The sequence below is a fragment of the Bosea sp. 124 genome, assembly GCF_003046175.1.
Classification (GTDB): Bacteria; Pseudomonadota; Alphaproteobacteria; order Rhizobiales; family Beijerinckiaceae; genus Allobosea.
In genome coordinates, this window is sequence record NZ_PZZM01000001.1 from 5,107,215 (window position 1) to 5,220,531 (window position 113,317).

A 113,317-nucleotide genomic window follows, 5' to 3' on the forward strand; every position below is an offset into this window, starting at 1 on the left:
CTGCGCCTCGCCTGCCCAGTCACCGGCATCGCCGAGGCCGGCATGGCGGAGGCAGGCTCCGGCCGCCGGCCCTTCGCCGTGGTGACGACGACGCCCGATCTCGTCGACTCGATCACGGCCCTGGCGCACGCCTATGGCCATGGCGCGACGATGCGCGGCGTCGCGCTGACGGAAGGCGACGTTCATGCCGTGATGGCCGACCAGGCCACGCTGGTGGAGGCGCTCGCCAAGGCTTGCGCCCATGCTATCGAGACACTCGGGGCAAAGGCGCTGGTGATCGGCGGCGGGCCGCTCGGACAGGCCGCTCAGTCGCTCAATCTGCGCTTCCCGGTCCCGGTCATCGCGCCGATCCCCGCCGCCGTGCGACTGGCGCAGAAGCGGATCGCGCGGGGTTTCTGAGTACCTCCCGCGCCTCAGAAGCGCCCGCTCGGCCGATAGAACGGCTCGTCCCCCTGCCCGTCGAGATAGCCGTCATAGAAGCACCGGACATGCGGCAGCAGCGCCTGCGACAGCGCCACGCGGCCCTGCTCCGCCGATGTCCTCGGTTTCGCCAGCGCCTCGGCGATTCCGGCCAGTACCGCGTCGCGGTCGAGCCTAGTGAAGCGCCGCTCGCGATAGACGAACTCGCCGCCGATCATGACGCTGTGCACCGCCTTCGCCTTGGCGCGCTGGACCAGCACGTCGACGAAGCCGAGCGCAGCGTCCTGATAGGGGAAGGTCACGGCAGGCCAGTCGAACAGCACGAGATCGGCCGCCATGCCGGGATCGAGCCGGCCGATGCGCCCGGCGAAGGGCGTGGTGCCGGCGCCGCCCTCCGTCGCCATGCGCAGCACTTGGGCTGATGAGGGATGGGGCGCATCGATGCCGGGCTCGCGATGGGCGCGCAGCACGAGACGCATCTCCTGCAGCATGTCGCGATCGTCGTTGATGCCGGCCTCGTCGATGCCGAGGGCGACCGGAATGCCACGCGCCAGGAAACGGTTGACGGGGGCCACACCGCTTTTCAGGCGGAAATTCGACGAGCAGTTGTGGCAGACGCAGACGCCGCGCTCGGCCGCGAGTTCGATGTCCGCCTCGCTCATCCAGACACCGTGGCCGATGGTGAAATGCGGGCCGAGCAGACCGAGTTTGTCGAGATGGGCGAGCGCCGAGCCGCCGGTGCGCTTGCGGGCATAGGCCTTCTGATAAGGCGTCTCCAGCACATGCATATGCACGGGCAGGCCGGTGCGGCGCTGGAGCTCGCCGGTCACCTCCAGCGCCTTTTCCGAGAGCCAGTGGAGGTTTGCCGGCGCGATCTGGATGCGGATTCGATCGCCCGCGCCATGACGGGCGACAAGTTCGTCGAATACCGCGACCTGGTCAGCGAGCGGCACGGTGAAGCGCTGGAAGAAGGCGCTCGCGGCCGGGCGCAGCTCTTCGGGCAGGCGCGCGACGAAATCCTGATCAGCCTCGTAGACGAGCCGGTTCTGATCGCGCAGCGCCATCGAATAGGAGGCGCGCATGCCGATATCGCGATAGGCGGCGATGACCTTCTCGGCCGCAGCGAGGATGTCCGTCGGCGTGCCGGGCGCACGGCTGTGCAGATGCTGGACCGTGGTGACGCCGCTCTCGATCATCTCGAAGGCCGAAAACAGCGTGTCCGCATGGAGATCGACATCACGCAGCGCGATGCGGCTGGCGAACCAGAGTTCCAGCGGATGGTCGGGCGAGCCGAGTTGCAGCGGCGTCAACCCGACATGATGATGCGCATTGACGAAGCCGGGCGTGATCGCGAAATCGGCGCCGCCGCTGATCGTGGCTTCGGGATAGCGGTCTTTCAGCTCTGCCAGGGCGCCGGTCGCGACGATGACGCCAGCTTCGCAGACCACGCCCGCATCGTGAAGGATCATCGGCTCACCGGCTGCGTCGAAGCCGGTGAGAAGCGTTGAACCCCAGACGATATCGGTCATGCCGGTCCCGCCAAAACAGCCTCGGCCTTCATATGCGGTCGCCTCCCCGCGCCTTCATGGCCAGGCGGTCAGCCATTATTTCAATCCAGCAGCCGCAGACGCGTGAGACGGCTCGGGCTGCTCTCGGCCAGCAGGATGTCGCCGCCAGGCATGCCGAAGATGCCGTGCGCACCCATCAGGAAGGGCCGGCAGCGGCCGAGCTTCTCGCCCATCGGGCCGATCTTCTGAAGGGTCGGCTGCGTGTCGGTGACATAGGTGTTGCCAGCCTCGTCGCCCCAGATCGCCACGGGATCGCGGAAATGGGTCCAGCTCGCGAGGTGATTGCCGTTGCGGTCGAAGACCTGGACGCGGTCATGGGTGCGATCGACGACGACGACGCGGCCATCGGCATGGGTCCAGATCGCGTGCGGCCAGCCGAACTGGCCGTCACCGTCGCCATGCTCGCCCCAGCTCTGGATATGCACGCCATAGGCCGAGAAGCGGTGGACGCGGCTCGCGGCATAGCCATCGGCGACGTAGATGTCGCCCCAGGCCGAGACATGCACATCGGTCGGGTGGTTGAACGGCGCCAGCGGCTCGCCGCGCTGGCCGAGCCCGCCGAGCCGCTCGCCCGTGACCGAGCAGATGATGATCTCGTGCATGTCGCGGTCAACGCAGAGGATACGGCCCTGGGCGTCGGCCGTGAGCATGTGCGAATCCGCGATCAGGTCCCCGCCCCAGCCACCGAGATAGTCGCCCTCGGGCGACAATTCGACTACGCGCGGATCGTTCGGCTGGGTCAGCGGATCGTGCCGCAGCATCACGAAGACATGCCCGCGGGAATCGACCGTCACATCGGTGACGAAGCCCGCATTCTGCGGCCAGGAGCCGAACGGGCGTTCGACGAGGTAGCGGGCGTCGCCAAGCGCGACGATGAGTTCTGGAGCGGGCAAGAGATCGTCCTTGTATGGGGTCACGCGCCGTCGCCGTCATTCTCGGCCGGAGCGCAGCGAAGAGTTGAGAATCTCGTCGAAGAGATGCTCGGGTCAAGCCCGAGCATGACATGCAATCAGCCGAGTTCACCCGCAAACGGATGCGTCTTCGCCCAATGCTTCGCAATGTCGAGCCGGCCGGTGACCCAGACGCCCTCATGCTTCTGGACATAGTCGAGGAAGCGGGCGAGGCCGGCAGCGCGGGCGGGATGACCGATCAGGCGCATGTGCAGGCCGACGGACATCATCTTGGGCTGCGTCGCGCCCTCGGCGTAGAGCATGTCGAAGGCGTCCTTGTGCCACTCGAAATAATCGTTCGAGGTGGCGAAAAAGCCCGAGCCGAACTTGCCGTCATTGTTGACGAGCGAATAGGGCACGACCAGATGCGGCTTGCCGTCGACGACCTTCCAATAAGGCAATTCGTCATCGTAAGCGTCTGAATCGTAGAGGAAACCGCCCTCCTCCACGATGAGCTTGCGGGTGTTCACGCTGGGGCCATAGCGGCAATACCAGCCGAGCGGGCGCTCGCCGACGGTGGCCTTGAGCGAGGTGATCGCCCTGGCGATGTGCTCGCGCTCCTCGGCCTCGGTGAGGTCGTAGTGCTTGATCCAGCGCCAGCCATGGCAGCAGACGTCGAAGCCCGAGGCCTTGATCGCGGCGGCTGCCGCGGGATTGCGCTCGATCGCCAGCGCGCAGCCGAACACCGTCATGGCCAGGTCGCGCTCCTGGAAGAGACGCATCAGCCGCCAGAAACCGACGCGGCTGCCATAGGCGAACATGCCCTCGCCGGCGAGGTCGCGGCCCTTGACGCCGGTCGGCAGGCCGTTCGCCTCGGTCAGGGCGATTTCGGTGAAGCCCTCGCCATCCTGCATCGAGGGCTCGGAGCCCTCCTCGTAATTCATCACGAAGTTGATCGCGATGCGGGCACCGTTCGGCCATTGCGGATTGGGCGGATTGGCGCCGTAGCCGATCAGGTCGCGGTCATAGGTGGCGGTCATAGGCGGTCTCCGTATTTGCGGTCATTCCGGGACGGGCCGAAAGGGCCGAACCCGGAACCCACGACCGGGTGCAACCGGCGGGATACTTTGAGGCTGCACCCAGCCATGGGTTCCGGGTTCATCGCTGCGCGATGCCCGGGAATGACAACGGTGGGTTCCATCACCCGCTCATGCGCCTGGTCAGGCCGGTCAGCCGGTCCATCACGATCATCAGCACGAGCGTGGCGAGGATCAGCACGCCGGCGATGGCGGCGATGCGGACGTCGAGCGTCGATTCCATCATGCCCCACATCCGGATCGGCAGCATCGAGGTGCGGGCATTGGAGAGAAAGAGCGAGACCGGGACGTTGTCCATCGAGGAGATGAAGGCGAGGAAACAGCCCGCCGCGATGCCAGGCGCGATCAGCGGCAAGGTGATGCGACGAAAGCCGTAGAAGCGGCTGGCGCCGAGATTGGCCGAGGCCTCGAGCAGGACCGGATCGAGCTGCGTCAGGCTCGCCAGCGTCGTGCGGAAGATGAAGGGCGCGATCACGACGAGATGGCCGGCGATCAGCAGGTTGAGCGAGGGCCGGATGCCGAGCACGGAGAAAAACATCAACGCAGCCAACCCGTAGGAGAGCGTCGGCAGGACGAGCGGCGAGAGGAAGCTGGCCTCCAGGAAGCGGGCCGAGGGCCTTGCCACCCGCGTGATCGCGAGCGCGGCCAAGACCGAGAGCACCGCGCCGATCAGCGTCGCGGTGCCTGCGACCCAGAGGCTGTTCAAGGCGGCGATGTGGATCTGGGCCGAGCGGGCGGAATCGAACAGTTCGCCATACCAGCGCAGCGAGAGTGCCGGCGGCGGGAAGCGCAAGGTCTGGGAGGTGGTGAATGAGGTCGCGATGACGATCAGGACCGGCCCGATCAGGATCAGGACGGCGAGTCCGGCGAGAAAACCGATGACCCAGTTGTAGGTGACGTCACCGAGCGTGGAGCGCTGCATAGTCTTGACCTCAGCTCGTCCTGGCGAAGCGGCCGAGCCAGCTCAGCGCCATGATGCCGGCCAGCACCGTGAAGAGCAGCGTCAGCGAGGCCACCGCCGCGAAAGGCCAGTTATAGACGACCGTGACCTGCTGGTAGATCAGGGCCGGGAGATAGACGAGTCTGGCCCCACCGATCACCGATTGCGAGATGAACGCCGTCGTCGCCGAGGCGAAGACCAGCGTCGCGCCCGCGATCCAGCCCGGCAGGGTCAGTGGCAGCGTGACGCGGAAGAAGGTCCGCCATTTCGAGGCGCCTAGCGCGCGCGAGGCGTCGATCAGGTTCTGGTCCATCTGGTTCATGATGGTGAGCAGCGGCAACAGCATCAGCGGCATTTCGATCTGGGTCAGCGCGATGACCAGCCCGAGTTCGGTCTGCAGCAGGTTGAGCGGCGTCGCGGTGATGCCGAGGCCAATCAGTGTCTGGTTGATCACCCCCTCGCGCGCCAGGATGACGATCCAGGCGAAGGTGCGGATGACGACCGAGGTCAGCAGCGGCATCAGGATGATGAAGATCAGCACGCGTTGAGCGCGGGCACTCGCGGCGCGGAACACCAGCGCCAGCGGATAAGCGAGCAGCGTCGTCGCGATGACGGCGAAGACGCCGAGCTTCAGGGTGTCGAAGATGACCTTGAGATAGAAGGCGTCGCTGTAGAACTTCGTCCAGGACTCGAAGCCCAGCCGCGTCTGCTCGGGATCGGCATAGAAGCTGACTCCGAGCAGGATCGCGAAAGGTGCGGCGAAGAAGGCGAGATAGACCAGGCCGAGCGGCGCCGCGAGGCGCCAGTCGACCTTGTCCGTGCTTGCCGGCGCGGTTGCTGCGATCGCGGCCATCGAACTTGCCTTAAATCTCGCCTTACTTGGTGATCTCCTTGTTGAAACGCTCGATCCAGGCCGCGCGCTGCGGATTGATCTTGGTCCAGTCATGGGTGACCATCTTCGACAATTCGTCGAGCGACTTGATGTCGAGCGTGGGTGCGAGCACGGTTTCGGTGTTGATCGGCACCATGTTGTAAGGCGCATTCTGCAAGGCGGTCTGGACCTCGGGCGAGATCGCCGTGTCGATGTATTTGTAGGCCGCGTCGACGTTCTCGGCGCCCTTCACGATGTGCAGCGTGGTCTGGAAGGTGATCGAGCCCGATTCCGGCGCGATATAGGCGATATCGACGCCACGGCCCTTCAGGATCGCGACCGTGTTGGTGTTGCCGTACATGATGTCGACCTGACCCTGCTGGAACAGGCCCGGCAGTGCAGCCGGCGTCGAGATGGCGGCAACCTTCGGCACGGCCTCCTTCAGCGCCTTGAAGATCGGCTCCATATCGGCTTCCGAGCCGCCGAAGGCCTTGGCCATCTCGATCAGCGAGACGGTGCCGAAGGTGGTCTGGAAGCCGGTCAGGCCGAGCCGCTCGACGTAAGGGCTCTTGAACAGGTCGGCCCAGGTCTTGGGCGGGTTCGGGAACTTCTTCGGGTTGTAGGCGATGCCGACGACCTGCGCGTTGCAGGTCACGGCATGCGAGGTGATCAGCCCCTTCGGCACCTTGGCGGCATTGCTCAGCTTCTTGATGTCGATCGGCTCGAACAGGCCAGCCTGCATCGCAGCCGCCGCCGGGCCCGGATCCAGCACGAAGCAATCGAAGGGCGGCACGCCGCGCGCGGCGCGGACCTTGGCGACCTGATCGACGGCAAAGAGCGCATCGAACGCGACATCGACACCGAAATTCTTCTTCAGAATTGGCGCGACGACGCCGCGATAGGCCTCTTCCCAAGTGCCGGGATAGATCGCGGCGGTGAGGCTGCCGGCGGCGCGGGCATAGCCCGGCAGAGCGGCGGCAAGGCCGAGTGCACCGGCGCCGGCCAGGAGGTCTCTGCGGTTCATCTGTGTCATCGGCTTGTGCTCCGGATCAGGGTTGAGAGGCAGGAAACAGGACGGGCCGGGCATGGGCGGCGAGCCCGCAGAAGGCCGGGCCCGAGCGGCCGGACGCCATGCCGGGGCGCCGCGACAGCGCCACCTTCAGCGAGGCGCCGTCGGCGCCGGTGACGTCGTGGATGAGTTCGCCGCCGATCGGCAGGCTGAATTTGAGGTCGACCGGGAAACGTTCATCGCCGGGTTCGGCGGCGAGCAGCATATGTTCGGGCCGGACCGAGACGATGACGGGCTGTCCGGCTTCGAAGCGGCCTCTGGACGCGACCGTCCAGGCCGCGCCATTGCCGAGCGAGACCCGGTAGCCGCCGTCGACGGGCGCCTCGATGCGGCCGTTCAGGAGGTTGCTGGAGCCGATGAAGCTGTTGACGAAGAGCGTCGCCGGCTCGTCATAGATCTGCACCGGCGTGCCGAGCTGCTCGATCCTGCCCTGGCTCATCACGGCGATGCGGTCGGCAATCGCCATCGCCTCGTCCTGGTCATGCGTGACCATGATCGCGGTCAGGGCGAACTGGCGCTGCAAACGCTTGATCTCGATCTGCATGTCGAGCCGCAGGTTCTTGTCGAGCGCGGCAAAGGGCTCGTCGAGCAGGAGGATGCGCGGGCGCATGGCAAGCGCGCGCGCCAGCGCCACGCGCTGCTGCTGGCCACCCGAGAGCTGCTTGGGTTTGCGGTCGGCGAATTTGCCCATCTGGACGGTGGCGAGCATTTCCGCGACGCGCTGCGCCTGAACCTCCCGGCTCTCGCCCCGGGCCGCGAGCCCATAGGCGATGTTCTCCGCCACGCTCATATGCGGAAACAGCGCGTAGTTCTGGAAGACGATGCCGATCTCGCGCCGGTTCGGCGGCAGCACGTCGATCGGCCGACCGTCGATCGTGACCTTGCCGTTGCTCTGCTGGATGAAGCCGGCGACGATCCGTAAAAGCGTGGTCTTGCCGCAGCCGGAGGGGCCGAGCAGGGCCACGAGTTCGCCGCCCTTGACCTCAAGCGTGACATTGTCGACCGCGAGTCCACCGCCATAGCTGTGCGTGATGCCGTCGAGCGTCAGCGGCTGGGCGGTCATCGCGCCGGATTCGGCAGGCACAGGCATCTGAATGGCGACGATCCTCCGGACGGGTCAGGCCGGGAAAGCCAGCAACTGCCGTGCCAACATGGCGCGGCCGGCCGCATCGCCGATGCGCCCCTGACAGTTCCGCACCTCGCTGCTATGGCTCGATATCCACGCGTCGTTCGCGACAGCTATGATGGACACCGTCGATGACCGAGACCTTTGCGCCCTGGCCGGCGCTCGCCGAGATTGCAGAGGCCGTCCGCGCCGGACGCAGCAGCGCCAGGGCCCAGGCCACGGAAGCCCTGCGCCGGATCGAGCTCCTGAACCCGGCGCTCAACGCCTTCGTCTCCGTCGATGCCGCTGATGCGATGGCGCGAGCCGAAGCCGTCGACCGGCGCGTCGCGAAAGGCGAGGACCTACCGCTCGCGGGCGTGCCCGTCGCGATCAAGGACAATATCTGGGTCAAGGGCCGGCGGATCACGCAGGGCTCGCATCTGTTCGCTGATTTTGTCGCGCCCGAGGATGCGGTCGCGGTGGCGCGGCTCGTCGCGGCGGGCGCTGTCGTCGTCGGCATCGCCAACACCGCCGAATTCGCCGCCAAGGGCCAGACCACCAACCTGCTGCACGGTGCGACACGCCATCCGCTCGATCCGGCCCTGTCGCCGGGCGGTTCGTCGGGCGGGCCTGTCGCGGCCGTGGCTGGTGGCATGGTTCCCTTCGCGCTCGGCACGGATGCCGGTGGCTCAAGCCGGCGCCCGCCGGCCCATACCGGCCTCGTCGGCTTCAAGCCCTCTTTTGGGGCGATCCCCTACGGTCCCGGTTTCGAGGAGCCGTTCTTCGGCATCTCCTGCCCTTGCCCCATCGCGCGGACGGTGGCCGAGGCCGCACTTGGCTTCGAGGTGATGGCCGGCCCCTCACCGCTCGATCCGCATTCGGGCATCGTCGAGGCGGATGGCGGCGCCGAAGGCGAGGTGCCGACGCTGGCCTACAGCCCGAAATGGGGGCTCGACGTGCCGGTCGATCCGGAGGTCTCTGCCTGCGTTTCTGCCGTGGTCGAGTTGCTCCGCCGCGCCGGGCTCGCCATCGTCGCGCGCGATCCCGTCTGGCCGGCGGGCGCTGCCGAAACGGGCCTCAACCCGCTCCAGCATGCGGGGCTTGCCGCCCTCTATGGCGAGGCCTGGCGCAAGGCACCCGAGCGGATCGACCCGGATCTCGGCAGCCAGATTTCGGCCGGCCTCGGTTATGGCGGGACGGAGGTAGCGGACGCGTTGCTGCTTTCAGAGCGCGTCGCGGTCGCCGCCGCCCGCTTCTTCGTGCAGGAGGGCGTCGATGCCCTGATCGGCCCGACGACGCCCTGCACGGCCTGGCCGGTCGAGAAGCTCGGGCCCGACACGATCGACGGTGTCGCCGTCGGTCCGCGTGGCCATGCCGTGTTCACGCCGCTGTTCAACCATTCGCGCCAGCCGGCGATCTCGATCCCTTGCGGCGTCGATGCTGCCGGGCTGCCGATCGGGCTGCAGATCGTGATGCAGCGCCTCAAGGACCGCAGGCTGCTGACGCTGGCCGCGCAAATCGAAGCGGTGCTGGCCGGCGCGAGACTGCCCGGTTCATCAGCAACCGCATAAACATGCGGCAGAAACACCCGCTGCCGGGACGACAACCGTCCCTGCGCAGCCCTTTCGTCACCGGGACACGCCATGTCTGATCATCTCGAATTCGGGCTCGATACCTTCGGCGATGTGACCTCGGGTCCCGACGGCGCCCTGCTGCCGCATGCGCAGGTGATCCGCAACCTGATCGACGAGGCCGTGCTCGCCGACAGCCTCGGCATCGATTTCTTCGGTGTGGGGGAGCATCACCGGGCCGATTTCGCCATCTCCGCGCCCGAGACGGTGCTGGCCGCCATCGCAGCCCGGACCAGCCGCATCCGGCTGGGCTCGGCGGTGACGGTTTTGAGCTCGGACGATCCAATCCGGGTGTTCCAGCGCTTCTCGACAATCGATGCGATCTCGAACGGGCGCGCCGAGGTCATCCTGGGCCGCGGCTCCTTCACCGAGTCCTTTCCGCTCTTCGGCTATGATCTCAGCCAATACGAAACGCTGTTTTCCGAGAAGCTCGACCTGTTCGCGGCGCTGATCAGCCAGAAGGCTGTGACCTGGCAGGGCACGATCCGCCCTGCCCTGACGAACCAGCGCGTCTTCCCGCCGATCGAGACCGGCGGCTTGCGGACCTGGATCGGCGTCGGCGGCAGCCCTGAATCGGTCGTCCGCGCCGCGCGCTACGGCCTGCCCCTGATGCTCGCGATCATCGGTGGCGATCCCGCCCGCTTTGCGCCCTATGCCGATCTCTATCGCCGTGCCTTCGCGCAACTCGGCGAGCCGGCGCAGCCCATCGGCGTGCATTCGCCGGGCTTCGTGGGCGAAACCGACGAACAGGCGCGCGAGACCGTCTTCGCCGACTACAAGCGCATGCGCGACCGCATCGGCGCCGAGCGCGGCTGGCCGCCGATGGGCCGCGACGAGTTCGAGCGCGAGGTCACGCAGGGCTCGCTCTATGTCGGCTCGCCGGAAACCGTCGCGCGCAAGATCGCGACGACCGTCAGGACGCTGGGCCTATCGCGCTTCCAGATGAAGTACAGCGCCGGCCCGCTGCCGCATGAGGCGATGCTGGGCAGCATCACGCTTTATGGCGAGAAGGTCATTCCGCTCGTGCGCGACATGCTCTCCTGAGCGCCCCGCAACCGCCCCAACCCTCTTCCGACACGCGCATCGCAGCGCTCCCGTGCCGCCTTCAAAAGGCGGTTGACGAGAGGCAGCATTCTGCTAGCGTATCAAATAACAAAATGACGTTTCATTATTTGAAATGAGACGCAGAGGAACGCCCTTGTCGACGGAACCGGATTCAGCTTCGGCCAAAGCCGCGCCTGCGGGCACCAGCACTCTCGATCTCGCGCTGCGCGCGGTCGAGTACCTGGTGCAGCAGAGCCGTCCGGCTGCGCTGGCGCAGATCGCCGAGGCCCTGTCGGCATCGAAGGCGACCATCTACCGGCACCTGGTGACGCTGCAGCGCCACGGCTTCGTGCGCCAGGACGCCGAGACCGGGCGCTATGACGCCGGCATCAAGCTCGTGGTTCTCGGCGAGGCCCTGCGGCAGCGCTTCGACATCGTCGCCGCAGCGCGCGAGGAACTGATGACCTTGCGCGACCATACCGGGCAGGCGGTGACACTATGCTCCGTGATCGACGACGAGGTGATCGTCCTCGAACTGATCCAGGGCCGCACCCTGGTCGAGTTCGCGACCCGGCGCGGCACGCCCATGGCCTACCATGCCAGCGCCCATGGCAAGATCTGGCTCGCCTTCGGATCGCAAGAGCGCCTGCGCCGGATCGCAGCCGGCCCGCTCAAGGCCTGGACGCCGGGCAGCATCGTCTCGGGCGAGGCGCTGCTGGCGGAAATCGCAACCGTACACGAGCGCGGCTGGGCGACCGCGCCCGACGAGGTCATCACCGGCGTCAACGCGCTGGCGGCTCCCGTCTTCGACCACCGCAAGATTCTCGTCGGCTCGATCGCCATCGTCGGCTCGACGCAGTTCATTCCCCCCATTCCCGATCCCGAACAGATCCGTGAGGTCGTCGGCAGCGCCGCACGCATCTCGCGCGGCTTGACCTGGCAAGACTAAAGACCCGGAAAGACTGAAGCCCATGACCTATTCGCTGGCCGTCGATATCGGCGGGACCTTCACCGACATCGTCCTGCGCGACTCCCGCGGGGGCCTCAGCGTCGACAAGACGCTGACCACCCATCACGACCTGCTGGAAGGCTTCTTCCGCGGCGTCGATTCCGTGCTGGGCAAGGCCGGCGTCGAAGCCGGCGCGATCGACGGTGTCGTGGTCCACGCCACCACGGTCGTCACCAACGCGCTGATCGAGCGCAAGGGCCTGCCGACGGCGCTCGTCGTCACCGAGGGCTTCCGCGACGTGCTCTCGATCCGCAACGAGCACCGCTACGACATGTACGATCCGCAGATCGAGTTTCCCGAGCCGCTGGTGACGCGCGAATTGACCTTCGGCATCAAGGAGCGCGTGCTGGCGGATGGAACGGTGGCGCTTGCGCCCAGCCCTGCGGACATCACCAAGCTCGCCGCCGATATTCGCGCCAGCGGAGCACGCGCGCTGGCGATCTGCTTCCTGAACAGCTTCGCCAATCCGGAAAACGAGGCGCTGGTCGCAGCCGCGCTGGCGCGCGAGCTCAACGATGTCTTCATCTGCACCTCGGCCGAGGTCGCGCCGCAGATCCGCGAATACCAGCGCGCTTCGACCGCGACGGTGAACGCCTATGCGATGCCGATCTCGCAGCCCTATCTGAAGCGGCTGAGCGACCGGCTGCGGGTCGAGGGCTTCGCCAACACGCCGCTGATCATGCTGTCCTCCGGCGGCGTCGTCGGCGCCGAGACCGCGGGCAAGAACCCGGTGCGCATGATCGAGAGCGGGCCCGCAGCAGGGGCCCTCGCCGCCTGCCACTATGCGGAGTTGCTCGGCATCGACCGGCTGATGTCCTTCGACATGGGCGGCACCACCGCCAAGGCCTGCCTGATCGAGAACCGCACGCCGCTGATCACCGGACTGTTCGAGGTCGACCGGCGCTACCGCTTCCGCGAAGGCAGCGGCCTGCCCGTCACCGTGCCCTCGATCGACCTGATCGAGATCGGCGCTGGCGGCGGCAGCATCGCCCATGTCGATGATCTCGGCCTGCTCAAGGTCGGCCCGGAAAGCGCCGGCTCCAATCCGGGCCCGGCCTGCTACGGCCGCGGCGGCAGGAATGCGACCGTCACCGATGCCGACCTCGTGCTCGGGCTGATCGACGCCGAGAACTTCCTCGGCGGCGACATGTCGCTCGACAAGGCGGCCTGCGACGCTGCGCTGACACGGCTCGGAGACGCACTCGGCCTCAATGCGGTGCAGGCGGCGCGCGGCATCTACCGCATCGTGACGGAGGCGATGGCCTCCGCGGCGCGCACCCACGCCACCGATCGCGGTGTCGATTATCGCGGCCTGCCGCTCTTCGCCTTCGGCGGCGCCGGCCCGCTGCATGCCTGCGGCGTCGCCGATCTGCTGCAGAGCACCTCGGTCATCGTCCCGCCCCAGTCGAGCGTGCTCTCGGCCTTCGGCACGCTCGTCACCCCCGTCCGGCTCGATCTCGTGCGCAGCGATCTCACGCGGGTCGACCAGCTCGACTGGGCGCGTGTCGACCGCGTGATCGGCGATCTCGAAAGCGAGGGACTGGCGGCTCTGGGTGAATCCGGCTGCGCGGCCGCCGATGTCACGATCCTGGTCGGTGCCGACATGCGCTATGTCGGCCAGCAGCACGAAGTAACGATCATCTTCGAGGCCGATCCGCGCCAGAGCCGCGATGTCGCCGCGCTGACGGCGCAGTTCGAGGCGGCCTACCGCACGCTCTACGGCGTCAACCCCTCGCATGTGCCGATCGAGCTGGTGACCTGGCGCGTCGTCGCGCGCGGCCCCCTGCCGCATTTCGACGGCCAGGACAGGGCGCAGATCGCGGCCGGCGCGCCCAAGCGCCGCCGCCCGGTCCATGCCTGGGAGGACGGCCAGTCCGTCCCCGTCTACGAGCGCGCCGCGCTCGCCACCGGCCAGACCATCACCGGCCCCGCCATCATCGAGGAGCGCGAGACCACGACCGCGCTGCCGCCCGGCTGGAGCGCGACGATCGACGCGCTCGGCTGCATCGTCGCCACGAAAGGCTGAATTCCGATGGCAAAATCACCTGCGATGGCCAAGCCCCCCGCGATGGACGGCGTCGAACTCGAGATCCTCTGGTCGAACCTGATCGGCATCGTCAACGAGCGCGCCAAGGCGCTGCAGCGCATCGCCTTCAGCCCGATCGTCCGCGAAGCCGGCGACCTCGCCTGCGCGCTCTTCGACCAGCGCGGACGCATGGTGGCGCAGGCCAATACCGGCACGCCCGGCCACATCAACTCCCTCGCCATCGCCGGCGCGCATCTGGTGCGCCTGTTCAAGGGGCGCTGCGAGCCCGGCGACGTGCTGATCACCAACGATCCCTGGCTCTCGGCCGGGCACTTCTTCGACATCACGATCCTGACGCCGATCTTCGACGGAGAGAAGCTGCTCGCCTATATCGGCTCGACCATCCACCACACCGATATCGGTGGCTACGGCATCGGCGCCGGCGCCCGCGACGTGCATGAAGAAGGGCTCTGGATTCCGCCGCTCAAGCTCTATGAGCGCGGCAAGCCGAGCGAGATGCTGCACGACATCATCCGCCGCAACGTCCGCACGCCCGACGCCGTCTTCGGCGATCTCTCGGCGCAGGTCTCGTCGGGCGAGGCCGCGGCCGAGCACCTGATCACGCTGTGCGAGCGCTATGGCATCGACGACATCGAGGCCCTGTCGGACGAGATCATCGACCGCTCGGAAGAGGCGACGCGCAACGCCATCCGCAAGCTGAAGCCCGGCACCTATCACGGCGAGACCTCATTCGACGTGCCCGGCGGCGAGATCATCACGCTGAAGACCGCGCTCACCGTCGATACCGAGAGCGGTTCGATCATCGTCGATTTCGAGGGCTCCTCGCCGCAGACGACGACCGGCATCAACGTCGTCCTGAACTACACCCACGCCTATTCGACCTTTGCGATCCGCTCCTGCCTCAATCCGGACCTGCCCAACAACACCGGGTCGCTGGCGCCGATCGAGGTGCGCGCGCCGGTGGGCTCGATCATCAACTGCGCCTATCCGGCCCCGGTGAATGCGCGCCATGTGGTGGGCATGTATGTGCCGATGCCGATCCTGAAGGCGCTGCATCAGGTCATGCCGGAGCGCGTTCTGGCCGAAGGGTCGGGCGCGGTCTGGACGATCCAGATCCAGGGCCGGCGGCCGAGCGGCGAGGCCTTCACCTCGTCGATGTTCAACTATTCCGGCGGCATGGGTGCGCGCGCCGGCAAGCCGGGACCGAGTGCCACCTGCTACCCGACCGGCGTGGCGGCGGTGCCGATCGAAATCCTGGAAGCGGCCATGCCGATCGTCTTCGACCGCAAGGAGCTGCGCCCCGGGTCGGGCGGCAAGGGCCGGATGCAGGGCGGTGACGGCCAGATCATCCAGTTCCACATGCGCACCGACCATGCCTGGCTGCTCAACGCCGTGCCGAGCCGGCTCGAGCGCGGCCCCGACGGCATCGATGGCGGGCTGCCTGGGGCGGCCGGCCGCTTCCTGGTCAACGGCACATCCGTCAGCGAGGCGAAGAAGCTGACCATGCAGGCCGGCGACGTCGTGTTGCTGGAAACGCCGGGCGGCGGCGGCTACGGCAAGCCGGTCACCTGACGGCACAGCACTGCAAATCCGCATAAAACCAAGAAAAAGGCGGGGCCTCGCAGCGAGGCCACCAGCCCAAGCCAGAGACAACCGGGAGGACAGATGATGAAGCATATTCTCTTTGCAGCGGGGTTGACCGCCGGCATCGCGGTCGCCGGCGCACAAGGCGTCCACGCCCAGGAACCCTACAAGATCGGCGTCTCGGCCGGCCTCACGGGCTATGCCGCGACGGTCGATCGCGCCTGGCGCGACGGCGTCGAACTCGCAGTCGCGGCGGTGAACGCCAAGGGCGGCGTGATGGGCCGCAAGCTCCAGGTCGTGGTCGAGGACAACCGCTCCGAACCGCAGGAATCGGTGACCGTCTACCGGAAGATGCTGAGCTCCGACAAGGTCGACGTCTTCATCAGCGGCTGCGTCTCGGCCGGCAATTTCGCCGCGGCCGGCCTGGTCGTGCGCGCCAAGGTGCCGATGATGCTGTGCTCGATCCTGCCGCAGCAGCCGGACCATCTGCAATGGGCCTTCACCACCCTGCCGCCGGCCGGCTTTGAGGTCGACAAGCGCCTGGAATACCTCAAGGAGAAGACGCAGATTCGCAAGATCGCGGTGCTGCACGACCCGACCCCCTACGCCAATCTGCAGAAGGGCGTGGCCGAGCGCAATGCCGCGAAGTTCGGTCTCGAGGTCGTCTCGGTCGACCAATACAAGCAGGACGATGCCGATCTCAGCGTGCAGATCAGCAAGGCCCGCGCGGCAGGTGCCGGCGCGATCCTGAAGATCGGCCTCGGCGGCACCACCCTGACCGCCGCCAAGAACATCAAGCAGCTCGGCGCCGATATGCTGCTGCTGACCAGCCTCGAGGATCTGGCCGTGTTCGGCCCCGTCTCCGAGGTGCTGGGCGACAAGTTCTTCTTCGTCGCCTCGCCGTCGCAGGTTTACGAGGCGCTGGCCGAGGGCGACCTGAAAAACGGAATCAAGGCCTTCCTCGATCCGTGGCGCGAGAAGTTCAAGGACCGTGATCCGAACTGGGCCTCGCGCGGCTGGGACGGCGTCATGCTGACCGTCGCGGCCATCGAGAAGGCGAAATCCTTCGAGGGCGAGAAGCTGCGCGCGGCCTATGAGGAGCTGACCGGCTTCCAGGGGACGACGGGCATGTACAACTTCCGGCCCGACTTGCATCAGGGCATCACCCGCAACCCCTTCGTGCTGGCGACGATCGAGGCCGGCAAGGTCAAGGTGGTGCAATGAGCCTCGCGGTCGCGGCCAAGACGCAGGTGAATTCGGCTCAGCCGAGCTTTGCACCTCCCATCCTGGCCGCGACCGGCCTCTCGGCACGCTACGGCCACGTCCATGCGCTGCATGGGGTCGATCTGCGCATCGGAGAAGGCGAGCTCGTCGCCGTGCTCGGCCCCAACGGCGCCGGCAAGTCGACGCTGCTGCGCGCGATCATGGGGCTCTCCGCCAATAGCGGCGAGGTGCGCTTCCGGGACGAGGTGCTGCCGCGGCACGATACCGTCGCGGTCGCCTCGCGCGGCATCGTGCTGGTCCCGGAGGGGCGCGGCCTGTTCGCCCCGATGAGCGTCGCGGACAATCTCGAACTCGGCGCCTATCGCCTGCGCGACAAGGCCGAATTCAACCGCAGGCGCGAGCGCGTGCTGACGCTGTTCCCGCGCCTGAAGGAACGGCTCGGCCAGGCCGCCGGCTCGATGTCCGGCGGCGAGCAGCAGATGCTCGCGCTGGGCCGGGCGCTGATGGCCGGGCCGAAACTCCTGCTGCTGGACGAGCCCTCGCTCGGCCTGGCGCCGCGCGTCACCGGGGAAATCCTGGAGACGCTCGGCCTCCTGAACCGCGAAGGCCTGGCGATCGTGCTGGTCGAGCAGAAGGCGCCGCTGGCGCTCGAACTCGCAGCCCGCGTCTACCTGCTTTCGCTCGGGCGCATCGTCGCCGAACTCGATCCGCGTGACATCACCTCCCATGACGATCTCGCCCAGCACTACTTCGCCTGAACGGCGCCCGCTCAGGCTGGTCGGCCTGCTGCCCTGGCTCTTCGCCGGGCTGGTCGTCGGCTATGCCATGATCGTCGGCGGCTATGCCGCGACGGTCGTCTCCTTCGCCCTGATCTATGCGGTCTTCGTGACGGGGCTGAATCTGTTCATGGGCTTCGCCGCGCAGGTCTCCTTCGGGCAGAACGCCTTTGCCGCGATCGGCGGCTATCTCTCGGCCGTGCTGACCGCGACCCATGGCTGGAGCCCGCTGCCCGCCATGGTGCTCGGCATCGTCGCAGCGGTCCTCGCCGCCGCCATCGTCGGCTTCCCGGCGCTCCGGCTGAAGGGCCATTACCTCGCCATGGGCACGCTCGCCATCGGCCTGATCACCTATGAGATCACGGTCGAATGGCAGTCGGTGACGCAAGGATATATGGGCATCTCCGGCATCCCGCCTTTCGGCATCGGGCCTTACGAAATCACCTCGGACCGGGGCCAGCTCATCCTGCTTTCGCTCGTCGTCGGAGCTTGCGCCTTTGCCGCCGCGCGCATCCGCCGCTCGCGCTTCGGCCGCGCGCTCTCTGCGGTCGCCGGCAGCGAGGAGGCGGCGACCGCGCTCGGCATCGACGTCGCGCGCTACAAGCTGCTCGCCTTCCTGCTCTCGGCCGGCTTCGCGGCGCTGGCCGGCTCGCTCTTCGTCCATGTCGTCGGCTTCGTCAGCCCCGAGGTGTTCGGGCTGCACATGGTCATCGTCACCTTCACCATGCTCTATGTCGGCGGCATCGGCACGGTTGCCGGTCCTCTGGTCGGGGCGCTGATCGTCAGCTTGCTGCCGGAGACCTTCCGCGCCTTCAAGGACTATCAGGACCTCGCCTATGGCGCGGCGCTGATCGTGCTGCTGATCTATGCGCCGCGCGGCCTCGCCAGCCTGTTTGCCCCGCGAGGCCGCTCATGAGCCGGCTTCGCCTGGAAGGCGTGACGCGCCGCTTCGGCGGGCTCGTCGCGGTCGACGACGTCTCGTTCGAGGTTCCGGCCGAGGGTGTCACCGCCGTGATCGGCCCCAATGGCGCGGGCAAGACCACGCTGTTCAACCTGATCTCGGGCTTCCTGCCGCCGAGCGCCGGCCGCATCCTGTTCGAGGGCCGGGACATCACCGGCCGCCCGCCAGCCGAGATCGCCGCCGCCGGGCTGGTGCGGACCTTCCAGCTCGTCAAGCTGTTCGAGGACCTGAGCGTGCTCGACAACGTCAAGGTCGGCTGCCACCTGCAGGGCAAGGCGGGGCTGTTTTCGGCGTTGCTGCGGCCGGCCTCCGCGCGTCGCGAGGAAGCCGGGGTCGATGCCCGCGCCCGCGAGTTGCTGGCCTTCGCCGGGCTGTCGGCCTTTGCGGACGAGCCGGCGTCGGGCCTGCCCTATGGCCGCCAGCGCATGCTCGAACTGGCGCGCGCCATGGCGGCGGGGCCCCGGCTGATCCTGCTCGACGAGCCGGCTGCCGGGCTCAACACCGAGGAATCGGCGGCGCTGTCGCGGATCATCCGGCGCATCGCCGAAGACGGCACCAGCGTGCTGCTGATCGAGCACGACATGACGCTGGTGATGAACACGGCCGACCGCGTCGTGGTGGTCGATTTCGGCCGCAAGATCGCGCAGGGCACGCCGGCCGAGGTGCGCGCCAACCCTGCCGTGATCGCGGCCTATCTCGGCACGGGCAAGCCTTCGGCAGATGCGCCCGCCACGCAGGAAGCGTCTCATGGCTGATTGGTCCTATATCCCCCAGGTTCTGGTCAGTGGGCTCGGCATCGGCTGCGTCTACGGGCTGATCGGCATCGGCTTCTGCGTCATCTACAACGCCAGCGGCATCGTGAACTTCGCCCAGGGCGCGTTCGTGATGCTGGGCGGCATGATCACCCATATGCTGTTCGTGCGGAGCGGCGTGCCGCTTCCGGTGGCGGCCCTGATCGCGATCGCCGCGGTCGCGGTGCTCGGCGTCGCGATCGAGCGCGTCGTCGTCAGGCCTTTGTGGAACCGCAAGGCGACGATGTTCGTGATGATCCTGGCGACGCTCGCCGCCCAGATCGTGATCGAGAGGCTCACCCTGATCGCGGTCGGTGACCAGCCCAAGACGCTGCCCGTCTTCACCGACCGGCCGCCCGTGATGATCGGCTCCGTCGCGATCGGCTACCAGCTCATCTGGATCGTCGGCGGCTCGCTCGCGATCGTCGCGGCGCTTGCGGCATTCTTCAGCCTGACCAAGACCGGCAAGGCAATGCGCGCCTGTTCGATCAACCGCGAGGCGGCGGCGCTGCAGGGCATCCCGGTTTCGCGCATGCTGGCGCTCGCCTTCGCGCTTAGCGCGGCGCTCGGCGCCGTCGCCGGCATTCTGATCACACCGACGCAGTACACCGCCTTCAATGTCGGTGTGCCCTTCGCGATCAGCGGCTTCATCGCCGCGATCGTCGGCGGCTTCGGGCGGCCCTTCGGCGCGTTTCTCGGCGGGCTTCTGCTCGGCCTGCTGCAGGCACTGGCCATCGTCGGCTTTGGCGCCGGACTGAAGAACGTCGCGGCGCTATCGGTGCTGCTGCTGTTCCTGTTCATCCGGCCGTCGGGAATCCTCGGCGCGGCCAAATAGCCGGTCGCGCAAATAGCCGGCCGACATCGACCACGGCCGAACGGCCATCCCCCTCTTCAATCGGAGATCCGCCATGGACATTCACAAGATCGACTGGAGCCAGATTCCGTGGACGCCGGTGCGCCCGGGCGTCGACCGCAAGGCCTTCTCCGGCAATGCCGCGACGGTCGCGCTGCACCGGCTGATGCCCGGCCATGAGCCGAAGCCGCATAGCCATCCCCATGAGCAGATCGCCTATATCGTCAGCGGCACGATCCGCTTCTTCATCGGCGGCGAGGAGCATCTGATCGGCCCTGGCGGGCTGGTCCTGATCCCGTCCAATGTCGAGCATTGGGGCGAGGTCGTCGGCGACGAGCCGGTGATCAATCTCGACGTGTTCACGCCGCGCCGACCGGAATACGCCTGAGCTGTAGCGAGATCGCATCGACTTTCGGGCCGATGCCTCGTCAGGCGGCGACGCCGAAGCGGCTTCGGTAGTCGCCCGGCGACAGCCCCGTGACGCGCTGGAACAGCTTGCGGAAGGCAGCGGCGTCGCCATAGCCGACATCCCAGGCGATCTGCGCGACCGGGCGCCGACTCAGTTCCAGCGCCTCGCGCGCCTTGGCGATCCGGATCTGCTGGGCGTATTCGGTCGGGCGCAGGGCCGTCGCCTTGCGGAAGCGGCGCAGGAAGGTGCGCTCCTCAAGCCCGGCCCGCTTCGCCAGCGCCGGCACGGCATGATCCTTCGCGCCCGTCGCCTGCAGCCAGTGCTGCACCTTCAGGATCGCCGCATCGCCATGGTCGAGGCGCGGCACGAAAGTACTATAGGGCTGCTGCGTTCGACCGGGCGGATCGACGAGCAGGAAGCGCGCCGTCGCCAGCATGACACTCGGTCCCAGCAGCCGCTCGACCAGCGTCAGCCCGAGATCGGCCCAGGCAAGGATGCCACCGGCCGTGATGATGTCGCCATCGTCGATGACCATGCGGTCGGTCTCGACGCGGATCGCCGGGAAGCGCTCGGCCAGCGCTTCCGCAAAGGCCCAGTGCGTGGTCGCGGAGCGACCCTCCAGCAGCCCCGTCTCGCCGAGCACGAACGCCCCGGCGCATACCGAGCAGAGCGTCGTACCCTCGGCATGGCGCGCAGCCATCCATGCGGCAAAGCCGTGCATCGGCTGCATCTTGCCCGGCATGACGAGGCTCGGCGGCGCGATCAGGTGCCCCGGCCTGTGCGGTGCGCCGGGATGGCTGTCGAAGGCGCATTCGACCTCGGCCCCACCGGTGCCCTGCCGCCAATGAGTCACCCGGATCAGCGGCGCATCGGGTCCGCCGCGCGCCAGGCTCATCTCGCCGGCGATCCGGAACAGGTCGGTCAGGCCATAGACGGCGGCTAGCTGAACGTCGGGGTAGTGGATGATGCCGACCTCGGCGATAATCGTCTGACCTATCGTCATGCTGTCATTTTTGCCCCTGCACATTGTCGGTTCTGCCAAGCGCCACCATGCAGGGCGACGCCTATAACGTCCACATCGAACGGCGACGATCCTGCCGCCCCGAACAGCCGAGAGGGACAAGACGATGAGCACGATCACCACGAAGGATGGCACCGAGATCTTCTACAAGGACTGGGGCCCGAAGACTGCGCAGCCGATCGTCTTCCATCACGGCTGGCCGCTCAGCGCCGACGACTGGGACAACCAGATGCTCTATTTCCTCGACAAGGGCTTCCGGGTGATCGCGCATGACCGCCGTGGCCATGGCCGCTCGACCCAGACCGCGACCGGCAACGAGATGGACACCTATGCTGCCGACGTCGCCGAACTGGCCGCTGCGCTCGATCTGAAGAACGCCATCCATATCGGCCATTCCACCGGCGGCGGCGAAGTTGCGCATTACGTCGCCCGCGCCGAGAAGGGCCGCGTCGCCAAGGCCGTGCTGATCGGTGCCGTGCCGCCGGTCATGGTCAAGTCGGAGAAGAACCCGGGTGGCCTGCCGATCGAGGTCTTCGACGGCTTCCGCGCCGCGCTCGTCGCCAACCGCGCGCAGTTCTATGTCGATGTCCCCGCCGGCCCGTTCTACGGCTACAACCGGGACGGCGCGAAGGTCTCGCAGGGCGTCATCGACAACTGGTGGCGGCAGGGCATGATGGGCGGCGCCAAGGCGCATTACGACTGCATCAAGGCCTTCTCGGAGACGGACTTCACCGAGGACCTGAAGGCGATCGACGTGCCGGTGCTGGTCATGCACGGCACGGACGACCAGATCGTCCCGATCGCCGACTCGGCGCTGCTCGCGATCAAGCTTTTGAAGAACGGCACGCTGAAGACCTATGAGGGTCTGCCGCACGGCATGTGCACGACGCATCCCGACGTCGTGAATCCGGATCTGCTCGCCTTCATCCAGGCGTGACATGCAGCGCCGGCCGGTCCGCCCGGCCCTATAAACGGCGCGAATAGACCGCGGGAATAAATGATAGCGCGGCAGCGGCCGGCCACCTCGTGGCCGGTCGTTTGTTTGCTATCGTCCCGTCCGCGGGCGGGCAGATGTCACTGCAACCGCTGCCGCTTCCGGACAGAGAAGAAGCCATGACACCCGTCTTTCCGATGCGCATCGCCAACCCCGCCGATCCGGCGCCCGAATTTCCCTGGCCGGCCGGCAAGCGCTGCGCCGTCTTTCCCGCCTTCGACGTCGATGGCGAGACCGCCTGGCTGCAGCATGACGCGGCCAATACCGACCGGCTGGTGACGCTCTCCTTCGGCGGCTACGAGGAGCGTGTCGGCGTTCCCAAGATCCTCGAATACCTCCGCTCGGTCGAGGTCAAGGCGACCTTCTTCATCCCCGGCTGGGTCGTCGACGTGCATCCGAAGATGTGCGAGGCGATCGTCCGCGACGGGCATGAGGTCGGCCATCACGGCTACCTGCACAAGCGGCCGGACCCGGCCGATTTCGCCGAGGACAAGGAAGAGATCGACAAGGCGCTGGAGTCGCTGAAGCGCGTGCTCGGCGTCGTGCCGGTCGGCTACCGTGCACCGTCCGGCGAGAACTACGATCAGTTGCTCGGCTATCTGCGCGAGCGCGGCATCGTCTATTCGTCGTCCTTCCGCGACGACATCCGGCCCTATCGCCACAAGCTGCGCGACGGCTCGAAGGGCCCGGTCGAACTGCCGGTCAACATGTCCTTCGACGACTGGCTCTACGGGCTGTCGCAGCGCTATAGCCCGCGCCCGATGTTCCCGAAGGAGCATGTGCTGTCGATCTGGAACGGCGAACTCGACCAGACCCGCGAATGGGGCGGCCTCGTCACCATGGTGATGCACCCCCAGGTGACCGGCCGGCCGATGCGGATCGGCATCCTGCGCGATTTCCTGGCGCGGGCGCGCGGCTTCGGCGACGTCTGGATCGCGACCGGCAAGGAGATCGCCGAGCACTTCCTCGCCCATGAAAAGGCGGCTGGCCTGTAGAGGGGCAGCCCTCGCCTCAGCCCTCATCCTGAGGAGCCGCAGAACGCGGCGTCTCGAAGGATGCTCCAGATGGTTCCGGAGCCTCCTGAACATCCTTCGAGACGCAAGCCTCACGGCTTGCTCCTCAGGACGAGGGCTGAGGGTGATGGGTCGGCTCTCTCGCGACGGGCGCGAGGTCCAGAATACTGCAACAGAGCTATTGGATACGACCATGGACCTGCTGATCACCGGCGCCACCATCGTCACCTGCGACGACGAGCGCCGCATCCTCGATGGTGCCGCCATCGCAATCTCGGGAGACCGGATCGCGGCTATCGGCGATGCGGCAACGCTGGAGCGCGACTATCCGGCGCATGAACGCATCGACGGGCGCGGGCTTGCGGTCCTGCCGGGCTTCATCAACGCGCACACCCATACCGTGCTGACGGCGCTGCGCGGAACGGTCGAGGATTGGGACGGCGAGATCATCTACCGCTACATGTCGCCGGTCTCCTACACGATGAGCGACCATGAGCGGGCGGTGATGGCGGCGCTCGGCTGCCTCGAGGCGATCCGCAGCGGCACGACGACGCTGGTCGACCCCTTCCGCCATGTCCCGTCCTATGCGGGCGCGATGGCCGATACGGGGATGCGGCTCTGGCTGTCGGAAAGCTGCGCCGATATCGATACGCGCAAGATCCGCTTCGGCGAATACGGCATCGACGAGGCTTTCGGCCGCGTCTTCCTGGAGCGAACGCAGGAGCTGATCGAGACCTGGCACGGCGCCCGCAACGGCCGCGTCAATTGCCAGGTCGCAGCGCATGCACCGGACAACTGCTCGCCGCCGATGCTGGGCAAGATCATGGACCTCGCGCAGCGCCACGGCCTGACGCGAACCTGCCACCTGGCCCAGAGCACCGGCGAGATCGCGGCGGTGAAGGCAGCGCATAACCTGACGCCGGCCGGTTATCTCGACCGCGAGGGCTTTCTCGGTCCGGACCTGACCTGCGCGCACTGGACCTTCTGCACGAAGGACGACATCGCGCTCCTGGCCGAGCGCGGCGTGCACATGGCGCACAACCCGGCCCCCTCCTCGCGCAAAGGTCCACATCGCGTCCTGATCGGGCCGATCCGCGATGCCGGCGTCAACATCGCGCTCGGCACCGACAACATGACCGAAGACATGTTCCAGGCGATGAAGATCGGCATGATCGTGCATCGCGCCGGATATGGCCGCGCGCAGGAGGGCGGCATCGATCCGCAGCCTCAGGCCGTGCTCGACATGGCGACGCGCAACGGCGCGCGCACGCTCGGCGCCGGGACCGATATCGGCTCGCTTGCGCCCGGCATGAAGGCCGACATCACCCTGCTCGACTTGAACCAGCCGGCGATGCGCCCGATCCTGCGGCTGACATCGAACATCGTGAACTACGCGCATCCGGGCGTGGTTCATTCGGTCATCGTCGACGGCGATTTCGTGATGCGCGACCGCAAGGTGCTGACGATCGACGAGCCGGCCCTGCTCGTCGAGGCGCAGGAGGTCACGGAGCGGGTCTGGCGCCGCATGGTCGAGGCCAATGCCGACATCGCCCCGCCGAAGGGCGAGATGCCTTTCCTCGACGCCTGACGGACCACAGCGCGAGGTTTCCAGGATGACGCTTGCGCCCAGCATGGCGCTGGCACATGATTTGCTGGCGAAATAGAGTCGAGCCAACTCTATTCAGAGCCAGAATATGAACCTGCGCCAGATCGAGCTTCTGAGGGCGGTCGTCCGCTGCGAGACCACGGTCCGCGCAGCGCATGAGCTCGGCCTGTCGCAACCTGCGGTCAGCAATGCGATCAAGCATCTGGAGAGCCAGATCGGCTTCCCGCTGTTCGAGCGGGTCAACAACAGGCTGTTCCCGACGGCCGAGGCACGCGAGCTCTGCCTCGACTCCGATCCAATCTTCAACATGCACGCCGCCTTCGAAGCCAAGGTGCAGGATCTCAAGGAGAACCGCACCGGCCATGTCCGCATCATCGCGACGCCGCCGCTCGGCTACAGCGTGATCCCGCTGGCGCTGCGCAACTTCCTCGCCAAACGCCCGAACACGCGGGTCTCCTTCGACATCCGCCGCTTCGAGAACGTCATCGAAAGCGTCGACAACGGGCTGGCGGAACTCGGCTTCGTGCTGGGCTTGAACGATTATCGCGGGCTGGAGGGCGAGTCCTTCTTCTCGGAGCGCATGGTCTGCGTGATGCGGCCGGATCATCCGCTGGCGGCCAGGGAGACGATCACACCCGACGATCTGCGATCGACCTCCTTCATCGCGCTGGAGCGCGGCACGAAGATGGGCACGATCGTGCGACAGGCCTTCGCCGAGGTCGGCGTGCCGTTCCGCTCGGCGGTCGAGGTGCGCTATTGCAACACCGCCTGCATCCTCGCCGAGACCGGCGTCGGCGTCGCGGTGGTCGATCCGCTGTCGCCGCTCTCGGCCAAGAACCTCGCGGTCAGGCGCTTCGAGCCGGCTTCGCTGGTGTCGGCTTCGGTGGTGCGCTCGCGCAAGCGACCGCTGTCACGCGCGGCCGAGGCCTTCCTGCGCGAGGTGCGGATCATCGCCGGCAAAACGGTGCCGCGCCTGTCGTGAAGACCTGAGTATTCGCGCGGCGAATGCCACCCCCGGATTCTTCATAAGCCGGTCCATTGCCTTGTGGCCCGAGGCTGAACCAGTGTCTCGCCCGTCGAAACCTGACGCTGCGGCCTGAGTGCCGCCGGGGCCCCATTATGCTGAATCGCCGCCATCTGCTCGCTGGAACCGCCGCCGCGCTGGTCTCACGCCCTGCGCTGGTGCGCGCCGCCACGGCGACGACGCTGCGCTTCGTCCCGGTGATCGACCTCGCCTTCCCGGACCCGATCTACGCCACCGCGCAGGTCTCGCGCACACACGGCTTCATGGTGTTCGACACCCTCTACGGCATGAACACGAAGCTCGAGATTTCGCCGCAGATGGTCGAGGGCCACAGCGTCGAGAACGACGGCAAGCTCTGGAACCTGACGCTGCGCGACGGCCTGCTCTGGCATGACGGCGAAAAGGTCACGGCGCGCGATTGCGTCGCCAGCATCCGGCGCTGGGCCAAGCGCGACGCGGCCGGCGACGCCCTGATGCAGGCGACCGACGAGCTCTCGGCGCCCGACGATCGCACCATCCGTTTTCGCCTGAAGGCGCCTTTCCCCTATCTGCCCTATGCGCTCGGCAAGGTCTCGGCGCCCGTCGCCTTCATGATGCCGGAGCGTCTCGCCAACACCGATCCGTTCAAGGTCATCCCCGAGGTGATCGGCTCCGGGCCGTTCCGCTTCAAGGCCGATGAGCGCGTGCCGGGCGCGCGCAACGTCTATGAGCGCTTCGAGGGCTACAAGCCGCGCGAGAGCGGCGCCACCGACTGGACGTCGGGCCCCAAGATCGTGAACTTCGACCGCGTCGAATGGACGACGATGCCGGACGCGGCGACCGGCACTTCGGCCGTTCAGGCCGGCGAGCAGGACTGGCAGGAGGCGATGCCGCACGACCTGCTGCCGCTGGTCCAGCGCAACAAGTCGGTGAAGACGGCGGTGCTCGATCCGCTCGGCTTCACCTGCCAGATGCGGGTCAACCACCTGCTGCCGCCCTTCAACAACCCGGCGATCCGCCGCGCCATGCTCGGTGCGATCGACCAGGAGGCCTTCATGATCGCGGTGGCCGGCGACGACCCGGCCTTCCGCCACAGCCCGCTCGGCTATTTCACGCCGGGCACGCCGATGGGCAGCGAGGCCGGCCTCGACGTCTTCCGCGGCCCGCGCGACTACGACAAGGTCAAGCGCGAGTTGAAGGCGGCGGGCTATGCCGGCGAGAAGGTCGTGCTGCTGGTGCCCGCGGACTCGCTGGCGCAGAAGCCGCTCGGCGACATCGCGGCCGACGTGATGAAGCTGGCCGGCATGAATGTCGAATACACTGCGCTGGATTTCGGCTCGGTGCTGAAGCGCCGGACCAACAAGGGCCCGTCCGACCAGGGCGGCTGGAACGCCTTTGTCGGCAACTGGCAGGGCATCGACTGGCTCAATCCGCTGGTCCATTCGACGCTGCGCGGCGACGGCGCCTTCCCCGGCTGGGTGCAGAGCCCGAAGATCGAGGCGCTGCGCGCGCAGTGGCTGGCGACAGGCGATCTTGCGACACAGAAGCGCCTCTGCGACGAGATTCAGGCCACCGCCTTCGAGGAGGTGCCGTATTACCCGATCGGCCAGTACAAGCAGCCGACCCTGTTCCGCAGCGATCTCGCGGGCATGATGAGCGGCACGCCGGTTTTCTGGAACCTGAAGCGCGGCTGATGGCGCGTCCGGCACGAACGACAACGAGAACCGACCAGGGACGCCCCGCATGACGTTGACGACCGCTCCCAAGACCGGCCCCGCGACCTTCCTCTATTCGGAACTCGCGACCGATCTCGACACGCTGCAGGCCGATATCGCGTTCCTCGGCATCCCCTATGGCGATGCCTACAGCTTCGCCGAGATCGTCAACGACCAGACCAACATGCCGGCGGCGATGCGCCGCGCCACTGACCGGATCGTCCGTTCGATCGAGCGCTACGATTTCGACCTGGGCGGGCCGCTCTACGACAACCGGCCGATCCGGACGGTCGATTGCGGCGATATCATCGGCGATTTCCGCGACCTCTCCGGCCATTATCGCAAGGCCGAGGCCGCGATCCGCAAGATCAGGGCGGCTGGCGCCATGCCGATCGTGCTCGGCGGCGACCATGGCGTGCCGATCCCGGTGCTGCGCGGCCTCGACGGCGACGGCCCGATCACGCTGATCCAGGTCGACCAGCATCTCGACTGGCGCCAGGAGGTGAACGGCGTGACCACCGGCTTGTCCAGCCCGATCCGGCGCGCCTCCGAGATGGCGCATGTCGGCGAGATCTTCCAGATCGGGCTGCACGGAACCGGCAGCGCGCGGACCGAGGAGGTCGAGGCGGCACGCGCCTATGGCGCGCATCTGGTCTCCTCCTACGAGGTGCATGAGCACGGCATGCAAGCGGTGCTCGACCGCATTCCCGCCGGGGGCCGCTATTACCTGACCATCGATCTCGACGGCATCGATCCCGCTATCGCACCCGGCGTCGCCGGCCCCTGCCCCGGCGGCCTGACCTTTCCGCAGGTCCGCACCCTGATCCACGGGCTCGTCGGCAAGGGCCGCGTGGTCGGCATGGACGTGGTCGAGATCACGCCGCGCAGCGACGTCAACCAGATCACCTGCATCACGGCCGGCCGCTTCATCGTCAACATGATCGGCGCGGCCGTCCGGGCGGGCTATTTCGAGAAGAGCGCTTCGTGACCATGCTGGCCGCTCAGGCAACGATCGCAGGACGGATTACGCCGGACGCCATCCGCGCCGCCGTGGCAGCTCAGCGCGGCATGGCCGAACGACTGTTTTCGACCCTGGCCGCAGGCAGCCAGGGTCATCCCGGCATCATGCGCGACACCTACGGCGCGGGCGAGAATTTCGGCCACAAGGTGATGGTCGAGGAGGCCGCCGCCGCAGGGCTGGTGGTCGCGACGGATGCCGCCGCCAACACCTATGCGACCTGGCGCGGGGCGGAAGCTGATGCGCCTGCGATCCTGATGGGCTCGCATCTCGACAGCGTGCCGCATGGCGGCAATTTCGACGGCGCGGCCGGCGTCGTCGCCGGGCTGGTCACCATCGCGGCGCTGCGTGAACTCGGCATGCAGCCACGCCGCGACGTCACCGTGATGGGCGTACGGGCCGAGGAGAGCGTCTGGTTCCAGGTCTCCTATATCGGCAGCCGTTCCGCGCTCGGCACGCTCCCCGATGGAGCTCTGGATGCCACGCGCATCGACACCGGGCGCCGCCTCTCCGAGCATATGCGCGATTGCGGCGGCGACCCCGAGGCGCTGCGCAGGGGCGTGCGCGCCCTCGACCCGAAGCGGATCCGGGCCTTCCTCGAGGTTCATATCGAGCAGGCACCGAGCCTGTTCGAGGCCGGCTTCCCGATTGCGATCTGTACCGGCATTCCGGGCAATTTCCGCTATCCCAACGCCCGCATCGTCGGGCGGCACGACCATGTCGGCACGCCGCGCCGCTTCCGTCGCGACGCGGCGATGGCGGGCATGGCGCTCGCCCATGCGCTCGACGAGATCTGGGCCGCGCATGAGGCTGCCGGCACGCAGATCGCCATCACCTTCGGGCGCTTCCACACCGACGCCGCGATGCATGGCCTGACGACGGTGCCGGGCGATTTCCATTTCAGCCTCGATGTGCGGGCCTATGACGAGGCGGTGCTCGCCGGGCTGGAGGCGCAGATGCACAAGGCGATCGGCCGGATCGAGGCCGAGCGCAACGTCAGGTTCGAACTGGGGCAGCGCGCCTCCGCCGCCGTCGGCCCGGTCGATGCCGGCATCCGAACGGCCTTGACGGACGCGGCCGCGAACCTCGGAATCCCCGCGATGCCGCTCGGCAGCCCGGCCTCGCATGATTCAGCCGCCTTCGCGGCGGCGGGCGTGCCGGTCGCCATGCTCTTCGTGCGCAACGAACATGGCAGCCATAATCCCAAGGAGGCGATGGAGATCGACGATTTCATGGCCGCCGCGACCGTGCTGGCCCTTTGGGTCGCAGAGAACGCCGGTTGAGCGCGAGAGCCCGCGCCGCTTTGCGCCGGCCTCCGGGCTGCAGGCCTATAAGCTGAACGAATAATGGCGGCCGGATTTTAATTCGATCACCGGGCGGCTTCTGGCTAGCCTTCCCCGGTGTTCCACGGTTGCCCCTGCCGTGCCGGCGCGATGCCGGCGAGACGACAGGTGCCATTCTTGCATTGCGAACACGGCCTGAAGCGCCTCCTCGCCTGACGTCCGAGGCGCGACCTGCGGAGACAGAATGAATCGCCTCGCCATCGCCTCCTCCGCCCTTCCGGGCATCGCCGACCTGCCGATCGCGGGCGCCGTGCGCGCCGGCGAGCGCGTCTTCCTCAGCGGCGCGACCGCGCTCAAGCCCGATGGCAGCATCGCTGGCATCGGCGACGCGAACGCCCAGACCCATGCCGCGCTCGACCAGCTCGAGGCCGCATTGAAGGCAGCCGGCGGTTCGCTGGCCAGCCTGACCAAGCTCACAACCTGCATCGTCGATCGCGGCTACCGCGCCGATGTCTATGCCGTGATTGCGCAGCGCCTGCCAGAGGTTCGCCCGGTCAGCACCGGGCTCGTCGTGGCTGGCCTCGCGCTGCCGGAGTTGATCGTGCAGATCGATGCCGAGGCCGCGATCCCGGCAGCCCCGCCGCGTCACACCCGGCCCTACACCTTCGAGAGCTGGCACGGTCAGGGCTTCCCCTGGCAGGGCGCGATGGTGCTCGGCACAGACGAGGAGTTCTTCCTGCGCGGCCAGACCGGAGCGGGGCTCGACCATACCGGCGTCAAGGCGAAGGGCCGCGGCGTGGCGGATGCCGCCGCGCAGGCCGACCTCGCCATGGTCAATCTGAAGACCTTGCTGGAAGAAGCCGGCGCATCGCCCGAGGATATCTGCAAGATCACGGTCTATATCTCCGACCGCGCCTATCGCCCGGCTGTCTATCCGATGATCGGCAAGCATCTCGCTGGCGTCCGACCGGTGTCGACGGGAATCGTCACCACCGGCTTCGCGCGCCCGGACATCCTGTTCGAGATCGACGTCACGATCGTTCGCAAGCAGGGCGGCCAGCCGCACCGGCGCCTGCGGACCTATCATTCCAGCGCCGCGCGCTATGGCACGGAGCAGCAACCGCTCGATTGCGAGTTCTGCATGATCGTGATCTCGGGCGACCGCATCACGCTGCGGGGCCAGACCGGGATGGGGCTCGACGAGGTGCTCTACGGCCTCAGCGACGCGAAGGCGCAGGCTGAGAAGGCCATGGACAATGTCGAGACGCTGCTGTCGGAAGCCGGCGCTGCACTCTCCGACGTCGCCAAGGCGACCGTCTACGTCACCGACCGCGCCTTCCTGGCCGACGTCAACGCCGTCGTCCGGCAGCGTCTCGGCGACAACGCCTGCGCATTCACCACGGTCATCGTGAAGGGCCTCGCCAGCCCCGAGCTGCTGATGGAGGTCGACATCGTGGCGATCCGAAAGGGCAACCGATGACGTTCTCGCTCGCCGGACGCTGCGCCCGAACCGGCATGCTGGGCGCGGTCGTGACGACCTCGTCCATCGCCGTCGGCTCGCGCTGCCAGCATGCGGCGGCCGGCGTCGGCGCCGCCCTGACCCAGCACATGACCGATCCGCGGCTGGGCCCGCTGATGCTGGACCTGCTCAAGCGTGGCTACTCAGCCCAGCAGGCGCTCGATGCAGCGGTCGCCGCGACGCCGCGCAGCGACTGGCGACAGCTCGGCGTGATCGACCGGAACGGCCGCACCGCCAGCTTCGGCGGCGCCAGCATGAATCCTAAATTCGCCGAGGTACACGGCCGCGACTGCGTCTCGCTCGCCAACATCGTCCGAACGAAAGAGGTGCCGGTCGCGATGGTGCGGGCTTTTGAGGTCGATCCGGCGGCACCGCTGGCGGCGCGGCTGATCGCAGCCCTCAAGGCGGGCGACGAGGCAGGCGGCGAGTTCAAGCCGCTGGTCTCGACCGCGCTCATCGTCGCCCATGAGCACGCCTTTCCTTACGTGGACCTGCGCGTCGACAGCGATGCCGACCCCATCGCCACGCTCGCCCGGCTCTGGCGCGAATACGAGCCGGTGGCGGACCTCTATGTCACACGGGCGATAGACCCGGACACGGCCATCGCGAACCGGCCGAAACAAAGCTGATCAACCAAGAACGAGGGGATATATCCATGCGACGACTTCTATCCACACTGGCCGTCACGATCGGCCTCTCGACCGCTCTGACGGCCCTGCCGGCCGCCGCCCAGGGGACCGCGCGCGTCGCGCTCGGCACCACGCTGAGCCAGCTCGACCCCGCCAAGACCACGATCGGCGACGAATACGTCTACGTCCATCTCGTCTTCAACGGGCTGTCGCGCATCGACACCGATATGACGGTGAAGCCGGACCTCGCCGAGAGCTGGACGGCCTCCGACGACCTCAAGACCTGGACCTTCAAGCTGCGCCAGGGCGTCAAGTTCCACCATGGCCGCGTGATGGACGCCGAGGATGTCGTCGCCACGATGAAGCGGATCCTCGACCCGGCCACAGGTTCGCGCGCCCGCACCAGCCTGTCGATGGTCGAAGGCGTCTCGGCGACCGATCCGATGACGGTCAAGTTCGACCTCAACATCCCCTATGCCGGCTTCGCCGACATCTTCGCCGACCGTCAGTTGCGCATCGTCGCCAAGGACAAGCTGGCTGAGCTTTCGACCCAGCCGATCGGCACCGGGCCGTTCATGTTCAAGTCCTGGTCGCCGGGCGATCGGCTCGAACTGGTCAAGAACCCCGACTATTTCGAGAAGGGCATGCCGAAGCTCGACGGCGTGACGCTGCGCATCGTGCCGGAATCGGCCGCGCGCATGGCGGCGCTGGAATCGGGCGCCATCGATATCGTCTGGAGCATGCCCTATGAGGCCGTCGACAAGCTCAAGACCAGCGCGACCGCACGCGCCGACAGCGTCTCGACGCCGACCTGGGACGGCGTCATCCTGAACAATGACCGCCCGCCCTTCAACGATGTGCGCGTCCGCAAGGCGCTAGCGCTGACGATCGACAAATCGGCCATCGTCGAACTGGCCCTGTTCGGCCAGGGCGACCCGACCTTCAGCCCGATTCCTCCGAGCCACCCCTACTTCAACACGAGCCTGAAGGCCGGCGCTCCCGATATCGCCCAGGCCAAGAAGCTGCTGGCCGAGGCCGGTTTCCCGAACGGCTTCGACGTCCCGATGCAGGTTCCGCAGGAGCGCGAGCAGCGCGTGCGCGTCGGCGTCGCGGTGCGCGACATGGCGAAGGCCGCCGGCATCCGCATCAATGTCGAGCGCGTGCCCTTCGCCTCCTATTCGGCGAATGTCGCGGGCAAGGCGCAGATGTATGTCGACGGCTACTTCGCCCGGCCGACGATCGATACGGCGATCTATCCATTCTACCATTCGAGCGGAAGCTGGAACAAGCAGCTCTGGATCTACAAGGACGCCCGCGTCGACCAGCTTCTCGACGAGGCCCGCAAGACCAATGACGAGGCCGCCCGCAAGAAGATCTTCGAGAAGTTCCAGGAGATCGCCGAGGAAACCGTGCCCGGCATCATCGCCTACTCGGCCGCGCATGTGAACGGCGTGAGCAAGAAGGTCGAGGGCTTCAAGTCGACCCCGATGCAGTGGCTCGAGCTAAAGAACGTCTCGATCAAGCCCTGAGGCCCGCAACCGCCCATCCTGTCGCGCCGATTGCGCGGCGGGGCAGGATGGGCCTGCAGGCGTCATATACCTCGGCAGACGGCTCAGCCTCGCTCGATGGGGAACCTGTAATCGATGGCCGCTTATATCACACGGCGCCTCGCCTTCGTGGTGCTCGTCCTCGTGGCGGTGTCGATGCTCGTCTTCGGCGTCACCACGCTTTTGCCTGCCAACGTCGCCTATCTGATCCTCGGCTCGTTTGCGACGCCGGAACAGGTGCGGGCGCTGGAGCTGAAGCTCGGACTGACCGACCCGGTCTGGCAGCAATATCTGCGCTGGGCCGGCGGCTTCATCACCGGCAATCTCGGCGAATCGACCCTGATGAACCGGCCTGTCGGGCCGATGCTGCTGGAGGCGATCCAGCGCTCGCTGATGCTGACCGGCCTGTCCTTCGTGCTGATCGCCGTGATCGGCGTGGGCCTCGGCATCGCGGCGGCGCTGCGCCATGGCCGGCCGCTCGACCATGGAGTCTCGGTCGCAACCTATCTCGGCATCGCCGTGCCGGAATTCTTCTGGGCGATCGTCGTCATCATCGTCTTCGCCGCCTGGCTCGGCTGGTTGCCGGCATCGGGGTACGAGCCGATCTCGGCCGGCGTCTGGGAATGGGCCAAGCACCTGATCGCGCCGACGATCACGCTGGTCTTCGGCCATCTCGCCCATGTCTCGCGCCTGACCCGCTCCAGCATGATCGAGGTGATGCAAAGCCCCTACATCACGGCGGCGCGCGCCAAGGGCCTGCCGGAGCGCGTCATCGTCCTGCACCACGCGCTGCGCAATGCGCTGCTGCCGACGATCACGGTGCTGGCGCTCGATTTCGGCCGACTGATGGGCGGCATCGTCGTGATCGAGACCGTCTTCGCCTATCCGGGGCTCGGCCGCCTCGTCGTCTTCTCGATCCAGAACCGCGACCTGCCGACGCTGCAGGCCGCCATCCTCGTCGTCGCCGCGATCTATGCGCTGGCGAACCTGCTGGCCGACCTGCTCTATGCCCGTTTCAACCCCAAGATCAGGTTTGGCCGCAATGTCGCCTGAGCCCGCAACCGCCATGGCCTCCGCGCCGGTGTCCGCCCCTGCCGCACCGCCGCGCAAGCCGATGCCGCTCCAGCTCAAGGCCGGGCTCACGATCACCGGCACCATCCTGATACTCGGCCTGCTGGCACCGTGGATCGCCCCTCACCCCTGGGACACGATCTCGATGCGGACGCGCTTCCTCGCACCGAACGCGACCTACTGGTTCGGCACCGACGAATATGGCCGCGACGTGCTCAGCCGCCTGCTGATGGGCGCAAGGCTCTCGATCGGCATGGGCGTGGCCGCGACTCTCGTCAGCCTTGCGATCGGCGTGCCGATGGGGCTCGCCGCCGGCTATTTCCGCGGCTGGATCGACGAGGCGCTGATGCGCACCGCCGATGTGCTGATGGCGATCCCGCCGATCATGCTCGGCCTGCTCGTGCTCGCGGTGACGCCGCCAGCCTTGTGGAAGACGGCGGTCGCGGTCGGCTTCGTCTACATTCCGCCGATCGCGCGGCTGGCGCGCAGCGTGACGCTGACGCTCGCCAATGAGGAGTTCATCCAGGCGGCGAAAGCGCGGGCCGAGAGCACCTCCTACATCCTGTTCCGCGAAATCCTGCCGAATGCGTGGCCGCCACTGATCGTCGAAGCGAGCCTGCGCGTCACCTACGCCATCCTGCTGGGCTCGGCCCTCTCCTTCCTCGGGCTCGGCGCCCAGCCGCCGAGTTCGGACTGGGGGCTGATGATCTCGGAGGCGCGCTCTTTCCTCGACCGTGCGCCCTGGATCGCGCTCGCGCCTGGCCTCGCCATGTGCCTGCTGGTGATCGGCATCAACCTGCTGGGCGACGGCGCCCGCGAACGGCTCGACCCGCGCCTCAAGGCGCGGCTGGGAAAGGCTTAGAGCCATGCTCGCCATCGACGACCTGACCGTCCGATACCGAACCGCAGGCGGCGAGATCGAGGCCTTGTCCTCCGTGACGCTCCAGGCCCGCAAGGGCTCGACGCTGGCGCTCGTCGGCGAATCGGGCTCGGGCAAGAGCACGATCGCGCTTGCCGCCATGGGGCTGCTGCCGGCCGAAGCGATGGTGCCGTCAGGGCGCATCCTGTTCGACGGTGCCGACATCCTGATGATGGACGCCGAGGCGCGCCGGCAATTGCGCGGCTCGCGCATCGGCCTCGTCTTTCAGGACCCGTTCTCTGTGCTGAACCCGTCATTGCGGATCGGCGACCAGGTCGGCGAAGGTCTCGTGCATCACCGCGGCTACACGCCCGAGCGCGCCTTCACCCGCGCCATCGCGCTTCTCGACGAGGTCGGCATCGTCAAGCCGGAGGCCGTCGCCAAGGCCTATCCGCATGAGCTTTCCGGCGGTATGCGCCAGCGCGCACTGATCGCGGGCGCGCTCGCCTCCGAACCCGAATTGCTCATCCTCGACGAACCGACGACGGCGCTCGACGTCACCATCGAGGCGCAGATCCTCGACCTGCTCGAGGATCTGCGGGCGAAGCGCGGGCTGACGATGGTGTTCATCAGCCATAATCTCGGCGTGGTCCGGCGCATCGCCGACGAGGTCGCGGTGCTCTATGCCGGCCAGATCGTCGAGCAGGGCGCGACCGAAGAGGTGCTGCAGCGGCCGGTGCACCCCTATACCAAGGGCTTGCTCGCCGCGATTCCGCGGATCGGCCGCAAGATGGGGCGGCTCGCCGCCATCCCCGGCCGCCTGCCCGATCTGCGCAGCCCGCCGACGGGCTGCCGTTTCGCGCCACGCTGCCCCTTCGCGACGCAAGACAGCGCGGCGCCGCAGAGCCTGCGTGCGGTCGGCGAGCGGATGGTCCGCTGCAGCTCGGCCGAGGCGCTGCGCGAGACCCCCTGGCCTGTCCAGGAAGACGTCATCCCTGCCGCGGCGACGGCGGTTCCCCATGCATCGGAACCCGTCGTCGAGATCGAGAACCTCACCAAGAGCTTCGTGCTGAGCCGCGGCACGCTGCGCTGGGAGGGCTGGAAGCCGGTGCGGGACGCGGTCAGCATCAGGCCCGTCGACGCCATCTCGCTATCGATCGCGCCGGGCGAGGTCGTCGGTCTGGTCGGCGAATCCGGCTCGGGCAAGACCACGCTGGGGCGCACCATCCTGCGTTTGATCGAGGCCGATTCCGGCTTGATCCGCATCGCCGGCGAGACCGTCTCCGACAAGCCGCAGAAGGCACTGGTGGCAATGCGGCGCGCCGCGCAGATCGTCTTCCAGAACCCGGATTCCTCGCTCAACCCGCGCAAGACGATCCGCGAACTGCTCGGCCGGCCGATCGCGCGCTTCGGTCTCGCGCCGGCCGCCGACATTCCCAAACGCGTCGACGAACTGCTCGATCTCGTCAGGCTGCCGGCGCATTACGCCGACCGCTACGCCCACCAGATGAGCGGCGGCGAGAAGCAACGCGTCGGCATCGCCCGGGCGCTGGCGACGCAGCCGAAGTTCATCGTCTGCGACGAGCCGGTCTCGGCGCTCGACGTCTCGGTGCAGGCGGCCATCGTCAACCTGCTGGCCGATCTGCGCGACCGGCTCGGCGTCGCCTATCTCTTCATCTCGCACGACATCTCGGTGGTCGCCCATCTCGCCGACCGCGTCGCGGTGATGCATCACGGCAAGATGGTCGAGATCGGTGCGGCCGACCAGATCATGCAGGCGCCAAAGCACCCCTACACGATCAAGCTGCTCTCGGCCGTGCCGAGGGTCGACGGCCCGCCGGTGGCGCGCCGCGAGGCTGTCGCGGAAGTCGTCGCCTGAAGGGAACGACTGGCGTTTTTGCTCAGCAGCCGGTGCGCCAGCGCGAATGGCTTGATTCAGGAATCGCTTGCGTTGGAATGCTCAGGTAGCGCCTGAGCATGTTTCCACGGCAAGACGCCGCTCACGCCAGCATGCGCGTGTCGCCGCAGACGGAAATCTCCTGCCCCGAGATCGTTTTGGCGAAGGGCGAAGCCAGGAAGACGATCTGCTTGGCGATGTCGGCGGGATCTACGAACTGCTTGATCGAGACGCCGGAGAACAGCCGCTGCGTCATCTCCTCATGCGAGACGTTGAAGCTGCGGGCCTTGTTGGCGATGACGCTCTGGATGCGCGGCCCCTCGACGAGGCCGGGGCAGATCGCGTTGGCGCGAATGCCGAACTCGCCGAGCTCGGCCGAGAGCGCCTTGGTGAAGCCGATCACGCCCCATTTGGCCGCCGCATAGGGTGAACGCAGCGGGAAACCGTGCTTGCCCGCCTGGCTCGATAGATTGATGATCGAGGCATTCGTCGACTGCTTGAGATGCTGGACGGCGAGCCGCGTGCAATTGAACTGGCCGGTCAGGTCGATGGCGACGCAGGAATCCCAATCGGCCGGGTCGATCTCGTCGACGCGGCCCGTCGGCCCGGCGATGCCGGCATTGTTGACGAGGCAGTCGAGCCCGCCCAGTGCGGCAAGCGTCTCATCCATGAGCCGGCCGACCGCAGCACGGTCGGAAACGTCGCAGACCGACTGCGTCATCGCCGGATCGCTTTCCTCCATCTCGGCCAAGGCCGTGCGGTCGACGTCGCAGATATGAACCTTTGCCCCTTCCGCCGCGAAAGCACGCGCCGTGGCGCGGCCGATGCCATTGGCGCCGGCCGTCACCAGCACGCGCAAGTCCTTGATCTGCAGATCCATCCTGACGTCTCCCTGTCCCGTTGTTCTCAGGCGCTGAGCTGGCCCGTGTCTTCGATATGCGCGGCGGCGGCCGTGATGTCGTCTTCGAGCGCGGCGCGCGCGGCGGCGGCATCCTGCGCCCGCAAGGCCTCCAGCAACCGCGCATGCGCCTGCATGGCGCTGCCACCCTTGAGGCGGCGCGGCTCGTCGCGCATGTCGAGATTGAGGATCGGACCCGCCTTCAGCCAGAGCCGCTCGATCATCTCGATCAGGCTCGGCATGCCCGCCGCCTCATAGAGCGCGAAATGCAGGTCGCGATTGGCCGCGACGGCGCCGGCGCTGTCGGGAGGATCGGCGCTGGCCGCCTTGCGGAAATCCGCATCATGCGCGGCGATCTGCGCGATATTAGCTGCGGTCGCCCGGCGCGCCGCTTCCTCGGCGGCGAAGCCCTCTACGACCAGACGAAGCCGCGTCAATTCGCGGAACTGCTCCAGAGAGAGCACGGGAACCCGCACCGCCCTGCCCGGAAGCACTTCCAGCGCCCGGTCGGCGGCAAGCCGGCTGACCGCCTCGCGCACCGGCATCATCGAGACGCCGAGCGCCTCGGCCACACGGCGAAGCGAAAGCTTCTCGCCCGGCGCGAGGCGGCCTGCGACCAGCAGCGAGCGCAACTCCCCCGTCACGCGCTCGCCCAGGGTTTCGCGCTGAAGCGCGCCGATCCGGTCCAGCGCCGAGCCATCATGCTCCGGCGCGACGAGGGTCGCTTCCGGGGCTGTCGGGAAGGGCTGGACACGGGCGATCATGTCTGCCAACCTAACTGTGATCACAGATCACGACAAGCGGCATCAGACCGCTGGCCAAAATCAGCCGACGCCACAGGCGCGGCGCTCGTTCTGGGAGGAACGTCGATGTCAGAGCTGTTGAAGACCACCCGACTCTCGCGCCGTCAGGCGCTGGCCGGCCTCGGTGCCGGCGCGGCGACCGGGCTGATCACCAGCCCCTCGATCATCCTGGCGCAGACGCCGGACGTGGTCCGCTTCGGCCACCTGACGCCACGCACCGGCTTCCTCGGCCCGCTCGGCGAATATGGTGTGATGGCAGCCGAACTGGCGGTCGAGGAGATCAATGCGGCGGGCGGCGTCAACGGACGCAAGCTCGAGGCGCTGAAGGAGGATTCGGTCAACCCGCAGACCGCCTCGACCAAGGCCGAGCGCATGATCGAGCGCGACAAGGTCGCCTGCATCATCGGCGAAATTTCGTCGGCCTCGGCTCTGACGATCGCGCAGGTCGCGGGGCGGACCAAGACGCTGTTCGTCAATACGGGCGCCAACTCGGATGCGCTGCGCGGCGAAAGCTGCAACCGCTACATGTTCCATGTCGAGCACCAGAACTCGATGTATGTGAAGAGCTGCGGTCGCTCGCTGATGGCGCAGGGGCTGGTGAAGGGCAAGAAGTGGTTCTCGCTGACGGCCGACTACGCCTTCGGCCATGACCTGCTGCGGGTCGCCAAGCGCTTCATGGAGGCCAATGGCGGACAATTTGCCGCCGACAAGCTGGTTCCGACCGATGCGACGGACTTCTCGGCGCTGCTGCTCGAAATCCGCGCGGCCAAGCCGGACCTCGTGATCTCGAACCTCGCCGGCAACCAGATCACCAATTTCCTGAAGCAGTATTCCGAGTTCGGCCTGACCTTCCCCGTCGCGGGCTTCGGTTTCGACACGGCGCTCGCCTGGGCCGCCGGCAAGGACAATTTCGGCGGCATCTGGCCGTCCGTCTGGCACCATCTCATCGACACGCCATCCAGCAAGGCCTTCGTCGCGGCGTTCACCAAGAAGTACGGCAAGCCGCCGGAGAACCAGGCCTGGGGCGACTACATGGCCGTGAAGATCATGGCCCAGTCGATGAACGAGCTGAAGAGCACAGACACCCCGAAGATCCTGGAGCACTGGGAGAAGGGCGCGAAGTTCGATGTGATGAAGCCACGCCAGGGCTATTTCCGCGCTTCGGACCATCAGCTCATCAGCGAGATGTACACGATCACCGCCCTGCCCGCGGCGCAGGTCAAGAACCAGTGGGACCTGTTCACATCCTCCCCGCCGGTGCCGGGCCCCGACGAGAATATGGAGGTAATCGCCACCAGCGGCGACGAGGCCGTCTGCAAGATGAGCTGAGCCTTGTCCGTCATTCTCGGGCGGCGCGCAGCGCCGACCCGAGAATCTCATGACGAGAGGTCTCTGGTTTCCGAGATGGTCGGGTCAGGCCCGACCATGACGGGATGTCATTCCACGCAGCGAACGAAGGCCAGCCCTTGCTCACCCTCTTCATCCAGCAGGTACTGAACGGGTTGCTCGACGGGGTCTACTACCTCCTGATCGCGCTCGGGCTGTCGCTGATCTTCTCGCTGGGGGGCATCGTCAACCTGGCGCATGGCGCCTTTTATGCCATCGGCGCCTATCTCACGATCGTGCTGGCGCCCCATATCGGCTTCGGCGGCGCCATGGTGGCGTCGCCGGTGCTGGTCGCGCTGATCGGCATCGTCGTCGAGCGCGGGCTGTTCCAGCGCTTCTACCGTTCCGACCCGATCCTCTCGCTGCTTTTGACCTTCGGCCTCGCCATGGTGGCCGAGCAGTCGCTGCGCATGATCTTCGGGGCTCCGCCGCTCTCCTTCTCGATCCCGCCGGCCCTGCGCGGGCAGATCTTCATCGGCGACTTCATCTATTCGCGCTACCGGGCGATGCTGCTGCTGATCGCGGCGGCCTGCGTGCTCGGCCTGTGGTTCCTGCTGCAGCGCACCGCCTTCGGCCGGGTCGTGCGGGCCGGCGTCCAGAACCCCGACATGGTCGGCGCGCTCGGCATCTCGCTGCAGCCCTACATGGTCGCGGTCGCCGGCATCGGCATCGGGCTCGCCGGGCTCGCCGGGGTGTTGCTCGCGCCGATCTATTCGATCCATCCCGCCATGGGCCAGGAGATCATCACGCCGGCCTTCGTGGTCGTCGTCATCGGGGGCCTGGGCTCGTTCTGGGGCGTGGTCGTGGCGGCGCTGATGGTCGGCCTGGTCAAGGGCATCACCATCGGGCTCGGCTTCACGCAATGGTCCACCGCAGTGATCTACCTGATGATGCTCCTCGTCCTGCTGTTCCGGCCGCGCGGCCTGTTCGGCGAACGCATCCAGCGCTTCGAGTGAGGACGCGATGACACCCGCCCAGCGCGACCACGCGCCCCTTCTGATCGCAGCGGCCGGCCTCGTCGGGCTGCCCTTTTTGATGCATGCCGTCGGGCTCGGCACGACGTCGGCGACCGAGATCGTCGTCTTCGCCATCGCCTGCATGGCGCTGAACATTCTCGTCGGCACCACGGGGCTGGTGTCCTTCGGCCATGGCGCCTGGTTCGGGCTTGCGGCCTATGCCGCCGGCCTGATCCAGCGGAGCCTGATGCCCGGGCAGTTCGCCCTGCCGATCCTGTTGGCGGTCGCCTTCGTCGGGCTGATCGCCTTTGCCTTCGGGGCGCTGATCCTTCGCCGCAAGGGCGTCTATTTCTCGCTGCTGACGCTGGCGCTCGCCGCCATGACCTATTCCGTCGCATTTCGCTGGACGGCGGTGACGGGTGGCGAGGACGGGCTGGGCGGCATCAAGCGGCCGCTCTTCCTCGGCGTCGATTTCGAACAGGCCTCGCGCTTCTATGTTCTCGTCGCCGTCATCGGCATGGCCGTCGTCTACGGGCTCTGGCGCTTCCACCGTTCGCCCGTCGGCACGGTTCTGGTCGCGATCCGCGAGAACGAGCAGCGCGCGCGCTTCCTCGGCTACGCCACCGACCGCTACAAGCTGATCGCCTTCACGCTGTCGGCCGCGCTGACGGGCCTCGCCGGCACGCTGCTGCTCTTCAACAACCGCATGACCTCGGCCGAGCCGATTTCGGTCGCGTTTTCGGGCGAATTGCTGGCGATGGTCGTGATCGGCGGCATGCGCTCGTTTCTGGGGCCGGCGCTCGGCGCGCTGTTCTTCGTGATTTTCCGCGACTATCTCTCCAGCATCACGCCGAACTGGCTGTTCTGGTTCGGGCTGCTCTTCGTCGGATTCATCGTGTTCTCGCCGACCGGCCTCGTCGGCGTCGGCGAGCGAATGTTGCGGCCCTTCCGCAAGCAGGCTGCGGGCGATGCGGCGATGTCCGAGCGCAAGGCCGGCGGCGTGACGCTGCCGGATTTCATGAAACCCAGCGATGCCGGAGACGGGCCGATCCTGACCGCGACCGGGCTCGCCAAGAGCTTCGGCGGCATCAAGGCGGTCGAGGGTGTCGATCTCACCATGGCCGATCGCCGGTTGCATGCGCTGATCGGCCCCAACGGCGCCGGCAAGACCACCGCCTTCAACCTGATCTCGGGGCTGTTCCCGCCGGACCGGGGCGAGGTCCGCCTGCGCGACCGCCAGATCGGCGGGCTCTCTCCCGAGGCGATCACCCAGGCCGGCATCGGGCGCGCCTTCCAGATCACCAACCTGTTCCCGACGCTCTCGGTCGAAGAGAATGTGCGCCTCGCGGTTCAGGCGCGCGCCGGCGAGCGTTTCGGGTTCTGGCAGTCGGCCGGGGCGTTGTCGGAGGTCAACGCGCAGACCACGACCGTGATCGACACGATGGGCCTGCGCGGGATCGAGACGGCGGAAGCCGGCTCGCTGAGCTATGGCGGCCAGCGCCTGCTCGACATGAGCCTCGCGCTCGCGACGAAGCCGCGCGTGCTCCTGCTCGACGAGCCGCTCGCCGGTCTGGCCGCCGCCGAACGCGAGCGTGTCGGCAATCTGATCAAGTCGATCTCGGCCGATTTGCCGGTGCTGCTGGTCGAGCACGACATCGACCGCGTCTTCGCCATCGCTGACCATGTCACGGTGATGAACGAGGGCTCGGTGCTGATCGACGGCACGGTCGAGGATGCGCGCTCCTCGCCTCGCGTGCAGGAGGTCTATATCGGCTCGGGCGCGCATGCGCTGGCCGAGAAGCCGCGCCAGAGCGCGGCGCGCAGCCCCGTGCTGCTCGGCCTCGACAAGGTCGATACGTTCTACGGCAAGAGCCATATCCTGCGGCAGGTCTCGCTCGATGTGCACGAGAACGAGATCGTCGCACTGCTCGGCCGCAACGGCGCCGGCAAATCGACCCTGCTCAAGACGATCACCGGCATCGCCCCGCCGGCCAGCGGCAGCATCACACTGGCCGGCAGCGACATCGCCGGGCAGCCGTCGGCAGCCATCGCGCGCGCCGGCATCGCCTATGTGCCGCAGGGACGCGGGCTCTTCGCGGGCATGAGCGTCAAGGACAACATGGAACTCGGCCGGCTCAAGCGCATGACCGGCAACGGCTCGCGCTGGGAGGACGAGAAGATCTTCGCCTTCTTCCCGCGCATCAAGCAGCGCTGGCATTCGCCGGCCGACTACCTCTCGGGCGGCGAACAGCAGATGGTGGCGGTGGCGCGCGCGCTGTCGGGCGACACCCGCGTGCTGCTGCTCGACGAGCCCTTCGAAGGGCTGGCGCCGGCCGTCGTCGAGGAGCTGTTCGAGGCCTTCGACAAGCTGCGGCAGGAGATCGCGATCGTGATCGTCGACCACCATCTTGATTTGGCGCTGGCGCTGTCGGACAGGACCGTCGTGCTGGAGCGCGGCAGCGTCGTCCACACCGGCCCCTCGCGCGCGCTCAGCCAGGACCTGGCCCTCAGGCGGCAGGTGCTGTGGTTGTGATGTTCGACGCAAAGCGTCTCACCAAGGATTCTCCATGACCAACATCGCCATCGTCGGCTCAGGCCTCATCGGCCGCGCCTGGGCCACCGTGTTCGCCAGCCATGGCTGCAACGTCGCGCTGCACGACGTCGCGCCCGGCGCGGCCGAGGCCGCTCGCGTCCATATCGGCACCAATCTCGAGGAACTGGCCGGGCATGGCCTCGTCGCCGATCCGAAGGGCTCGCTCGCCCGCATCCGGGTCGCCTCCGGTCTCGCGGACGTGCTGACAGGTGCCGATCTCGTCCAGGAGAACGGACCGGAGACCGTCGAGGCCAAGCAGAAGCTGTTCGCGGAGATGGATGCGCTGGCACCGCCGACCACCATCCTCGCGTCCTCGACCTCCTTCATCATGGCCTCGGTCTTCAGCGAGAGTCTGAAGGGACGCGCGCGCTGCCTCGTCGCCCACCCGGTCAACCCGCCCCATCTCGTGCCGATCGTCGAACTGGCGCCGGCGCCCTGGACCGATCCGGCCGTCGTCGAACGGGCCAAGGCGATCTACGAGCAGGCGGGCCAGGTCGCGATCATGCTGCGCAAGGAGAAGCCCGGCTTCGTGCTGAACCGACTTCAGGCCGTGCTGCTGGCGGAAGCCTTCCGGCTGGTCGGCGAAGGCGTCGCCAGCGCCGAGGACGTCGACAAGACGATCCGCGACGGGCTCGGGCTGCGCTGGTCGTTCATGGGGCCATTCGAGACGATCGAGCTCAACGCCCCCGGTGGAATCCCCGACTACTGTGCCCGCTACGGCGCCTCGCTCACCCGCATGGTCGCCGACAGCGCCAGCGGCGACCCCTTCGGCCCTGATACCGTCGCGACAGTGATGAGCGAATGGCCGGGCACGCAATCGTCCGATCGCGTCAAGCGGCTGAGCGACTGGCGCGACACGCGGCTGGCGGCGCTGCAGGCGCATAAGCGCGGCTCGCAGCGCAAGCCCGGCTGAGGCCGGCTATTCAATTCGAAATCAAGCCTGAAAGGACTCACACGCCATGGCCAAGAACCGCAAAGTCATCATCACCTGCGCGGTCACCGGTGCGATCCACACGCCCTCGATGTCGCCCTATCTGCCGGTGACCGCCGACGAGATCATCGATGCGGCTGTCGGCGCCGCCGAGGCCGGCGCCGCGCTGGTCCATGTCCATGCCCGCAACCCGAAGACCGGCCAGCCCGACCAGTCGCCGGAAGCCTTCGAGCCCTTCCTGAAGGTGATCAAGCAGCGCTCGAACTGCGTCATCAACATCACCACCGGCGGCGCCCCGACCATGGGCGTCGAGGAGCGGCTCGGCCCCTGCGCGCATTTCAAGCCGGAGGTCGCCTCGCTCAACATGGGCTCGATGAATTTCGGGCTCTACCCGATGCTGGCAAGGTTCAAGGACTTCAAGCATGACTGGGAGCGGCCCTATCTCGAAGGCTCGAAGGACCGGATCTTCAAGAACACCTTCCAGGACATCGAGAACATCCTGACCACCTGCGCGGAGAACAACACCCGCTTCGAGATCGAGTGCTACGACATCGGCCATCTCTACACGCTGGCGCATTTCGTCGATCGCGGGCTGGTGAAGCCGCCCTTCTTCGTGCAGTCAGTCTTCGGCATTCTCGGCGGCATCGGCCCTCATCCCGAGGACGTCATCCACATGAAGCGCACGGCCGACCGGCTCTTCGGCGACCAGTACCAGTGGTCCGTGCTGGGCGCCGGCCGGCACCAGCTTCCGATCGCCGCCATGGCGGTCTCGATGGGCGGCAATCTGCGCGTCGGGCTGGAAGACTCCCTGTGGCTCGGGCCGGGCCAGTTCGCCAAGTCGAACGCCGATCAGGTCAAGGCGGCGCGGATGATCATCGAGGGGCTGGGCCTCGAGGTCGCGACGCCGGACGACGCGCGCGAGGTGCTGCAGCTCAAGGGTGCCGACAAGGTGAATTTCTAGAACGGCAGCATCTCGACGTCATGGTCGGGCCTGTCCCGACCATCCACGTCTTCGCTGGTCGAATGCGGTGGCCAAGACGTGGATGCTCGCCACAAGGGCGAGCATGACGGAGGCTCTACAGGCTGTCCTGCCGGATCAGGTCGGCGGCCTTTTCGGCGATCATCAGCACCGCGGCCTGCGTGTTGCCGGAGACCACCGCCGGCATCACCGATGCGTCGGCGACGCGCAGGCCCTGGATGCCGCGGACGCGCAATTGCGGATCGACCACCGCATCCGGCCCCTGCCCCATCCGGCAGGTTCCGCAAGCGTGATAGATCGTCTGGCCGTTGTCGCGGGCGAAGTCGAGCCAGTCGGCATCGCTGTCGCAATCTGGGCCCGGCGCCATCTCATGAGCGCGATAGGCGTCCATCGCCGGCTGTCCGACGATCTCGCGCGCGATTTTCATGCCGTCGACCATGCATTGCCGGTCGGCGGTGGTCGCCAGGAAATTGGGGCGGATCGCCGGGGCGATGTCGAAATCGGGCGCGCGGGCATGGATCGTGCCGCGCGAGTCCGGCCGAAGCTGGGTCACGCCGATGGTCATCCCCGGCTGCCGGTCGAGCCTGCGCTCGGCGGCGTTGGCGTAGCTCGCATGCATGAAGAAGTACTGGATATCCGGCCCCTCGATATCGGGCCGCGTCCGGACGAAACCGTGGGTGAGCCCCGTCCCGAGGGTCAGGATGCCCTTCCGCGTCAGGAAATATTGCGCCACCGAGGCAGCTAGACGCCAGCCGCGCGTGGTCTCGTTCAAGGTCACCGGCAGCTTCACCCGCCAGTTCATGCGGGTGCAGAAATGGTCGCTGTAATTGGCGCCGACGCCGGGCAGTTCATGGCGAAGCGGAAGGCCCGCAGCCGCCAGCACCGCGGGGTCGCCGATGCCCGAGAGTTCGAGCAGATGCGGCGTCTGGATCGCACCGGCCGTCAGGACGACGCTGTTGCGCGCTATCGCCTGCCGCTCGACACCATCGACGCGATAGGTCACGCCCGTCGCGCGGGCGCCGTCGAGATCGACGCGCAGGACATGCGCGCCGGTCAGGACGCGCAGATTGGGACGACCGCGCGCCGGAGCGAGATAGGCATCCGCCGCGCTGACCCGGCGGCCGTGACGCTGGTTGACCTGATAATAGCCGAAGCCGTCCTGCGTCTCGCCATTATAGTCCGGGTTGCGCGGATAGCCGGCCTGTCCGGCCGCCGCGATGAAGGCCTCGGCGATCTCCGGGCGTTCCTTGACTTCGGTCACTGGAAACGGGCCGTCGCGGCCCCGCGTCTCATCGCCTTCGCCATCATAGGCTTCGAGCTTGCGGAAATAGGGCAGCACGTCGGCGAAGCTCCAGCCCGTGCAGCCAGCTTGAGCCCAGCCGTCGAAATCCTGGGCCTGGCCGCGGACATAGATCATGCCGTTGATCAGCGTCGAACCGCCCAGCCCCTTGCCACGCGGGATCGCGATCTCGCGGTTGCGGGTGTTCTCCTCCGGTTCGGTCTGGAAACGCCAGTTGAACTTCGGATTGACCAGGAGCTTGCTGAAACCGGCGGGGATCGGGATCCAGAAGCCCTTGCCCTCACCGCCCGCCTCGAGCATCAGCACGCTGCGGCGGCCATCCTCGCTCAGGCGATTGGCGAGCACGCAGCCGGCCGTGCCGCCGCCGACGATGATGTAGTCGTAAGCTTCGCTGGCCGGCATGGTCATGCAGCGGCCCCGGCGAGCGGCGTGCCGCGCTCGGCCATCGCGCGCGCGATGCCGGCCATGACCTCCTCGCGCCCGGCGAAGGCCGCGCGTTCCAGCACCTTCGAGATCGTTGGCGAGGCCTCTCTGCCATGGACGCGCTGAACCGGCTGATCGAGCCAGTCGAACAGGCGGCGATGCAGCTCGTCGGCCAGCATCGCGCCATAGGAGGTGCCGCGCGCGCCCTGCTCGACGATCAGGACATTATGCGTCTTGCGGACGCTCGCACCGATCGTCTCCCAGTCGAGCGAGGCGCGATCGAGGGTGCGTAGATCGACGATCTCGGCATCGACGCCGAGCGCCTCGACCGCCTCAAGGCTGCGATGGACCATGGCGGAATAGGTCAGGATGGTGAGGTCGCGCCCCTCGCGCAGGAGCCGGGCCTTGCCGAGCGGGATCGTGTAGTCGAGGTCGTCGGCGGGAATCATGCCGTTCATCTGATAGAGGTCGACATGCTCGATCACCAGCACCGGATCGCGCCCCTTCAGCGCCGCGTTCATCAGGCCGATATAGTCCTGCGGGCTTGACGGCGCGACGATGCGCCAGCCCGGCGAGGTCGCGAAGACGCCGGCCGGATCGAGCGAATGCTGCGAGCCGTAGCCGGTGCCCATCGCGATCTTGCTGCGCAGCACGAGGGGCACATCGGTCGTACCGCCGAACATGTGGCGCGCCTTGCCGATCTGGTTGAAGACCTGATCGGCTGCGACCCACATGAAGTCCGGATACATGAACTCGACGATAGGTCGGTAGCGGCCATCCATCGCCAGCCCGCCGGCAAGGCCGGTGAAGGCATTCTCGCTGATCGGGGTGCCGAGCACGCGGTCCGGGAAGGCTGCGGCCAAGCCGCGCGTCGCGCCGTTGGTGCCGCCCTTCAGGCGGTGGATGTCCTCGCCCATGATGACGATCGACGGGTCCGTTTCCATCCGGCGGTGCAGCACATCGGCGATGGCATCGACGAATTTGCGCTCGACCGTCGCCCCGGGCGGTGGGCCATCCGACGGCAGAGATGGCAATTCGCCGCGCAGGCCGACATCGACGAAGGCGGTGTCCGGCCAGAGATCGGGGCGGATGCGGCGACGGTTGCCATCCGGCTCCAGCAGGCGCCCGGCGATGTCCTTCATCTGCGCGACCGAACGCTCGCGCAGATCGGCGACCGCCGCGTCGTCGATCAGCCCCAGCGCCGTCATTTCGGTCGCGACGCGGGCAAGCGGATCGCGCGCGCGCCAGGACGCTTCCTCTTCTTTTGGCCGGTAGCCGAAAGCCGAGCCGGGCAGCGGCCCGTTCTGGTGGAAATAGCGGTAGACCTCGAGCTCGATCAGGGCCGGGCCCTTGCCGGCGCGCAGCAGGGCAGCGGCCTCCTGCGTCGCCAGATGCACGGCGAGCGGGTCCATGCCATCGACGCGCCAGGCAGGGATGCCGAAGCCCGGCCCGCGCCCCGACAGGCGCGTCTCGCGCGACGCTTCATCGACATGGGTCGCGACCGCGTAGAGATTGTTCTCGACGACGAACAGCAGCGGCAGCGACCACGCTGCGGCGAGATTCATCGTCTCCAGCGTCGAGCCGATGTTGATCGCGCCGTCGCCGAAATAGGTGACGGCGATGTCGCCCGTTCCGGCGAGCTTGTGGGCCATGGCGGCGCCTGCCGCCAGCGGCACGCCGCCACCGACGATGGCATTCGTGCCGAGCGCGCCGGCCTCGATCCAGCGCAGATGCATCGAACCGCCGCGCCCGTGGCCGAAGCCAGGCTCGAGGCCGAGGATTTCCGCCAGGCTCCGGTGCAGCATGCCCTCGACCGGCGCGGCGAAATCGGCGGTCGGATCAAAGGTCGGCGCCAGATAAGACAGCGTCTTGGCGAGGAACTGGTGATGGCCGCGATGCGAGCCGTTGACCTGATCAGAGCCGCGCAGGCCGATGACCGAACCGACGGCGCCGCCCTCCTGCCCGATCGAGGAATGAGCCGGGCCATGGACCAGGCCCTCGCCTGCGAGTTCGAGCACGCTCTCCTCGAAGGCGCGGATCAGATGGAGTTGCGTCAGCATGCTGCCGAGCAGGGCCGGATCGGCGGCCTTCCAGTCGGCGGGGGTGGAGCGCAGCGCCGTCCAGGGCACTTGGGCTTGGAGCTTTTCGCGGCGAGGCATCAGCGCCCTCCTCCGAATGTGGTCTCAGAGATAGCCATTGGCGCTCCAGCCTCCGTCGACGCCCGCGACCTGACCCGTGATCGCGCTCGCCTCGTCGCTGGCGAGGAAGGCGGCGAGATCGGCCACCTCCGCCGTGTCGATGAAGCGGCCGATTGGCATCCGTTTCATGAGCGCCTCGGAATCGAGCCGCCCGCGCGCGATCAGGTCCTCCACGAAAGGCGTGCGGACATAGCCCGGTGCCAGCGCGTTGACGCGCAGGCCATGGCGGGCCCATTCCAGCGCCAGCGCCTTGGCCATCATCGCGACGCCGCTCTTGGAGACGCAGTAGCCGATGCGCTCGGGCGCCGCGACGACGCCGTACATCGAGGCCATCAGCAGGATGACGCCACGCCCGCGCGGGACCATGCGGCGCCCGGCCGCCTGAGCCGTCAGGAAGACGCCGTCGAGATTGACGCCCATCACCTTGCGCCAGTCGGCGAAGCTAAGGTCGAGGGTCGGCGAGTTCTGCGAGATACCCGCATTGGCGACGACGATGTCGAGCGGGCCGGTCCCGGCCTCGGCCCGGTCGAAGGCCGCGTTCACCGCCTCCGGGTCGCAGACGTCGCAAGCGACGAAGCTCGCCTCCGCGATGCCGGCCAGAGCGTCGGCCGTGGCGGCATCGCGGTCGAGCACCACCACCTTCGCGCCGCGCGCGGCAAAGCGCCGGGTCATGGCGAGCCCGAGGCCGGAGCCGCCGCCGGTGATCAGCGCGACCTTGCCGGCGAGATCGCGGTTGCGATCGGGAACCGGGACGGCGGTCATGGCGCGTTGCCCGATGAGTTCATGCCCGATGGCATCATGCCCATGAAGTCCGCCATCATCTCCAGCTGGCATTCGAGCATCGGCAGCCCGTAATGGACGCGGCAGCCCCTGGCCTGGGCGGCCGCCAGCAGCGCCGTGACGCGGGGCTGCATGATGACCTCGGCGACGACCTGGCCGGGGACGATCCGGGATGCATCGAGCGGCAGCGGGTCTCCCTCTGCAAGACCGAGCGAGGTGCCGTTGACGATGATGTCATGGGCCGGCGCAAGGTCATGGGACGTCGCACCGGGCTCGTCGAGATCGACGGCCAATGCGGGAAAGGCCTGCGCGAGCCGTCGCGCCAGATCCTGCGATTTCGCGCGGGTGCGGTTGGCGATGGAGAGGCTGGCGACGCCGGCTTCCGCCAGTGCGAAGGCCACCGCATTGGCCGCACCGCCCGCGCCGAGCAGCAGGACGCGCCGGCCCTTCGGCTCGAAGCCCTCGCGGCGCATTCCGGCGACGAAGCCGAGCCCGTCGAGAATCTCGCCGACCAGCCGGCCATCGGCCTCGCGGCGAACGCAGTTGACCGCGCCGACCAGCCCGGCCTGGCGCGAGACCTCGTCACAGAGCGCGACGATCGCCGTCTTGTGCGGCACGGTGACGACGAAGCCGCCGAACGACCTGATCCGCTTCAGGCCCCCGACCACCGTCGCGAGATCGTCGGCGCCAACATGCACCGGCACCATCACGCCATCATGCCCACGTTCGTGCATCAGCGCGTTCAGCCTCTGCGGTGTCAGCACGTGATGGACCGGGTCGGCGAGGATCGCATAGACGCGGGTATGGCCTGAAATATCCGTCATCGCTGCTCTAGATCCCGAGATAGGCGGTCTTGATATGCGGATCGGCGAGAAGGCCGGCGCCGGTGTTCTCCATGGCAATGCGGCCATTCTCGATGACATAGGCGCGCTGCGCGATCTTGAGCGCATGGAACGCCTTCTGCTCGACCAGCAGCACCGTCGTGCCCATCGCGCAGATGCGCTCGACGATGCCGAACATCTGCTGGACGATGATGGGGGCGAGCCCCAGCGAGGGCTCGTCCAGCATCAGCAGCCGGGGCTTGGCCATCAGTCCGCGCGCGATCGCGACCATCTGCTGCTCGCCGCCCGAGAGCGAGCCGGCGAGTTGGTCGAGCCGTTCGCGGACGCGCGGGAAGATGTCCAGCACCTCCGCGAAGCGCGCGGCCCAGCCCTCGCGGGCATTGGCGTGGTAGCAGCCCATCATCACATTGTCCCGGACGGTCATGACCGGGAAGAGCTGGCGGGCTTCGGGCACCATTACGAGGCCGCGGCCGACGATGTCGGCAGGCGTCGCGCCGGCGATCTCCTGCCCGTCGAATTCGATCTTGCCGGCGCCCGGCTTCACCAGGCCGGAGATCGCGCGCAGCAGCGTCGTCTTGCCGGCGCCGTTGGCGCCGATGATCGTCACGACCTCGCCCTTGCCGATGCGGATCGAGACGTCCTGGAGGATCGTGGTGCGGCCGTAGCCGGCCGTCAGCTCAGAGACCTTGAGCATTGGCGAAATCCTCTCCGAGATAGGCCTCGATCACGCGGCGGTCGCGCACGACCTCCTGCGGATCGCCCTGCGCGATCACCTTGCCGGAATCGATCACGATGATGCGGTCGGACAGGCTCATGATCGCCTGCATGTTGTGCTCGATCGCGATCACCGTGACGCCGGCATCGCGCACGGCGCGGATCAGCTCGACCATCTTCTGGGTGTCGGTCTGGCTCTGCCCGGCCATGACCTCGTCGAGCAGCAGAATGTCGGGCTCGGTCGCCAGCGTGCGGGCCACTTCGAGGCGCTTCAGGTCTCCGATCGGCAGGTTGCGTGCCTCGACCTCGCGGACGTGATGCAGGCCGACCAGGGTCGAGACCCGCAGCGCCACCGCGCGCGCCGAGGCGACATCGGGATGGTGCATGAAGGCACCGATCATGATGTTCTCGATCACCGTCAGCTTGCCGAAGGGCTGAACGATCTGGAAGGTCCGACCGATTCCGGCCCTGGCGAAGGCGTCGGCGGAAGCCGGCGTCGCCACCTGCCCGCCCGAGACGATGGCAACACTGCCCGAGGAGGGCTGGAGGAAGCCGGAGATCTGGTTGAACAGTGTCGTCTTGCCGGCACCGTTGGGGCCGATGATGCCGAGGATCTCGCCGCGCTTCAGCACCATGGAGACGTCGTCGGTCGCGGTCAGGCCACCGAAGCGCATGACGAGGTTCTTCGTCTCCAGCATCGTCTCCCCGGGCGTGCCCGTGATCTGGCGCAGCGCCGGAGCCTCCTGCTCGGGCTGCGGCCGGCCGCCCGGCAGCCGGTCGATCAGGCGGCCGAACCGTGCGCCGAAGGTGCCGACGAGGCCGCCCGGCAGAGTCAGGGTGATCAGCACCAATACCGTGCCATAGACGAAGCCGTGCAGGCCGTTGGCAGAGGCACCGAGCCAGCCGCGCGCAAGCTCCGCGATCGGCACCACGAGGACGGTGCCGAGCAGCGGCCCGACGACGGTGCCGAGCCCGCCGATCAGCGAGAACATCGCCACCTCGATCGAGGTCGACAGCGAGAACATCGTCGCCGGCTCGAGGAAGGTCGTATACATCGCATGGAAGGAGCCGATCAGGCTGGTCAGCGCAGCCGAGATCACGACGGCCTTGAGCTTGACCTCGGTCGGGCTGATGCCGGCGGCCGAGGCCGCATCCTCGCGCTCGCGCACCGCGGTCAGGTAGTAGCCGAGCCGCGCATTGCGGATGGCCCAGGACACGATCAGCGTCAGCAGCAGCAGGCCGAAGGCGATGATCAGGTAGTTGAACTTGTCCTGGAAGATCATCCAGGCCCAGCCGAGCTTCAGCGGCACGATCAGCCCGGCCGAGCCGCCGGTGACGCCATGGAAATGGATCGCGAGCAGGCGAATGACCTCGAGGAAGGCGATCGTCGCCAGCGAGAAGAACGGCCCGCGCAGGCGAAAGCAGGGATAGCCGATGCAGACCGCGACCACGGCCGAGAGCGCCGCGCCTGCCCACATTCCGATCCAGGGCGACAGCCCGAAATGCTGGATGAGCAGCGCGGTGGTGTAGCCGCCGATGCCGTAGAACATCATATGGCCGAGCGAGAGCTGGCCGGCATAGCCGCCGACGATGTTCCAGGCCGTCGAAAGTCCGGCGAAGACGCAGATCGTCACGAAAACGTGGATGACGAAGGCTGACTCGCTGAGGGCGGGGATGACCAGCAGCAGCGAGAGCAGGATCAAGGCGACATAGACGCGCGGATGGGTCAGGGCTGCGAGCCGGCCGGGTCTTCCCGGCGCAAGCGCGTTGGCGGTTTGCGAGGTCATGGGCTCACTCCGTCCCACGGCCGAAGCCGAACAGGCCCGTCGGCTTGAAGATCAGGATCAGGATGAAGATCGCGAAATAGACGACCTCCTTGAGGTCAGGCGCGATGTAGTAGCCCGAGAGGCTGTCAACGATGCCGATGATCATCGCGCCGGCAAAGGCTCCGTACATGCTGCGCATGCCGCCGAGCACGACGACGACGAAGGCCGTCAGCACGAAATAGGAGCCGATCGTCGGCGTCACCGGGAAGAGCGGCATGACGAGCGCGCTGGCGAGCCCGACGCAGGCGGCGCCGAGGCCGAAGGAGATGATGTAGATGCGGTCGACCCGCACGCCCATCAGCAGCGCCGCGTTGCGGTTCTGCGCGGTGGCGCGGATGGCGCGGCCGAGCGGCGTCTTCTGCATGAACAGGTGCAACCCTGCGACCAGCGCCAGCGCGCAGGCGAGGATGACGATCTGGCCCGACAGCACGGTGTAGCCGCCGAGCGAGACCGACTGGCGGGCACTCGGGGTGGAGACCGAATAGAGATCCGCGCCGAAAATCATCAGCGCAAGGTTCACCAGCGCGGTGGAGAGGCCGACGGTGGCGAAGATCTGGATGTGCTCATCGGCGTTCAGCAGCGGCTGGATGATGAAGCGCTGTACCAGCGCACCGACGCAAAACAGCAGCACGACCACCGGCACGGCCGAGACGTAAGGGTGCCAGCCCAGCTTGGTGGCGAGCAGATAGGTCGCATACATGCCGATCATCAGGAACTCGCCATGGGCGAAGTTCACGACCCGGACGATGCCGAAGATCAGCGTCAGGCCGACACTGATGATGGCGTACATGCTGCCGAGCATGATGCCGTTGAGCAGCAACTGGACAAGCACGTCCATGAAGGGCGTCTCCGAAGTCGAATCGGTCGCAGAAGGGAATGTGTCGGGCGCCGAGCATGAGAGGGCCGCGCTCGGCGGCCCTCGGGCTTTACGTCCCGTCCCGCTCGGGCGGGAATGATCGGCGGCGTCAGTTGGTACCGATGCCGACCTTCATCTTGGCGACAGCGGCGTCAGCCGGGAACACCGTGACGAGTTCGCCGCCCTGCCACTGCATCAGGAAGGGCACGGCGCGGCCGTTCTGGCCGCTCTCGGCGAATTTGGCGCCCCAGCCCGTGGCGGTGCCGCCCACCGGGATATCGACGGCCATCACGGCCGTGCGGATCGAGGCCGCCTTCAGGTCAGGCGCCTTCTCCATCGCATCGAGGAAGACCAGCGCGCCCATGTAGTTGGCGAGCGAGTGGCCCGAGCGCGGCGCGGTGCCGTATTTGGCCTGGTACTTCTTGACGAAGTCGTCGACGCCGGGCGCCGCCTTGGGGTTGGTGCGGAACTGGGTGAAGTCGACGTTGAGGGCGCCCTCCATGTGCTCCGCGCCGATCGCCAGCATGGTGTCGCGCAGCGAATAACCACCACCGGCGCCGATCATGGCCTTGGGCTTGAAGCCCTGCTCCTTCATCTGGCGGAAGAACAGCACCGTGTCGTTCTGGTAGGAGGTCTGCAGCACTACATCGGCGCCCGCCGTCTTGAGGCGCAGGATCACCGGCGTCAGATCGACCGACTTCGCCGAATAGGGCAGCGTTTCGACGACGTTGACGCCCTTCTCCTTGGCGCGGGCCGTCTGGTAGCCGGCGACGGTCTGGCCGTAGAGCGAATCCTCATGGATGATCGCGACCTTGAGCGACTTGGCATCGACGCCGAGCGCCGGCGCGATGGCCTCGCCGATGGCGTCCACCATGCGGCTGGCGAAGTCGCGAGCGGTCGGATTGGTGCGGTAGACGTTCTTGAAGCCGCGCTCGGTGATCGGGTCGGAGATCGCGCCGAGTTCGAAATAGGGTACGCCGGCCAGTTCCGCGACCTGCGTCGCGGCGATCGACAGCGAGGACGAATAGGTCCCGAAGATCACCGGCACCTTGTCGACCGAGGTCAGGCGGCGCGCCTCGCCCACGGCCTGGTTCGGTTCGACCGCATCGCCCTTGACGATCTCGATCTTCTGCTTCTTCAGGCCGCCCGCTGCGTTGCGTTCCTCGATCGCGATCTCGAGGCCGCGGAAGCTTTCGTCGCCGAGCAAGGCGAGGCCGCCCGAGAATGGATAGAGTGCGCCGATCTTGACCTGGGCGAAGGCTTGCGTCGCCGACAGAGTCAATACCGCGGCCAGCGCCGCGCGCGTCAGAACCTTCATCATGTCCTCCCTGGGACCGCTGTCACGAACATTTCTTGCGGTCCCCATCGCCTGATGCGTCCCGGCCGGACATTCTCCCGGCGGGCGGATAATGCAGATAACCAAGTTGCCTGACAAGTGGGGGTTTGCTAACGCTTGAACCGAGGCAGGGCGAACGCCACAACGGCGGTCGACCCCGCGCGAGAGCAGGGTTCCGGACAGTGGACGCCACGTCCGCCGACCGTGGTCACGCGACGAAACATGCCCGCATGCAGGGAGAGATGACCATCATGGCATTGCCGCAGACGATGAAGCAGGTGCACTTTACGGGGCCGGGCGGCCCGGAGGTGATCGAGATCGAGACGGCGCCGGTGCCGCAGCCCGGCCCGGGCCAGGTCCTGATCGCGGTCGCGGCGGCCGGCATCAACCGGCCCGACTGCCTGCAGCGAGCCGGCGGCTATCCGCCTCCCCCCGGCGCGACGGAGATTCCGGGCCTCGAGGTTTCGGGGCGGATCGTCGCAGTCGGTGACGGCGTGCCCACAAGCCGCATCGGCGATGCCGTCTGCGCGCTGGTGATCAGCGGCGGCTATGCCGAATATGCCGTGGCCGACGAGCCGCTCTGCCTGCCCGTACCGAAGCCGCTTTCGCTGCTGGAGGCCGGCGGGCTGCCGGAGACCTACTACACGGTCTACGACAACGTCTTCACGCGCGGCCGGCTCAGGAAGGGCGAAACCATCCTGATCCATGGCGGCTCCAGCGGCATCGGCTCGACGGCGATCCAGCTCGCCAAGCATGCCGGCGCGACGGTCTATGCGACCGCGGGTTCGGCGGAGAAATGCACCTTCTGCCGCTCGCTCGGCGCCGACGAGGCGATCGATTACCGCGCCCAGGACTTCGTCGCAGAGGTCAAGCGCCTGACCGGCGGCAAGGGCGTCGACGTCGTGCTCGACATGGTCGGCGGGCCCTATATCCAGCGCAACATCAACATCCTCGCGCTGGAGGGGCGGCTGGTGCAGATCGCCTTCCTGCAGAGCAGCAAGGCCGATCTCGACCTGATGAACGTGATGCTCCGGCGCCTGACCCTGACCGGCTCGACGCTGCGTGTGCGTTCGGTCGCGCTCAAGGCCGAGATCACCGAGCACTTACGCCGCGAGGTCTGGCCGCTGCTCGATGCCGGCACGGTGAAGCCGATCATCCATGCGACCTTCCCGCTGGAACAGGCGCGACAGGCGCATGAGTTGATGGAATCGAGCGCCCATCTCGGCAAGATCATGCTGGAGGTGTCGAAGTGACCAGCCATCGCGGCAAGGTCGTGCTCGTCACCGGCGCGGGGCGCGGCATCGGCCAGGCGATCGCTGACGCCCATGCGGCCGCCGGCGCCAGCGTCGCCTATCTCGACCATGATCCGGCGCTCGCGGAAGCAGCCGCCGAGGCGGCCCGCCAACGCGGCGCGACGACACTTGCCGTCTCGGCCGATGTCGCCGACGAGGCTTCGGTCAATCTGGCGATCGCACGCGTCACGGAAGCCCTCGGCCCCATCGGCGTGCTGGTCAACAATGCCGGGATCTCGCCGAATTCGGGCGCCGACGGCAAACGCGCCCTGCTCGGCGAGATGGGCGCCGACGAATGGCGCCGGGTGCTCGACGTCAACCTGACCGGCGCCTTCCTCTGCGCCAGCGCAGTCGTGCCGGCGATGCGCACCGCCGGCCGCGGGTCGATCGTCAGCGTCTCCTCCGTTGCCGGCAAAACCTATTGCGACATCGTCGGCGTCCATTACGCCGCGACCAAGGCGGCTCTGATCGGCTTCACCAAGCATCTCGCCGGCGAACTCGGCCCCGACGGCATCACCGTCAACGCCGTGGCGCCCGGCCGGATCGATACGCCGCTGATGCGCGGCACCGCTCCGGAAGCCAATGAGGCGGCGCGGATGGCGACGCCGCTGCGCCGCCTCGGCAGCCCCGAGGACGTCGCGCAGACCTGCCTGTTCCTGACCTCCGACAACGCGGCCTTCGTTACCGGACAGGTCTGCGATGTGGCCGGCGGTTGGCTGATGACCTGAGGCGCGCCATGATCGATTTCTCAGGCAAGGTTCTGCTTCTGACCGGCGCGAATGGGGCGATCAGCCGGGCCGTTGCCCGCTTGTTTTTCCGGCATGGCGCGCTCTGCGTCCTGACCGATCTCGATGAGGACGGCGTCAAAGGCTTCGCACGCGAACTCGACCCTGACGTGGTGCGCATACTGGCGCTCCGGCAGGATGCCGCCGTTGCTGAAGATGCCGAACGGGCCGTCGACGCAGCGGTGGAGAAATTCGGCCGCATCGACGCGCTGGTGACGGCGGCGGGGCTCTATCGCGACCGGCTGGTCAGCGAGATGAGCGAAGCCGAATGGCGGCAGTCGATCGCGATCAATCTCGACGGCGTGTTCCATAGCTGCCGCGCCGCGATCCCGCATCTGGCCGAGGGCAGCGCGATCGTGAACATCGCCTCGATGGCCGGCCATCGCGGCAGCTACGCCCACGCCCATTACGCGGCGGCGAAAGGCGGCGTGCTCAGCCTGACGCGCTCGCTGGCGCTGGAACTGGCGCCGCGCACGCGCGTCAATGCCGTCTCGCCCGGACTGATCGAGGGGCCGATGGTGCAACCGCTGATCGCGAAGAAGCCGGAGCTGATCCCGAACACGCCAATGAAGCGGTTGGGAACGCCTGAGGAGGTCGCCGGGGTCGTTGCTTTCCTGTGCTCCGATCTGGCACGGTTCGTCACCGGCGAGACCATTCACGTCAATGGCGGCCTGCACATCGCCAGCTAGCGGACATATCGAAGCCAATGGTCGCCGACAAAAGCCGATCCGAGCCGCTGCGTGACATTCTGGGACGAGCCCCCTCGCTCGCCGACACGCTGGCGCTCAGGCTGCGTGACGAGATCGCGTCGGGGCGTCTGCAGGCCGGCGAGCGTCTGCCGACCGAACTGCAGCTCGCCCAGACGTATGGCGTCAGCCGGCCGATCGTGCGCGAGGCCGTGGGGCGGCTGAAGCATGACGGGCTCGTGCTGTCGCGCCAGGGCGCCGGAGCCTTCGTCGCCGATCCGGGGGCGAGCTCGGTTTTCCGCCTCGATGTCGCGGATTTCTCGGACAAGGCCGAGCTGCGCCACATCGTCGAACTCTTGATGGCCGTCGAGGCGTCCGCGACCGAGCACACGGCGGAGCGCCACAGCGAGGCCGACCTCATCACGATCCGGGCGCGACTGGATGCGATGCAGGCCGCGATCGACCGTGGCGAATCCGGCGTCGACGAGGATGTCGCCTTTCACCGCGCCATCATCGAAGCGACAGGAAATCCCTATTTTCGCGATCTGTCGGAATTCCTCGACAGGCGCGTGCGGACCTTCATCCGCACCGCCCGCGCGAATTCGGCCCGCCTCGCCGGCATGGCCCAGATCGTCCAGGGCGAGCATCAGGCGATCTTCGAGGCGATCGTGGCGCGCGATCCGCAGCGCGCCCGCGCTGCGGCCGAAACACATCTCAAGAACGCCGCCGCGCGTCTCGCCATCTATCTCGGGAGATAAGCCACGCGATCTCGGGGGATGGGCCGCGCCGCGCTCAGGGAAGCGCGAGCAGCCGGTCGCGCAGGGTCAGCAGTTCGAGGCAGACCGCCTCCAGATCGCGGATATGGAAGCCCTGCGCGAGCGCAGGGACGTGCCGCACGAGTTCGGTGCGCAACGGCCCGTTGAACACGGCCGTGCCATCGCCGGCGATGGAGAGGCCATTCTCGCGCTCGAAGCTCGCATTCCACGCGATGGCCTCGTCGCGCGCCACGGCTTGCGGGAGGTCGAGTTCGAGCTCGCCGTCCTTGAGTTGCACCGGATAACCGCCCGGCAGGCCACCCGGCCCCGGCACATGTCCGCTCCAGGAGCGCCCTGCCGCCATGGCCAGGATGAGCGGCACGCCGCTGGCGCCGGAGATCTCGATGACGGGCTCCGGCGTGAGCTGAATGTCGGCGAAGCGCACGAAGACATCCGCGACCTCCTGCCCGGCGATCCAGACGCGTGGAGGCCGGCCGCTTCGCGACGATGGCGGCTGACGCCAGGCGGCGAGGTTCTGGTAATGCGCCAGCACCTCGATATTTGCATCGCGCGCGACCGAGGCCGAACCGGCGAAGACGTTCGACAGGATCGCGACATTGCCCATGCCGCAGGCGACGTCATGGCCCTGCGCCGTGATCATGCCATTGACCACGTCGGGAAAGCTGCAGTTCAGGAGCGTGACCGGCTTGCCGCCACGCGTGATCGCGGCCGCGACGCGCGAGCTGATCAGCGCCTGAAACACCGCCGTCGCACTCAAGCCTCCCTCGGCGACCAGCCGCGTCCAGGCATTGCCGCTCTGGGCGATGACCTGCGAGGTCTGGATCGAGGCGGCCTGAACGAGAATGCGCGGGTTCGTCGCGGCGAGAAGTCCGTCGGAGGCATGGGCAGCGAGAAGATCGACGGCATGCGCCGTAAAGCGCGCCTTGCTCTTGAACATCGCCGAACGCGCATTCGCCGCCGTGCGCAGCCAGTTCAGCCGGCTGCGGTTGCGGCCGGCGATGACGACCTCGACCGGCTCGGACGCCGTCGCCGCGATGTCGAAGGCGATGCGGGCGGCGAAGGCGCCAGTGCCCGAGATCAGGATGTCGCAGTTCGCCATCTCAGCGCACCATCTCCGGAGCGGTCCGGTCCCAGGCATCGTCGAGCCGGGGCGAGAGCCTGTGCTTCATGATGCGCTGGCTCGCGGTCCGCTCGAAATCCTCGACGAAGGCGATGTAGCGCGGGTTCTGGTACGGGGCGAGGCGCGCGGCCAGCCAATCCGACAGGGCCGCCGCATCGACTTCGGCGCCCTCGCGCGGCTTGACGAAGAGCTTGATGTCCTGCTCGCCGACATCCGATGCCACGCCGATCATGGCGCAATCCTCGACATCCTCGTGCTCGGCGGCGACATGCTCGACCTCCCAGGCCGAGACGTTCTCGCCCTTGCAACGGACGCTGTCGGTCATGCGGCCGTGAAAATAGAGATTGCCGTCCCCGTCGAAGGAACCGAGGTCGCCGGTGTGGAGCGCGCCATGGCGCAGCGCCTTGGCCGTCGCCTCAGGGTTGTCGAGATAGCCCGGAAAGATCGCGCCCTCGATGTCGGTCTCCACGACGATCTCGCCACGCTCGCCCGGGGCGACGGGCGCGCCGTCGGCGCCCAGCAGCCTGACGCCGAACCAGGGCATCGGCCGGCCGACCGAGCCAACCACGCCGGAGTCGTTGCAGGTTGTGATGCTGGAGGCTTCCGTCATTCCGTAGCATTCGCGGATCTCGACGCCGAAGCGGTCTCGGAACTGCGGCCAGATGTCGGGCGGGCAGCCGCCGCCCCAGGCGATCCGGACACCGTGATCGCGGTCCAGTTCGCCGACGGGCTGCTTCAGCAGGATCTGCAGGATGCCGCCGAGATAATGGATATGGCTCGCCCCCTCCGCCTTGACCTGGCTCCAGAACCGGCTGGCGCTGAAGCGGTCGACCATCGCCAGCGTGATGTCGCGGATCATCGGCAGGGCCAAGAGCTGCGCGCCGCCGATATGGTAGAGCGGCTCCCAGACGAAGAGCACCTCGCCGGGCCTCGCGGCGGAGACGCGGCCGACGCCCTCGGCGGCCAGACGCAGCATCCGGTGCGAGACGACGACGCCCTTGGGGCGCCCGGTCGTGCCCGAGGTGTACATGATCGCGAAGACGGCGTTGGGTGATGGCGCGGGCTCGTCGAAGCCCGCGGATCGGGCGAGGATCGCATCGAGTTCAGACCCCTGCCGCAGGATCGGCGGCGCTTCTGCCCCGGACAGCGCCTCCTCGACCAGCGCCGCGAGATCGGCATCGACCACGACGAGCTTCGGCTGCGGATGCGTCAGCAGATAGCGCAGGCCCTCGCCGCGCTGCTGCGCGTTGACCGGCACCCAGGCGATGCCGGCGCGCGCCAGACCAAAGACGACGGCGATCGTCGCGATCGAATTGCGCATCATCACTGCGACACGGTCGCCGGGCTCGAGCCCACGCTCGCGCAGATGCGCGGCGAAGGCAGCCGAGCGGCGCTCGATCATGGCGTAGCTCACCGCCTCGCCGCAGAAGCGGGCATAGATCCGCTGCGGGTCGCGCGCGGCGCGTGCGGTCAGGAGGCCAACAAAGCCGGCGTCGTCGTTGGGCGTCATGCTCGGTCGTTCAGTTCGCAAATCAGGAAGAGGAGGATGAGCGGAAGCGTTCCGCCAGCAGCAGCATCGCCGTCACCACGATGAAGACGACGACCGAGACCGCCGCCAGCGTCGGGTTGAGCTGCAGGATCATGTCGTCCCACATCTGCTTCGGCAAAGTGGTTTTCACGCCGCCGCTGATGAAGATCGCGATGGTGAGCTCGTCGAAGGAGGTGATGAAGGAGAACAGGAAGGCCGCGACGAGACCGCCCTTCACCAGCGGGATCGTCACGCCCGTCAACGTCTTCAGCCGGTTGGCGCCGAGCGTGGCGGCCGCCTGGTCGAGGCGCTGATCGTAGCTCTTCAGCACCGCCGCCATGGTGACGAGCGCGAAGGGAATGGCGAGCACGGTATGGCCGATGACGAGGCCGAGATCGGTCGCGACCAGCCCGATCCGCGCGAAGAGGTAAAACAGGCCAACCGCGATGACGATGCGCGGGACGATCATCGGCGCGAGGAAGAAGGCGAAGATCAGACCGCTCCAGCGCGTACGGCTGTTGGCCAGCGCCAGCGCCGTGAAGCCGCCGATGGCGGTGGCGGCGATCGCCGTCGCAAACGCGACGAGGAAGGAGCGGATCGTCGCCTGGATCCAGAGCGGCGATTCGAAATAGGTCCGGAACCAGGTCAGCCCATAGCCCGGCGGCGGAAATTCGAGGAATTGCGAGGAGGTGAAGGCGAGCGGAATGACGAGCAGAGTCGGCAGCACGAGGAAGCCGATCGCGAGCCAGCAGAAGGCCGGCAGGATGAACGCGCTGCCACGCCGTCCGAGCAGGCGCTGCGTCAGCGTCGAGACGGCACCGGCGACCCTGGCGACCAGCGCGAGAATGGCGAGGCCGAGATCGCGGATGCGCCCGGTACCGACCTGTGCCGAGCCCCCGGCGATGGTCGAGAGGCCGAAGAGCCGGTCGTAGAGCCAGCAGGAGAGCAGCGCCGCCGCCAGCATCATCGCCGCCAGCGCACCGGCGAAGGGCCAGTTCAGCAGCTCCTGAACCTGGGTGATGATGAGCTGCGCCAGCATCGTCTCGCGGCGCCCGCCGAGGAAGGCCGGCACGATGAAGAAGCCGAGCGAGGAGATGAAGACCAGCAGGCCGGCCGCCGCGACGCCCGGCAGCGACAGCTTGAAGTAGACCAGCCAAAAGGCATGCGCCGGCGAGGCGCCGAGCGTCTGCGCTGCCTGGACGAGCCGGCGGTCGATGCCGGCCATCACCGGCAGCATCGTCATGACGGCGAGCGGGACCATGGCGTGGACCATGCCGACCATGACGCCGAACTCGTTGTGCAGCAGCGGCAGCGGCTGGTCGACGATCCCTGAGCCGGTCGCCAGCGAATTGATGATGCCGCTGCGGCCGAGCACGATCATCCAAGCAAAGGTCTTGACCAGATAGCTGGTCCAGAACGGCACCATCACGAAGAGCAGCATGCGGCCGCGATAGAGGTCCGGCAGGCGTGACAGCCAGTAGGCCAGCGGATAACCGATCAGAAGCGAATACAGCGCCGTATAGCCGGCGATGCGGAAGGTGATGCCGAGGACGCGCAGATAGACGTCGGTCGCCGCGATCCGCTCATAGGTCGCGATCGAGAGGCCGCCCTTGTCGGGATCGACGAGGCTCAGGCCCAGGAGCTGCGCGACCGGCCAGGCAAAGAAGGCCGCCAGGAAGAGCAGGCCCGGTACGGCGAGCCAGAGCGCATTGAGGCGCAAGGCGCCAGCCTTCGCGCGCAGGCCGCCCGAGGTCGCGACCGCGCTCATGCGACGAGGACCGCCCGGTCGCGGGCCCAGCCGGCGACGATCTGCTCATGGATGGCGGGAACCGCGTCGTCGGGGCCGAGCCGCAGCACGAGTTGGCCGCCGTCGCCGAGCGTGGCGATGACGCGGGTCTCGGAGCCGGCATAGACGATCTCGCTGACGCGGCCGGTGACGGCGTTGCCGTCCGGCGCGCCCAGCCGCAGATGCTCGGGGCGGATGACGAGGGCCGGCTCGGCACACGGGCTCTCCGCCCCCTTCGGCAGCGCGAAGCGGCCATTGGCCGTCTCGAGCGAGCCATTGCCGTCCCAGCGACCGCGGAAGATGTTGGAAATGCCGATGAAATCGGCCGCAAAGGCGGTGCGCGGGCGTTCGTAGATCTCGCGCGGCGTCCCGAGCTGCTCGATCTTCGCATGGTTCATCAGGCAGATCCGGTCGGACAGCGCCAGCGCCTCCTCCTGATCATGCGTGACATAGACGATGGTGGCGCCGCTCTCGCGATGCAGCCGCTTGATCTCGATCTGCATGTGCTCGCGCAGCTTCTTGTCGAGCGCGCCGAGCGGTTCATCCATGAGAATGATCGAGGGCTGGTAGACGAAGCAGCGGGCGAGCGCGACGCGCTGCTGCTGCCCGCCGGACAGCTCGCGAGGGAAGCGCTTCGCGAGATGGCCGAGATGGACCATGGCGAGCGCATCCTCGACGCGTTTGGCGATCTCCGAAGCCGGCCGCCCGCGCATCTTCAGCGGGAAGGCGATGTTCTCCGCGACCGTGAGATGCGGAAACAGCGCGTAATGCTGGAAGACGAGCCCGATATCGCGTTGATGCACCGGCATGCGCGACTGGTCGCGGCCGTCGATCACCACCCTGCCCTCGCTCGCGTCGACGAGGCCGCAGATCAGTTGCAGCAGCGTCGTCTTGCCGGAGCCCGAAGGCCCCAGCAAGGTGAGGAACTCGCCCTCGGCGACGCTGAGCGAACTCGGTTCGAGGGCCGTGGTCGCGCCATAGCGCTTGCACAATCCCTCGACGACGAGCTTGCCCTCGACGGCGTGTTTCGCCTTCGTCGTCATCGCGGTCAGGTCAGCAGCCAAGCGTTGAAGCGCTCGGAGACCTTGGCGCGGTTGGCGCTCCACCAGGCTTCATCCGCGATCGCCATCTGCTTCAGGTTCTCCGGAGAGGTCGGCAACACCTTGGCGCGCTCGGCGGGAATCGTCTGGTAGGCATCGAGATTGGTCGGGCCATAGGCCAGGATCTCGGTGAAGACGGCCTGGGCCTTCGGATCGGAGCAGAAGCGCACGAACTGACGCGCAACATCGGCCTTCGGCCCGCCCTTGGGCAGACCCCAGCCCTCGATCGAGTAGAGGCCCTGGTTCCAGACGATCTTCGCAGGCGTGCCGCCGTCGATCGCCGCCTGCAGGCGGGCGTTCCAGCCCGGCAGCATGTCGACCTCGCCGCTCTGGAGAAGCTGCGTCGACTGCGCGCCGCCGGTCCACCAGACCGCGACATGCGGCTTGATCTTGTCGAGGACCTTGAAGGCGCGGTCGACATCGAGCGGGTAGAGCTTGTCGAGCGGCACGCCGTCGGCGAGCAGCGCCTGCTCGATGGTGTCGATCGGGTTCTTGCGCAGGGCGCGGCGGCCCGGGAACTTCTCGACGTTGAAGAAATCGGCCCAGCTCGCGGGCGCGGTCTTCACGCGGTCGGTGCGGTAGGCGAAAACAGTCGAATAGACGTCGGTGCCCATATAAAGCGGCGAGATCGCCTCCGGCATCAGCTTGGGCACATCGGCATGGCTGAAGCCGATCGGATCGAGCAGGCCCTGCCCCGCGAGGATGTCGCGCGCCGACAGCGTCAGCGTGCAGACGTCCCAGGTGTAGGATTTGGTCTCGACCATCGCCTTGAACTGAGCGGTCGGCTCGGCCTCGCGCGCGACATTGACGACCTTGTTGCCGGTCGCCTTCTCGAAGGGGTCGTAGAAGGCCTTGCGGAAGGCCGGGCCGAAGGGGCCACCGGGATCGGCGACGGTGATCTGCGTCGCGGCGCTGGCGCGCCCGATCAGGGCTGGCCCGAACATCGCGCCGGCGGCCACGCCGCCGGCCAGTTGCAGAAGGTTGCGCCGGTTAGGCTGTCTCGTCTTGCTGCTGGTCATCATCGTCTCCCGTTCAAGCGGTTTTCCGCATTTCCCCGTGGGTGATGCTGTTCGATTTTCGGAGTGTCGCCGCGCCTATGCCGTCTTTCGGGCGGCACGCTTGGCGAGGAATTCCTCCATCATGCGGGCCGGCTCGCCGGTGGCGTAGGCCTCGCGCTGGTTGCGGATGCCGGCGGCCAGGCACTCGCGGAAGCTCGCCTCGGTGACTTCGCGGAAGCGGGCCTTGTTGAGCCGCATCGCGACGGGCGGCTTTCCAGCGAGCTCGGTGGCGAGCGCCAGCGTCGCCTCCATCACCTTGTCCTTCGCCACGATCCGGTTGATCAGGCCGATACGGAAGCATTCCTCGGCATCCATCATCCGCCCGGTCAGGGTCAGGTCGATGGTGCGGGCGATGCCGATCATCTCGCGCATGATCCAGGGGCCGGTCACCGAGGCGATGCCGGAATTGATCTCGGGCTGGCCCATGGTGACGCCGTCATGGCCGACGCGCAGATCGCAGAGCAGCGCGACCTGGAAGGCGGAGCCGGCGGCGACGCCGTTCAGCGCCGCGACGATCGGCTTCGAGAGCGAGCGGATCAAATCGTAGAGACGCTCCCATTCGCCCATCCAGAGCTCGGCACGATCGGGATCGAAGGTCTTGGTCTCGTTCAGGTCCTGCCCGGCCCCGAAGGCGCGGTCCCCTGCCCCGGTCAGGACGATGGCGCGCACCGCCTCGTTGGCCTCCAGCTCTTCCAGAGCTTCGACGAGGCGCGCGCGCATCGGCGCGTTCCAGGCGTTGAGCTTGTCGGGACGGTTCAGGGTCAGGATCCCGACGGGACCGCGAACCTCGCTGAGGATAAATTCCTTCATGGCGGCTCCGATGGCTTTCTATCGATATGCGATAAGTTCTATTGAATGATCGGCGGGAATGCCCCACCTTGTCAAGGCCGTGAGCGGCAGCCATTGATCGGCGAAGGAGAACCATCGATGTCCATGCCCGAAACGAGGCAGCCGAGCCGCGCCAGCGCGAGCCCCGAAAGTGAACGGCCGGCGCGTGGCAAGACCGAGGCGCTGATGGTCAATTCGGTCGAGAAGGCCTTCCGGGTGCTCTACGCCTTCGGACGCCAGCACCAGACGCTCAATCTCTCGCAGGTCGCTTCCGAGACGGGCATGGATCTCAGCGCGGCGCAGCGCTTCACGTACACGCTGACCCGGCTCGGCTATCTGCACAAGGACGCCGAGACCAAGCGCTTCGAACTGACGGCGAAGACCCTCGACCTCGGCTACCACTTCATCCGCGGCAGCCGGCTGATCGACCGGGCGATGCCCTATCTGATGCATCTCAGCAAGGAGACAGAGGAGACGGTCAACCTGACCGTGCGCGAGGGCCCGGAGATCATCTTCGTCTCGCGCTTCCTCAGCCGGCACGTGCTCAATACCGACGTCATCATCGGCACGCGGATGCCGGCCTATTGCACGGCGCCCGGCATCGCCATGCTGTCGCGCCTGCCGGAGGACGAGGCGATGGCGGTGATCGACGCCTCCGACCTCAAGGCCCATACGCCGTCGACAACCTGGCAGCGCGAGGCGCTGCGCGAAAAAATCCGGCGTGCCGCCGCGCAGGGCTACGCCACCGCCTTCGAGGAGGTCTATCTCGGCGATGCCTCGATCGCGGCACCGATTCTCGACCATCGCGGACGGCCCGAGGCGGCCGTCAACATCGCGGTGTCCTGCTCGCGCTACAGCCGCGAGGAGGTCGTCGCACGCTTCTCCGCGCTGATCATCGCCACCGCGCACGCCATCTCTCGGGTCTGAGCCACTGCCACCTGGCGCCGCTCAGCGGCGGGCTTGACAGGGCCCCGTTGCCATTTATCAATATTCGAATGTTTTTATCGCATCGCAATAATATCGAACGGCCCGCATGAACCGCTCCGGTGCCCAGTTCAAGCGCGTGGCGGAGCGGGCCGGACCGCCGGTCGCGTTCAGCTTCGAGGGAATGCCGTTCGTGGCGACGACCGGCGACAGCGTCCTCGCCGCGCTGCTGAGCCACGGCCTGCTGCTGCGCCGGCATGAATTCGGGGATGAGCCGCGCGCCGGCTTCTGCCTGATGGGCGCCTGCCAGGATTGCTGGGTCTGGAGCGGGCATGGCGGCCGGCTGCGGGCCTGCACCACGCCGGTTGCCGAGGGCATGACCCTCTTCAGCGAGCCGCCCGCCCCGATTCCGTCGCATGTCTAGCCAGACCCCGGCCAGCATCGTCATCGTCGGCGCAGGGCCCGCCGGCATCGCCGCCGCCGAGGTGCTGTGTGCCCGCGGCCATCGCCCGATCCTGATCGACGAAGGGCATCGGGCCGGTGGCCAGGGCTATCGGCAGCCCTCCGCGGGGCTGGCGCTCGACATGCGCAAACTGATGGGCAGCGAGGCCGGAAAATACGAGGCCCTGCATGCGCGCTTCGCCCGGCTCGAAAAGCTCGTCGACTACCGCCCCCGCACGCTGGTCTGGGCGATCGACGCAACGAGGCTGCATCTCGTCGGCGATGGCCGGACCGATGTCGTCGAGGCCGACCGGCTGCTGCTGGCGACGGGCGCCATGGACCGTGTCGCGCCGATGCCGGGCTGGACGCTGCCCGGCGTCTTCACACTCGGCGGCGCGCAGGTCGCGCTCAAGGATCAGGGCTGCCTGATCGGCCATCGCGTCGCCTTCCTCGGCTCCTCGCCCTTGCTGCTGCTTGCCGCCAAGCAATACCGCGAGATGGGCGGCGAGGTCGTCGTGATCGCAGATACCACGCCGCTTCGCGCCAAGGCCGCGGCCTTCCCGGCGATGATGCGTTCGCCGCGCACGCTGCTGCGCGGCCTCGCCTATATGGCCAGTGCGATGCGGGCAGGCACGCCGCTTTTGCATGGCGCGACGCCGCTCGCGATCGAGGGCGACGGACATGTCGAGGCGCTGCTGATCCGCGATGCCGATGGCCGCGAGCGGCGCTTCGCCTGCGACGCGGTGGCGCTGGGATATGGGCTCAAGCCCGAGACCCAGCTTGCCGACCTCGCCGGTGCCACCTTCGCCTATGACGCGGATTTCCGGCTCTTCCTGCCGAAGACGGACGGTTTCGGCCGCAGCCGGCCGGGACTCTATCTGGCCGGCGACGGCGCCACCATCGGTGGCGCGGATGCAGCCGAAGCCAGCGGCGCGCTGGCAGCACATGCGATCCTGTCCGATCTCGGCGCGCCGCAGGACATCGGCGCCGTCCGGCCGCTGGCGCGCCGGGTCGCACGCCTGCGCGGTTTCCAGCGCGGGCTCGCCAGTGCCTTCGCCTGGCCGGTCGCGCAGATCCGGTCGCAAGCGGACGACACCATCCTGTGCCGCTGCGAGACCGTGACGTTCGGCGCGGTGCGCAGCGCGATGGCGCAGGCGCTCGGCCCCGTCGAGGTCAACCGCGTCAAGGCGATGACCCGCTGCGGCATGGGCCGTTGCCAGGGCCGGGTCTGCGGCCCGGCCCTGCAAGAGATCGTAGCCGGTGCAGCCGGGCTGGAGGGCGCGGCGGCAGGGCGCCTGCGCGGCCAGGCTCCGGTCAAGCCGATCATGCTTGCCGCCGCCGGGGATGCCGCGCCATGAGCCCGGCGAGCGCCGACGTCGCCATCATCGGCGGCGGTCTGATCGGAGCCTGGACCGCCTTCTTCCTGGCCAAGCGCGGACAGCGCGTTGTGATGTTCGAGAAGGGCGTGGTCGGCGCGCAGTCGAGCGGCACGAATTTCGGCAATCTCCGTCTGCAGGGCCGCTTTCCGGCCCAATATCCGCTGTCGCTGCGCTCGCAGACGCTATGGGAGGAGATCGGCGCGCTGATCGGCGAGGATTGCGAGTTCGTGCAAACGGGCCATCTCTACTGCGCCTTCGACGAAGACGAACAGACGAAGCTCGAAGGATACGCCCAAGTCTCGGAATCCCACGGCCTCGCCATCGAACGGCTGGGTCCGTCGGATCTGCGCCGGCGCTGGCCCTGGCTCAGCGACAAGGCCGTGGCCGCGACTTATTCGGCCCGCGACGCGACCGCCAATCCAAGGCTGGTGACGCCGGCCGTGGCACGCGCGGCGCAGCGCCTCGGCGTCTTCATCCGCGAGAATACGCGTGTCACGGCCGTGGCGCGACAGGGCGAGGGCTTCGTCGTCCGGACGGCCGACGGAGACGAGCTGAGCTGCGGCGCGCTCGTCAACGCGGCCGGCGCCTGGGCGGTCGAGATGGCGGAGTGCTTCGGCGAGACGGCTCCGGTCTTCGCGGCGGGGCCGCCGCAATTCGTCACCGAGCCCCTGCCCTTCCTGATCGCGCCCTCGCTCCAGACCATCGACGGCTCGGTCATCGCCCGGCAGACCGAGCGCGGCAACGTCATCCTCGCCGGATATCCGCGCACGGCGGCCGACGCCGTCGCGAACCGCGCGCCCGTGCCGCCGGGCAAGACGCTGGCGGCGATGCGTGCGCTGGCGCGGGTCGTGCCCGCCCTGGCGCATGGCCATGTCATCCGCGTCTGGTCTGGCATCGAAGGCTATTTGCCCGACATGATCCCGGTGATTGGCCCGAGCCTGACCACGGCCGGCCTGTTCCATGGCTTCGGCTTCTGCGGCCACGGCTTCCAGATCGGCCCCGGCGTCGGCGTATGCCTGAGCGAGATGATCGTCGATGGCGCGTCACCGACCCCGCTCGAAGCTTTCTCGATCGGCCGCTTCCGCTCGGCGACAACCGTCAGCGAGAAGTTCAGGAAGGAGTTCGACTGAAGCGCGGAAGAGCTATTTGCCCCAGCGTAGGGCCAGCGGATCGAGTTCGCGCGCGAGTTCGATCAGGCCTTCGCGGGTCTTGGGATGCAGCGGCGTCAGCGGATGGCGCACGGCCTCCGACTTGATCACACCACCCTCCTTCATCACCGCCTTGGCCGAGCGCAGCCCGCATTGGCGGTTCTCGTAGTTGATGATCGGCAGCACATCGCGATAGAGCGCGGCGGCCGTCTTGCGGTCGCCGGCGGCATGGGCGGTCAGGATCGGCTTGATCAGGTCGGGGATCATCGCGCTCGTCATCGTGCCGGTGGCGCCGGCATCGAGATCGGCCATCAGGGTGATCGCCTCCTCGCCGTCAAAGGGGCCGGCCACGGCCGCGCCGCCCGTCTCGATCAGCGCGCGCAGCTTGTTGGCCGTGCCCGGAACCTCGATCTTGAAATAGCGGACGAGCGGCACCTCCTTGGCGAGGCGCACCATGAAGGGCACGGTCATCGTCACGCCGGACAAAGGCGCATCCTGCAGGATGATGGGGATGCCGCAAGCATCGCCGATGTACTTGAAATGCTCAATCATGCCCTGCTCGTCGGCCTTGAGCAGGGCGCCGTGATAGGGCGGCATCATCATCAGCATCTTGGCGCCGGCATCTGCTGCGGCCTTGGCCCGCTGCGCCGCGATCCGGGTCGAGAAATGCGAGGTCGTGACGATCACCGCCACGCGGCCTGCGACCTGCTCCAGCGACAGATGCATCACCTGCTCGCGCTCGGCGTCGGTCAGCAGGAACTGCTCGGAGAAGTTCGCGAGGATGCAGATGCCGTCGACGCCCTGGTCGACCATCAGGTCCATGACGCGCCTGTTGCCCTCGAGATCGAGGTCGCCATTGTCGTGGAAGATGGTGGGAGCGATCGGCAGGATGCCCTTGTAGGGTTCGGTCATGGCGGCGTTTCCGGACGGTTTCTTGTGGTGGCGTTCAGATGACGGTGCGCGCTGCGCTGCGCCCGCGCAAGTACTGGGCGATGCGCCCGATCACCGGCAGCACCAGCAGCGCGACGCCGATCGCCATCAGTGTCGAGACCAGCGGGTTCGACCAGAAGATCGAAAGCGAGCCCTGGCTGAAGATCATCGACTGGCGGAAGGCGTCCTCGGCCTTGTCGCCGATGACCATGGCAAGCACCAGCGGCGCGATCGGATAATCGAGCTTCTTGAAGACGTAGCCGACGAGGCCGAAGATCAGCGCCAGCCAGATGTCGAACTCCTTGCTCGCGGCGGTGAACGCCCCGATGAAGCAGATCACCACGATCACGGGCCCGATGATCGAGAACGGAATCCGCAGGATCGAGGCGAAGAGCGGCACCGTCGCCAGCACGACCACGACCGCGACGACGTTGCCGAGATACATCGAGGCGATCAGGCCCCAGACGAAGTCCGGCCGGTCGGTGAACAGCGTCGGCCCGGGGTTCAGGCCCCAGATCATCAGCCCGCCCATCATCACCGCAGCGGTCGCAGAGCCCGGGATGCCCAGCGCCAGCATCGGCAGCATTGCGGCGGAGCCCGCGGCATGGTCGGCGGTCTCGGGCGCGATCACGCCCTCGGGCTCGCCCTTGCCGAACTTGGCCGGGTTACGCGAGGTGCGCTTGGCCATGGCGTAGCTCATGAAGGACGCCGCCGTCGGCCCGCCCGGCGTGATGCCCATCCAGATGCCGATCGCGCTGGAGCGCAGCAAGGCGAGCCAGTAGCGCGGCAGCTTCGCCGCCGTCAGCACCACGTCGCGGATACGAACCTTGGCGGCGACGCCCTCGAATTTGAGCCCCTCCTCCATCGTCAGCAACAATTCGCCGATGCCGAACAACCCGATCACGGCGATCAGGAACGAGACGCCGGCGAGCAGCACGTCGAACTCATAGGTCAGGCGGACATTGCCCGAGACCGAGTCCATGCCGATCGAGGCGAGGGTGAAGCCGATGCCCATCGAGACGATCGTCTTCAGAGGCGAGGCGCCGCCAAGCCCGATGAAGCTGGCGAAGGTCATGAAATAGACCGCGAAATATTCAGGTGAGGAGAAGCGCAGCGCGAATTTCGCGACCCAGCCCGAAAGCAGCGTGATCAGGATGACTCCCGCCAGCGCGCCGAAACCCGCCGAGAGGAAGGCGAAGGAGAGCGCCTCGGTGGCGCGCCCCTGCTTCGCCATCGGGTGGCCGTCGAAGGTCGTCGCGACCGATGAGGGCTCGCCGGGAATGTTGAACAGGATCGAGGTCGTCGAGCCGCCAAAGAGCGCCCCCCAGTAGAGCGAGGTCAGCAGGATGATGGCCGAAACCGGGTCCATGCTGAAAGTCAGCGGTAGCAAAAGTGAAACGCCGTTGGGGGCTCCCAGCCCCGGCAGCACGCCGACGAGCACTCCCAACAGCACGCCCGCCATCATCAGGAGGATGTGATGCGTGGTCAGCGCGACCGAAAAGCCGTGCATCAGATTGGCGATGTTATCCATGGCTCACGGCACCGATTGTCGTTGCAGGCCGGTCACAGGCCGAGCAGAGGCTCGAGCGGCCCCTTGAGCAGGCTGATCTGGAAGAATTTCTCGAGCGCGAGATAGAAGAAGGCTGCCGTCCCGAACGCCGTCACCAGCGTGCCCAGCCAGCCGTAATGGCCCTGAAAACGCATCGTGAAGACGAGATAGAGGATCGTCGCGACATACATGCCGAGCGTGGCGCTGAGCACCACGAAGGCGATGAGCGGCAGCAGGAAGGACAGCACCCGCCTGCCACGCTCGCGATCGAGAAACTCCTCAGCCAGCCACTCGGCACCGGCGAAGCGCCTTGCCGCCGTGAAGACCAGCGTGCCCAGGCTCGCCAGCGCGACCAGCCCGCCCGTGTAGAACGGAAACGCGCCGGGCTGCGGGCCCGACGAATCCCAGCCGATGCCGAATTCAAGCGCGCCCTTGACGATGACGAGGCCGAAAACCAGCGTCGCCAGCGCGGTTGCGATCTCGGCCCAGAAGCGGGTGATCATGGCAGAACATCCTTGGCGCGGGTGCAGAGGCGTCATGGTCGGGTTTGACCCGGCCATCTGGAAAACCAGTGCCTTGCGGGTCCGGAAATTCCCGGGTCGACGCTGCGCGCCGCCCGGGAATGACGTCTGGTCGCCTTACTTCGCGACCCAGCCCTCGGCCTCGAAGACCTTCTTGTTCGCGGCATCGTCCTTGGCGACGAAGTCCGCCAGTTCCTTGCCCTTCATGAACTTGCCGGTCTGCGCGGTGCGGGCGACGAATTCCTGCCATTCCGGCGTCTTGGAGACCTTCTCCAGCACGTCGGCGTAGAAGGCGACGGCATCGGCCGGGACCTCGGCCGGCAGCCAGACCGTGCGCGGCATCTGGAAGGTTTCGAGCGGCAGGCCGGCCTCCTTGCAGGTCGGGATGTCGCCCCAGCCCTTACCCTCGAACACCGGATCGCTCTTGGCGAGACGCACCGGCGAGAAGACGCAGAGCGGCTTGACCTGACCGGCCTTCCACTGGCCGATATTCTCGTTGGGGTTGTTGACGTTGGAGTCGATATGGCCGCCGGCGAGCTGCACGGCGGCCGCGCTGCCGCCCTGGAACGGCACGTAGATCCACTTCACGCCTGCCGCGTCTTGGATCATCGAGGTCAACGTCTGGTCGGTGTCCTTCGACTGGCTGCCGCCCATCTTGAACCCCATCGGCTTGGCCTTGACGGCCTCGAGATAGGTCTTCGCGTCCGCATAGGGCGCATCGCCCTTGACCCAGAGCAGGAACTCGTCGAGCGCCAGCCCCGCCACCGGGGTCAGGTCGCTGAACTTGTAGCCGAGCTTGGCGACGTAGGGCAGCAGATAGGCGTTGTTGGTGCCGAAGATGACGCGGTTGGGGTCGCCCTTGGCGCCCTTGCCGTAGACATAGCCTTCCGCGCCCGAGCCGCCGCCCTTGTTCACCACGACGATCGGCTGATCGATCAGCTTGTGCTTGCTGATGATCGACTGGATCATGCGGGCGAAGTTATCGGTGCCGCCGCCGGCGCCCGAGGTGACGACGAACTCGATCGGCTTGGTCGGCTGCCAGGCCTGCGCTGCGCCAGCGACGCCGATGGCGAGCGTGCCGGCGAGCGCTGCTGTGATGCTGATGGTCTTCATGCGGTTTCTCCCTGGATGATCGATTGTTGGCGACCGCTCTTGAGCGGCGGTCTTTTGAAAGGGATGATCGGCGTCAGGCGGCGGCTTTCGCCCTCGCCTTGCCGTCCCGAGCCATCTTGATGGCGAGCGCGAGCGCGGCCCGGGTCGCGCCCAGATTGGCGATGCCCTTGCCGGCGATCTCATAGGCCGTGCCATGGGCGGGCGTGCAGATCGGGAACGGGAAGCCGCCAATCAGCGTGACACCGCTGTCGAAGCCGATCAGCTTCATCGCGATCTGGCCCTGGTCATGATACATCGTCAAGACGGCGTCGAAATCGCCGTTCCGGGCGCGCAGGAACACCGTATCGGACGGGAACGGCCCCTCGACGGTGAAGCCCTTGGCCTTCGCGGCCTTGACCGCCGGCTCGATGGTCTCGATCTCGTCGCGCCCGAAATTGCCGCCGTCGCCGGCATGGGGATTGATACCCGCGACCGCGATGCGCGGCGGGTCGAACCCGGCGAGGCGCAGATTGGCGTCGGCCAGCGTCAGGGCGCGCAGGATGCGCTCCTGCGTGATGTTGGCGGCGACCTCGGAGAGCGGGATATGCGAGGTCACCCGCGCATTCCAGAGCTTGTCGAGGATGTTGAACTCGCTGGCCGCCCCCTCGAAGCCGATCGCATCGCGCACGAAGCGGATCTCGTCATCATAGCCGGGATAGGCGAAGCGCATCGCCGCCTTGTTGAAGGGCGTGAAGAAGACCGCATCGGCCTGGCCGGCGGCTGCAAACTGCAAGGCGCGGCGGAAATTTCCGGTCGCGGCCTTGCCGCCAGCGAGCGTCGCCTTGCCGCGCTGCAGATCGGCGGGGTCGTGGTTGGCGAGGTCGACGAAGACGGGCTGGTCGCCAAACGGCAGGGCATCGCCATCGCGGACGACTCGAACCTGCGGGTCGACGCCGCTATCCTTGATGCCGAGCTCCAGCAGCCGCGCATCGCCGAAGACGACGAAGCGCGCAGCCGAGCGCAGATCGGGTTCGGCCAGGATGCGCGCGGTCAACTCCGGGCTGATGCCCGAGGGATCGCCCATGGCAACGGCAATCACCGGCAGTCCACCCTCAGTCCGCTCGTCCATTGCCCTGCTCCGCTTGCTGCCCAGAGTTCTTGCAAGGCCTTCTGGCTACCACAGGGCTCGAAGCCTCACAAGTATGCTGTATGCAGCATAACCGGAGTGGTATAGGCCTGTGGCAAGGCGCGCAGTCGCCGCAGCATCAAAGACGCCTTTGGAGGGAACGATGAATTTTCACGCGCACTACGCGGGCATCACGCAGGCGATCGAGACCTGCCTAGTCGGCAGCGGCGGTTTCGGCCGCAGCTATCTCGCCCAGGCCCGGAAGATCCCGCTGGTCAATGCCCGCATCGCCGTCGACATCACCGCCGATGCGGCTGGACGCGCCTTCGCGGCGGCGGGATTCGCACAGGCCGAGATCGCGCTGTGCGAGACCCCCGAACAGGCGCAGGCGGCCTGGGATGCCGGTCGATGCGTCGCGGCGGGCCGGCTGGAGACCGTCATCGCCCTGCCCTTCGAGCTTCTCGCCGAGGCCACCGGCAGCCCGGAAGCCGCAACGCGGCACGCCTTGATGGCGATCGAGGCCGGCAGGCATGTCGCGCTCGTCTCGAAGGAGGCCGACAGCGTCGTCGGCCCGGGCCTCGCCCGGCTCGCCCGCGACAAGGGCGTCGTGGTCACCCCCGTCGATGGCGACCAGCCCAGCCTGCTGATCGCGCTCGCGAGCTGGGCCGAGGTGCTCGGCCTCGAGATCATCGCTGCCGGCAAGTCCAGCGAATACGACTTCGTCTTCGACCCTGCGACGGGATCTGTCACCTGCAACGGCGTCGCCAGGGTCTTGCCCGAACTGCGCGAGCACTGGCTCGGTGGCGAACCGTCGGCCGTCGTCCGCACCGCCGCCGAGCGCGCGCGCATCCTAGGCCAGGCCTTTCCACTGCGCGCCGTGCCGGATCTCTGCGAGATGACGCTGGTCGCCAATGCGCTCGACCTGTCGGCCGATGCGGCCGGTTTCCACGCGCCGCCGGCCCGCATCCCGGAGCTGGCGGACCTGTTCGCCGGCACGAGCGATGGCGGGCTGGTCTCCGGCACGCGGCGGATCGACGTGTTCCACCATCTGCGCCTGGCCGAGGAAGCCAGCTTCGCGGGCGGGGTCTTCATCGTCGTGGCCTGCGACAATGCCGAAACCTGGGACATGCTGGCCGGCAAGGGCCATGTCGTCGGCCATGACGGCAAGACCGCGATGATCTATCTGCCGCGCCATCTGCTCGGCGTCGAGGTCGCGACCTCGATCCTCGATGCCGTCGGGCTCGGCCGCTCCGGCTATGGCGAGGATTATCGCCCGCGGCAGGATCTCGTCGCGGTCGCGCAGCGCGATCTGGCCGCCGGCACGGTCCTGACGATGGGCGGCCATCATCACAGCATCGCCGATGTCGGCGCCGAGGTCCGGCCGGCCGCCGCCCTGGCAGAGGACCGCGCCGCGCCGTTCTATCTCGTCGCGGATCGACGGCTTGTGCGCCCCGTCAGGGCGGGCGACGCGATTCGCCTCGGCGATGTCGAGATCGCCGCCGATTCCGACCTGCTGGCGATGCGTCGCCGGCAGGACGCGCTGTTTGCGGCCTGAAGAACGCATCCGGTTTGACAGCGCCGGGTCGGCATGCCGTAACCGGCGCCAAGACAGGACGGGTGGAACAGCGATGAGCGAGCCTGCGATCGACTATCCCCGAATCACGCGCCGGACCCTCCATGACGAGGTTCTGGAGCGTCTGCGCGACATGATCATCGAGGGCCGGCTCGCTCCCGGCCAGCGCATCAACGAGGGCGTCGTCGGCGCGCAGCTCGGCGTCTCGCGCACGCCGCTGCGCGAGGCGATCAAGACGCTCGCCAGCGAAGGGCTGGTCGAGATCCTGCCCGCGAAAGGCGCGATCGTGCGCCGCTTCTCCGCGCGCGATCTCGCCGACATCCTGGAGGTTCTCAAGACGCTCGAGCAGCTCGGCGGCCGCATCACCTGCGAAGAAGCGAGCGACGCGGCGATCGAGGCGATCCATGCCCTGCACCAGCAGATGCTCGCGCTCTACGAGACGCGCAACCGGCTGGAGTATTTCAAGCTCAACCAGGCCATCCACAGCGCCATCGTCGCCGCCTCCGGCAATGCGGCGCTGATGGAGATGCACGCGACCCTGCAATCGCGGATCAAACGGCTACGCTTCGTCGGCAATGAAGGGCCAGTGAAATGGGCTGGCGCCGTCGCCGAGCACGAGGAGATGATGGCGGCGCTGCTGAAGCGCGATGCGGCGGAACTCAGCCGCATCATCGGCGTCCATATGGACTCGACCCTGCTGCGGGTCCGCGAGGTGCTGTGAGCGCATTCCGGCCCGGTGCGGCTGGGCCGGAACAGCCGCGCGTCAGCGTTCCGAAGGCTGCTCCGCCATCGCCTTCTCGAGGCGGCCGACCGTTTCGTCCAGGCTCTCGGCAACGCCGAGCATGAAATCCTTGCCGAAGGCGATGATCGTGTCCGGAGGCTCGCCCTTGTAGGTATAGACCACGCTGACCAGCGCGGGGTTGACGTAGACGGGCTTGCCGTCGGCGGGCGAGGTGAACTGACAGAGCTTGGGCATGGGCGCTCTCGCGAATCGATCCGGGGCGGGAGCTATACGACGGCGCGGCCGGATATCCGAGGTCCGACGCCGAGCCGTACTCCGGCAGCGCGCGGTTTCCCACGGCGAGATTCGGGATCGATTGAGCTGGATCAGGGCGCGCGCCCGCACGGCATGGTCCCCTGCGTCCCAAACCGCAACGAGGACAAGCCATGAGCGCTGCTCCGCAGAGTCATCCGCAGCTGAACCCTGCCCCGCTGAACCCTGCCGACTTGTCGCTGATCCAGCGCTACTGGAGCGCGGCGAACTATCTCTCCGTCGGGCAGATCTATCTGCTCGACAATCCGCTGCTGCGCGAGCCGCTCAGGCCCGAGCACGTCAAGCCCCGGCTGCTCGGCCATTGGGGCACGACACCCGGCCTGAACTTCATCTATGCGCATCTGAACCGGGTGATCGCGGCGCGCGAGCTCGACATGATCTATGTCTGCGGCCCCGGCCATGGCGGGCCCGGCATGGTCGCCAACACCTATCTCGAAGGCTCCTACAGCGAGACCTATCCCGATATCGGCCGGGATGCGGACGGGCTGCGCCGGCTCTTCCGTCAGTTCTCGTTTCCAGGCGGCATTCCGAGCCATGCGGCGCCCGAGACCCCGGGCTCGATCCATGAAGGCGGCGAACTCGGTTATGCGCTGGTCCATGCCTTCGGCGCGGCGCTCGACAATCCGGAGCTGATCGTCGCCTGCGTCGTCGGCGATGGCGAGGCCGAGACCGGGCCGCTCGCCGCCGCCTGGCATTCGAGCAAATTCCTCAATCCCGTCCATGACGGCGCCGTCCTGCCGATCCTGCACCTCAACGGCTACAAGATCGCCAACCCGACGATCCTGGCGCGGATGGACCCGGAGGAACTGCGCAGCCTGCTCGTCGGCTATGGCTACGAGCCCTTTTTCGTCGAGGGCAACGAACCGGAGTTCATGCACCAGCTCATGGCCGGCACGCTGGACACGGTTCTCGACCGCATCCGCGACATCCAAGCGAATGCGCGCGCGGCGGGGCGCGTCGAGGTACGGCCGCGCTGGCCGATGATCGTGCTGCGCAGCCCCAAGGGCTGGACCGGCCCGAAAACCGTCGACGGCAGGAAGGTCGAGGATTTCTGGCGCTCGCATCAGGTGCCGATCGCCAATGCGCGCGGCGATGCCGCCCATCTCGCGCTGCTCGAGGCATGGCTGCGCAGCTACGGGCCCGAGACCCTGTTCGATGGCGAGGGCCGGCTGCGGCCGGAGCTCCAGGCGCTGGCGCCGTCCGGCGAGCGCCGCATGGGCGCCAACCCGCATGCCAATGGCGGGCTGCTCAGGAGCGCGCTGAAGCTGCCGGATCATCGCCAGTACGGCATCGCCCTGTCCGGCCCCGGCACTGTCAGCGCCGAGGCGACGCGGGCGATGGGCGCCTTCCTGAAGGATGTCGTGCGGCTCAACGCGCCGGCCCGCAATTTCCGCATCATGGGGCCCGACGAGACGGCCTCGAACCGGCTCGACGCCGTGTTCGACGTGACCGAGCGCGTCTGGATGGAGCGGATCGAGCCCGAAGACGTCCATCTCGCGCAGGAGGGGCGGGTCATGGAGGTGTTGAGCGAGCATCTCTGCCAGGGCTGGCTCGAAGGCTATCTACTGACCGGCCGCCACGGCCTATTTTCCTGCTACGAGGCCTTCATCCACATCGTCGATTCGATGGTGAACCAGCACGCCAAATGGCTGAAGGTCTCGCGTGGAATTCCGTGGCGCCGGCCGATCGCCTCGCTGAACTATCTCCTGACCTCGCATGTCTGGCAGCAGGACCATAACGGCTTCAGCCATCAGGATCCGGGCTTCCTCGATCTGATCGCCAACAAGAAGGCCGACATCGCGCGGATCTACCTGCCGCCGGATGCCAACACCCTGCTCTGGGTCACCGACCATTGTCTGCGGACCTATGACCGCATCAACGTCATCGTCGCGGGCAAGGCTCCGGCGCCGCAATGGCTCGGCGTCGAGGACGCCGCGATCCATGGCGCCGCCGGCATCGGCATCTGGGAATGGGCCGGCAACGAAAGCCCAGGCTCGGAGCCGGACGTCGTCATGGCCTGCGCCGGCGACGTCCCGACGATCGAGACGCTCGCCGCCGCCGCCCTGCTGCACGAGGCGCTGCCGCAGCTCACCATCCGCGTCGTCAACGTGGTCGACCTGATGACGCTGCAGAGCCGGGCGCAGCACCCCCACGGGTTGAACGACCGCGATTTCGACGCCCTGTTCACGCTGGACCGGCCGGTGATCTTCGCCTTTCACGGCTATCCGCAATTGATCCACCGGCTGACCTACAACCGGGCCAACCATGGCGGGCTGCATGTCCATGGCTATCAGGAGGAAGGCACCACCACGACGCCCTTCGACATGCTGGTGATGAACGAGCTCGACCGCTTCCATCTCGCCATCGCGGCGATAGACCGGCTCGCCGGCCTCGGCTCCGATGCCGCGCGCGCGCGGCAGCGCTTCCGCGACCGGCTGATCGCGCATGAAGCCCATATCCGCGAACACGGCGAGGACATGCCGGAAATCCGGGAGTGGCGCTGGCCCCATGCCGGGGCGGCGTGAGCTCGCCGCAGACGCGGGATCAATCGAGCCGGGCCGCCTCCGTCGACGGCTCGGCCTTGAGGGCGTCCCGGAAGGCACCGAGCCGGGCGCGGTAGCCTTCGGCATCGCCATATTCGAGAAACTCGTGATAGCGCCGATGCGGATCGCTGATGCGCAGGGCATGCTTGATCGGGCACCAGTACTGCTCGGTGCGGACGCCGATCTCGCGGAGATAGCCGAAGACGCCGTTGGCATAGCTGCAATACAGGCAGTTCAGCGCCTCGATCCAGTTCAGGTACTTCAGATGGCGCCTGTCGAGGGTGATGTAGGCGTCGCGGCGGACGCGCGCGATGCCATAGGCCCGAAAGCACACCGCCTGGTACAGGCTCGCCCAAGCATCGAGCAGGGCGATCGGGATGATCAGCGAATAGATCACCGGCGCGGTGACGATCGTCAGCAGGCCGGACCGGCCCAGGAATGTCGCGACGCCGAGGCGCAGGCGGCGATGCTCGATGGCAATGCCCTTCTCGAAAGCGACGATCCTCTTCCTGACCTCCCAACCCAACACCTTGCGGCGCGCCTCGATCTCGCGATCGAGCTCGCCCTGCAGACGCACGATCTCGCTGGCGATCTCCTCCATGCGGACGGTCATGGCGCGATCGCTCCGCCGGCAACGCGGGATCGGCTGGATGGCGCGAGGAGAGCGGCCTCGAACGGGCTTGGCATGGGGCGTCCTTCTGTGCGGCGGCGAGCAGGCGCGTCGGGCCGGCGCATCGAAGGACGCGATGCGAGCGGCACGAACGCAGGTCCGGACTGGGCTGGAGGATCGGGCGTGGCGTCGTGGGCGAGAGCCGGCCAAAAAAGCAGCCCCTCCGGTCGAGGGCCTGCCGCCACAACCGGCATTGCGGCATCTGGGACGGCGCCGGCGGCAGGGTCAAGCGGCTGCGCGGGCGTGCCAGGACCGATGGAGGCGCGACCGATCGAGGCGGATCGCTTGGCTGCGCCTTTCCGGATGTCAAAGCGCCGCGCTTCATAGTATCCGGAACTGCATGGATTCCGCCGCGCTGATCACGAGCCTTGCCGATCGCGGAGCCCTGCTGCTGACGGCCCTCCATGTCGGCAGCGCAGGCTTGGTGACGATCCATGCGCTTTTCCGCAAACGCGACGTTCCGGCCGCCATCGGCTGGATCGGCCTGGCCTGGCTCTCGCCGTTCTTCGGGGCGATCCTCTATTTCGGGTTCGGCATCAATCGCGTGAAGCGTCGGGCACGGCGCCTGCGCGGCGTGGATGCGGGCGGCGGCGTTGCGGCTCGGGCCGGCACCATGCCAGAGGGGCCGGCCGGCAGCCTGCAGATGGCCGTCGGCCGGATCACCCGGTCGGCGACGGAACCCGGCGCTGTCGCGGCCGTGCTCGACTGCGGGGACGAGGCCTATCCGCGGATGCTGGCGGCGATCGACGCGGCCAGATCCAGCGTCGCGCTCTCGACCTTCATCTTCCGGACCGACGAGCCCGGCCTGCGCTTCGTCGAGGCGCTCGCCCGCGCCCATCGTCGCGGCGTCGCGGTGCGCGTCCTCATCGACGGATTCGGCGGCGGCTTCCTGTTCTCGCGCGCTTTCCACAGGTTGCGTGGCGAGGGGGTCCCCGCCGCCCGCTACCTGCACTCGCTGCTGCCCTGGAAGATGCCGCTGCTCGATCTCCGGCTACACAAGAAGATCCTCGTGATCGACGGCGAGATGGCCTTTCTCGGCGGGCTCAACATCGGCGGGGAGAACCTGCTGGCGACACGGCCGCGCGAGCCGGTGCGCGACATCCACTTCCTGATCGAGGGGCCGGTGGTGAGGCAGGTGATGGAGAGCTTCCAGGACGACTGGGCCTTCTCGACCGCCGAGACGCTGGAAGGGCCGCTGTGGTTTCCGGCGACGCATCGGAAAGGAACCGCGCCGGCGCGGGCGATCTCGTCGGGGCCGGACCAGAGCGTCGACCAGCTGATGCTGGCGCTTCTCTCCGCGATCAACGCGGCCTCGTCGTCGCTGCGGATCGCGACGCCTTATTTCCTGCCCGACGAACAGGTCATCACGGCGCTCCAGCTCGCCGCGCTGCGGGGCGTCGAGGTGCATGTCGTCATCCCCGCCCGCAACAACCATCGCCTGGTGGGATGGGCGATGCAGGCGCATATCCGGCCGCTGCTCAAGGTCGGCTGCCATGTCTGGCGCTCGCCTGCGCCCTTCGACCATTCGAAGCTGGCAACCGTCGACGAAGCCTGGAGCCTGATCGGCAGCGCGAACTGGGATGCGCGGAGCCTGCGCCTGAACTTCGAGATCACCATGGAGTTCTACGACCCTGAACTGGCCAAACGCCTCAACGGCATCATCGATGCCAAGCGGAGCACGGCCGTCACGCTGGACGAGATCGATTCGCGCTGGCCCATCGTGAAAATTCGAGATGCAGCCGCCCGGCTGCTCATGCCTTATTTGTGAATTCCTGCGTTGTCTGTGGATTGCCGTTCTACCCGTGAATTCCCGCCCATCTCCGAATTCCTGCCCTATCTTTGATGTCGACAAGCGAGGTCCGGTGAAGGTCGCATCCTACAACATCCACAAATGCCGCGGCACGGACCGGCGTGTCAGGCCTGACCGGACCGTCGCCGTCCTGGCCGAGATCGGCGCCGATATGGTGGCGCTTCAGGAGGTCGACCGCCGCTTCGGCCAGCGGATCGGGCTGCTCGATCCCGCCGCCATCCTGCGCGAGACCGGGCTGCACCTGCTCGTGCAGTCGGATGTCGTGGATGGCCATGGCTGGCACGGCAATGCTCTGCTCGTGCGCGGCGAGCCGCAATCCTACCGGCGCTTCCGCCTCAAGCTGCCGGGGATCGAGCCGCGCGGCGCCGTCGTCGCCGAACTCGATCTCGGCGAGGGCAGGTTTCGCGTGATCGCCGCCCATCTCGGCCTGCTGCGCCGGTCGCGCATCGATCAGGCGACGGCGCTGCTGCACGCCTTTCTCGAACTCACGCCGATGCCGACCATCCTGCTCGGCGACTTCAACGAGTGGCGGCGCAACCGCAGATCGGCGCTCGACGTGCTGGTGCCCCACTTCGCCGACATGAGACACCCGCCCAGTTTCCCGTCGCGCCGCCCGATGCTGCCGCTGGACCGCATCCTGGCCTGGCCGGACGGGCTGATCTCCGAACTCGCCGTGCATGACACGCCGCTGGCGCGCAAGGCATCGGACCATCTGCCGCTGACCGCCCGCATCGACATCTCGCGCTGGCAACTGGGCCTCGAGAGCGCCGCCTGAGGCACTTCCTGCGACCTGTTACGCGGCGCCCTCGGTCGTGGGTTGCGCCGCGACCCGCTCGCTCGCGTCTTCGCCCCGCGGCAGCATGCGAGCCGAATTGCCGAGGAAGAGCAGCTCGGAGCCGACGTGGATAAAGGCCGCGAAGACCGGGTTCAGGTGCCCGGTCGCGGCGAGGACGATGCCGACGGCATCGACGATCAGCGTCCCGGCGAAGTTCTGCCAGATCACCGCCCTGGTCCGCCTTGCGATGCGCAGGGTCTCGACCAGCTTCAGCAGGTCGTTGCCGATCAGGATGATGTCGGCGCTGTCCTTCGCGATGTCGGTGCCGGCGCCCATGGCGATGCCGAGGCTGGCTGCGGTCAGAGCCGGCGCATCGTTGACGCCGTCGCCGACCATGCCGACGACCCGCCGCTCCGCCACCAGTGCGCGCACCCTCGCCAGCTTGTCCTGGGGCAGCATCTCGCCGACGGCCTCCGCGATCCCGAGTTCGCGGCCGACGCTTGCAGCGACCGTGGCCGTGTCGCCCGAGAACAGCATCGTCCTGACGCCGATCCCGGCCAGCGCCGCCATCGCCGCCTTCGCTTCGGGACGCAGTGCATCGGCCACGATGATCTCGCCGAGAAAGCGGCCATCAGCGGCGACGACGATATCCGAGCCGATGATCGCGTGGTCGCGCATGGGCGTCTCGATGCCGGCGTCGGCGAGCAAACTGCGATTACCGACCAGGACGGTCCGGCCCTCGACCTTGGCGGTGATGCCGCGCGCGACCGTGTAATCGAAGGCCGTCGGCTCCGGAACCGTCAGGCCCCGCGCCCTCGCCTCCTCGACGACGGCGCGCGCCAGCGGATGCTCGGAGCGAAGCTCGGCCGCGGCGGTCAGGCGCAGCAGTTCGAGCGGATCCACGCCCGGCGCCGCCGCGATCTGCTCGACGCCCGGCCGGCCGAGGGTCAGCGTCCCGGTCTTGTCGAGGACGATCGTGTCGATGCGCCCCAGCGTTTCGAGATGGATGCCGCCCTTGATGATGGCGCCGAGGCGCGCGGCGCGGCCGATGCCGCCGAGGATGGCGATCGGCGTGCCCGCCGCGATCCCGCAGGCACCGGCGACGATGATCACCGAGATCGTGTCACGGATATCGCGGGTGATCAGCCAGGTGAGCGCCGCCGCGAGCGCCGTGAAATAGACCAGATAGCCCGCGAGCCGGTCCGCCAGTTTCTGGACGGGGGCGCGGCTGTGCTCGGCTGCCTCGACCGCCTCGATGATCTGCCCGTAGCTGGTGTCGCGGCCGACGCGCTCGACGCTGATCTCGAGCGCGCCCATGTGATTGATCGACCCGGCATAGACCGTGCCGCCCACCACCGTCTCGACCGGCATCGATTCTCCGGTGATGCGGGACTGGTCGACGGAGGAATGGCCGGCCAGGACGACGCCGTCGACCGGCAGCTTCTCGCCGGGATTGACCAGCACGACATCGCCGATGACGACCGCGTCGACCGGGGCCATGACGGTCTCGCCATGGCGGCGGATGCGCGCCTCGCGCGGAATGAAGCTGACGAGATCGCCGATCGCACGGCGCCCGCGGGCAATCGTCAGATGCTCCAGCTCCTCCGCGACGAGGACGAACAGGGTGACGACGAGGGCGGTGAAGATCTCGGCGATCGCAGCCGCCGCGACGATGGCGATGAGCATGGAGAGTTCCATGGTCATGCGCCGCGCCAGCAGATTGGCGACGCCCTCCCGGAGCACCGGCCAGACGGCGAAGCCGAGCGCCAGCAGGCCGACGACGCTGATCCGAGGGACGGGCTCGTAGACGCGAAACCACACCAGCGCCGCCCCCAGCGCCGCAACCGCGATCCGCAGGACGGCCCAGGGTTCGAACGGGGCGTGCTGATGCACATCGTCCCGCGCGGCGGGCGCGCGACCGTCGGGCCCGCCCCGACGCGCGGACGGCACCGACGAATCCATTCCGCTCATGGTGTTCTCCCCGTGGTCCCGGATCGGGCGGCGGAGGCCCGATCTCTTCCATGCGGCTCCGGCACGCCGACATTCGCTTGTAGCCGGACCGCGCAGGCCTGTGCGCGATCCCTGCACGCCTACGCTGCGGGACCATGCCCCGCCTTGCGGCGGATCAAGGCCCTGCAACATGGCCCCGCCCGGACGACGAGGCCGCAAAGTGCGACATCTGCCCGGCGCCGCACCACAGCCATCGTGCATTTGCCTGTCGACATCGCGCGCAGGGCGGTCAGCCCGCGCCGCCATGCAACCGACCGGCGCCGGCGCCCGGCCTTAACCCACGAATTCCACTTCAACGCGATGTTCGACCACGTCGCCCATCCGGCTCGGGGCTAAGAAGGCGGGCAGGACGGCGCACCCGGCCGCGGTCGCGCGCGATCTGGCCTTCGGCGATGTCCGCGCGGATTGGCCCGGTCCGCGGCCGCTAGGGCCTGGATGAGGCGGCTGCAGCCTGCCGGGCAAAGCGCGCCTCGACCGCAGCGATATAGGCGTCGCGCGACGGCCCGAGATGCTGGCGGCAGAGCGCGACCAGGCGGTCGCGGTCGCCAAGCTGGAGCGCCTCGACCATCGCCGCATGCTCGTCGCGGGCGAGTTGCAGGTGCTCCGGGCTCGCCGCCGTGATCGAGCGTGCGCCATGGACCTTCTGCGCGAGCCCCTGGATCAGCTCGACGAGATGGGGGTTGCCGCAGGCGCGAAACAGCGTCTCGTGAAATTGCATGTTGGCGCGAAAGGCCGCGCGCGCATCGGCGGCTTCGACTGCCGTGGCATGCTGCCGCTGAAGGGCGCGCAACCGATCGAGGACGGCAGGCGCCACCGGCAGCGGGATCTGCTCGGCGGCGAGCGTCTCCAGCACCTCCCGCACCGAATAGATCTGCCTGACCTCGACGGGGTCGAGCAGCTTGACGACGGCGCCCCGGTTCGGAATGCGGTCGACCAGCCCGACCCGCTCCAGATCGGCCAGCGCCTCGCGCACGACATGGCGCTTCACGGCGAGGCGCTCGGCCAGCTCCTCCTCGACCAGCCGCTCGCGCGGCAGAAGCCAGCCGAGGACGATCTCCTCTTCCAGCATGGCGGCGACGCTGCGGACACGCTCGGTGGTCTGGGCCTTGAGGGCAGTCTGGGCCTTGCCGGTCGTCATGGGCATGCCAGTTTATAATCCTTCGACATAATTGTTGACAATCCTGGCAACGGACATAATCCTAGCGCCGAGAGGTTACTGGCGCCATGAGCACGTCCGACAACGATACCCCATCCGCGAAGCCAGCGGCGCGCGGCATGCGCCGCAATCTCGCGACCTATGGCGACCCCGGATTCTCCCTGTTCCTGCGCAAGGCCTTCATCAAGGCCGCCGGCTTCTCCGACGATGCGCTCGACCGGCCGATCATCGGCATCACCAACACCTTCAGCGACTTCAACCCCTGCCACGGCAATGTGCCCCGGTTGATCGAGGCGGTGAAGCGCGGCGTCATGCTTGCGGGCGGGCTGCCGATGGAATTCCCGACGATCTCCATCCATGAATCCTTCGCCAACCCGACCTCGATGTTCCTGCGCAACCTGATGGCGATCGACACCGAGGAGATGATCCGGGCGCAGCCCTGCGACTCCGTCGTGCTGATCGGCGGCTGCGACAAGACCGTTCCAGCCCAGCTCATGGGTGCCGTCAGCGCCGATGTTCCGGCGATCCAGCTCATCACCGGGCCGATGCTCGTCGGCCACCACAAGGGCGAGGTGCTGGGCGCCTGCACCGATTGCCGCCGACTCTGGGGCCAGCATCGCGCCGGCCAGATCGACGAGGCCGAGATCGAGGTTCTGAGCGGCCGCCTTGCGCCGACGCAGGGGACCTGCATGGTGATGGGCACGGCGAGCACCATGGGCTGCCTCGTCGAGGCGCTCGGCATCGCGCTCCCGGGCTCGGGCACGATCCCCGCCACACATGCCGACCGCATCCGCGCCGCCGAGGCGAGCGGGCGCGAGGCCGTGCGGCTCGCCCAGGGCGGGCCGAAGCCGAGCGAACTCCTGACCGAGACCGCTTTCCGCAATGCGCTGACCGTGCTGCAGGCGATCGGCGGCTCGACCAACGGCCTCGTACATCTGGCGGCGATCGCGCGCCGCGCCGGGCTGACGATCAATCTGGAGGAGTTCGACGCGATCGGCCGCAAGGTGCCGGTGCTGATCGACCTGAAGCCCTCCGGCGACCATTACATGGAGCATTTCCACTGGGCCGGTGGCGTGCCCAAGCTGATGAAGGAGCTCGGCGACCATCTCGACCGCTCGGCCCCGACGATCGATGGCCGCACCATCGGCGAGATCGCCGATGCGGCCGAGGACGTTCCCAACCAGAGCATCATCCGCACGGCCGCGAGCCCGGTGAAGCCGACCGGCGGCATGGCGGTGCTGCGCGGCAACCTGGCGCCCGGCGGCGCCGTCATCAAGCACTCGGCCGCCTCGCCCGCCCTGCTGACGCATACCGGCCGGGCGGTGGTCTTCGCCTCGGTCGAGGACATGGTGCGGCGCATGGACGATCCCGAGCTCGACGTGAAGGCGGACGACGTGCTCGTGCTGACCAATGCCGGCCCAAAGGGTGCGCCCGGCATGCCGGAAGCCGGCTACATCCCGATCCCGAAGAAGCTGGCGCAGGCCGGCGTCAAGGACATGGTCCGCATCTCCGATGCCCGGATGAGCGGCACCGCCTTCGGCACGATCGTGCTGCACATCACGCCGGAATCGGCCGTCGGCGGCCCGCTCGGGCTCGTCCGGAACGGCGACATGATCCGCCTCGATGTCGAGGCGCGCGAGATCGCCTTGCTCGTCGACGATGCCGAGCTGGAACGGCGCAAGGCCGAATGGCAGCCGCCGGCGCATCTGGCGGAAGCCTCGCGCGGCTATCGCCATCTCTATCTCACCACCGTCCTGCAGGCCGACGAGGGCTGCGACTTCGACTTCTGCTGATCGGCCAGCCCGGCCCAAGCTTCATCAGCGAGACTGGAACCAACCCGTCCGCGCGGCCCCCTTTGGAGGATTTCCCATGCTCGACCGTCGCCACCTCATCGGCGCGCTCGCCGGCCTTTCGCTGGCCCTGCCCACCGCCGCCTTCGCCCAGGCCTATCCGCAGAAGCCGATCACGCTGGTCGTGCCCTATGCGCCCGGCGGCGCGACGGACATCATCGGCCGCGTCGTCGCCGAGGAAATGTCGAACAGCCTCGGCCAGCGCGTCGTGGTCGAGAATCGCGCCGGTGCCGGCGGCAGCGTCGGGGCGGCAGCCGCCGCGCGCGCCCAGCCGGACGGCTACACCCTGCTGCTGGGTGCGCTGACCAGCCATTCGATCAATATGGGCCTGCAGGCGAAACCCGGCTTCGACCTCAAGAAGGACCTGTTGCCGATCGGGCTGGCCGGCAATGTCGGGCTTGCCCTCGTCGTGCATCCATCCGTCACCGCCAAGACGGTCCCCGAGCTGATCGCGCAGATCAAGGCGAGCCCGGATGCCTATTCCTACGCGTCGTCCGGACAGGGTTCGCCCCAGCACCTGTCGGGTGAGCTGTTCAACATCAAGGCCGGCACCAAGATGCCTGTCGTGCCTTATCGCGGCTCAGGCCCGGCGATGACCGACATGGTCGCGGGACAGGTCAAGATCATGTTCGACACCATCCCTGCCGTGCTCCAGCATGTGAAGGCGGGTTCGCTCCGGGCGATCGCGACCACCGGGACGGAAACCTCGCCCTTCATGCCCGAGACGCCGACCGCGATCTCGCAGGGCCTGGCCGGCTTCGAGGTGTCGTCCTGGTTCGGCCTGCTCGCTCCGGCCGGCACGCCGCAGCCGATTCTGGACAAGCTCAACGCCGAGCTGAATAAGGCTCTGCAGAGCCCGAAGCTCAAGGAGGCGTTCACGCTGCAGGGCGTCGTCCCGAAGCCGAGCACACCCGCCGAAGCTTCGGCACGGATCGACAGCGAGATCGCGAAATGGGGCGAACTGATCAAGGCGGCCGGCATCAAGGCCGAGTGACGGCGCCGGAAAGCTGCTCATGAGCGACACCGTCCAGCATCTCGCCATCCAGAAGCTCGCCATTGTGGGCGCCGGCATGATCGGCGCCAGTTGGGCGGCGCTTGCCAGCGCGCATGGTGTCGCGGTCTTCGCCTATGATCCCAATCCCGAGGCCGAGGCGCGCTTCCTCGCCCATGTCGAGCGAGCGCGGACGCAGCTGACGGAACTCGGTTTGACCGGGGCCGGCGCCGTCTCCTTCTCGAGCGATCTCGCCACCGCGCTGGCGGGGGCAGGTTTCGTCCAGGAGAACGGGCCCGAGAACGAGGCGGTGAAGCGCAAGCTCCTCGCCGAAATCGACGCCCTGCTTCCGGCCGACGCGATCATCGCCAGCTCGACCTCGGCGCTGGTCCGCAGCGCCATCGTCGCCGATTGCGCGCGGCCGGAGCGGATCGTCGTGGCGCATCCGTTCAACCCGCCGCATCTCGTGCCGCTGGTCGAGATCGTCGGGGCCGATGCCGATGTGGTGGCGCGGGCGGCCGATTTCTATCGCTCGCTCGGGCGGCGCCCGGTCGTGCTCAACCGCGAGATGCCCGGCCATATCGCCAACCGGCTGGCCTCGGCGCTCTATCGCGAGGCGGTGCATCTCGTCGAACAGGGCGTGGCGAGCGTCGCCGACATCGATGCGGCCCTGTGCAACGGCCCCGGCCTGCGCTGGGCCCTGATGGGTCCGCACATGACCTATCATCTCGGTGGCGGCGAAGGCGGCATCGCCGGCTACCTCGCCCATCTCGGCCCGAGCCAGGTGCGGCGCTGGCAATCGCTCGGCAACCCGTCCCTCGACGCGGAGGTCCAGGCAAAGATCGTCGCCGGTGTCGCGGAGGAAGCGGCGGGGCGCTCGATCGCCGAGCTGGAAGAGCGCCGAGACGAAGGCCTGCTCGCTCTTTTGAAGGCCCGCACACTCGTCAGCGACTGACAAGGCATCCAACCAATGACCGACACGACCGAAGCGGCCCCACGGATCGCGCTCATTCATGCGCTTGAGGAATCGGTGCTGCCGGCGCGGGCAGCCTTCTCCGCGCATTGGCCGCAGGCAAAGGCCTTCGACCTGCTCGATACCTCGCTCGCGACCGATCTCGCCGCGCGCGGCAGCCTCGACGCGGCGATGACCGAGCGCTTCCTGACGCTGGGGCGCTACGCGGTTGCGACAGAAGGCACCGCCGGACCGGCGAAAGCGATCCTCTTCACCTGCTCGGCCTTCGGCCCGGCGATCGATGCGGTCAAGCGCGACCTGCCGATCCCGGTACTGCGCCCCAACGAATCCGCTTTCGCGGAAGCACTAGCGCTGGGCGGCCGCATCGGCCTCGTCGTGACCTTCGCCCCGTCCCTGCCCTCGCTGACGCAGGAGTTGAACGAGATGGCCGGCAAGCCGGTCGATGTCGCCGGCATCGTGGTCGATGGCGCGCTCGCAGCGCTGAAGGCGGGGGACGGCGAGATGCATGACCGCCTCGTGGCGGCAGAGGTTGCGCGTCTTGGCGGGATCGACACGCTGATCCTTGGCCAGTTCTCGCTTGCCCGCGCCAAGCCCGCGATCGAGGCCGCGACCGGCCTGCGCGTCGTGACGACGCCGGAAGCCGCGATCCGCGGCCTGAAGCGCGCGCTGGACACAGCCGCTCCCTGATCGCCAGGCGGCGACGGAGAGCGGAGCGGCGCCATGCCCGTGAAGGCAGCCGCCCAGCCCCGGTGACGGTGGTCGATTGCCGATCCGTGCGCAGGCGACGATTGCATCGCCGCCGCCCCCGAAAGCGAGATGATTTCCCTCGGGAGGGGGCGATCTTCGGAAAAGCGCACTCTTGACCATTGGCGGCGCCCGGAAGAGTCTGACGAACGAAAATTCCTTTAAAAGAACGGCTCCCGACGACATCCGGCAGTCCTCCGTTGCGGCAGACATGCCCGACGGTGGCGCGGCTTCCATCGTGGCCGCCGGGTCTGCGCGTTCGGTCAGCCATGAGAACAAATCCAAAGGCGATCCCGTCCGATCAAGGCGCTGTTTCAGCGAACCGGATCGATGAGCACGATGTCGGCACCCGCCTGATGACGGCGCGCGCGCGCTGTGCGGGGACCATCGTGTTCACCACGAGTTTCGGGCTCGAGGACCAGGTGCTGACGCACTGGATCGCATCGGCTGGACTGGCCAGGGAGATCGTTTTCGCGACGCTGGATACCGGCCGGCTGTTTCCCGAGGTCCATGATCTGTGGGCGCTGACCGAAGATCGCTACGGCATCTCCATTCGCGGCTATGCGCCGGAGGCCGCCGATATCGAGCGGCTCGTGCTGCAGCAGGGCATCAACGGCTTCCGCATATCGCCAGAGACGCGCAGGCGCTGCTGCGCCGTGCGCAAGCTCGTTCCTCTGGAGCGCGCGCTGCGGGGCGCAGCGGGCTGGATCACCGGCCTGCGGGCCGACCAGTCGCAGGCGCGTGCCGACACCTCCTTCCTGCAGCAGGATACAGAGCGCGGTCTCCTCAAGATCAGCCCGCTCTACGACTGGTCGCGCGAGCAGGCATTGGATTTCGCCCGCCGGCTTGAGGTGCCGCTGAACCCGCTGCACGCGCGCGGCTTCGTCTCGATCGGCTGCGCGCCCTGTACACGCGCGATCGCCCCCGGCGAGCCGGAGCGCGCGGGCCGCTGGTGGTGGGAGCAGGATGCGGCGAAGGAATGCGGGCTGCATGTCGGCAGCGACGGGCGCCTCGTTCGCGCAGCAGCGTCGGCGGCTGCGCCATGATCGCCCTCAGCCATCTCCAGCGCCTCGAAGCCGAGGCAATCTTCATCCTGCGCGAGGTCGCCGCGACCTGCGACAATCCGGTGCTGCTCTACTCGATCGGCAAGGATTCGGCGGTGCTGCTGCATCTGGCGATGAAGGCGTTCCACCCCGGCAAGCCGCCCTTCCCGCTCCTGCATGTCGACACGACCTGGAAGTTCCGCGAGATGATCGCCTTCCGCGATGAGACCGCGCGCAGGCTCGGGCTGGAGCTCATCGTCCACATCAACCAGGACGGGGTGAAGGCCGGGATCAATCCGATCGCCTCCGGCTCCCGCATCCATACCGATGTGATGAAGACGCAGGGGTTGAAGCAGGCGCTCGACCGATACGGCTTCGACGCCGCCTTCGGCGGCGCGCGGCGCGACGAGGAGAAGACCCGCGCCAAGGAGCGCGTCTTCTCCCTGCGCAGCGCCGATCACCGCTGGGACCCGAAGAACCAGCGGCCCGAACCCTGGTCGCTGTTCAACACCGCCAAGAGACCGGGCGAAAGCTTCCGCGTCTTCCCGCTCTCGAACTGGACCGAGCGCGACGTCTGGGACTACATCGCGCTCGAGAGCATCCCGGTCGTGCCGCTCTATTTCGCCGCGCCGCGGCCGGTCCTGCGTCGCGGCGACGCCTGGATCATGCGCGACGACGAGCGCCTGCCGCTGCTGCCGGGCGAAGTCGTCGAGACCGGCATGGTCCGCTTCCGTACGCTCGGCTGCTATCCGCTGACCGGCGCGTTCGAGAGCGACGCCACCAGCCTCACCGACATCATCGCCGAAATGCGCGCCTCGCAGAGTTCGGAGCGGCAGGGCCGGATCATCGACCATGACGGCACGGGCTCGATGGAGCAGAAGAAGCAGGAAGGCTATTTCTGATGAGTTCGCTTCCTGCCCGACAGCGCGCCGGCGAGGCGTCGCTGCCGGGAGACGGCCCGGCCAATGACGACGGGCTTCAGCCGCGCTCGCTGCTGCGCTTCATCACCTGCGGTTCGGTCGATGACGGCAAGTCGACGCTGATCGGCCGCATCCTGTTCGAGACCGGCGCGGTCTTCGACGACCAGCTCGGCACGCTGCAGCGGGATTCCCGCAAATTCGGCACGCAGGGCGACAAGGTCGATTTCGCGCTACTCGTCGATGGCCTCTCGGCCGAGCGCGAGCAGGGCATCACCATCGATGTGGCCTATCGCTATTTCTCGACGCCGCAGCGCGCCTTCATCGTCGCCGATACGCCCGGCCACGAGCAGTACACCCGCAACATGGCAACGGGTGCCTCGACCGCCGATCTCGCCGTCATCCTGGTCGATGCACGGCTCGGCCTGCTGAAGCAGACGCTGCGGCACTCCTTCATCATCTCGCTCGTCGGCGTCCGCCATGTCGTAGTGGCGGTCAACAAGATGGATCTGGTCGGCTACGACCGGGCCGTCTTCGAACGCATCTGCGACGAATACCGGCGCGCCACCGCCGGGCTCGGCTTCGCGCAGATCAGTTTCATCCCGATCTCGGCACGCGATGGCGACAATGTCACCAGTCCGTCGGCTGCCATGGGCTGGTATGAGGGCGCGGCCCTGCTTGCGCTTCTGGAGACGGTCTCGATCGATGCCGGACGCGACGCCGAGCAGGGCGCCGTCCTGCCGGTGCAATGGGTCAACCGGCCCCACTCGGAGTTCCGGGGCTATTGCGGCAATCTCGCGCTTGGCCATCTGAGGACGGGCGACGAGATCACCGTCCTGCCCTCGGGTCGCACAAGCCGCATCGCGCGCATCCTGACACCCGGCGGAGAGGCGGGGCACGCCTCCGCCGGCCAGGCCCTCACCGTAACCCTCACCGACGAGGTCGACATCTCCCGCGGCGATCTGATCGTCGGCGCAGGACCGAGACCTGCGGTGCGGCGCAGCCTGAACGCGCGCCTGCTCTGGACCGCCGAAACGCCGCTCGCGCCCGGCGGCCTCTACCGCCTGAAGCTCGCGAGCACGCAAGCCGGCGCGGTCGTCAGCGCCCTGCATCACAGCATCGACGTGACGCGCTTCGCGGAGGTGCCAGCGGCGGCGCTGGCGATGAACGACATCGGCTCCGTCACGATCGAGCTCGACAGGCCGATCGGAGCCCTACCCTTCTCGGCAAGCGCGGAGCTCGGCGGCTTCATCCTCGTCGACCGTATCAGCCATGAGACGGTCGCGTTCGGCTTCGTCAACGCGGACGCGCCCGCCCCGGCACGAGCCGGCAGCCAACGGCCCGGTGCTGCGGCGGCCCTGCTCGCAGCGCTCCGCGACCGGATCGGACACTCGGGCTCGCTCGTCCGGGCCGAGTTAAACGGCGCAGCCTGCGGCAACGTGGCTGCCAGTCTTCTCGCCGGCGGCCTCGTTCATGGCTTGACCGGCAGCCCGTCGATGGCGTTGCTTGTGGCCGTGGCCGACCTCCTGCTGCGCCCGCTGCTGCTGGGTACGGGATGGGCCTGCGCGCACGCCCTGTGGCGACGACGCCAGAGCCGGATCCAACCGGCATCGGAGAATGTTCTCGGAGACGGGATCTGACGGTCTGCGAGGCCGGATTCGTTCGGTCCGGGGGAGAAAAACCAGCTTTCTGAAACCGGGGGCTGCCCCAGCATGCCCTTCTCCTGAACCGACCAACTTTGAAACACAGTGCTGCCCCAGACTGTTGTCCGACACTCCGCCGCAGCATACGCTTTGTTCTGTAAAAAGAACGCCCGATCCTTCAGCCGGGCTTGTTGGTAACAACGGAGAGCATGATGACTCGCCCCCTCTTCCGCCGCCTGCTTCAGGCCGGGTTCGCACTGGGAGCCTTCTCGCTGTGCTTCGGCGTCGTGGCCGGGGCTCGCGCCCAGACGGAACTGCTGAACGTCTCCTACGATCCGACGCGCGAACTCTACCGCGAGATCAACGCCGCCTTCATCGCCGAATGGAACGCCAGGAACGCGAAGAAGATCACCACGATCCGTCAGTCGCATGGCGGCTCCGGCGCGCAGGCGCGCACCGTCATCGACGGCCTGAACGCCGATGTGCTGACGCTGGCGCTCGCCGGCGACATCGACGCGGTCGCAACCCGCTCGAAGAAACTGCCGGAGAACTGGCAGACCCGCCTGCCGCAGAATTCCTCACCCTACACCTCGACGATCGTGTTCCTCGTCCGCAAGGGCAATCCGAAGGCGATCAAGGACTGGGGTGACCTGGTGAAACCCGGCGTGCAGATCATCACCCCCAACCCGAAGACCTCCGGCGGCGCCCGCTGGAACTATCTCGCCGCCTGGGCCTATGCCGAAAAGGCCTTCAACAAGGACGAGACCAGGATCCGGGAGTATATCGGCAAGCTGCTCGCCAATGTCCCGGTGCTCGACACCGGCGCGCGCGGTGCCACCACCACCTTCACCCAGCGCGGCATCGGCGACGTCTTCCTGTCCTGGGAGAACGAGGCGTTCCTGGCGCTGAAGGAGTTCGGTGCCGACAAATTCGACATCGTGGTGCCCAGCCTCTCGATCCTGGCCGAGCCGCCGGTGACGATCGTCGACGCCAATGTCGACGCCAAGGGTACGCGCGCCGAGGCCCAAGCCTATCTCGAATTCCTCTATTCGCCCAAGGGCCAGGCGATCATCGCCAAGAACTTCTACCGGCCGCGCAATCCGGAAGCCGCCGCTCCGAAGGACATCGCCAATTTCCCGAAGGTCGACCTCGTCACCATCGACGCCGTCTTCGGCGGTTGGGCCAAGGCACAGCCGACCCATTTCGGCGATGGCGGCACCTTCGACCAGCTCTACAAGCCGGCGCGCTGAGCGATGACAGCGAGCGCGACCTCGCGCGCGACCTCCTGGGGCTGGCGTCAGCCGAGCGTGCTGCCGGGCCTCGGCCTCTCGCTCGGCATCACGCTCGCCGCGCTGTCGCTGGTCGTGCTGATCCCGCTCGCGGCCCTGTTCGTCAAGGCTGCCAGCGCAGGCCCCGCCGAGATCTGGGCGATCGCCACCTCGCCGCGCACGCTGGCGGCGCTGCGCCTTTCGTTCCTCGGCGCGCTCTTCGCCGCCTCGGTCAACGCCGTCTTCGGCCTGATGCTGGCCTGGGTGCTGGTGCGCTACGAGTTCCCCGGCCGGCGGCTGGTCGATGCCGCCGTGGACCTGCCCTTCGCGCTGCCAACCGCCGTCGCCGGCATCGCACTCGCGGCGATCTATGCGCCCAATGGCTGGGTCGGCAGTCTTCTGGCCCCGTTCGATATCAAGGTCGCCTATACGCCGCTCGGCGTGATGGTCGCGCTGATCTTCATCGGCCTGCCCTTCGTGGTGCGGATGGTGCAGCCCGTTCTCGAGGAATCGCAGGGCGATATCGAGGAGGCTGCTGCCCTGCTCGGCGCCAGCCGCCTGCGGACGATCTTCCGCGTCGTGCTGCCGCCCGTCCTGCCGGCGCTGCTGACCGGCTTCGTGCTCGCCTTCGCGCGGGCCGTCGGCGAATATGGCTCGGTCATCTTCATTGCCGGCAACGTGCCGATGCTGTCGGAGATCGCGCCGCTGCTGATCGTGATCAAGCTCGAACAGTTCGACTATGCGGGCGCAGCCGTCATCGCGACCCTCATGCTGATGATGTCGTTTGCGCTCATCTTGCTGGTGAACCTGATCCAGGCGCGTGCCCGGCGAAAGCTCGGCGATGTCTGACGCCGCCCTGCCCCGCCGCGATGCGACCCTGCCGGCGCCGGCTGCGAAGCCGCGCACCGCGCGCCGTGTCGGCGGCGAGAGCCGTACCGTGCAGATCCTGCTGATCGTTGTCTCGCTCGCCTTCCTGCTGCTGTTCCTGCTGCTGCCGCTGATCTCGGTTTTCGTCGAGGCCGGCGCGCGCGGCTGGGCGGCCTATCGCGACGCCGTCACAGAGCCGGACGCCGTCGCCGCGATCCGCCTGACCTTGCTGGTCGCCGCCATCGCGGTGCCGTTCAACGTCGTGGTCGGCATCAGTGCCGCCTGGGCCATCGCCAAGTTCGAGTTTCGCGGCAAAAGCCTGCTGATCAGCCTGATCGACCTGCCCTTCTCGGTGTCGCCGGTGATCTCGGGGCTGGTCTATGTCCTGCTCTTCGGCGCGCAGGGCTATCTCGGCCCGTTCCTCAAGGCGAACGGCATCGAGATCATCTTCGCGCTGCCGGGCCTCGTGCTCGCCACCGTCTTCGTCACCTTCCCCTTCGTGGCGCGCGAGCTGATTCCACATATGCAGGCGCTCGGCTCGTCCGACGAGGAGGCGGCGCTGACGCTCGGCGCCTCGCCCTGGCGCGTCTTCCTCACGATCACGCTGCCCAATGTGAAATGGAGCCTGTTCTACGGCGTACTGCTCTGCAACGCCCGGGCGATGGGGGAATTCGGCGCCGTCGCGGTCGTCTCGGGCAAGATCCGCGGCCTGACCAACACCATGCCGCTGCATGTCGAGATCCTCTACAACGAATATATGAGCGCGGCCGCCTTTGCCGTCGCCTCCCTGCTGGCCGGGCTCGCGCTCGTCACCCTCGCCCTCAAATCCCTTCTGGAATGGCGCTATGGCGACGCGATCGCCGCCTCGCGCCGCCACTGATCGCGGGAACGCCCCCATGTCCGTCGCCGTCACGATCGAAGCCATCGACAAGCGGTTCCTGGCGTTCCCCGCGCTCCGGAACGTCTCGCTCGACATCCAGCCCGGCGAACTCGTCGCCTTGCTCGGGCCGTCCGGTTCCGGCAAGACGACGCTGCTGCGCCTGATCGCGGGCCTCGAACAGGCGGATGCCGGGCGCGTGCTCTTCGGCGATGTCGATACGCGCGACCTGTCGCTGCGCGACCGACGGATCGGCTTCGTGTTCCAGCACTATGCGCTGTTCAAGACCATGACAGTGGCCGAGAACATCGCCTTCGGGCTGCGCTCCCGCCCCCGTGCGGAGCGGCCGGAGCGGGCCGAAATCACCCGCAGGGTCAAGGCCTTGCTCGAACTCGTTCAGTTGCCGAATCTGGAGCGACGCTACCCGAGCCAGCTTTCCGGCGGCCAGCGCCAGCGCGTCGCGCTGGCGCGCGCGCTCGCCATCGAGCCACAGGTCCTGCTGCTCGACGAGCCGTTCGGCGCGCTCGACGCCAAGATCCGCAAGGATCTGCGCGCCTGGCTGCGCGACCTGCACAGCCGGACGGGCCATACCACCGTGTTCGTGACCCATGACCAGGAGGAGGCGCTCGAACTGGCCGACCGGGTCGCGATCCTGCATGAGGGGCGGCTGGAACAGGTCGGCACTCCGGACGATGTCTACGACCATCCGGCGACGCCCTTCGTCTGTGAATTCCTCGGCGAGGCCAACCGCCTGCCCGTCAAGATCGTCGGCAGCCAGGCCTTCCTCGACGACAGGCCGGTGCTGGGCGGGCTGACGCAGAACCAGGGCGGTCCCGCGGCGCTCTATGTCCGCCCGCATCACCTCAAGATCGTCGACGAGGCGCCACTCTCCATCCCCGGCGTGGTCGAGCAGGTGCGCCGGACCGGCGCGCTCCGGCGCGCCGAGATCGCCGTCGCCGGGCTGGCGAAGCGGCTCGATCTCGACCTGACGAGCCAGGTCGCGCCCGCGATCGGCGAGCGGGTCCGGGTCAAGATCACCCACGCAACGGCTTTCGCGACGGCCTGACAATCGGGCGTGGCGGCGCGGTGTGCGGGCGTTCCGGCGCGCAGACCGGCACTGCACAGGCCGGGCGCGGAGTTTAATTCACTTCTTTCTTTGGATAATTTGAAAAAAACATCCACCTGATGTGAATTGAAGCAGCAACCGCATTCGCCTAGATTTCGTTCGGAATACAGAACGGGAGCGACGGCTCGGCTATGCTGCACCTCATCGACAGACAGGGCCCGGCCCGGGAGCGAAGCCGCCTCGCGGGCCGGCTCGGCGCCTTGTAATGTCTGTCGCCGCCAAACGCCCGCCCCTGCCCGCGATCCTGCTCGCCAACGACCTGCTCGATGGCGACGTCGTCTTCGCCACGACCGAGTCCGACGGTGTCATCGGCTGGACGCGCGATCCCGGACTCGCGCTGGTCGCGGCCGACGACGTCGCGGCGCTTCGCCTCGAAGGCTTCGCGGCTGCCGAACTGGCAGCCCAGCATGTCGTCGACGCCTATCTCGTCGATGTCGAGCTGGCTGCGGGCGGCCCCGTGCCGCGGCATTTCCGCGAGCGTTTCAAGACGCTCGGACCGAGCAACCGCCCCGATCTGGGCAAGCAGGCCGGCGAAGGCATCGCCCGTCGCCGGAGCGCGTGACCGATGTATCGCTATGACGAGTTCGACGAGCGTTTCGTGCGCGACCGGGTCACGCAGTTTCGCGACCAGGTCGCCCGGCGGCTGGACGGCTCCCTCACCGAGGACGAGTTCAAGCCGCTGCGCCTGAAGAACGGCGTCTACCTCCAGCTCCACGCCTATATGCTGCGCATCGCCGTGCCCTACGGCACGCTGTCCGCGCGCCAGCTCCGGCAGCTTGCCGTGATCGGAGAGCGCTACGACCGCGGCTACGGCCATTTCACCACGCGCCAGAACCTACAGTTCAACTGGCCGAAGCTGCGCGACGTGCCGGCGATCCTGGACCTGCTCGCCGATGTCGAGATGCATTGCATCCAGACCTCGGGGAACTGCATCCGCAACGTCACGGCCGACCATTTCGCCGGCGTCGCCGCCGACGAGCTCGAGGATCCGCGCCCGGTCTGCGAACTGATCCGGCAATGGTCGAGCGCCCATCCCGAATTCAGCTACCTGCCGCGCAAGTTCAAGATCGCCGTCACCGGCGCGCAGCACGACCGCGCCGTGATCAAGGCGCACGACATCGGAATCCGGATCCTGAAGCATCCCCAGAGCGGCGAGGCCGGCTACGAGATCAGCGTCGGCGGCGGGCTCGGGCGCACCCCGATGATCGGCAAGGTCGTGCGCGACTTCCTGCCTAAGGCCGACCTGCTCGCCTATCTCGAGGCGGTGATGCGGGTCTATAATCTCGAAGGCCGGCGCGACAACAAATACAAGGCGCGGGTCAAGATCCTCGTCCACGAGATCGGGACGGAGGAGTTCCGCCGCAGGGTCGAGGCCGAATTCGCCCTGCTCGACGGCCCCTCGGTCAATGCGGATCCCGAGGAACTCGCCCGCATCGCGAGCTACTTCACGCCGCCCGCCTATGAGGTGTTGTCGCAAGACAGCGCGGCGCTTTCCGTCGCCCGGGCTGCGAACCCGGATTTCGCCCGCTGGGTCGACACCAACCTCACCCAGCATCGCGTCGTCGGCTATACCGCCGTCACGATTTCGCTGAAGCCGGTCGGGCTGGCGCCGGGCGATGCAACCTCCGCGCAGATGAGGCTCGTCGCCGATCTCGCCGAGCGCTACTCCTTCGACGAGTTGCGCGTCACCCATGCTCAGAACCTCGTCCTGCCGCATGTCCGCAAAGACGATCTCTTCGCGATCTGGCAGGCGCTCGTCCCCGCCGAACTCGCCACCGCCAATCTCGGGCTGATCACCGACATCATCGCCTGCCCCGGGCTCGACTACTGCGCGCTCGCCACGGCGCGCTCGATCCCGATCGCGCAGGCGATCGCCCACCGCTTCGCCGATGCGCAGCGCCAGGCCGGGATCGGCGAGCTCAACATCAAGATTTCCGGCTGCATCAATGCCTGCGGCCATCATCATGTCGGCCATATCGGCATTCTCGGCCTCGAAAAGCGCGGCATCGAATCCTATCAGATCACGATCGGCGGCGACGCGACCGAAAATGCGGCGATCGGCGAGATCCTTGGCCCCGGCCTGCCGGCCGAGGAGGTGCCCGACGCGATCGAAGCGATCGTCGGCGTCTATGAGAGCGAGCGGCAAGACGGTGAGCGCTTCATCGAGACGGTGAGACGTGTCGGGCTCGTGCCGTTCAAGGCTGCCTTCAGGGAGCTGACCGATGCTGCTGCTTGATCGCAACGGCGCCGTCGAGGACGGCTGGACCCGCACGGAGGGGGCCGCGATCGGCAACCTGTCGCAGGCGCTGGTCAGTTTCGAGGCGCTGCCCGATGCCCTCTCCCAGCTCGCACCGGGTCAGCAGGTCGGCGTTCTGCTTTCCAACGCGCTTCCGGCTTCGGCGCTCGAACCCTTCCTGAAGAGGTTGTCGCTCGTCGCCATCGCCTTTCCGGCCTTCGCGGATGGCCGTGGCTTCAGTCTGGCGAAGGCTATCCGGCGCGCCGGCTATGCGGGCGTGCTGCGCGCCTCCGGCCCGCTGATCCCCGACCAGTTCGACTATGCGCTGGCCTGCGGCTTCGACGAGATCGAACTGCCCGAGGGCAGCGCGGCGCGGCAGAGCGTGCTGCAATGGCAGCAGGCGCGGGGCCGGCTGAGCCAGACCTATCAGCGCGGCTATCGCCGCGAGGGCAACATCCTGGACCGCCGCCGGATCGCGCGCGCCGCAGCCGGCAGCGCGGCCACCTGACCCGATGAGCCAGGGCGCCAAGGACGGGGAGGCAACCGAGATGGGCAGGACGACGGGTTGGGACGAGGACACCTCGCCGCGCGTGATCGCGGATTTCCTGCCGCGCAGCCCGCGTGAGCGCTGGCTCGAACTCGGCCTCCGGCTGCTGGTCGTGGCGCTGCTCTGCGGCTGGTTCTTCATGCCGCGCCCCGGCGTCGATGCGCGCGGGCCGGCGCCTCAGACGACGCCGCGCTGAGGCGCGCCCGGCAGCCTGGAGCAGGATGCCGAAGCGGCAACCCGTTCGCGGCCGCCATCATCCTCCGTGCTTTCGATGAGAGATCGATTCAGGCTCCGGGTGGACCAGCTTATGATTCCACCTGAAATCGTCCTGCCGTCTAGCCGCCGACCAGCTTCAGGCCTGGCTCCGGCCAAGGCATTTCGATGAGCTGTCCGGTGCCCGACAGGGTCATCCAGGCGGTCTTCCGGTCGGGGCCGCCGAAGCAGATATTGGTGGTAATTGGATCGCCGGTCGGGACCTGCCGCAGCACCCCGCCCTGCGGGCTGACCACGGTGATGCAGCCGGAGATCAGCGTCGCGATGCAGATGTTGCCGCTTTCGGATACGGCAAGGCTGTCGAAGCGCTGATAGCCCGGCAGCGTGAGCAGGATCCTGCCACCATGCGGTGACGGGAACGGGGCGCGCCTGACCACGCCCGGAGCCTCCAGATCGAACGCCCAGAGCCGCCCGGTCTCGGTCTCGGCAGCATAGAGCGTCGCGCCGTCCGGCGAGAGGCCGATGCCGTTGGGCATGGTCATCGGATAGGCGATCTCGACGATGCGCGAACCGTCGGCCAACCCGTAATAGAGCCCGCCATTCATCCGCATGCGCGGATACATCTTGCCCATATCGGTGAAATAGAAGCCGCCATGGGCATCGAAGACGATGTCGTTGGGGCCGCAGAGCGGATGGTCGCCGCAGCGCGTGTAGAGCACGCTGAGCTGGCCCGTCTTCAGGTCGAGCCGCTCGATGCGGCCGCCGGCATAACCTTCCGGCACGCCCGGCTTCGTGCGGTTGAAGCCCGACACCTTCTGGAACAGGAAGCCGCCATTGTTGCAGATGTAGAGCGCGCCATCGGGCCCGAGTGCCAGCCCGTTCGGCCCGCCATCGAGCTGGGCGACGATCTCGACCGCTCCGCCGGGCATAACCCGTGTGATGGTCTTGCGCTCGATCTCGACGAGCAGGATCGAGCCATCGGCGCAGGCGATCGGGCCTTCGGGAAACTGCAATCCCGAGGCGAGAACACGGTGCTGAGTCATGGGCAGGCTTCTCCTTGGTCGTTTCCATGGCAGGCCCGTCCGCGGCGAAGGCCGCGTCGCCCCAGGTCCTGGCAAAATGGGCTGGAATATGGGCGCGACCATCGACACCGGGACTCTGCGGCCCCTGGCTGCTTGGCAGCATCGACGGTTCGACCAGGATTGTTAGGGGGCTCCTGCCGCAACGTCCATCGGATATCCGGCAGGCTTTCGCGATTCCCCGGAAGCTCCCGGCGGGGCTTTCAAACGCCGACGCATCGGTCCGCGCGTCAGGCCGCCCTGTCTGCGCCGAAACCGGACGACCGGCTCTCGCACTCCTCGGCCTCCGCCAGGATCCAGTCCGCAAAGGCCTGCACCCGCGCCGACTTCTGGCGCTCGGGATGGAAGCCGAGGCAATAGGCCCATTCGGTCCGGGCCCGCAGCGGAAACGGCGCGACGAGGCGCCCGCTCTTCAGATCGTCCTCGACGAAGGCGAGCTGGGAGATCACGACGCCCAGTTCGTCGATCACCGCCTGATAGGCCAGCGCGGCATTCTCGAACTTCAGCCCGGCATTGCCGTCGACGCCCGTGACGCCCGCAGCCTGAAGCCATGTCGGCCAATCCAGCGGCCGGTTCAGCGAGCAGAGCAGCACATGCAGGGAGAGATCCTGCGGCGTCTCGAGCGGCAGGCCGTTCTTGAGCAGGCCAGGCGCGCAGACCGGCAGCAGGACCTCCCCGAGCAGCCGCCGGTGATGTGAGCCGGAAGGCGGCTTCGCCCATGAGAAGATCGAGATGTCGACGTCCTCTCGGTTGAAGTCGGCGACTTCATGCGAGGTCGTGATCTGGACGTCGATACCGGGATGACGGGCGTGGAAGCGCAGGAGGCGGGGCACCAGCCAGCGCATCGCGAAGGTCGGCGGCAGCTTCAGCCGCAGCCTGTGCTCGTCGCGCGAATGCCTGAGCTGCAGCGCCCCGGCCTCAATCTGATCGAGCGCAGCCCGCACCACCCTGAAATAGGAAGCGCCCTGGGCCGTCAGCTCGACGCCGCCCCGGACCCGGCGGAACAGCGGCGCCTGCACCCAATCCTCCAGGATCGCGATGTGCCGGCTGACCGCCCCCTGCGACACGCACAACTCCGCGGCGGCGCGGGTGAAGCTCAGATTGCGGGCCGCCACCTCGAAGGCGCGCACGGCATTGAGCGGCGGAAGCTGTCGCAGCATGGACATCTGGCGGCTTTCCGATGTTGCGCTGAAAGGCCCGGCGCCCGGCGCCGACGAAGCCATGCGATCGGCAGGACGGCCGCGCCGGGACGCAGGGCCGAGGCCGCAGGCGATCTAATTTCCTGATGACAGCATGAGGTAATTATCATTGCCTCTCAAACCATTTCTTCCCAAGGTCCATCAAATTTATAAAAGACGGAGGAAATGCGATGCCGGGAGGTGCTTCATCGGCGAAGCGGCCAGCGGTCAGGGCGAAGGCATCATGACGCTCGCGCCGTCCGGCAGGACGGCCGAGGCACCGGGCCGACCCGGCTTTCGGTTGCGCGCCGACCCGATCGCGACAAAAATCCAGGCCGCGACCAGCTCCGTGCTCAGTGACGGCTATCGCACCGCCGACATCTTCGAGCCCGGCACGATGAAGCCCGGCACGCAAGCGATGGGCGAGGCGGTGGCGGCCGCGATGAAGCGCCTGCCGCACTGACAGGGTTGAAGCCGGCAAGCCGCGTCGCGGGCGGCAGGCATCTTTGAGAGGATATGACGTTGAGCGCTCAGTATGTGGTGAAGGTTGCTGATTGCGACCATGGCTCGATCGATATCGAGCGCGGCGTCCTGCGCGAGGCCTGCCCTTCCCTGCCCTGGCTCAACTGCCGCACCGAGGACGCCGTCATCGCGCAATGCGCCGACACGGAAGCGCTGCTGATCATGTACGCGCCACTGACGCGGCGTGTGCTCGGGCATCTGACATCCTGCAAGTCCATCGTCCGCTACGGCGTTGGCGTCGACACGATCGATCTCCGGGCGGCGGCAGACCTCGGCATCATCGTCAGCAACGTGCCCGATTACGGCACGCAGGAGGTCGCCGACCACGCTCTCGCGCTGATGATGTGCCTGACCCGCAAGATCGTCAGGGCCAACGCCCAGGTGAAGCGCGGAGAGTGGGATTTCCGGCAGATGCGGCCGGTCCATCGGCTCCAGGTCCAGACCGCCGGCCTCATCGGGATGGGGCGCATCGGCCAGGCGATGGCGCACAAGGTCCATGCGCTCGGGATGCGCGTCATCGCCTTCGATCCCGCCGCCGCCCCCGAGCATGTGCCCGATTATGTCGAGATGGTCGGGCTGGAGGAGCTGCTGCGCGCGTCCGATGTCGTCTCGGTGCATTGCCCGCTGACGGAGCGCACGCGCAACCTGCTGAGCGAAGACAGGCTTCGGCTGATGAAGCCGATCGCCTATCTGGTGAACACCGCGCGCGGCAATCTCGTCGACGAGGCGGCTCTCGACAGGCTTCTCTCCGAGGGCAGGCTCGCGGGCGCGGGCTTCGATGTCTTCGGCATCGAGCCGCCGCCTGCGGATTATCCGCTGCTCCGGCACGAGACCTTCATCTGCTCGCCGCATATGGCCTGGCATTCCGACGAGGCCGAGCGCGATCTGAAGCGCAGCGCCGCGGAGGAGGCGCTGCGCGTCTTGCGCGGAGAGCCGCCGAAGTATCAGGTGAACCGCTTCTGAGGGAATGACGCCATGAAGAGCATCGTTTATCGCAACCCGCGCGAGGTCGAGATCGAGGACAAGCCGCTGCCCCGGATCGCGGAAGGCGAAGCCCTGATCCGGGTCTCGCACGTCGGCGTCTGCGGCACCGATCTGAACATCTATCAGGGCGCCCATCCGCGGGTGAAGGCGCCGCTGATCATGGGACACGAGTTCTCGGGCACGATCGAGGGCGGCCCCTCCTCCCTGCCGAAGGGCACGCCCGTCACGGTCTATCCGCTGCTGTCCTGCGGGCGCTGCGCGCCCTGCCGAAGCGGGCGGCCCCATGTCTGCGAGCAGCTTCGGCTGATCGGGATCGATTGCGACGGCGGCATGGCCGAATACGTCAAGGCGCCCGTCGACAAGATCGTCCGGCTGCCCGAGAGCCTGTCGCTGCGCGACGGCGCCTTCGTCGAGCCACTCTCGGTCGGCGTCCACGCGGTGCGCCGCTCCGGCTACAAGCCGGGCGACACCACCGTGGTCTTCGGCGCGGGCCCGATCGGCTTCTGCGTCGCCTCCTGCCTGCGCTATTTCGGCGCCTCCGAGGTCATCCTGATCGAGGCCAATCCCTATCGGCTCGATGTCGCCCGCAAGCTCGGCTTCACCACGATCGACGCCACCAGCGAGGACGTCGTCGCCAAGGTCCGCGACTACACGAACGGCCAGGGCGCCGATCTCGCCTTCGACTGCGCCGCCCATCCGAGCGTCCAGACGCATCTGCTGGAGATCCTGCGGGTGCAGGGAACCGCCGTGGTCGTGGGCTCGTACAAGGCCCCGCCGCCGGTCGATCTGCTGAAGGTCGAGTTCCGGGAACTGACCCTGATCGGCATCCGCGTCTATGAGCCGCGCGATTACGACATCGCCATCCGCATCCTCGAAAGCGGCTCCGTCGACCTCGCCCCGTTGCTCTCCGAATCCGAGCCCGAGACCGCGCCCGGCGTGTTCGAAAGTCTCGTCAAAGGGTCCGACAACATCAAGGTGCTCTTTCGTTTCTAGGCGCGCTCCCGCCTGCGGCAAAAGATGGCGGCGGGCCGCGATGCCCGCTGCGGTCGACAGCCGATATCGACGGAAGTGAACGACCGATCGCCGTGCCGGCGGCAGGCTGCGATCTCGCGCCGGCACGCACGACCGACGACGAATAGTGTCGACACAATCGTGATGATATGGCGAAATCACTCGCCACGGACACAGCTTCTCCATCGGGCGGCGGTCGCCCGCGCAGCGCAAGGCGCTCGGGCTTCTTGAAAACCCAGCCTATTCCGCGATGATCTGGGCAGCAGACTCCGGGGGCGCGCCCCAGTCTATGTCGGAAAATTTAGTGCACAATGCATTATTTTAGTGTCGACAGTCATTGACCTTTGGCGGAAGCCATGAGAATTTTCCAGACGATATGAACTGGCACGATCGAGGCCAGGAAAAACGACTATCCGGCGGGGGCCCGACCGGAGAACCAGGGAGAAGACCATGAGGAAAATCTCGCCTTTCACCGTGGCGGCCGCATTCTCCGTCGCCCTTGCCGGCGCGGCGCAGGCGGAGCGCATCCGCTACGGCGATTACATGCCCCAGGGCGCCAACGAATATTCGCGCAGCGCCGAGTGGATGGGCAACGAGATCAACAAGCGCGCCGCCGGCAAGCACACGGTCAACATGCTGTGGGGCGGCACGGTGGTGAAGGTCGGCGAGGTGCCGACGGCGGTCGAGAACAAGGTCATCGACATGGGGCCGCTCGTCACGCCCTATTTCCCCGACCAGTTCCCGATCAACAACGCCATCCCCTTCTTCTGGCCGCAGCCGAAGAACCAGGCCCAGCTCGGCGAGCTGATGCTGAAATGGCACGATAAATATCCGGCCTTCGCCGCAGAGCTCGCCAAATACAAGCTCAAGCTCGTCAGCGTCCGCCCGCTGCCGAGCTACGGCATCATCTGCACCAAGCCGGTGCGCACGATGGCCGACTTCAAGGGCCTGCGCATCCGCTCCTACGGCATCGCGCTGCCGGCGATGCTCGAGGCGATCGGCGCCGTCCCGGTCTCGATGGCCGATGTCGACGGCTATGAGGCGCTGAGCAACGGCATCCTCGACTGCTCGCCCGGCGATCCGCCGCTGACGGTCGGCTGGAAGTGGAGCGACGTCGCCAAATATTACATCGACGTGCCGATGGGCGCCTCCTGGGGCCACATCGTCATCATGAACCTCGACAAGTACAATTCGTTGCCGGCCGATCTGAAGAAGATCATCGACGACATGAAGCACGACTACCTGAAGGAGTTCCTCGCGAGCTACGACAAGTCGATAAAGGACACGCTCGCCTCCTGGAAGGCGACCGGCAAGGTCGAGGTCATCAAGTTCCCGGAGGCCGAGTTCACCAAGGCCACTCTCGAGAGCCCGAAGGTGCAGGCGGTCCGCGACAGCTGGATCAAGCGCGCCACCACGGCAGGGATGCCCGAGGCCGACGCCAAGCAGGTCGTCGACGACATCACGAAATAGATCATCTCGCGGCGCACGGGGCCTCCGCTCGCCGGCGCAACGAGATTGGCCATTCCGCCCGCGCCCGCGTGTCCGGGCGGAATGGTTTCGCGAACGATCCGCACAACCTGCCCGATCGGGGCAGAGGGAGTTCTCTTGTGAAGCAGCAACTCTTGGCCACCCGGCACGCCATGGGCCGGGTCCTCTACTGGGCGTCCGTCGTCGCCGGCGTCATCACCTTCATCATGATGTGGCTGATCGACATCAACGCGCTGTCACGCAAGGTCTTCAACGCGCCGGTGCCCGGTGGCGTCGAATTCACGCAGTCGCTGCTCACGGTCGCGATCATGCTGCCCTTCGGCTATGTGCTGTTCAAGCGGGAGCACGTCAACACGGTCTTCCTGACCTCGAACTTCCCGCGCTCGGTCACCCGCTGGCTGCATTTCTTCTGGATGAGCGTCGGCTGCCTGGTGTTCGCAGCCGTGACCTACGGCACCTTCCTGTTCGCGCTGCGCTCCTACAACATGGGCGAGCAGGTCTGGGGCGCGACGGTCCGGTTTCCGCTCTATCCGGCCAAATTCGCCGTTTCTCTCGGTACGGCGCTGATCTCGATCCAGTTCGCGCTCGACGCCCTGCTCTCCCTCGTCACGGGCGACGACGGCGATCTGTCCGCGGCAGACCCCGACCCCGAGAAGGCCCTGCTCCATGTCTGACGTTGCAATCGGGTTCTGCGGCATCGCCGTCCTGCTCGGATCGATCTTCCTCGGCGCGCCGATCATGGTCGCGCTGACGACGACGGGTTTCGTCGGGCTGATCCTGCTCACCGCCCTGGCGCCGGCGCTTTCCATTCTCGGAACGCTGTATTTCGAGACGGTCAACTCGTTCCATTTCAGCGTCATCCCGATGTTCCTGCTGATGGGCTTCTTCGCCATGCAGGCCGGCATCGGCAACGACCTGTTCGACGCCTGCACGAAATGGCTCGGGCGCCTGCCCGGCGGGCTCGCCATTGCCACGACCGGGGCCGCGGCCGCCTTCGGCGCGGCCTCCGGTTCCAGCGTGGGCTCGGCGATGCTGTTCACCAAGCTCGCACTCCCGGAAATGGCAGCGCGCGGCTATAACCGTGGCTTCGCGGCCGCCTGCATCGCCATCGCCGGGACGCTCGCGGTGCTGATCCCGCCCAGCGCGCTGATGGTGGTCTACGGCATCCTGACCAACTCCTCGATCGGCGAGTTGCTGATCGCCGGCATCATCCCCGGCATCGTGTTCTCGGCGCTGATCGGAATGACAATCCTGATCGTCGCCACCTTGCGTCCCCACTACGCGCCCCGGCTCGAGCAGAGCTATTCGTTGCGCGAGAAGCTCTGGTCGCTGCGCCTGATCGTGCCGCTCTTCCTCGTCATCGTCGTGATGATCGGCGGGCTCTATGGCGGCTATTTCACGCCGACGGAGGCCGGCGGCATCGGCGCCGTCGTCACCTTCTTGATGGCGGTCGTCCGCAATCGCGGGATCAAGCTGCGCGTTCTGGGGCAGACGCTGCTCGACACCGTCAACCTGACGGCGATGATCTTCGCCATCATTATCGGCGGGCTGCTCTTCGCGCGGTTTCTGGCACTCAGCGGCGTCTCCGACGAGATCAAGAGCCTGCTCACGGATAACGGGCTCAGCGTCTGGGTGGTGCTTCTGATCGTCACGGTGATCTACCTGATCTTCGGGATGCTGATGGACGCACCGTCGCTGCTGGCGATCTCGCTGCCGATCACGCATCCGGTGATGATGGGTCTTGGCTTCGACCCGCTGTGGTTCGGCGTCTATGTCATCGTGCTGGCGGAGATCGGCGCCGTAACGCCACCGGTCGGGATGAATTGCTTCGTCGTCAAAGGCGCGGCGGGCAATCTCGTGCGCCTGGAGGAAATCTTCCGCGGGCTCTGGCCGTTCATCGCCACATGCGCGCTGATGCTGCTCCTGCTGGTGCTCTTCCCACAGATGGTCCTCTATCTCCCGCTCTCGATGCGCTGACGGAACATGATGATGAAGGCTGTCCGCGTCCACGCCTATGGCGGGCCTGAACAACTCCGCTACGAGGACATCGAGATCGGGGCGCCAGGCCCCGGCGAGGCGCTCGTCCGGCATAGCGCGATCGGCCTGAACTTCGCCGATCTGCACAATCGGGCCGGACGCTACCCCCTGCCCTCCCTGCCGCATGTGCTCGGCGGCGAGGCGGCGGGCGTCGTCGAGGCGATCGGACCCGGGGTCAAATCCGTCGCCATCGGAGATCGCGTCGCCTATGCGGCAGGTGGGCCCAACTTCGCGCCGGGCGCCTATGCGGAGGCCCGGCTCTTCCCCGCCGACCAGTTGATCGGCGTTCCCGACGAGATCGACGACGTCACGGCCGGTGCGCTCTTCACCAAGGGCATCACAGCACAATATCTGCTCAAGGCCGTCTACCCGGTTCAGCCGGGAGAGACGATCCTCGTCCATGCCGCAGCCGGCGGCGTGGGGTCGTTCATGACGCAATGGGCCCGCCATCTCGGCGCCCGCGTCATCGGCGTGGTCAGCTCGGACGAAAAAGCGGCGCTCGCCCGCGAAAGCGGCTGCCACCATGTCTTGCTCGCCGGCGACCCCGACATCCCCCGGCAGGTGCGCGCGCTGACGGCGGGCGAAGGCGTGCCGGTGGTCTATGATTCCGTCGGCAAGGATACCTTCGAGACCTCGCTCTCCTGCCTAAAGCCGCGTGGCCTGATGGTCTCGTTCGGCACGGCTTCGGGCAAGGTTCCGCCCTTCGATCTGTTCACGCTCAACAGCCGGGGCTCGCTCTTCGTCACCAGCGCGGCCTTCGCCTGGTTCGTTCGCGGCCGTGGCGAATTGCTGATGCGCGCCGGCGATGTGCTCGACGTCGTCCTCAAGGGCGCGGTCAAGGTCCATGTCGGTGCGACCTTGCCGCTCAGCCAGGCAGCCGAGGCGCACCGGGCGCTGGAAGCCAGGCGCACGCTGGGCGCGACCGTCCTGATCCCATGAGCCGGCAGCCGGGCAAGCCGGCGCACCGCCCTGCCGATACCGGCGCAGACGCGGCCGGCCTCCCGAGGAGCGCCTGGCTGGTGCCGCTGCTGATGACGCTCGCCGTGCAGTCGGCGGCGTCGTTCCTCGTCCGCCTGCCGCCGATCGTCGCGCCGATCCTGTTCGTCGAACGGGGCATCGGCGCATCGGCCATCGGCTACCTGTCCGGCATCGGCATGGCGGGTTCGATGGCCTTCCTGCTTCTGGGCGCGCCGCTGATGGCGCGGGTCGGCTCGGTCCGCACGCTTCAGCTCGGGCTCATCGGCGGCGCCATCGGGGCTGCGCTGATAGCGGTACCATCGACCGCGCTGCTCGTCCTCGGCGTCTTCCTGATGGGGCTGGGCTATGGGCCGTCCGTGCCGGCCAGCAGCGACATCCTGCGCCGCTTCGCCCCGCCGAACCGGCAGGGGCTGGTCTTCTCGATCAAGCAGTCGGGGGTGCCGATCGGCGGCATGCTGGGCGGCGCGATCCTGCCGCCGCTGATCGGATTTGGCGGGCTCGAAACCGCCCTGCTGTTTTCGGGCGCCGTCGCACTGCTGGTCGCGGCCGGCATCGAGCCCGTTCGCAGCCGCGTCGAGCCGGACGGGGCCGGCGGGTCTCCGCTCAACTTTCGTAGCTTCGTCTCGGCCGAGAACCTGACCGACCCGATCCGCGCGCTGCTGAGCACCGAGGGCCTGGTCCGCCTTTCATTGAGCGGGCTCACCCTGGCGATCAGCCAGGGTGTCTGGCTCGCCTTCCTCGTCACCGTCTTCGTGGATCGCGCCGGCATGAGCCTGGTCGCGGCAGGGACGCTCTTCGCC

101 protein-coding genes (2 of these 101 only partly in view) are annotated in these 113,317 nt (G+C 67.5%); 66 read left to right on the top strand and 35 right to left on the bottom strand.

What is annotated here, in order from left to right; all coding sequences use genetic code 11:
- On the top strand, positions 1–399 hold the 3' portion of the coding sequence (locus C8D03_RS24210) for an aspartate/glutamate racemase family protein (protein WP_108050394.1). Its footprint begins 261 nt before the window's first position; 399 of the gene's 660 nt are visible here — the last part of the coding sequence; the start codon falls outside the window, past its left edge; the stop codon is at positions 397–399.
- Positions 400–413: 14 nt separating this feature from the next.
- Here the strand turns inward: C8D03_RS24210 and C8D03_RS24215 are convergent, their stop codons facing one another.
- The 7 genes from C8D03_RS24215 to C8D03_RS24245 form a co-directional block, all read right to left on the bottom strand.
- The gene (locus C8D03_RS24215; protein ID WP_108050396.1) at positions 414–1,949 is read right to left on the bottom strand and encodes an amidohydrolase family protein; all 1,536 of its coding nucleotides are present in this window, start codon (positions 1,947–1,949) and stop codon (positions 414–416) included.
- An 80-nt stretch (positions 1,950–2,029) separates the two neighbouring features.
- Positions 2,030–2,905 (bottom strand): NHL repeat-containing protein, encoded by an 876-nt coding sequence (locus tag C8D03_RS24220; protein WP_210203957.1) that lies wholly within the window; start codon positions 2,903–2,905, stop codon positions 2,030–2,032.
- Positions 2,906–2,997: 92 nt separating this feature from the next.
- Entirely contained in the window at positions 2,998–3,918 is a 921-nt protein-coding gene (locus C8D03_RS24225) for an allantoinase PuuE (RefSeq protein ID WP_108050400.1), read from the bottom strand.
- 160 nt (positions 3,919–4,078) lie between these two features.
- On the bottom strand, positions 4,079–4,897 hold the full coding sequence (locus C8D03_RS24230) for an ABC transporter permease (RefSeq protein WP_108050402.1): 819 nt from the start codon (positions 4,895–4,897) through the stop codon (positions 4,079–4,081).
- Between the two features lie 10 nt (positions 4,898–4,907).
- Positions 4,908–5,768: an ABC transporter permease gene (locus tag C8D03_RS24235; protein ID WP_108050404.1), complete on the bottom strand. Its 861-nt coding sequence runs from the start codon at positions 5,766–5,768 to the stop codon at positions 4,908–4,910.
- Positions 5,769–5,790: 22 nt separating this feature from the next.
- A complete protein-coding gene (locus tag C8D03_RS24240; protein ID WP_108050406.1) occupies positions 5,791–6,819 on the bottom strand; it encodes an extracellular solute-binding protein in 1,029 nt (342 codons plus the stop codon).
- A 16-nt stretch (positions 6,820–6,835) separates the two neighbouring features.
- Positions 6,836–7,945, bottom strand: coding sequence for an ABC transporter ATP-binding protein (locus tag C8D03_RS24245; protein ID WP_108050408.1), 1,110 nt, complete (start codon positions 7,943–7,945; stop codon positions 6,836–6,838).
- Between the two features lie 167 nt (positions 7,946–8,112).
- On the opposite strand from C8D03_RS24245, the gene C8D03_RS24250 reads away from it, so the two are divergent.
- The 11 genes from C8D03_RS24250 (at position 8,113) to C8D03_RS24300 (ending at position 20,268) form a co-directional block, all read left to right on the top strand.
- On the top strand, positions 8,113–9,531 hold the full coding sequence (locus C8D03_RS24250) for an amidase (RefSeq protein WP_108050410.1): 1,419 nt from the start codon (positions 8,113–8,115) through the stop codon (positions 9,529–9,531).
- A 72-nt stretch (positions 9,532–9,603) separates the two neighbouring features.
- Positions 9,604–10,635 carry an LLM class flavin-dependent oxidoreductase gene (locus C8D03_RS24255; RefSeq protein WP_108050413.1) on the top strand — a complete coding sequence of 344 codons (1,032 nt, stop codon included), beginning with the start codon at positions 9,604–9,606 and terminating at the stop codon, positions 10,633–10,635.
- Positions 10,636–10,789: 154 nt separating this feature from the next.
- A complete protein-coding gene (locus C8D03_RS24260) occupies positions 10,790–11,584 on the top strand; it encodes an IclR family transcriptional regulator (RefSeq protein ID WP_181301217.1) in 795 nt (264 codons plus the stop codon).
- Positions 11,585–11,606: 22 nt separating this feature from the next.
- Positions 11,607–13,670 (top strand): hydantoinase/oxoprolinase family protein, encoded by a 2,064-nt coding sequence (locus tag C8D03_RS24265; RefSeq protein WP_108050417.1) that lies wholly within the window; start codon positions 11,607–11,609, stop codon positions 13,668–13,670.
- A gap of 24 nt (positions 13,671–13,694) precedes the next feature.
- On the top strand, positions 13,695–15,263 hold the full coding sequence (locus C8D03_RS24270; protein ID WP_248308608.1) for a hydantoinase B/oxoprolinase family protein: 1,569 nt from the start codon (positions 13,695–13,697) through the stop codon (positions 15,261–15,263).
- A gap of 93 nt (positions 15,264–15,356) precedes the next feature.
- On the top strand, positions 15,357–16,499 hold the full coding sequence (locus tag C8D03_RS24275) for an ABC transporter substrate-binding protein (protein WP_108050421.1): 1,143 nt from the start codon (positions 15,357–15,359) through the stop codon (positions 16,497–16,499).
- Positions 16,496–17,257, top strand: coding sequence for an ABC transporter ATP-binding protein (locus tag C8D03_RS24280; RefSeq protein ID WP_108050424.1), 762 nt, complete (start codon positions 16,496–16,498; stop codon positions 17,255–17,257). Before C8D03_RS24275 ends, C8D03_RS24280 begins: the two co-directional genes overlap by 4 nt.
- On the top strand, positions 17,226–18,191 hold the full coding sequence (locus tag C8D03_RS24285; RefSeq protein WP_108050426.1) for a branched-chain amino acid ABC transporter permease: 966 nt from the start codon (positions 17,226–17,228) through the stop codon (positions 18,189–18,191). Before C8D03_RS24280 ends, C8D03_RS24285 begins: the two co-directional genes overlap by 32 nt.
- A complete protein-coding gene (locus C8D03_RS24290) occupies positions 18,188–18,991 on the top strand; it encodes an ABC transporter ATP-binding protein (protein ID WP_108050428.1) in 804 nt (267 codons plus the stop codon). The genes C8D03_RS24285 and C8D03_RS24290 overlap by 4 nt, the downstream gene beginning before the upstream one ends.
- Positions 18,984–19,862, top strand: a complete 879-nt coding sequence (locus C8D03_RS24295; RefSeq protein ID WP_181301219.1) for a branched-chain amino acid ABC transporter permease — start codon at positions 18,984–18,986, stop codon at positions 19,860–19,862. Before C8D03_RS24290 ends, C8D03_RS24295 begins: the two co-directional genes overlap by 8 nt.
- A gap of 73 nt (positions 19,863–19,935) precedes the next feature.
- Complete coding sequence (locus tag C8D03_RS24300; RefSeq protein WP_108050432.1) at positions 19,936–20,268, top strand: cupin domain-containing protein; 333 nt, start codon at positions 19,936–19,938, stop codon at positions 20,266–20,268.
- Between the two features lie 40 nt (positions 20,269–20,308).
- Here C8D03_RS24300 and C8D03_RS24305 read toward each other — a convergent pair whose 3' ends face one another.
- The gene (locus tag C8D03_RS24305) at positions 20,309–21,292 is read right to left on the bottom strand and encodes a GlxA family transcriptional regulator (RefSeq protein WP_108050434.1); all 984 of its coding nucleotides are present in this window, start codon (positions 21,290–21,292) and stop codon (positions 20,309–20,311) included.
- Positions 21,293–21,416: 124 nt separating this feature from the next.
- Between C8D03_RS24305 and C8D03_RS24310 the strand changes: the two genes are divergently transcribed.
- The 13 genes from C8D03_RS24310 to C8D03_RS24370 all read left to right on the top strand — a co-directional run bounded on the left by C8D03_RS24310 (position 21,417) and on the right by C8D03_RS24370 (position 37,446).
- Entirely contained in the window at positions 21,417–22,247 is an 831-nt protein-coding gene (locus C8D03_RS24310) for an alpha/beta fold hydrolase (protein WP_108050436.1), read from the top strand.
- 176 nt (positions 22,248–22,423) lie between these two features.
- Positions 22,424–23,299: a polysaccharide deacetylase family protein gene (locus C8D03_RS24315; RefSeq protein ID WP_108050438.1), complete on the top strand. Its 876-nt coding sequence runs from the start codon at positions 22,424–22,426 to the stop codon at positions 23,297–23,299.
- A gap of 211 nt (positions 23,300–23,510) precedes the next feature.
- Positions 23,511–24,905 (top strand): amidohydrolase family protein, encoded by a 1,395-nt coding sequence (locus C8D03_RS24320; RefSeq protein WP_181301221.1) that lies wholly within the window; start codon positions 23,511–23,513, stop codon positions 24,903–24,905.
- A 106-nt stretch (positions 24,906–25,011) separates the two neighbouring features.
- Positions 25,012–25,905, top strand: a complete 894-nt coding sequence (locus C8D03_RS24325; protein WP_108050442.1) for a LysR family transcriptional regulator — start codon at positions 25,012–25,014, stop codon at positions 25,903–25,905.
- A gap of 137 nt (positions 25,906–26,042) precedes the next feature.
- Entirely contained in the window at positions 26,043–27,620 is a 1,578-nt protein-coding gene (locus C8D03_RS24330) for an ABC transporter substrate-binding protein (protein ID WP_465246456.1), read from the top strand.
- A gap of 49 nt (positions 27,621–27,669) precedes the next feature.
- Entirely contained in the window at positions 27,670–28,629 is a 960-nt protein-coding gene (locus C8D03_RS24335) for an agmatinase (RefSeq protein ID WP_108050444.1), read from the top strand.
- 2 nt (positions 28,630–28,631) lie between these two features.
- A complete protein-coding gene (locus C8D03_RS24340) occupies positions 28,632–29,942 on the top strand; it encodes a Zn-dependent hydrolase (RefSeq protein WP_108050446.1) in 1,311 nt (436 codons plus the stop codon).
- A 244-nt stretch (positions 29,943–30,186) separates the two neighbouring features.
- A complete protein-coding gene (locus C8D03_RS24345; protein WP_108050448.1) occupies positions 30,187–31,422 on the top strand; it encodes a RidA family protein in 1,236 nt (411 codons plus the stop codon).
- Positions 31,419–32,090 carry a DUF1028 domain-containing protein gene (locus C8D03_RS24350; protein ID WP_108050450.1) on the top strand — a complete coding sequence of 224 codons (672 nt, stop codon included), beginning with the start codon at positions 31,419–31,421 and terminating at the stop codon, positions 32,088–32,090. Before C8D03_RS24345 ends, C8D03_RS24350 begins: the two co-directional genes overlap by 4 nt.
- 26 nt (positions 32,091–32,116) lie before the next feature.
- A complete protein-coding gene (locus C8D03_RS24355; protein WP_108050452.1) occupies positions 32,117–33,619 on the top strand; it encodes an ABC transporter substrate-binding protein in 1,503 nt (500 codons plus the stop codon).
- Between the two features lie 114 nt (positions 33,620–33,733).
- Positions 33,734–34,690: an ABC transporter permease gene (locus C8D03_RS24360; RefSeq protein ID WP_108050454.1), complete on the top strand. Its 957-nt coding sequence runs from the start codon at positions 33,734–33,736 to the stop codon at positions 34,688–34,690.
- Positions 34,680–35,570, top strand: a complete 891-nt coding sequence (locus tag C8D03_RS24365; RefSeq protein WP_210203958.1) for an ABC transporter permease — start codon at positions 34,680–34,682, stop codon at positions 35,568–35,570. Before C8D03_RS24360 ends, C8D03_RS24365 begins: the two co-directional genes overlap by 11 nt.
- 4 nt (positions 35,571–35,574) lie before the next feature.
- Complete coding sequence (locus tag C8D03_RS24370; RefSeq protein WP_108050456.1) at positions 35,575–37,446, top strand: dipeptide ABC transporter ATP-binding protein; 1,872 nt, start codon at positions 35,575–35,577, stop codon at positions 37,444–37,446.
- A gap of 121 nt (positions 37,447–37,567) precedes the next feature.
- Here the strand turns inward: C8D03_RS24370 and C8D03_RS24375 are convergent, their stop codons facing one another.
- Complete coding sequence (locus tag C8D03_RS24375) at positions 37,568–38,344, bottom strand: SDR family oxidoreductase (RefSeq protein WP_108050458.1); 777 nt, start codon at positions 38,342–38,344, stop codon at positions 37,568–37,570.
- Positions 38,345–38,370: 26 nt separating this feature from the next.
- The gene (locus C8D03_RS24380; RefSeq protein ID WP_108050460.1) at positions 38,371–39,126 is read right to left on the bottom strand and encodes a GntR family transcriptional regulator; all 756 of its coding nucleotides are present in this window, start codon (positions 39,124–39,126) and stop codon (positions 38,371–38,373) included.
- Positions 39,127–39,231: 105 nt separating this feature from the next.
- On the opposite strand from C8D03_RS24380, the gene C8D03_RS24385 reads away from it, so the two are divergent.
- From C8D03_RS24385 to kce, 5 genes are all read left to right on the top strand, one after another.
- Positions 39,232–40,494: an ABC transporter substrate-binding protein gene (locus C8D03_RS24385; RefSeq protein WP_108050462.1), complete on the top strand. Its 1,263-nt coding sequence runs from the start codon at positions 39,232–39,234 to the stop codon at positions 40,492–40,494.
- Positions 40,495–40,598: 104 nt separating this feature from the next.
- Positions 40,599–41,507 carry a branched-chain amino acid ABC transporter permease gene (locus C8D03_RS24390; RefSeq protein ID WP_108050464.1) on the top strand — a complete coding sequence of 303 codons (909 nt, stop codon included), beginning with the start codon at positions 40,599–40,601 and terminating at the stop codon, positions 41,505–41,507.
- Positions 41,508–41,514: 7 nt separating this feature from the next.
- On the top strand, positions 41,515–44,040 hold the full coding sequence (locus C8D03_RS24395) for a branched-chain amino acid ABC transporter ATP-binding protein/permease (RefSeq protein WP_108050466.1): 2,526 nt from the start codon (positions 41,515–41,517) through the stop codon (positions 44,038–44,040).
- Between the two features lie 34 nt (positions 44,041–44,074).
- Positions 44,075–45,013, top strand: a complete 939-nt coding sequence (locus C8D03_RS24400) for a 3-hydroxyacyl-CoA dehydrogenase (protein ID WP_108050469.1) — start codon at positions 44,075–44,077, stop codon at positions 45,011–45,013.
- Between the two features lie 46 nt (positions 45,014–45,059).
- The gene (kce, locus tag C8D03_RS24405) at positions 45,060–45,992 is read left to right on the top strand and encodes a 3,5-dioxohexanoate:acetyl-CoA acetone transferase (RefSeq protein WP_108050471.1); all 933 of its coding nucleotides are present in this window, start codon (positions 45,060–45,062) and stop codon (positions 45,990–45,992) included.
- Between the two features lie 115 nt (positions 45,993–46,107).
- On the opposite strand, the gene C8D03_RS24410 is transcribed toward kce, so the two are convergent.
- The 8 genes from C8D03_RS24410 to C8D03_RS24445 form a co-directional block, all read right to left on the bottom strand.
- Positions 46,108–47,718, bottom strand: a complete 1,611-nt coding sequence (locus C8D03_RS24410; RefSeq protein WP_108050473.1) for a GMC family oxidoreductase — start codon at positions 47,716–47,718, stop codon at positions 46,108–46,110.
- Positions 47,715–49,892 (bottom strand): alpha-ketoacid dehydrogenase subunit alpha/beta, encoded by a 2,178-nt coding sequence (locus tag C8D03_RS24415; RefSeq protein WP_108050475.1) that lies wholly within the window; start codon positions 49,890–49,892, stop codon positions 47,715–47,717. The genes C8D03_RS24410 and C8D03_RS24415 overlap by 4 nt, the downstream gene beginning before the upstream one ends.
- 24 nt (positions 49,893–49,916) lie before the next feature.
- Positions 49,917–50,693 carry an SDR family NAD(P)-dependent oxidoreductase gene (locus tag C8D03_RS24420; RefSeq protein ID WP_108050477.1) on the bottom strand — a complete coding sequence of 259 codons (777 nt, stop codon included), beginning with the start codon at positions 50,691–50,693 and terminating at the stop codon, positions 49,917–49,919.
- A complete protein-coding gene (locus C8D03_RS24425; protein WP_108050479.1) occupies positions 50,690–51,535 on the bottom strand; it encodes a shikimate dehydrogenase family protein in 846 nt (281 codons plus the stop codon). The genes C8D03_RS24420 and C8D03_RS24425 overlap by 4 nt, the downstream gene beginning before the upstream one ends.
- A gap of 7 nt (positions 51,536–51,542) precedes the next feature.
- Positions 51,543–52,247 (bottom strand): ABC transporter ATP-binding protein, encoded by a 705-nt coding sequence (locus tag C8D03_RS24430; protein WP_108050481.1) that lies wholly within the window; start codon positions 52,245–52,247, stop codon positions 51,543–51,545.
- A complete protein-coding gene (locus tag C8D03_RS24435; protein WP_108050483.1) occupies positions 52,231–54,054 on the bottom strand; it encodes a branched-chain amino acid ABC transporter ATP-binding protein/permease in 1,824 nt (607 codons plus the stop codon). Before C8D03_RS24435 ends, C8D03_RS24430 begins: the two co-directional genes overlap by 17 nt.
- Before the next feature lie 4 nt (positions 54,055–54,058).
- The gene (locus C8D03_RS24440; protein WP_108050485.1) at positions 54,059–54,931 is read right to left on the bottom strand and encodes a branched-chain amino acid ABC transporter permease; all 873 of its coding nucleotides are present in this window, start codon (positions 54,929–54,931) and stop codon (positions 54,059–54,061) included.
- A 127-nt stretch (positions 54,932–55,058) separates the two neighbouring features.
- Positions 55,059–56,270 (bottom strand): ABC transporter substrate-binding protein, encoded by a 1,212-nt coding sequence (locus tag C8D03_RS24445; RefSeq protein WP_465246457.1) that lies wholly within the window; start codon positions 56,268–56,270, stop codon positions 55,059–55,061.
- A 257-nt stretch (positions 56,271–56,527) separates the two neighbouring features.
- On the opposite strand from C8D03_RS24445, the gene C8D03_RS24450 reads away from it, so the two are divergent.
- Genes C8D03_RS24450 through C8D03_RS24465 form a run of 4 tightly spaced genes read left to right on the top strand, consistent with a single transcriptional unit; the run spans position 56,528 to position 59,806 of the window.
- A complete protein-coding gene (locus C8D03_RS24450) occupies positions 56,528–57,538 on the top strand; it encodes an NAD(P)H-quinone oxidoreductase (RefSeq protein ID WP_465246458.1) in 1,011 nt (336 codons plus the stop codon).
- Positions 57,535–58,305, top strand: a complete 771-nt coding sequence (locus C8D03_RS24455) for an SDR family oxidoreductase (protein ID WP_108050487.1) — start codon at positions 57,535–57,537, stop codon at positions 58,303–58,305. The genes C8D03_RS24450 and C8D03_RS24455 overlap by 4 nt, the downstream gene beginning before the upstream one ends.
- A gap of 8 nt (positions 58,306–58,313) precedes the next feature.
- Positions 58,314–59,051 (top strand): SDR family NAD(P)-dependent oxidoreductase, encoded by a 738-nt coding sequence (locus tag C8D03_RS24460; protein WP_108050489.1) that lies wholly within the window; start codon positions 58,314–58,316, stop codon positions 59,049–59,051.
- Between the two features lie 17 nt (positions 59,052–59,068).
- Positions 59,069–59,806, top strand: a complete 738-nt coding sequence (locus C8D03_RS24465) for a FadR/GntR family transcriptional regulator (protein WP_108050491.1) — start codon at positions 59,069–59,071, stop codon at positions 59,804–59,806.
- Positions 59,807–59,840: 34 nt separating this feature from the next.
- On the opposite strand, the gene C8D03_RS24470 is transcribed toward C8D03_RS24465, so the two are convergent.
- From C8D03_RS24470 to C8D03_RS24495, 6 genes are all read right to left on the bottom strand, one after another.
- A complete protein-coding gene (locus tag C8D03_RS24470) occupies positions 59,841–60,923 on the bottom strand; it encodes a hypothetical protein (protein ID WP_108050493.1) in 1,083 nt (360 codons plus the stop codon).
- 1 nt (position 60,924) lies between these two features.
- Positions 60,925–62,454 (bottom strand): class I adenylate-forming enzyme family protein, encoded by a 1,530-nt coding sequence (locus tag C8D03_RS24475; protein WP_108050495.1) that lies wholly within the window; start codon positions 62,452–62,454, stop codon positions 60,925–60,927.
- Between the two features lie 22 nt (positions 62,455–62,476).
- Complete coding sequence (locus C8D03_RS24480; protein ID WP_108050497.1) at positions 62,477–64,240, bottom strand: ABC transporter permease subunit; 1,764 nt, start codon at positions 64,238–64,240, stop codon at positions 62,477–62,479.
- Complete coding sequence (locus tag C8D03_RS24485; RefSeq protein WP_465246459.1) at positions 64,237–65,322, bottom strand: ABC transporter ATP-binding protein; 1,086 nt, start codon at positions 65,320–65,322, stop codon at positions 64,237–64,239. Before C8D03_RS24485 ends, C8D03_RS24480 begins: the two co-directional genes overlap by 4 nt.
- Positions 65,307–66,377, bottom strand: a complete 1,071-nt coding sequence (locus tag C8D03_RS24490) for an ABC transporter substrate-binding protein (RefSeq protein ID WP_108051965.1) — start codon at positions 66,375–66,377, stop codon at positions 65,307–65,309. Before C8D03_RS24490 ends, C8D03_RS24485 begins: the two co-directional genes overlap by 16 nt.
- Positions 66,378–66,452: 75 nt before the next feature.
- Positions 66,453–67,226, bottom strand: coding sequence for an enoyl-CoA hydratase/isomerase family protein (locus C8D03_RS24495; protein WP_108050499.1), 774 nt, complete (start codon positions 67,224–67,226; stop codon positions 66,453–66,455).
- Positions 67,227–67,343: 117 nt separating this feature from the next.
- Between C8D03_RS24495 and C8D03_RS24500 the strand changes: the two genes are divergently transcribed.
- From C8D03_RS24500 to C8D03_RS24515, 4 genes are all read left to right on the top strand, one after another.
- On the top strand, positions 67,344–68,171 hold the full coding sequence (locus tag C8D03_RS24500; RefSeq protein ID WP_248308609.1) for an IclR family transcriptional regulator: 828 nt from the start codon (positions 67,344–67,346) through the stop codon (positions 68,169–68,171).
- 106 nt (positions 68,172–68,277) lie between these two features.
- Positions 68,278–68,592 carry a (2Fe-2S)-binding protein gene (locus C8D03_RS24505; protein WP_108050501.1) on the top strand — a complete coding sequence of 105 codons (315 nt, stop codon included), beginning with the start codon at positions 68,278–68,280 and terminating at the stop codon, positions 68,590–68,592.
- Complete coding sequence (locus tag C8D03_RS24510) at positions 68,585–69,967, top strand: FAD/NAD(P)-dependent oxidoreductase (RefSeq protein WP_108050503.1); 1,383 nt, start codon at positions 68,585–68,587, stop codon at positions 69,965–69,967. Before C8D03_RS24505 ends, C8D03_RS24510 begins: the two co-directional genes overlap by 8 nt.
- Positions 69,964–71,118 (top strand): NAD(P)/FAD-dependent oxidoreductase, encoded by a 1,155-nt coding sequence (locus C8D03_RS24515; protein WP_108050505.1) that lies wholly within the window; start codon positions 69,964–69,966, stop codon positions 71,116–71,118. Before C8D03_RS24510 ends, C8D03_RS24515 begins: the two co-directional genes overlap by 4 nt.
- A gap of 12 nt (positions 71,119–71,130) precedes the next feature.
- On the opposite strand, the gene C8D03_RS24520 is transcribed toward C8D03_RS24515, so the two are convergent.
- From C8D03_RS24520 to C8D03_RS24540, 5 genes are all read right to left on the bottom strand, one after another.
- Positions 71,131–72,048 carry a dihydrodipicolinate synthase family protein gene (locus C8D03_RS24520; protein WP_108050507.1) on the bottom strand — a complete coding sequence of 306 codons (918 nt, stop codon included), beginning with the start codon at positions 72,046–72,048 and terminating at the stop codon, positions 71,131–71,133.
- 34 nt (positions 72,049–72,082) lie between these two features.
- Entirely contained in the window at positions 72,083–73,597 is a 1,515-nt protein-coding gene (locus C8D03_RS24525; protein ID WP_108050509.1) for a tripartite tricarboxylate transporter permease, read from the bottom strand.
- 32 nt (positions 73,598–73,629) lie between these two features.
- Entirely contained in the window at positions 73,630–74,118 is a 489-nt protein-coding gene (locus C8D03_RS24530) for a tripartite tricarboxylate transporter TctB family protein (RefSeq protein WP_248308610.1), read from the bottom strand.
- A gap of 135 nt (positions 74,119–74,253) precedes the next feature.
- Positions 74,254–75,249, bottom strand: coding sequence for a Bug family tripartite tricarboxylate transporter substrate binding protein (locus C8D03_RS24535; RefSeq protein ID WP_108050514.1), 996 nt, complete (start codon positions 75,247–75,249; stop codon positions 74,254–74,256).
- A gap of 73 nt (positions 75,250–75,322) precedes the next feature.
- Positions 75,323–76,357 carry a 4-hydroxythreonine-4-phosphate dehydrogenase PdxA gene (locus C8D03_RS24540; protein WP_108050516.1) on the bottom strand — a complete coding sequence of 345 codons (1,035 nt, stop codon included), beginning with the start codon at positions 76,355–76,357 and terminating at the stop codon, positions 75,323–75,325.
- Between the two features lie 160 nt (positions 76,358–76,517).
- Between C8D03_RS24540 and C8D03_RS24545 the strand changes: the two genes are divergently transcribed.
- A complete protein-coding gene (locus C8D03_RS24545) occupies positions 76,518–77,909 on the top strand; it encodes an SAF domain-containing protein (protein ID WP_108050518.1) in 1,392 nt (463 codons plus the stop codon).
- A gap of 73 nt (positions 77,910–77,982) precedes the next feature.
- A complete protein-coding gene (locus C8D03_RS24550) occupies positions 77,983–78,648 on the top strand; it encodes a GntR family transcriptional regulator (protein ID WP_108050520.1) in 666 nt (221 codons plus the stop codon).
- Between the two features lie 42 nt (positions 78,649–78,690).
- Here the strand turns inward: C8D03_RS24550 and C8D03_RS24555 are convergent, their stop codons facing one another.
- On the bottom strand, positions 78,691–78,903 hold the full coding sequence (locus tag C8D03_RS24555; RefSeq protein ID WP_108050522.1) for a hypothetical protein: 213 nt from the start codon (positions 78,901–78,903) through the stop codon (positions 78,691–78,693).
- Positions 78,904–79,094: 191 nt separating this feature from the next.
- Between C8D03_RS24555 and C8D03_RS24560 the strand changes: the two genes are divergently transcribed.
- Positions 79,095–81,506 carry a phosphoketolase family protein gene (locus C8D03_RS24560; RefSeq protein ID WP_108050524.1) on the top strand — a complete coding sequence of 804 codons (2,412 nt, stop codon included), beginning with the start codon at positions 79,095–79,097 and terminating at the stop codon, positions 81,504–81,506.
- A gap of 19 nt (positions 81,507–81,525) precedes the next feature.
- Here the strand turns inward: C8D03_RS24560 and C8D03_RS24565 are convergent, their stop codons facing one another.
- Positions 81,526–82,137 (bottom strand): hypothetical protein, encoded by a 612-nt coding sequence (locus tag C8D03_RS24565; RefSeq protein ID WP_108050526.1) that lies wholly within the window; start codon positions 82,135–82,137, stop codon positions 81,526–81,528.
- 397 nt (positions 82,138–82,534) lie between these two features.
- On the opposite strand from C8D03_RS24565, the gene C8D03_RS24570 reads away from it, so the two are divergent.
- Together C8D03_RS24570 and C8D03_RS24575 are read left to right on the top strand one after the other, a co-directional pair.
- Positions 82,535–83,962, top strand: a complete 1,428-nt coding sequence (locus C8D03_RS24570) for a phospholipase D-like domain-containing protein (RefSeq protein WP_108050528.1) — start codon at positions 82,535–82,537, stop codon at positions 83,960–83,962.
- A gap of 94 nt (positions 83,963–84,056) precedes the next feature.
- Positions 84,057–84,779 carry an endonuclease/exonuclease/phosphatase family protein gene (locus C8D03_RS24575; protein ID WP_210203959.1) on the top strand — a complete coding sequence of 241 codons (723 nt, stop codon included), beginning with the start codon at positions 84,057–84,059 and terminating at the stop codon, positions 84,777–84,779.
- An 18-nt stretch (positions 84,780–84,797) separates the two neighbouring features.
- Here the strand turns inward: C8D03_RS24575 and C8D03_RS24580 are convergent, their stop codons facing one another.
- A complete protein-coding gene (locus C8D03_RS24580) occupies positions 84,798–86,750 on the bottom strand; it encodes a heavy metal translocating P-type ATPase (protein WP_181301225.1) in 1,953 nt (650 codons plus the stop codon).
- A gap of 463 nt (positions 86,751–87,213) precedes the next feature.
- On the bottom strand, positions 87,214–87,933 hold the full coding sequence (locus C8D03_RS24585) for a GntR family transcriptional regulator (RefSeq protein WP_248308611.1): 720 nt from the start codon (positions 87,931–87,933) through the stop codon (positions 87,214–87,216).
- Between the two features lie 131 nt (positions 87,934–88,064).
- Here C8D03_RS24585 and C8D03_RS24590 point away from each other — a divergent pair, with 131 nt between their 5' ends.
- The 15 genes from C8D03_RS24590 (at position 88,065) to C8D03_RS24660 (ending at position 103,223) form a co-directional block, all read left to right on the top strand.
- Positions 88,065–89,738: an IlvD/Edd family dehydratase gene (locus C8D03_RS24590; protein ID WP_465246485.1), complete on the top strand. Its 1,674-nt coding sequence runs from the start codon at positions 88,065–88,067 to the stop codon at positions 89,736–89,738.
- 76 nt (positions 89,739–89,814) lie between these two features.
- Positions 89,815–90,789 (top strand): Bug family tripartite tricarboxylate transporter substrate binding protein, encoded by a 975-nt coding sequence (locus C8D03_RS24595; protein ID WP_108050536.1) that lies wholly within the window; start codon positions 89,815–89,817, stop codon positions 90,787–90,789.
- A 19-nt stretch (positions 90,790–90,808) separates the two neighbouring features.
- Positions 90,809–91,741, top strand: a complete 933-nt coding sequence (locus C8D03_RS24600) for a 3-hydroxyacyl-CoA dehydrogenase NAD-binding domain-containing protein (protein ID WP_108050538.1) — start codon at positions 90,809–90,811, stop codon at positions 91,739–91,741.
- Between the two features lie 15 nt (positions 91,742–91,756).
- Positions 91,757–92,446 (top strand): aspartate/glutamate racemase family protein, encoded by a 690-nt coding sequence (locus C8D03_RS24605; protein ID WP_108050540.1) that lies wholly within the window; start codon positions 91,757–91,759, stop codon positions 92,444–92,446.
- A 326-nt stretch (positions 92,447–92,772) separates the two neighbouring features.
- Positions 92,773–93,549, top strand: a complete 777-nt coding sequence (locus tag C8D03_RS24610) for a phosphoadenylyl-sulfate reductase (RefSeq protein ID WP_108050542.1) — start codon at positions 92,773–92,775, stop codon at positions 93,547–93,549.
- Entirely contained in the window at positions 93,546–94,448 is a 903-nt protein-coding gene (gene cysD / locus C8D03_RS24615; RefSeq protein ID WP_108050544.1) for a sulfate adenylyltransferase subunit CysD, read from the top strand. The genes C8D03_RS24610 and cysD overlap by 4 nt, the downstream gene beginning before the upstream one ends.
- The gene (locus C8D03_RS24620; RefSeq protein WP_108050546.1) at positions 94,448–96,103 is read left to right on the top strand and encodes a sulfate adenylyltransferase subunit 1; all 1,656 of its coding nucleotides are present in this window, start codon (positions 94,448–94,450) and stop codon (positions 96,101–96,103) included. Before cysD ends, C8D03_RS24620 begins: the two co-directional genes overlap by 1 nt.
- Before the next feature lie 215 nt (positions 96,104–96,318).
- Positions 96,319–97,356 carry a sulfate ABC transporter substrate-binding protein gene (locus tag C8D03_RS24625; protein WP_108051968.1) on the top strand — a complete coding sequence of 346 codons (1,038 nt, stop codon included), beginning with the start codon at positions 96,319–96,321 and terminating at the stop codon, positions 97,354–97,356.
- A gap of 3 nt (positions 97,357–97,359) precedes the next feature.
- Positions 97,360–98,223 carry a sulfate ABC transporter permease subunit CysT gene (cysT, locus tag C8D03_RS24630; RefSeq protein ID WP_108050548.1) on the top strand — a complete coding sequence of 288 codons (864 nt, stop codon included), beginning with the start codon at positions 97,360–97,362 and terminating at the stop codon, positions 98,221–98,223.
- Positions 98,216–99,121, top strand: coding sequence for a sulfate ABC transporter permease subunit CysW (cysW, locus tag C8D03_RS24635; RefSeq protein WP_108051969.1), 906 nt, complete (start codon positions 98,216–98,218; stop codon positions 99,119–99,121). The genes cysT and cysW overlap by 8 nt, the downstream gene beginning before the upstream one ends.
- Before the next feature lie 16 nt (positions 99,122–99,137).
- Entirely contained in the window at positions 99,138–100,184 is a 1,047-nt protein-coding gene (locus C8D03_RS24640; protein WP_248308613.1) for a sulfate/molybdate ABC transporter ATP-binding protein, read from the top strand.
- Positions 100,185–100,449: 265 nt separating this feature from the next.
- Positions 100,450–100,806: a DUF2849 domain-containing protein gene (locus C8D03_RS24645; protein ID WP_108050553.1), complete on the top strand. Its 357-nt coding sequence runs from the start codon at positions 100,450–100,452 to the stop codon at positions 100,804–100,806.
- Positions 100,807–100,809: 3 nt separating this feature from the next.
- On the top strand, positions 100,810–102,480 hold the full coding sequence (locus C8D03_RS24650; RefSeq protein WP_108050555.1) for a nitrite/sulfite reductase: 1,671 nt from the start codon (positions 100,810–100,812) through the stop codon (positions 102,478–102,480).
- Positions 102,467–102,988 (top strand): DUF934 domain-containing protein, encoded by a 522-nt coding sequence (locus C8D03_RS24655; protein ID WP_108050557.1) that lies wholly within the window; start codon positions 102,467–102,469, stop codon positions 102,986–102,988. Before C8D03_RS24650 ends, C8D03_RS24655 begins: the two co-directional genes overlap by 14 nt.
- Before the next feature lie 4 nt (positions 102,989–102,992).
- Positions 102,993–103,223 carry a hypothetical protein gene (locus C8D03_RS24660; RefSeq protein ID WP_108050559.1) on the top strand — a complete coding sequence of 77 codons (231 nt, stop codon included), beginning with the start codon at positions 102,993–102,995 and terminating at the stop codon, positions 103,221–103,223.
- 139 nt (positions 103,224–103,362) lie between these two features.
- On the opposite strand, the gene C8D03_RS24665 is transcribed toward C8D03_RS24660, so the two are convergent.
- The gene (locus tag C8D03_RS24665; protein ID WP_108050561.1) at positions 103,363–104,283 is read right to left on the bottom strand and encodes an SMP-30/gluconolactonase/LRE family protein; all 921 of its coding nucleotides are present in this window, start codon (positions 104,281–104,283) and stop codon (positions 103,363–103,365) included.
- 266 nt (positions 104,284–104,549) lie between these two features.
- Positions 104,550–105,485 (bottom strand): transcriptional regulator GcvA, encoded by a 936-nt coding sequence (gene gcvA, locus C8D03_RS24670; RefSeq protein ID WP_181301227.1) that lies wholly within the window; start codon positions 105,483–105,485, stop codon positions 104,550–104,552.
- Positions 105,486–105,741: 256 nt separating this feature from the next.
- Here gcvA and C8D03_RS24675 point away from each other — a divergent pair, with 256 nt between their 5' ends.
- The 8 genes from C8D03_RS24675 to C8D03_RS24710 all read left to right on the top strand — a co-directional run.
- The gene (locus C8D03_RS24675) at positions 105,742–105,960 is read left to right on the top strand and encodes a hypothetical protein (protein WP_108050565.1); all 219 of its coding nucleotides are present in this window, start codon (positions 105,742–105,744) and stop codon (positions 105,958–105,960) included.
- 59 nt (positions 105,961–106,019) lie between these two features.
- Positions 106,020–106,982: a C-terminal binding protein gene (locus C8D03_RS24680; RefSeq protein ID WP_210203960.1), complete on the top strand. Its 963-nt coding sequence runs from the start codon at positions 106,020–106,022 to the stop codon at positions 106,980–106,982.
- A 12-nt stretch (positions 106,983–106,994) separates the two neighbouring features.
- Positions 106,995–107,996 carry a zinc-dependent alcohol dehydrogenase gene (locus C8D03_RS24685; RefSeq protein WP_108050569.1) on the top strand — a complete coding sequence of 334 codons (1,002 nt, stop codon included), beginning with the start codon at positions 106,995–106,997 and terminating at the stop codon, positions 107,994–107,996.
- 468 nt (positions 107,997–108,464) lie between these two features.
- A complete protein-coding gene (dctP, locus tag C8D03_RS24690) occupies positions 108,465–109,484 on the top strand; it encodes a TRAP transporter substrate-binding protein DctP (protein ID WP_108050571.1) in 1,020 nt (339 codons plus the stop codon).
- Between the two features lie 137 nt (positions 109,485–109,621).
- Positions 109,622–110,176, top strand: a complete 555-nt coding sequence (locus C8D03_RS24695) for a TRAP transporter small permease subunit (RefSeq protein ID WP_146170281.1) — start codon at positions 109,622–109,624, stop codon at positions 110,174–110,176.
- Entirely contained in the window at positions 110,169–111,479 is a 1,311-nt protein-coding gene (locus tag C8D03_RS24700) for a TRAP transporter large permease (RefSeq protein WP_108050575.1), read from the top strand. The genes C8D03_RS24695 and C8D03_RS24700 overlap by 8 nt, the downstream gene beginning before the upstream one ends.
- Before the next feature lie 9 nt (positions 111,480–111,488).
- Complete coding sequence (locus C8D03_RS24705; RefSeq protein WP_181301355.1) at positions 111,489–112,478, top strand: quinone oxidoreductase family protein; 990 nt, start codon at positions 111,489–111,491, stop codon at positions 112,476–112,478.
- Positions 112,475–113,317, top strand: partial view of an MFS transporter gene (locus tag C8D03_RS24710; protein WP_108050579.1) — the 5' portion only. Its footprint extends 474 nt past the window's final position; 843 of the gene's 1,317 nt are visible here — the first part of the coding sequence; the start codon lies at positions 112,475–112,477; the stop codon falls past the right edge of the window. Before C8D03_RS24705 ends, C8D03_RS24710 begins: the two co-directional genes overlap by 4 nt.

Excerpts from the sequence above, each read along its gene's own strand:
- C8D03_RS24215 (WP_108050396.1), bottom strand. The coding sequence starts at position 1,949 with ATGACCGATATCGTCTGGGGTTCAACGCTTCTCACCGGCTTCGACGCA.
- C8D03_RS24225 (WP_108050400.1), bottom strand. The coding sequence starts at position 3,918 with ATGACCGCCACCTATGACCGCGACCTGATCGGCTACGGCGCCAATCCG.
- C8D03_RS24230 (WP_108050402.1), bottom strand. The coding sequence starts at position 4,897 with ATGCAGCGCTCCACGCTCGGTGACGTCACCTACAACTGGGTCATCGGT.
- C8D03_RS24235 (WP_108050404.1), bottom strand. The coding sequence starts at position 5,768 with ATGGCCGCGATCGCAGCAACCGCGCCGGCAAGCACGGACAAGGTCGAC.
- C8D03_RS24240 (WP_108050406.1), bottom strand. The coding sequence starts at position 6,819 with ATGACACAGATGAACCGCAGAGACCTCCTGGCCGGCGCCGGTGCACTC.
- C8D03_RS24245 (WP_108050408.1), bottom strand. The coding sequence starts at position 7,945 with ATGCCTGTGCCTGCCGAATCCGGCGCGATGACCGCCCAGCCGCTGACG.
- C8D03_RS24250 (WP_108050410.1), top strand. The coding sequence starts at position 8,113 with ATGACCGAGACCTTTGCGCCCTGGCCGGCGCTCGCCGAGATTGCAGAG.
- C8D03_RS24255 (WP_108050413.1), top strand. The coding sequence starts at position 9,604 with ATGTCTGATCATCTCGAATTCGGGCTCGATACCTTCGGCGATGTGACC.
- C8D03_RS24265 (WP_108050417.1), top strand. The coding sequence starts at position 11,607 with ATGACCTATTCGCTGGCCGTCGATATCGGCGGGACCTTCACCGACATC.
- C8D03_RS24270 (WP_248308608.1), top strand. The coding sequence starts at position 13,695 with ATGGCCAAGCCCCCCGCGATGGACGGCGTCGAACTCGAGATCCTCTGG.
- C8D03_RS24275 (WP_108050421.1), top strand. The coding sequence starts at position 15,357 with ATGATGAAGCATATTCTCTTTGCAGCGGGGTTGACCGCCGGCATCGCG.
- C8D03_RS24280 (WP_108050424.1), top strand. The coding sequence starts at position 16,496 with ATGAGCCTCGCGGTCGCGGCCAAGACGCAGGTGAATTCGGCTCAGCCG.
- C8D03_RS24285 (WP_108050426.1), top strand. The coding sequence starts at position 17,226 with ATGACGATCTCGCCCAGCACTACTTCGCCTGAACGGCGCCCGCTCAGG.
- C8D03_RS24290 (WP_108050428.1), top strand. The coding sequence starts at position 18,188 with ATGAGCCGGCTTCGCCTGGAAGGCGTGACGCGCCGCTTCGGCGGGCTC.
- C8D03_RS24295 (WP_181301219.1), top strand. The coding sequence starts at position 18,984 with ATGGCTGATTGGTCCTATATCCCCCAGGTTCTGGTCAGTGGGCTCGGC.
- C8D03_RS24300 (WP_108050432.1), top strand. The coding sequence starts at position 19,936 with ATGGACATTCACAAGATCGACTGGAGCCAGATTCCGTGGACGCCGGTG.
- C8D03_RS24305 (WP_108050434.1), bottom strand. The coding sequence starts at position 21,292 with ATGACGATAGGTCAGACGATTATCGCCGAGGTCGGCATCATCCACTAC.
- C8D03_RS24310 (WP_108050436.1), top strand. The coding sequence starts at position 21,417 with ATGAGCACGATCACCACGAAGGATGGCACCGAGATCTTCTACAAGGAC.
- C8D03_RS24315 (WP_108050438.1), top strand. The coding sequence starts at position 22,424 with ATGACACCCGTCTTTCCGATGCGCATCGCCAACCCCGCCGATCCGGCG.
- C8D03_RS24320 (WP_181301221.1), top strand. The coding sequence starts at position 23,511 with ATGGACCTGCTGATCACCGGCGCCACCATCGTCACCTGCGACGACGAG.
- C8D03_RS24325 (WP_108050442.1), top strand. The coding sequence starts at position 25,012 with ATGAACCTGCGCCAGATCGAGCTTCTGAGGGCGGTCGTCCGCTGCGAG.
- C8D03_RS24330 (WP_465246456.1), top strand. The coding sequence starts at position 26,043 with ATGCTGAATCGCCGCCATCTGCTCGCTGGAACCGCCGCCGCGCTGGTC.
- C8D03_RS24335 (WP_108050444.1), top strand. The coding sequence starts at position 27,670 with ATGACGTTGACGACCGCTCCCAAGACCGGCCCCGCGACCTTCCTCTAT.
- C8D03_RS24340 (WP_108050446.1), top strand. The coding sequence starts at position 28,632 with ATGCTGGCCGCTCAGGCAACGATCGCAGGACGGATTACGCCGGACGCC.
- C8D03_RS24345 (WP_108050448.1), top strand. The coding sequence starts at position 30,187 with ATGAATCGCCTCGCCATCGCCTCCTCCGCCCTTCCGGGCATCGCCGAC.
- C8D03_RS24350 (WP_108050450.1), top strand. The coding sequence starts at position 31,419 with ATGACGTTCTCGCTCGCCGGACGCTGCGCCCGAACCGGCATGCTGGGC.
- C8D03_RS24355 (WP_108050452.1), top strand. The coding sequence starts at position 32,117 with ATGCGACGACTTCTATCCACACTGGCCGTCACGATCGGCCTCTCGACC.
- C8D03_RS24360 (WP_108050454.1), top strand. The coding sequence starts at position 33,734 with ATGGCCGCTTATATCACACGGCGCCTCGCCTTCGTGGTGCTCGTCCTC.
- C8D03_RS24365 (WP_210203958.1), top strand. The coding sequence starts at position 34,680 with ATGTCGCCTGAGCCCGCAACCGCCATGGCCTCCGCGCCGGTGTCCGCC.
- C8D03_RS24370 (WP_108050456.1), top strand. The coding sequence starts at position 35,575 with ATGCTCGCCATCGACGACCTGACCGTCCGATACCGAACCGCAGGCGGC.
- C8D03_RS24375 (WP_108050458.1), bottom strand. The coding sequence starts at position 38,344 with ATGGATCTGCAGATCAAGGACTTGCGCGTGCTGGTGACGGCCGGCGCC.
- C8D03_RS24380 (WP_108050460.1), bottom strand. The coding sequence starts at position 39,126 with ATGATCGCCCGTGTCCAGCCCTTCCCGACAGCCCCGGAAGCGACCCTC.
- C8D03_RS24385 (WP_108050462.1), top strand. The coding sequence starts at position 39,232 with ATGTCAGAGCTGTTGAAGACCACCCGACTCTCGCGCCGTCAGGCGCTG.
- C8D03_RS24390 (WP_108050464.1), top strand. The coding sequence starts at position 40,599 with ATGTCATTCCACGCAGCGAACGAAGGCCAGCCCTTGCTCACCCTCTTC.
- C8D03_RS24395 (WP_108050466.1), top strand. The coding sequence starts at position 41,515 with ATGACACCCGCCCAGCGCGACCACGCGCCCCTTCTGATCGCAGCGGCC.
- C8D03_RS24400 (WP_108050469.1), top strand. The coding sequence starts at position 44,075 with ATGACCAACATCGCCATCGTCGGCTCAGGCCTCATCGGCCGCGCCTGG.
- kce (WP_108050471.1), top strand. The coding sequence starts at position 45,060 with ATGGCCAAGAACCGCAAAGTCATCATCACCTGCGCGGTCACCGGTGCG.
- C8D03_RS24410 (WP_108050473.1), bottom strand. The coding sequence starts at position 47,718 with ATGACCATGCCGGCCAGCGAAGCTTACGACTACATCATCGTCGGCGGC.
- C8D03_RS24415 (WP_108050475.1), bottom strand. The coding sequence starts at position 49,892 with ATGCCTCGCCGCGAAAAGCTCCAAGCCCAAGTGCCCTGGACGGCGCTG.
- C8D03_RS24420 (WP_108050477.1), bottom strand. The coding sequence starts at position 50,693 with ATGACCGCCGTCCCGGTTCCCGATCGCAACCGCGATCTCGCCGGCAAG.
- C8D03_RS24425 (WP_108050479.1), bottom strand. The coding sequence starts at position 51,535 with ATGACGGATATTTCAGGCCATACCCGCGTCTATGCGATCCTCGCCGAC.
- C8D03_RS24430 (WP_108050481.1), bottom strand. The coding sequence starts at position 52,247 with ATGCTCAAGGTCTCTGAGCTGACGGCCGGCTACGGCCGCACCACGATC.
- C8D03_RS24435 (WP_108050483.1), bottom strand. The coding sequence starts at position 54,054 with ATGACCTCGCAAACCGCCAACGCGCTTGCGCCGGGAAGACCCGGCCGG.
- C8D03_RS24440 (WP_108050485.1), bottom strand. The coding sequence starts at position 54,931 with ATGGACGTGCTTGTCCAGTTGCTGCTCAACGGCATCATGCTCGGCAGC.
- C8D03_RS24445 (WP_465246457.1), bottom strand. The coding sequence starts at position 56,270 with ATGATGAAGGTTCTGACGCGCGCGGCGCTGGCCGCGGTATTGACTCTG.
- C8D03_RS24450 (WP_465246458.1), top strand. The coding sequence starts at position 56,528 with ATGACCATCATGGCATTGCCGCAGACGATGAAGCAGGTGCACTTTACG.
- C8D03_RS24460 (WP_108050489.1), top strand. The coding sequence starts at position 58,314 with ATGATCGATTTCTCAGGCAAGGTTCTGCTTCTGACCGGCGCGAATGGG.
- C8D03_RS24465 (WP_108050491.1), top strand. The coding sequence starts at position 59,069 with ATGGTCGCCGACAAAAGCCGATCCGAGCCGCTGCGTGACATTCTGGGA.
- C8D03_RS24470 (WP_108050493.1), bottom strand. The coding sequence starts at position 60,923 with ATGGCGAACTGCGACATCCTGATCTCGGGCACTGGCGCCTTCGCCGCC.
- C8D03_RS24475 (WP_108050495.1), bottom strand. The coding sequence starts at position 62,454 with ATGACGCCCAACGACGACGCCGGCTTTGTTGGCCTCCTGACCGCACGC.
- C8D03_RS24480 (WP_108050497.1), bottom strand. The coding sequence starts at position 64,240 with ATGAGCGCGGTCGCGACCTCGGGCGGCCTGCGCGCGAAGGCTGGCGCC.
- C8D03_RS24490 (WP_108051965.1), bottom strand. The coding sequence starts at position 66,377 with ATGACCAGCAGCAAGACGAGACAGCCTAACCGGCGCAACCTTCTGCAA.
- C8D03_RS24495 (WP_108050499.1), bottom strand. The coding sequence starts at position 67,226 with ATGAAGGAATTTATCCTCAGCGAGGTTCGCGGTCCCGTCGGGATCCTG.
- C8D03_RS24500 (WP_248308609.1), top strand. The coding sequence starts at position 67,344 with ATGTCCATGCCCGAAACGAGGCAGCCGAGCCGCGCCAGCGCGAGCCCC.
- C8D03_RS24505 (WP_108050501.1), top strand. The coding sequence starts at position 68,278 with ATGAACCGCTCCGGTGCCCAGTTCAAGCGCGTGGCGGAGCGGGCCGGA.
- C8D03_RS24510 (WP_108050503.1), top strand. The coding sequence starts at position 68,585 with ATGTCTAGCCAGACCCCGGCCAGCATCGTCATCGTCGGCGCAGGGCCC.
- C8D03_RS24515 (WP_108050505.1), top strand. The coding sequence starts at position 69,964 with ATGAGCCCGGCGAGCGCCGACGTCGCCATCATCGGCGGCGGTCTGATC.
- C8D03_RS24520 (WP_108050507.1), bottom strand. The coding sequence starts at position 72,048 with ATGACCGAACCCTACAAGGGCATCCTGCCGATCGCTCCCACCATCTTC.
- C8D03_RS24525 (WP_108050509.1), bottom strand. The coding sequence starts at position 73,597 with ATGGATAACATCGCCAATCTGATGCACGGCTTTTCGGTCGCGCTGACC.
- C8D03_RS24530 (WP_248308610.1), bottom strand. The coding sequence starts at position 74,118 with ATGATCACCCGCTTCTGGGCCGAGATCGCAACCGCGCTGGCGACGCTG.
- C8D03_RS24535 (WP_108050514.1), bottom strand. The coding sequence starts at position 75,249 with ATGAAGACCATCAGCATCACAGCAGCGCTCGCCGGCACGCTCGCCATC.
- C8D03_RS24540 (WP_108050516.1), bottom strand. The coding sequence starts at position 76,357 with ATGGACGAGCGGACTGAGGGTGGACTGCCGGTGATTGCCGTTGCCATG.
- C8D03_RS24545 (WP_108050518.1), top strand. The coding sequence starts at position 76,518 with ATGAATTTTCACGCGCACTACGCGGGCATCACGCAGGCGATCGAGACC.
- C8D03_RS24550 (WP_108050520.1), top strand. The coding sequence starts at position 77,983 with ATGAGCGAGCCTGCGATCGACTATCCCCGAATCACGCGCCGGACCCTC.
- C8D03_RS24555 (WP_108050522.1), bottom strand. The coding sequence starts at position 78,903 with ATGCCCAAGCTCTGTCAGTTCACCTCGCCCGCCGACGGCAAGCCCGTC.
- C8D03_RS24560 (WP_108050524.1), top strand. The coding sequence starts at position 79,095 with ATGAGCGCTGCTCCGCAGAGTCATCCGCAGCTGAACCCTGCCCCGCTG.
- C8D03_RS24565 (WP_108050526.1), bottom strand. The coding sequence starts at position 82,137 with ATGACCGTCCGCATGGAGGAGATCGCCAGCGAGATCGTGCGTCTGCAG.
- C8D03_RS24570 (WP_108050528.1), top strand. The coding sequence starts at position 82,535 with ATGGATTCCGCCGCGCTGATCACGAGCCTTGCCGATCGCGGAGCCCTG.
- C8D03_RS24580 (WP_181301225.1), bottom strand. The coding sequence starts at position 86,750 with ATGAGCGGAATGGATTCGTCGGTGCCGTCCGCGCGTCGGGGCGGGCCC.
- C8D03_RS24585 (WP_248308611.1), bottom strand. The coding sequence starts at position 87,933 with ATGCCCATGACGACCGGCAAGGCCCAGACTGCCCTCAAGGCCCAGACC.
- C8D03_RS24590 (WP_465246485.1), top strand. The coding sequence starts at position 88,065 with ATGCGCCGCAATCTCGCGACCTATGGCGACCCCGGATTCTCCCTGTTC.
- C8D03_RS24595 (WP_108050536.1), top strand. The coding sequence starts at position 89,815 with ATGCTCGACCGTCGCCACCTCATCGGCGCGCTCGCCGGCCTTTCGCTG.
- C8D03_RS24600 (WP_108050538.1), top strand. The coding sequence starts at position 90,809 with ATGAGCGACACCGTCCAGCATCTCGCCATCCAGAAGCTCGCCATTGTG.
- C8D03_RS24605 (WP_108050540.1), top strand. The coding sequence starts at position 91,757 with ATGACCGACACGACCGAAGCGGCCCCACGGATCGCGCTCATTCATGCG.
- C8D03_RS24610 (WP_108050542.1), top strand. The coding sequence starts at position 92,773 with ATGAGAACAAATCCAAAGGCGATCCCGTCCGATCAAGGCGCTGTTTCA.
- cysD (WP_108050544.1), top strand. The coding sequence starts at position 93,546 with ATGATCGCCCTCAGCCATCTCCAGCGCCTCGAAGCCGAGGCAATCTTC.
- C8D03_RS24620 (WP_108050546.1), top strand. The coding sequence starts at position 94,448 with ATGAGTTCGCTTCCTGCCCGACAGCGCGCCGGCGAGGCGTCGCTGCCG.
- C8D03_RS24625 (WP_108051968.1), top strand. The coding sequence starts at position 96,319 with ATGACTCGCCCCCTCTTCCGCCGCCTGCTTCAGGCCGGGTTCGCACTG.
- cysT (WP_108050548.1), top strand. The coding sequence starts at position 97,360 with ATGACAGCGAGCGCGACCTCGCGCGCGACCTCCTGGGGCTGGCGTCAG.
- cysW (WP_108051969.1), top strand. The coding sequence starts at position 98,216 with ATGTCTGACGCCGCCCTGCCCCGCCGCGATGCGACCCTGCCGGCGCCG.
- C8D03_RS24640 (WP_248308613.1), top strand. The coding sequence starts at position 99,138 with ATGTCCGTCGCCGTCACGATCGAAGCCATCGACAAGCGGTTCCTGGCG.
- C8D03_RS24645 (WP_108050553.1), top strand. The coding sequence starts at position 100,450 with ATGTCTGTCGCCGCCAAACGCCCGCCCCTGCCCGCGATCCTGCTCGCC.
- C8D03_RS24650 (WP_108050555.1), top strand. The coding sequence starts at position 100,810 with ATGTATCGCTATGACGAGTTCGACGAGCGTTTCGTGCGCGACCGGGTC.
- C8D03_RS24655 (WP_108050557.1), top strand. The coding sequence starts at position 102,467 with ATGCTGCTGCTTGATCGCAACGGCGCCGTCGAGGACGGCTGGACCCGC.
- C8D03_RS24660 (WP_108050559.1), top strand. The coding sequence starts at position 102,993 with ATGAGCCAGGGCGCCAAGGACGGGGAGGCAACCGAGATGGGCAGGACG.
- C8D03_RS24665 (WP_108050561.1), bottom strand. The coding sequence starts at position 104,283 with ATGACTCAGCACCGTGTTCTCGCCTCGGGATTGCAGTTTCCCGAAGGC.
- gcvA (WP_181301227.1), bottom strand. The coding sequence starts at position 105,485 with ATGTCCATGCTGCGACAGCTTCCGCCGCTCAATGCCGTGCGCGCCTTC.
- C8D03_RS24675 (WP_108050565.1), top strand. The coding sequence starts at position 105,742 with ATGACGCTCGCGCCGTCCGGCAGGACGGCCGAGGCACCGGGCCGACCC.
- C8D03_RS24685 (WP_108050569.1), top strand. The coding sequence starts at position 106,995 with ATGAAGAGCATCGTTTATCGCAACCCGCGCGAGGTCGAGATCGAGGAC.
- dctP (WP_108050571.1), top strand. The coding sequence starts at position 108,465 with ATGAGGAAAATCTCGCCTTTCACCGTGGCGGCCGCATTCTCCGTCGCC.
- C8D03_RS24700 (WP_108050575.1), top strand. The coding sequence starts at position 110,169 with ATGTCTGACGTTGCAATCGGGTTCTGCGGCATCGCCGTCCTGCTCGGA.
- C8D03_RS24705 (WP_181301355.1), top strand. The coding sequence starts at position 111,489 with ATGATGAAGGCTGTCCGCGTCCACGCCTATGGCGGGCCTGAACAACTC.